Here is a 115,343-nt window from a genome sequence, read left to right as displayed (position 1 = left end):
TGGCGGGCAAAAAGTTGCGTCGGACTTTACTTACTGTTCGGACAATAATGCAAATTGGATGAGCGTCGATGCCTTGCGGGTTTGGATAGAGCAGAACCGCAATAAGGTTGGCAAGATCTGACGGTGATGCGCCCTCCTTACTGTTAGTGATGATTCCCTACGGTCGTCAAGACATCTCTGAAGCTGATATCCAGGCGGTAGTGGAAGTTCTGCGTTCTGACTTTCTCACTCAAGGCCCTACGGTTCCCGCTTTTGAAAGCGCTGTTGCGGGCTACTGCGGGGCTCAACATGCAATTGCGGTTAACAGCGCTACCAGTGCTCTACACATTGCCTGCTTGGTTCTTGGAGTGGGGCCGGGTGACGTGGTTTGGACCAGCCCCATTACTTTCGTGGCCAGCGCAAACTGTGCGCTGTATTGCGGCGCGCAGGTTGATTTTGTGGACATTGATCCGCACACATACAACCTAAGCGTAGAACGTTTAGCAGAAAAGCTGGCACAGGCGAAAAAGGCCGGCTGTCTGCCTAAAGTGGTCATCCCTGTACACCTTTGTGGTCAACCCTGCAATATGGCGGGGATTCATGCCTTGAGTCAACGCTATGGTTTCAAGATAATTGAGGATGCTTCGCACGCCATTGGCGGTAAATACCGGGGTGAGTCCATCGGCAATTGCCGTTATAGCGATATCGCCGTATTCAGTTTTCACCCGGTCAAGATCATAACCACCGGCGAAGGTGGTATGGCACTGACCAACGATGAAAGTCTTGCTAAGCGTATGGAACTCTTGCGTAGCCACGGCATAACCCGCGATGCAGACGAGATGACACATGCGCCAGACGGCCCGTGGTATTACCAACAGATCAGGCTGGGTTTCAACTATCGCATGACTGATCTGCAAGCTGCACTAGGTCTGAGCCAGATGCAGCGACTGGATGAAATTGTCGCCAAACGCCATGCTATTGCCAAGCGATATGACCAACAGTTGACTGCTCTGCCCGTGATCGTGCCTTGGCAGCACGCGGACAGCTATTCAGGTTTGCATTTGTACGTAATTCGTTTAAAGCTAGGCGAGATAAGTCAGACACATCGCCAAGTATTTGAAGCATTGCGCAATGAAGGTATCGGGGTAAACCTGCATTACATTCCGATTTATCGACAACCTTACTATGAAGGTTTGGGGTTCAAAGTTGGACAGTGCCCCGAAGCAGAGGATTATTATTCCGCAGCGGTCAGCCTGCCGATGTATCCAGGATTGTCTGAAATGCAACAAAACAAAGTCATCGAAACATTACGCCAAGTCACCTCAAAATGAAAATCGCTGTTATCCCTGCTCGAGGCGGAAGCAAACGCATCCCGCGCAAGAACATTAAGGACTTCTGCGGCAAGCCCATGATCGCTCATGCCATCAGCGCAGCAAAGCAGTCTGGCCTGTTTGAGCATGTCATTGTTTCCACAGACGACGAAGAAATTGCTCGCATAGCCTGCGAATGGGGTGCAGAGGCCCCTTTCACGCGCCCGGCGGAGTTGGCAGATGACCACGCTCCAACTGTACCTGTGGTCGCTCATGCCACCACTGCCTGCCAAGCGCTTGGTTGGGAAATAAGTTACGTCTGTTGCATCTATCCCGGTGTACCCTTTATTCAGATTGAAGATCTCAGTCGTGCTCTTGATCTGCTCCAAGCTAGCCAAGCTGCTTACAGTTTCCCAGTAACCGAGTTTCCCTCGGCTATTCAGAGAGCGCTACGCCGCTTGCCAAATGGCCAAATGCAACCGTTTTATCCTGAATATGAACTCACACGCACGCAAGACCTGGAACCGGCCTATCATGATGCCGGCCAGTTTTATTGGGGAAAGCCGGATACGTGGTTGACCAATAACAAAATTCATCGCAGTGGTATTGGGCTACCCATTCCAAGTTGGCGGGTTGTTGATATAGACACACCAGACGATTGGGAGCGTGCGGGAATGTTGTATGCAGCATTCAACAAATAGAGGAAACATAATGACGCACTACAAGACCGAGCAGGAAGCTTTCTGGGCCGGAGAGTTTGGAGCAGACTATAATTAGTCGAAACGACGATGCACAGCTATTGGCATCCAACCTTAATTTTTTTTCGAAAGCACTTAAACAAGCTGGTCCGATTTCGTCCTGCCTTGAATTTGGAGCGAACATCGGAATGAATCTAAAGGCACTTCAGCTTCTTTACCCAGACCTTCATTTGAAGGCGGTTGAAATCAATCCCGACGCAGTAAAGTTGCTCGCGAATTTAATTGGCGGAAGCAATATATTTGAAGGCTCAATCTTCGATTATCCGGTATCAGAGAAGGTGAATCTCTCTCTGATAAAAGGTGTTTTGATTCACATCAATCCAGATATGCTTGCTACTGTTTACGAAAAACTATATCAAGCCTCAGACCGATTTATTCTGGTGTGCGAATATTATAATACGTCACCAGTAGCTATCCCTTATCGAGGGCATTCAGACCGTTTGTTCAAAAGAGACTTTGCGGGTGAAATGTTAGAAAAGTATCCTGACCTAAAGCTTGTTGATTATGGCTTCGTCTACATCAGGGACCCAGCGTTCCCCCAAGACGATATCACTTGGTTTTTAATGGAGAAAAGGTGAGATCAATCCTTGTCCTTGCTGCACACCCAGACGATGAAGTCCTCGGTTGTGGCGGCACCCTCGCCAAATTGGCTGACGAAGGTGCAACCATTCATGTGGCTTTCCTAGCCGATGGCGTGTTTTCACGCGAGGGCGATGCGGGTGTGCAACAGGCCGAGCTTACTGCTCGTCGAGCCGCAGCCCAAAAGGCATGTGACATCCTTGGGGTGAAGTCGGTCTTTTTCGGCGAGTTTCCTGACAACCGTATGGATACCATCGCGTTGCTCGACATTATTAAACCCATCGAAGCTCTGATTGCTAGATATCACCCTGACACGGTTTTTACTCATCATGCTGGCGATGTGAATGTCGACCACCGACGCACCCACGAGGCCATTGTCACGGCCTGCCGCCCGCAGTGCGGCCATCCAGTTAAGACCGTGCTTTGTTTTGAAGTCCCGTCCAGCACCGAATGGCAACTGCCTGGTAGTGCCCCGGTTTTTTCGCCCAACTGGTTTGTGGACATTTCGAACACGCTCGACCGCAAGCTTGCCGCACTGAACGCCTACGCTGCTGAATTGCATGCGTGGCCGCATCCGCGTTCGCTTCAAGGTGTCCTGCATCTGGCGCATTGGCGCGGAGCGACTGTGGGTGTGGATGCCGCAGAGGCATTCATATTGGGACGGCAACTGGCATGAAGGCTGTTTTTCGCGTCGACGCCTCCGCTCGCATGGGGATCGGTCACCTCATGCGCTGCCTGACCTTGGCAGAAGCACTACGCGAGCGCGGTGTCCAGATACGCTTTGTTTGTCGCGAACATATGGGAAACCTCATTGCACTGCTACAGCAACAGGCCATGCCGGTTACGGTGCTACCTGCCCCAGCGGTAACCGATGCAACGTCTGGTGAAGACTACGCCGCATGGCTAGGTGCGACACAAGCTGAGGATGCCGAGCAGAGTATCGAGGCACTCAATGGCGAAAAGCCGGATTGGCTGGTGGTTGATCATTACGGGCTTGATGTTGAATGGGAGCTGAGGCTCCGACCGCATGTTGGCAAGCTGATGGTGATTGATGACCTCGCAAACCGCCATCATGATTGCGATGTGCTGTTAGATCAAAACTATTCTGAGGAAGGAGAGCGGCGATATGCGGGCTTGGTACCAGCAGCCTGCAAACTGCTGACGGGGCCGCGCTATGCGTTGCTTCGTCCCGAATATGCCGCGTACCGTAAAATTCTCCGTGCCCGGGATGGGCAAGTTAAAAGGGTGTTGGTGTTTTTCGGTGGCTCTGACCCACAGAACATGACAGGGTTGGCACTTGACGCATTGTCTCATGCTGAATTGCGCCATCTAGACGTGGACGTGGTGATCGGTGCCAACAATCCACACCGCAAGATGCTGGAGAAGCAATTGCGAGAGAGGCTACAAACCAGAATTTATGGCTCACGCCCTCATCTGGCAGACCTGATGGCACAGGCCGACCTCGCCATTGGTGCCGGTGGTGCGACGACCTGGGAGCGGATGTGTTTGGGCTTACCAACCGTAGTTATCTCGATTGCCGAGAATCAGCGGCCTGCCTCCGAGGCGCTTGAAGAAGCAAAACTCATTCATTACGCCGGACATTTTTCTGACATCAAGACGGATCAACTGACACAACTTCTCAAGAAGCTGAGCCGTGATGTCGGAAAACTTGCCGAGCTGAGTAGTCTGAATCAGCTTCAGGTTGATGGACTTGGTGCTTTGCGATTGGTGGAAGTGCTGTGCCCAAGCGCCACCAACGGTATTCGGCATCGGCCTGCATGCGAAGAAGATATCGTTCTTTATTACAATTGGGCAAACGATCCAGAAGTACGCAAAAATGCGGTTAACACCCCCTCCATTCCTTGGGCAACGCATCACGCATGGTTTGCAAACAAGTTGCATGATGTAAACAGTCACTTGTTTGTACTTGAAGTGGATGGCTTGCCGGTCGGGCAGATTCGGTTTGACAAGGCTGAGGACGAAGCGCTTATTGATTATTCGCTTGATGTGATTGTTCGAGGGCGAGGCTGGGGTTCGCGACTGATCGCTTTGGGGGCGGATATGATGCGGCAAATAGAACCGGTACGGCTTCGTGCCGAGGTGAAAGTCTGGAATGAGGCATCTTCTGCTGTGTTTCTGCATATGGGATTTACAGAAACCGCAAGTGTCTCGGGGGGGGGTACAGGTCGTTCTATCGCAATCCTGTCGGACAGGACAAGTTGGATGAATGAGTACATTTGCGAATTGCTGCTGGACTGGCTTATTGCGGGCCATCGAGTGCTGTGGGTTTACGACAAAGAATACCTGCGGCCCGGAGATTTCTGCTTTTACTTGAGCTGCGGACAGATCGTGCCTACTAACATTCTATCTCTATACCGGCACAATTTGGTGGTTCACGAGAGCGACTTACCGAGAGGCAAGGGTTGGTCGCCGTTGACTTGGGAAATACTTGAAGGCAAGAACAGAATTCCCGTTACCTTGTTCGAGGCTACGGAAAAAGTAGATAGTGGTGTCATTTATGCGCAGGAATGGATGGAGTTCGAAGGCCATGAACTGATCGACGAGCTGCGTGAGGAGCAGGCAAGCGCAACCATCAAACTGTGTAAGCGATTCGTTGATGGCTATCCGCAGATACTGGACCAAGCCCGCGAGCAAGTAGGTGAGGAGAGTTTTTATCCCCGTCGTCGTGAAGCAGACAGCGAGTTAGATCTTACACAATCCCTTGAATCACAATTTGATTTGCTTAGAGTGGTGGATAATCAACGGTATCCAGCATTCTTTCAATATGAACATAAGCGGTATTCGCTAAAAATTGAGAAGGTGGAGAAGTCGTGATTAAACGACAAGGGATATCCAGCCGCCAAAGCGAGAACACATGTGTTCTTGCATCTACTCGACCTTGGAACAGGAAGATGGCTGATGCACTTGGCGCTCGGACTGGGTGTAGCTTTGTTCTGATTTCTGATCCGACGGAGTTGACGGCTGAAAAGCTCGCCTCAATTAATCCTAAGTTCATATTTATTCCACATTGGTCACATCGCATTAAGCCGGATATTTATGAAAAATTTGAGTGTGTTATTTTCCACATGACAGATTTGCCATTTGGGCGGGGAGGCAGTCCGCTGCAAAACTTGATAGCTTGTGGAATCTATGAAACCAAGATTTCTGCGCTTCGATGTGTGGAGGAAATGGATGCCGGCCCAATTTATTTGAAAAAGTCACTTTGCCTCCATGGCTCGGCCGAAGAGATCTTTCTGCGGGCATCCGATATCATCGGAGACATGATCGTAGAGATACTTGAAAAGTTGCCCGAACCGATGCCACAAGAGGGCCTGCCGACAGTGTTCAAGCGCCGCAGACCCGAAGAAGGGGATTTGTCTGTTGTACAAACACTTGAGCAGGCGTTCGACTTGATCCGAATGCTGGATGCTGAGGGTTATCCAAGCGCCTTTATACAGGTTGGGCCATTCAAGATTGAGTTTACCCGTGCGTCAAGGAAAACAGATCAAGTGGTAGCTGAAGTGCGCATTAGCATTGCGGGCAATACCAAGGAAAGAGATAAGCAATGATCAAGATAGGAAGTCGTGAGATCGGTCGGCAACAAGCACCTTTTGTCATCGCCGAAATGTCTGGTAACCATAATCAGTCGCTCGAGCGGGCGCTGGAAATTGTCGAGGCAGCTGCCAAGACGGGTGCTCACGCGCTGAAGATTCAGACCTACACTCCTGATACCATGACGTTAGACTTAAATGAGCGTGAGTTTTATATCAGTGATCCTAAGAGCTTGTGGGTGGGCACTTCGCTCTATAAGCTCTACGGTGAGGCCTATACTCCATGGGAGTGGCATAAGTCGATTTTTGATAGAGCGCGTGAACTGGGTATCATCGCCTTCAGCACCCCCTTCGATATCACGGCAGTGGATTTTCTCGAAGGTCTGAATGTGCCATGTTACAAGATTGCATCCTTCGAAAACACCGATCTTCCGCTGATCCGTCGCGTGGCCGCAACCGGCAAACCGTTGATAATCTCCACCGGTATGGCTACAGTGGCCGAACTGGATGAGACCGTGCGCGCTGCACGTGAAGCGGGTTGCAACGATCTGATTCTTCTCAAGTGTACTAGCACTTACCCTGCCACCGCTGAGAACACCAACATATTAACTATTCCTCACTTGCGCGAACTGTTCGGCTGCGAAGTGGGTCTTTCGGATCACACCATGGGTGTCGGTGTTTCGGTGGCGAGCGTAGCGCTTGGCGCCACGGTTATAGAGAAACACTTCACATTGAACCGTGCTGATGGTGGTGTCGATAGCACATTTTCCATGGAACCTTCAGAGATGACGCAATTAGTAGTGGAGACTGAACGCGCTTGGCAGGCGCTTGGGCAGGTAAGCTACGGTGCAACAGAAGCAGAGGTAAAATCCATCCAATTCCGCCGCTCACTATATATTGTGCAAGACCTGAAAGCTGGTGATGTGCTGACACGAGAGAATGTACGCGCGATTCGGCCGGGTTTGGGTTTGCCGACGAAATATTTAGAGCAGATTCTGGGTAAGATCGTGAATCAGGATGTGAAGCGTGGGACGGCGTTAGGGTGGGGCTTGTTTTGATGGGCGTTGTTAACGTTGGCAGAAATCCCCTACTTGTACTCATTGTGGGCTGCGGGAACATCGCTGGTGTCTTTGACCAAGGACGGTCGCACCGTGATCCGCCATACACTCATGCGGGTGCATACACTCGTGATGGACGATTCAATTTGACTGCGTGCATTGAGCCAGATGACAAGCGCCGTAGTGAATTCATGGCCGCTTGGGGCGTGCCTGCTGGTTTTCGCTCGATTGAGCAAGCATTGGGGTCTGGTAGTCAGTTTGATGTCATTAGTATCTGTTCGCCGACGGACTGTCATGCACATGATCTAGAAATGGCATTGCATTTGAAGCCAAAGATGATTTTTTGCGAGAAACCCGTTTCAACATCTGTCGCAGAGACTAAAAGGCTCGTCACGGAGTGCGGCAAGTTGGATATTCCGCTTGGAGTGAACTATACGCGGCGTTGGGATCCTGATATTTCAAAGCTTCAAGCCGATATGCAGGCAGGCCGATGGGGGCAGTTGCGATCAGTGGTTGGGTATTACAACAAGGGTATCTTGAACAATGGCTCCCATATGCTGGATCTTTTGAACTTGCTTGTTGGACCCATGGATATTGTCAAGGTTGGTAAGCCCATACAGGATTATTTCCCCAACGACCCAACAGTTCCTGCCTGGTTGGAGGGGGCCCAAGGTGTGCCAGTGCATCTTGTTTGTGGTCACGCCGAGGATTATGCAATCTTCGAACTTCAGCTAGTCTTCTCACGGGGGATGTTGACCATGGAAGAGGGCGGCATGTTCTGGCATGAGCGCCGTGTTTTAGATAGCGAGATATTCAAAGGTTACCGCGTGCTTGAAGAGGGTGTTCGTCGAGCAGGGGAATATCCACGTGCCATGCTCCAAGCTGTCGACAACATTTACCGTGCAATTAATCAAGGTGATCCACTTGCGAGCACGGGGGAATCGGCTCTTGCGGCACAACATGTCTGTGAGCAAATCAAACAGCAGGCTTGTGAACCGTAGGCAAGATGCACACAAAATGTGTTAGATCAAAGGACGATCAGTATGAGTAATCCAGCAAGCACAGCAAAACTCGCCCTGTTTGGCGGCCCCAAGACTATCCAAGCCACTTTCAAACGTTACAACCCAATCGGTGTAGAGGAAGTTCAAGCAGCCAAACAGGTGATCGAAAGCGGTGTGCTCTCGCAATTCCTTGGCTGCTGGAACCCCGATTTCTACGGTGGCCCAAAAGTTCAGGAATTTGAGCGTCAGTGCGAGACCTACTTTGGCGTCAAGCACGCTGTCACGGTTAATTCATGGACTTCCGGGTTGACTGCAGCTGTCGGTGCAATTGGCATAGAACCCGGTGATGAGGTTATCGTCACTCCATGGACCATGTGCGCCAGTGCAACGGCTATTTTGCACTGGAATGCAATCCCGGTGTTCGCTGATATCGAGCCCGAGACCTTTAATCTTGATCCTGCCTCGGTTGAAGCAAACATTACGCCCTATACTAAGGCGATCATGGTGGTGGATATTTTGGGGCACTCTGCGGACATGGACGCCCTGATGGCTATTGCTGAACGGCACGGACTCAAGGTCATAACCGACACGGCCCAGGCTCCGGGTACTTATTATAAAGGCAAGATTACCGGCACGCTGGCGCACGTGGGAGGCTACAGTCTCAACTATCATAAGCACATCCATACCGGCGAAGGGGGAATTCTCGTTACCAATGACGACGAGATTGCTGACCGTTTACGTCTGATCCGCAACCACGCCGAGGCAGTGGTGGGTAATAAGGGTGTCACAGATTTGAGTAATATGGTGGGTCATAATTTCCGGCTTGGAGAAATCGAGTGCGCCATTGGCATTGAACAATTAAAGAAGCTAAAGGGTTTTGTGTCAAGTCGCCAGCGGGCCGCCGAGCGCCTAACCCAAGGGCTTATCAGCCTACCCGGTCTACGCACACCGATCGTCAAACCTGATTGCACCCATGCTTATTACATGTATCCAATGGTATTGGATATTGAGCAACTTGGTGTTTCACGTGCTCGTCTAATTGAGGCTCTTGAGGCTGAGGGTGTGGTCGGACTGGCGGCAGGCTATGCCAATATCCATCTGTTGCCCATGTATCAGCAAAAAATAGCCTATGGCTCAAAAGGATTCCCCTGGACTTCTGATATCTGCCACCGTGAAGTCAGTTACCAGAAAGGCATTTGTCCCGTGGCCGAAAGACTACACGAGTTTACCTATCTGGGTTTTGCTATGTGTATGCATGAATTGACAGATGAAGACGTGGATTTAATCGGGAGGGCTTTTAGAAAAGTGTGGAATCAAATGGATAGCCTGAAATGATTTACGAGCTTAGTAAGGATTATTTTGTTCGGCCACTGGCAGAAAGTGACCTGGATGGTGCTTACCCGAGGTGGTTCGAAGATCAGGACGTGTGCCGATATAACTCCCATGGGAAGTTCTTTAAGACGAAAGCCAATTTTAAGGAATATCTGAATGAATTAAACCGGGAAGACCGTGTTGTTTGGGCGATTTGCCACATCGAAGATGGCCATATTGGCAATCTAAGTCTTCAAGATATCTCGTTGATCAACCGAACTGCAGAATTTGCGATTCTGATAGGTGACAAGCGGCATTGGGGCAAAGGGGTGGGACTACTGGCGGGGAGAAAATTGCTTGAGCACGGGTTTAAAAAATTGAACCTGGAGCGAATATATTGTGGAACCGCCGCGACTAATGAAGGAATGAAAAAGCTTGCTGATGCTATGAATATGGTTTTTGAAGGTACTCGGCGCCTGCATTTATTTCTCGAAGGTTCGAGGGTCGATATGCTGGAATATGGAATTTTACGGGCTGAATTTGAGCAAAGCTTAGGTTCATGATTGCTGTAATTTCCCATGACGCTGGTGGTGCTGAAATTCTCAGCAGCTATGTACGACAGAATGGCCTGGATTGCCTCTATGTATTGGACGGCCCAGCACGCAAGATATTTGATCGCAAGCTAGGCTCAATTGAAGTCAGCCCACTTGAAGAAGCTATTCGTCAGTCGTCATCGATCCTTTGCGGCACCAGCTGGCAATCAGATATTGAGTTTAATGCCATAAAATTGGCGCGCTCGCTGAGCAAGCGTTCTACCGCTTTCCTTGATCATTGGGTTAACTACCGTGATCGATTTATTCGATCGGGTGAAACTGCCTTGCCTGACGAAATATGGGTAGGAGATGCCATGGCTGAAGCAATGGCTAAGAAAACCTTCCCGAGCCTCCCTGTTACATTAGTTGATAACCCTTATGTAAAGGATGTCCGGCAAGAACTGAGTGCGATTCAAACGCACCGCTTATCCTCGCCGGATTCTGTTTCCGTACTCTATGTCTGTGAACCAGTGAGTGAGCATGCACTGAAGCGACATGGTGACGCGCATTTTTGGGGGTATGTGGAGGAGGAGGCGCTGCGCTATTTTCTCTCGAACTCCTCGGCTTTAGGTAAACAGATTGAACGCATTTTGATTCGCCCACACCCCTCCGAGCGAGCAGATAAATATAGTTGGGCTCAACATGAGTTTGAACTACCGATCGAGGTGGCTGGGGCGCGTACATTGCTAGAGGAAATTGCTGACAGCGATTTTGTGGTCGGTTGTGAATCGATGGCGATGGTCGTCGCCTTGCTTGCCGGGAAAAGGGTGGTTAGTTGCATACCACCTGGGGGGAGAGATTGTGTTTTGCCGCATACTGAGATTATTCGTTTTCAGGACCTTCTGGAGGCGAATGCGGCTGTTTCCACTGAACAAAAGGTTAAGTCATGACAAATGTGAGTGATACATCGTCCGAACCCATTAAAGGGATTAAATACTGCACACGGTGTTGCGTGCCAGAAACCCAGGAGGGGGTGGAGTTTGATGAAATGGGGATTTGCACAGCATGCAGGTCTTCAGAAGAAAAAATGCACATTGATTGGACTGTTCGTGAGAAGCAGTTGAGAACAATTTTAGAAGAAGCCAAGGCTAAATCGGGAAATGGCTACGACTGCGTTTTACCGATATCCGGAGGTAAAGATAGTTTTTTTCAGGCGCATGTTCTTGTTAAGGTTTATGGGTTAAAACCACTGGCCGTGACGTTTAACCAAAACTGGGTATCAGAAACCGGATTTTATAATCTGCAACGATGTCTGGAAGTCTTCGACCTCGATCACCTTCAATTCACGCCGGCGAGAAGTTTAGTCAATCGACTGGCGAAGAAGTCATTAGATGCTATCGGTGATGCTTGCTGGCATTGCCATTCCGGGGTTGGGGCTTTCCCTCTACAGGTTGCAACACGCTTCAAAATTCCTTTATTGGTTTGGGGGGAGTCTATTTCTGAAAATGCCGGGCGTGCTTCCTACAGTTGCCCGGGGGTCAAGTTCGACCGAGATTACTTTACGAAGGTGTCAGCCAAGCTTACAGCGCAAGAAATGACTAGTGCTGAACTCAGCGCTAGGGACCTCCATCCTTTTGAACTTCCCAGCTATGAAGAAATCGAGAAAACGGGCGTGTGGGGAATTCATTTAGGTGATTACATGTTTTGGGATGATGAACGTCAGACTGAGTGGATTCGTGAAGTATACGGCTGGAGGGAAACCGAAATGGAAGGCGCTTACAAAGGGTATAAGAGCGCTGAATGTATCATGGCCGGTGTGCATGATTTCACCTGCTATCTAAAAAGGGGTTTCGGCAGATCAACGGGGCAAGCTTCTGTGGATGTGCGCAATGGACTATTGACCAGAAAAGAGGGGTTTGAGCTGATTCGTCACCACGATCAGGAGCGTCCGGAGGCATTGGATTACTATTTGAAGATCACAGGGCTGAGTGAAGCAGAGTTCTATGACGTCATGCGTGAAAAAAAGTTGGCGGATCTAAAAACTATTGATTTACCAATTCACCCCAAAGGGAAACCGAATGCGGAACGTTTAGTTCCATTTGTAGAACAAATTATTCAAAAACATCTTCACCAGCCTGACCCCAGGGTCACAAGAGATCAGGAGGACAACTGATGGGCAGTGTTTTCTTGGAGCAATCAATTCCGGAATTGATTCGAAATGTTGGGCTCGGCACCCTTTCATTCAGAGACATGGTTGATGCTACGGTTCAGGTAATAAATGACAAGGAAGCCGATACCTTGGCATGGGTGCGTTTCGATCTGGATAAACTTCGACTTGAGTCAGAACAGGCTTTTTTGAAGTACAAGGGCCGTGGGCACTTGCTTGGAATTGATGGGATACCTTTTGGCGTCAAGGATATTTTCAATACAAAGTCCTTCCCCACGCAAATGGGGTCACCGTTATGGAAAAATTTTACGCCTGGTAACAATTCCAGAGTCGTGGATTCGTTGCTTTTTGCAGGGGGACTTGTTGCAGGTAAAACGGTGACTGCGGAGTTTGCGGTGCATGCGCTCAATGAAACTCTTAACCCTCATGATTCTTCAAAAACACCCGGTACATCCTCGAGTGGCTCTGCTGCTGCGGTGGCAACGGGAATGGTGCCATTTGCACTCGCTTCTCAAACTGCAGGGTCAATCATTCGCCCTGCCAGTTTTTGTGGGGTCTGGGGGATGAAGCCCTCATTTGGGATGATTCCACGTACCGGGGTACTTAAAACCACTGATTCACTTGATACCGTGGGTTTTGTCGCTGCCCATGCTAAGAGTTTGAGAACGGTGCTGGACATCACAAGAGTGAAGGGGCCAGACTACCCGTATGTTTATAAAAATGTGGATAGGCAAGGAGTTGTTCCCAAGGCAAGCGATCGGCCATGGCGTGTCGGGTTTGTAAAAACGCACACTTGGGACACGGCAACAATCTATGCACGGAAGGCGATTGAAGATTTGGCCAGTAGAATTGGCCGTGAAGATGGATTTGAGGTTGGTGAAATTGAATGGCCCAGTGATTTACATGCGGCGCATGATATCCATTCAATTATTTACAATAAATCACTTTCCTACTATTTTCAGAACGAAAAAAAAATGGATTCCCAGGTTACGCCGATCATGAAAAAAATGATTGAGGCTGGCGAGTCTATTAGTCCAGCCGAATTTAGATTAGCTCTGGCGCGTCAGGAAAGCCATTGTGAGAGGCTGGATCAGCTTCTTTCTCCGTATGATATCGTTTTGTCGTTAGGCACATCGAGCTCTGCTCCGCTAAGGGGGGTTGAAGAGTTGCCAGATCCATCCTTAATCTGGACGCTGGGGCATATTCCGTCAGTTGCCGCCCCGGTGTTCCGTTGCCCTGAAGGCCTGCCATTTGGGGCACAGTTTGTTTCTCGTAAGTGGAATGATTATTTGCTGGTTCAGGGAATTGAAGAACTAGTCGACCGCGGCATTCTTCCTCCAGGCAGCCAGAAAATTTGCCTTCATTGATGAGGGCTTATACTACAGTTGCTCGATACTATGAAAGCACCAAAAAACAAAAGGAACCCGCTTTCTGTTTAGTTATTGAAAGGGTTGCCGTATCTATTTAAATACATTTTTCCTAACAATTGGGAGGCAGTGGCATTAATGTGCGAAGTGTCACGGTAAATAGCAGTATTTTTAATGCTTGTCACGCAGCCATTATCGCTACAAAGAATGTTGTTTGGGTCGATAATGATTACGCTTTTATTCTCCTTTTGGATTTCATCTATTGCCTCATCAATTAATTCGTGAGCACCTCGAAAATCCTCACGTGGGATATTGCAGTTAGTGTTGTCTTTTGCCCACCCCAGTTTCTTATACAAAATGCATCTAGATAAATCCACTTCAGAGCCGGCTACATCTTTAATGATTACCGGCCTTGCGCCTGTTTTTATTACGTGCAAAACCACGCTTTCCAATGACCTCTTGAAGTCATCCTTTCCTTTCTTAGCTGACCAATTACTGGCTAATACAACATACTTGAAGGACTTGGCCATTCTCAATAGCTCCCCATTTCTTTTGATGCATGACGGGGTTGTTGATGCATCGTGGACATCCCCTTCCATGAAACCATCTGCGACCGAACAGCTACCCTGAACGTGATATACAGATCCAAACCCCGCATCGGAAGTCAAGACCTCTAAAAAAGGTTTGATATGGTTGGCATGAGAGTCGCCAATTAATAACAATTGCGGGTGATTGTTTTTGTTAGGACCAAAGGCGCATTTGTCTGTTAGGTGTTTCAAAGTTACATTGGCATAGTCGTCCTTGTGAATTGAACAATCTCTGCCCAGGTCTATTTCTGAAGAATAGGATGCGGTTATTTCGCGTATTTCTGGGGAGAACCTTTGCGGTATGCCGTTACCTAGATAAACAATAATTCCGCAACTCAATGCAAAAAAAGCTGGCGTAATGAACAATAAAATTAAGGTTTTCTTGAATGGATAGAGGTATTGTTTTCTGAATGGGATCTCGACATATTTCCATGAAAAAATCGAAAGAACGATTGAAAGAAAAATCGCCAATGTGGATGAAATTGAATTTAGTTCAACATGTGTGTAACGAAGAAAAGCAAAAATTGGCCAGTGCCACAAATATAAGGAATAAGAAAGTAAGCCAATCCATACCAATGGTTTGAGTGATAAGAATTTTGAGCCAATAGAGGAAGCGTCGCGGCCAGAAAAGATTAATATAGCTGCTCCAAGGGAGGGCCACAAAGCATTAAGGCCGGGGAATCTGCTATTTTTTGTTAAAATTGTCGCAGATGCAAAAATTACAATTAAACCAATGATTGATAGCACGTTATTATGCCATTGTTTTAAAGTATATTTTTCTGAATGTTGGGTGGTGATCAGGGCGCCCAGTAATAATTCAAATGCTCTATATGGAATGAGGAAATAAGCAGATGTATTGCTTTGAGAAGAAGCCCATTCTGAAAGAATTAGGGATAATGTAAAAATTCCTATTAACAGGAAAGTGGGATTAAGTATTCTTTTGTATTTATAACAAATTATTAAGAATGCTGGCCAAAGGTAATAAAATTGTTCTTCAACTGCGAGTGACCAGGTATGTAATAACGGAAACTCTTCCATTCGAGATGAAAAGTATCCGCCCGACATCATTGAAAAAAATATATTAGAAGCGGAAAAGTATGAAGCGACTAACGAGGTTGTATAGAATTTGTAATCGAGAGGAATAAGTAGATTGGTGGCAAAAACAAAAGTGACAGCAGAAACAACAATATAGGCAGGCATCAGCCGTCTTATTCGGCCATTGTAAAAATTGGAAAGCGAAAAAACTCCTTTGTCTAAATCATTTTTAATTTTTCTTGTAATTAAATATCCTGAAATAACAAAGAAAATATCGACGCCTACATATCCGCCTTTAACAAAATTAAAACCGGCATGAAATAAAATAACCATTAATACGGCCACTGCTCTTAGCCCATCAATGTCTTGCCTATATTTTTTTGGGGGTTGGATTGGATGAGTCATTTAATGCGCAGTGATATCATGTTAATGATTATATTTATGGATCACTGAATTAGGTGATTTAGTCTGGCTTGATTTTAATAAGGCGTAGTTTCAATTAAGTGATTACTCAAAAACATGACCTATTTGGGAGCAGATTGAATGAATTCTATTCATCTCCTCTCCTGAACTTGGGTTTTGGCGCAGTAATAAAAGCTTTTGATGGCATAAAATGGATGCCGTTGGCGATTCGTAGTTACTGTGGTTTGTGCAAGCTATTTTATCCTAAATATTAATCTGGCCGTTATGGCTTTTTAGGTAAATCAAGCCAGTGAAGGGCGGCAAGTGGAGCTTTGGCAAGGGCTCAGTTGTCAATGATGATTTATTCAGGGCGTCCTGGAATTGGAAAAAACTAAATGAGCAGCGGATTGTTTTTTCGCAAAACAATGGCTTCGTGGAGCCTCTGGTTTCTACCTGTAATCTTGATGTTGGTTGGTTGGGCAACCTATTTTCAGATGTTCCCTATTGGCAATGGAGGGAGTGGTTATGATGAAGATCCTGCGTATGTTTACTTAATCAACGGCCTCTATCTTTTAGAGGGGCATATTCCCGGGCATATTGATCACCCTGGGACGCCACTTCAGATTCTTGGCGCAGCTACCATTTTTTTGCGTTGGGGGATCTCGTGGATTATGGGAATAGTCCAAGGAGATGTCGCTACGGAGGTGTTCCGTGACCCTGAGTTGTACATGGCAACCATCGGTGCGGTACTTCTGTTTCTGAATGTTGGGGCACTTTATTACCTGGGTCGACGAATTCTTCAGGTAACGGAGAGCTATCGATTGGCTCTTCTCGTGCAAACCGCACCTTTCATATTTGGCCTCCTTCTCATTCCAAGAGCGATATATCTTTCGCCGGAGGCCCTGCTTATTTTTGCTTCTCTGTGTTTGCTGGGCGTCTTGGCAGGTGATGTGTTTCGCCCTCTCGAAGATGAAACCCAACGAAACAAACTCACACCCGTGCTGGCTGGAGCTATCTGTGGTTTTGGTCTTGCAGTTAAGCTTACGTTTCTACCGATGTTGGGATTGCTTTTATTGCTGCATTCTTATCGCCGATTTTTTCAGGCTGTAGGCTATGCGCTGGTCAGTTTTATTGTTTGCGTTTTGCCGATTTTGCCAAATTTATTGGTGTATTTCAGGTGGGTTCGCAACATCGCGAAGCACACGGGTAGAAATGGGTCCGGTAGCGAAGGGGTTGTCGATTGGGGTGCAGTGCCGAGCAATTTTCTCGCCCTCTTAAAGGCATTCCCATTCCTTTACTTTGTGGTTTGTGCCTTGGCGATGGCAATGGTGTTGATGTGGTGGCGTGATCGCTCGGAGAAAAATGATAAGAGGGGGCATTTAATTGTGCCTGCCGTATTAATCTTGGTGATGCTTGTGCAAACGCTGCTAGTGATCAAGGATTTTGGTTTGCACTACATGGTTCCTGTAATGCCGGTTTCACTGATCGGCGTTGCTTGGCTCATATGGACAAATCCGGCAAAGGGATTGGTGGCACGCATGATGCCTGCTGCTCTACTTGGGGTGTGTTGCACTATCGGAGCGGTGGCGACTTTCAATATGCTGGGAGCGCTATACGGTTCTCGAGTATTAGCCGAACAGGAGCAGGCTCTTATCTCTGGAGAAATGAATAGGCACAAGGATCCTTTTGTTATTGGAACATATCGAAGTTTGTTGCCAAAAAGTGCAATTTGTTTTGGTCTGTTTTATACGAGGGGGGAGCTTACCGAGGCGGCAAGGCCTTTTCTGGAAAATTTTGACGAGTACAATATGTGGAGTAAATCAATGTTCTTATCCTCTCCTGAACGTATCAATCAAATTATTTCCACTGGAAAAGATGTGCTGCTGGTATCACCTAATTATTATCCGCAGCCTGATGCGTTTATCTTGGAGCCACTTGTTAATGTGTCGAACCGGACTCTTTATCGCGTAATTAGTATGCACAATTCAGTCCAATAATGCATTTCATATTCAGTAATGCGGTTGTTAAAAGCGTAGTTAAATTCTTGCTTAAGCTGTTAATTTCAATTGGTCTTGTCGTGTTAATCGGGAGATCTGTCAACATACAAGAAATTGGCATGCGTTTGATGAATGTGGATATAAGTTCTATTCTGATGGCTGCTGTGATTATGGCCAGCCTTGCCATATTTCCGGCTATACGCTGGAAGATATTAATTCAACATGGAGGCGAGGTATTTAATCTCAGTACGGCTTATCGGCTCGTTATGATAGGTAATTTCTTCGGGCAGGCATTGCCATCCACCATTGGCGGTGATGGAGCTCGTGCCTGGTACGCCCATAAGCTCGGCATCCCACTGTCGGTTGCGGTTAATAGTGTATTACTGGATAGGCTGATAGCGTTGGCGGCATTATTATTGCTCGCGCTTTTTTCGATGCCATGGCTTTGGACCATAGTGCCTACAAATTTCGCATGGTGGGCAATGAGCTTGATATTGCTTGCTACCGTAAGTGGCATTCTATTGTTGCTTGTGGCGACGCTCATTCCTGAGACGTGGAACCACTGGCGAATAGTCAGGGCCGGGCTAAGATTAGCCGATTCCTGCCGAAGCTTACTTGAAAGTAAACGGGAATTCTTCCAGGTCATTGGGTTGTCCCTGTCTGTACATTGCTTGGTTGCCGTTTTTGTCTATGCCCTCGCAAGGGTAGTGCATGTTCCGGTTGGAATCGGAGAATGTCTTCTTCTGATTCCTTTGGTTATGCTTGTTTCTATGATCCCAGTCAGTGTGGCTGGCTGGGGTGTGCGGGAAGGGGCGATGGTTATTGCATTTGGGTTTTTTCATATTTCGCCGGGGGACTCAATGCTGGTTTCAATTTTATTCGGAGTTGTAGTTGCTCTTGCGAGTATTCCAGGTTTGTTTTTCTGGATGATGATGGGGCGAAGATTTGGAATGGGAAAAAAATAACATGCAACATGAACCAATATTGTCATCAAGAAAGACGGCTATTCGAGACTTGGCTAATGATGTAGCCACCAATCGAGCTAATTGGATAGAAAAGAATGCGTTCTTCTATAAAGAAGATTACCGCTATATGCGTTTTTTGGTACCGGAAGGATTGCGGGTACTTGAATTAGGGTGCGGAACGGGGCAGTTGTTGGCAGAACTGAAGCCTTCCCATGGAGTTGGGGTGGATTTTAGCCAGAATATGGTTAATGTAGCAAAGGTAAGCTATCCTCATCTGGATTTTAACATTGGGGATATTGAAGATGCTGAATTCATGTCTACGCTTGTTGGCCCATTTGATGTGATTGTCTTGTCGGACACCATCGGTTCATTGGAGGATTGTCAGGCAACCTTATCTAATCTGCATCGTTTGTGCACATCCGATACGAGAATCGTCATCGCCTACTATTCAAAAGTATGGGAGCCGTTGCTTGCACTTGCTCGGGGTGTAGGCCTAAAAATGCCGCAAGAAGAACAAAATGCGCTTTCAACTGACGATATTGCAAACCTGCTTAAACTTGCAGATTTTGAGGTAATAAAGCGAGAGTGGAGGCAATTGATTCCCCGAAGGCTTCTAGGGCTAGGCATACTTGTTAACCGTTATTTGGCACCTTTTCCAGCAATCCGAAGAGCATGTTTACGCAATTATGTGGTCGCTAGACCGTTACGTGGCGCCGAAGTGAGGAAGCCTTCTACTACTGTACTTATTCCGTGCCGCAATGAACGTGGAAACATAGAGGATGCCGTTCGTAGAATCCCTCGATTCTGCGAAGATATGGAAATCATTTTTGCCGAAGGGCACAGCAAGGACGGAACACTTGAAGAAATTCAACGAGTGATCGCGGCCTATCCTCATCTTGATATCAAGGCTGTTGTGCAGGATGGAAAGGGCAAGGGGAACGCCGTACGTCAAGGGTTCGAGCGCGCTCGTGGTGACATACTGATGATCCTGGATGCCGATCTGACCATGCCTCCCGAGGCATTGCCGAAATTTTATGAAGCAATTGTTTCCGGGAAAGGCGAGTTCATTAATGGTTCGCGCTTGATTTACCCCATGGAAAAAGATGCTATGCGTTTTCTCAACTACCTTGCCAATCACACTTTCTCATTGTTGTTTACTTGGCTGCTGAACCAGAGATTTACGGATACGTTGTGTGGCACCAAGGTGTTGAGCAAGAAACATTATCTCAAGATTGCTGAAAATCGAAAATATTTTGGTGAGTTTGACCCGTTTGGCGATTTTGATCTTATTTTTGGGGCAGCAAAGCTCAACTTGAAAGTTGTTGAAATCCCAATCACCTATGCCAATCGAAAATATGGTGAAACTCAGATATCAAGGTTTGAACATGGATGGCTGTTGTTGAAAATGGTGATATTCGCATTCAGGAAATTAAAGGCGTTTTGATGTCGATTGAAATACTTAATGAGCACCGACTGCTTTGGAACAAAAAGCCATCCTTACGTGCAATTTACTCCGATTATTATCGCCGGATCGTCAAACAGTGCATTCCTGGGAGAAGTCTTGAAATAGGTGGTGGGACAGGCAATCTTAAGGATTACCTCGGAGAGGTAATATCGACAGATATTGTTCCAAATCCTTGGTTGGATGCGGCGGCGGATGCTCAGTCTCTTCCTTTCGAAAATGAGAGTTTTGCAAATATTGTTGGTGTTGATGTTTTGCATCATTTAGAACGCCCGCACAGATTTTTGGCTGAAGCCGAGCGTGTTCTGCAGCCGGGCGGTAGAATTATCTTGGTGGAACCGGCCATTACTCCGATGAGTTGGCCTTTCTACAATTTTGCTCATCCTGAGCCCGTAAATATGCGTGCTGATCCCCTTGCGGAGGGTCCGCTGGATCCGAATCGACATCCATTCGATGCCAATCAGGCCATCCCGACCCTGTTATTCAAGAAGCAGCATGCGCATATGGAAAAAACGTTTCCCAAGCTAAGATTAATTAACATGGAACATATCAGCTTCTTTGTTTACCCATTTTCGGGCGGGTTCCGTTCATGGTGTCTCGTACCGTCTTTTCTTATAGCACCCGTACTGCAGTTTGAAAATATCATTGCTCCCCTGGTGGGAAAATGGATGGCATTTCGGTTGTTTGTCGTTGTGGAAAAGAGGGGGCGTAATTAAAACGCCTGATTTGAAGTGATCATTTTGATTTTTTATAAATAATTATTAATTATTGTTTGATTACTAAAACAATGCCAGAAAGAAAACCAGTTATTTCAGTAGTGATCCCTGTGTATAAGGCAGAGGGCTGTCTGGAGGAACTGTATCGCCGACTCGTTGCTTCTCTAGATAAAATTTCTCCTGATTTTGAGATTGTCCTTGTCGAGGATTGTGGGGGGGACCGTTCATGGCCAATGATTGTTGAACTTGCTCACCACGATAGTCGCGTCCGCGGCATTCAGTTCAGTCGCAATTTCGGTCAGCACTATGGCATCACCGCCGGACTAGATCATTGTAGAGGTGAGTGGGTTGTGGTTATGGATTGTGACCTGCAGGATCGCCCTGAGGAAATTCCTCATTTGTTCGCCAAGGCCCAAGAGGGCTACGATATCGTGCTGGCGCGGCGCGGGGCGAGGCAAGATCCGCTACTCAAGCGCATCACCTCATTGCTGTTTTATAAAATATTCAGCTATCTGGCGGATATGGAATACGATGGAACAAGCGGTAATTTTCGCATTATGTCGAGTAAAGTAGTGGCAAGTTTCCGTCGTATGGGCGAGCAATTGCGCTTCTTCGGCGGACTGGTTCAGTGGTTGGGGTTTCCCACGACCAGCATAGATGTGGAACATGCCGAACGGTTTGAGGGAAATTCTACTTATACTTTTGCCAAGTTATGGAAACTGGCTGCTGAAACCATCATTGCCTATTCCGACAAGCCATTGCGTATTGGTGTGCGCTTTGGCTTTGGCATGGCGGCGCTGGCGTTCTGTTATGGCCTATACATATTATTGCGCGCGTGGTTTTATGGTTCAACAATTCCCGGTTGGAATAGTTTGATCGTGTCAATTTATTTCATTGGTGGCATCATCATCGCGATGCTGGGAATTATCGGTGTTTATCTCGGCAAGGCCTTTGACGAAAGCAAGAAGCGACCATTGTATGTCGTCAGGGGGACAACTTTTGATGAACATCAATGTCACTGATTAAGCCGACCCCGTGGGACACGGTGGTGTTTGGCGTACCTACTTGGGAGTTAACCGAATATTCGGAAAAGGCTCTGCAGCAAGCGACGCAAGAAGTTGGTCATTACACTATCAAAGTCGATCCATTGGTGGATAAACGGCTGTTGCATGAGCATGGCTTCTATTACTGTGACACATTGATAGAACCGCATTGCAGCTCAACGCGGTTACGTGCTGTGCAACACCCAGAGGCTAAGATCGCCAAGGATATAGATGTCAAACAGGCTTTGGTGATATGTCATGGCGCTTTCTCGCATGGTCGTTTTCATCGCGATTTTAATCTACCTATGGCAGCAGCTGATCTGCGCTACGAAAACTGGCTGAAGCAATTGCTCGAAGTGCAGCAGGTTTACGGGTTGTACTGGCAGGGGGAACTGGCAGGCTTCATCGGCCACAGCGGCAACAATCTCGTGTTACACGCGCTAGCGGAAAAGTGTCGCGGCAAGGGGCGGTCGAAGTATTGGTGGAGCGCGGTGTGTGGTGAACTCTTGAGAGCAGGGCATTACGAAGTAAAGAGCTCGATTTCCGTCTCCAATCTCGCCGTACTCAATCTTTACGCTTCACTGGGCTTTATCTTCAGAAATCCACAGGACATTTATCACCGGATGACATCGTGAGTAACTTTCAATGAAACGTAAATTGCCAAATCCATGCGACGAATTAATTCGTTATGGTTTAGTGGGTGTAGCGAGCAATTTAACTATTTATTTTGTTTACTTACTTGTTACCTATCGCGGCGTTGAACCAAAAACAGCAATGACTTTAGTGTATGTCATCGGTGCGTTTATCGGCTTTGTCGGTAATAAGAAATGGACATTCGCCCATCGCGGTGACTCCATCAGTACTGTTCTGCGCTATGTGCTGGCTCATTTATTTGGATATTTGTTCAATTTCCTAATTCTTTTTACCTTTGTTGATCGTCTTGGTTATGCCCATCAATGGGTTCAGGCTGTAGCGATAATAATAGTCGCCGGGCTTCTTTTTATGGTATTTAAATATTTCGTTTTTCGCGAAAGCATAAAATATAGCCTAATAGAAAAAATATGAATATTGGATTCAAGGCGCACTATTTCAAAGAATTGGCGGAATTAGAGACGGGGAACTTTTGGTTTCGTGCCAGAAATAAGCTTATTCTTTGGGCGCTACACAAGTATTCGCCAGGACTGACATCCTTCCTCGAAATTGGATGCGGAACGGGGTTTGTTATTTCAGCTATCTCAAAACGGTTTCCTGATGCCAAGCTCTCGGGGAGTGAGTATTTGGAAGAGGGTTTGGCGTATGCCAGGCATCGTGTGCCTAGCGCCAAATTCACTCAAATGGATGCTAGGCACATTCCATGTGAATCAGAACTGGATGCTATTGGTGCCTTCGATGTGTTGGAGCACATCGAAGAGGATGAGGTTGTGCTCCAACAAATTTGCAAAGCGCTTAAGCTTGGCGGTGTTGTGTTTATCACCGTTCCACAACACCGGTGGCTGTGGAGTGCGGTTGATAAATATGCCTGCCATGTCAGGAGATATGGCGCTAATGAATTGCATCTAAAGGTTTGCAGGGCTGGGTTTGAGATTGTTAGAAGCACTTCGTTTGTCAGTTTGTTACTACCAGCGATGTATTTATCGCGATTGTTCAAACGGGATAAAATAGACGTGAGTATGGATGCTATGGCTGAGCTTCGTATCAATCCCATCCTAAATCGAATTTTTGAATGGTTTTTAAATTGTGAGTTGGCACTGATCCGTGTTGGTGTTGCCCTGCCAATGGGGGGCTCCCGGTTGATCGTGGCAAGAAAATTATGAAGGACATTCCATTTAATAAGCCTTATATGACGGGCAACGAGCTATTGTATATAAGTCAGGCTCACGCCAAAGGGCATCTTGCTGGTGACGGTGATTTCACCAAAAAGTGTCATGCTTGGCTGGAGCAGCGTATTGGTTGTCAGAAGGCGCTCCTGACACATTCCTGTACGGCTGCCCTGGAAATGGCGGCAATTCTTGCGAATATTCAGCCCGGCGATGAAGTAATCATGCCGTCTTATACTTTCGTCTCTACCGCCAATGCTTTTGTGCTGCGGGGTGGGGTTCCCGTGTTCATTGATATCCGGACCGACACGCTGAATATTGATGAATCGAAAATAGAGGCTGCAATTACTCCACGGACCAAAGCTATTGTGCCTGTACATTATGCGGGTGTTGGTTGTGAAATGGACGCCATTATGGCGATCGCCGAAAGGTACAACCTGATTGTTATAGAGGATGCCGCTCAGGGCGTTATGTCCAGCTACAAGGGGAAGCCTCTAGGGAGTATTGGTCATATGGGGGCAGTCAGCTTTCACGAAACAAAAAATATTATTTCGGGTGAAGGGGGCGCTCTCCTGATTAACGACACTCGCTTTGCCGAACGTGCCGAAATTATTCGGGAAAAGGGTACAAACAGGTGCCAGTTTTTTAGGGGGCAGGTGGATAAGTATACTTGGGTAGATATTGGATCCTCATACTTGCCAAGTGAGTTGGTGGCGGCATTTTTATGGGCACAGATGCAAGAAGCGGAGGGGATTACTCAGCGACGTTTGGCGATATGGAATACCTACCACGAGGCTTTTTCGGAAATTGAATTAAAGGGACTGGTGCGCCGTCCTGTCATTCCGGATTCTTGCCAGCATAATGCACATATGTATTATATGTTGCTGCCAGATTTGGCTGAGCGAGGTAAATTCATTGCCGATTTAAGACAGGCAGGAATAAGTGCGGTTTTTCATTATGTGCCGTTACATAGTTCCCCAGAAGGCAGTCGTCAAAGTCGGATGGCATCAGATGGCATGGATGTAACCCAGAATGTCAGTGACAGGTTGGTCAGACTTCCTTTATGGCTGGGGATCGAGGGGGAGCAAGAAAAGGTTATCCAGCAAACGATCAATACTGTAACTATAATTTAGCGCTTAATATCTTGAACTATTATTTTATACCGCATTTAAATCATATTTCGTTTTTCGTTAGAAATTTAGTCGGTTTGATATTTAACAGACCGTTATTTTCTGGGAATTATTTATGAATTCGTCGTATTTTTATGATTATTATCGAAAACATCGGCGCATTGATTTGGTGGTTTTACTTGCAGCAATAGCCTTTGTATTGTTTTTGCTGAACTATCATAGATTGATCATTTTGAGTCCTTGGCAGTTGGAATATCGCGAGGGAGCAATGTTAATCCAGGTTGATGGTCTGTTGCGAGGTATGAGTAATTTCTCAATAGAAAATATGCCGCGCTACTTTAATCCATACGGTAGCCTGTTCAATGACATATCCGCTTTAATTGCTTCTGTTTTAGGGAATACTTTTCCAGTTCTGCGGCTTGTCAGTGGTACGGCAATCATTTTGTCGTGCATTGTGGTTTGGTTTGTTGGGTATAGGCTAAGTCGTGATGCTGTTTTTTCTTTTATTTTGACGATTGGGTTTTATCTTCAATCATTGTATTTTGTCATTCCTCAGGCTAGACCGGATGCCATAGGCGCATTGTTTTTCATCCTGGGATTTGCCGTCGTTGAGTTGATTCCTTTTGGCCTATTGTCTGCAACACTTGTGTTTATATGCGCTCTGGCCGGTGGATTTTTTGCCAAAGCCTATTTCATCGTAATTGCACCTGTCGCTTTTTCTTATTGGATCTTTTTTAAAGATTGGAAACGTGGGTCAGTGTTCGCACTGGTTTTTGGATCCTTGGGAATATTGGCTATATTTATCACCAATTATTTTAGCCCGGGATACATTTCAAGCGTCTTGTTTACGACGTTAGCTAATTCCCATGTGACATATACTCCCGAAACTTGGGCGTATATGTTGAAGCAAGGCCATGAGTTCATGCTAATAAATAAAGGGCCTATTGCTGTCATGCTTGTGGTGGTCTTGATAGCGGGATTCAATTGGCTAAAAGGCAATGGGAAAAGAGTTCATTTATCCAGCTCATTTTCACTTTATGCGTTAACACTTTTAGCGATAGATTTTGTTTTCAGTTTAGGCCATGGCATGGGGAATTATTTAACCTACATCTTTGCATTGTGTGTGCCCCCTCTTCTTTTTTCAGCCGCTGCTTGCTGGCCAAATTTTAAGCAGTATGGGGATACGAGGCTTTCAGTAGGGCGATTGTTATTGCTTGCAACGTTTGTCTTCGCTACACATAAAGTGATAGGAAGCTCTGATGGAATTGAAAAATGGGGCGAGCAGTTTGCTGAAGTTTCGGCCGAGATGAAAGGTTATTCTAGTATCTATGGCTCACCTTTGGTTGCAGGCTTGATTCTCCAGTCTGGGCAGGCAGTGTTTGATACTGGGCACAATCAGTACCTGGGAGCCATTACAACGTACCCGAATTTATTCAACTTGGGGATCCCACAAAAAACTGTTGCCGATGCCTATCTTCATTATCAGCAAGAGGTGAGTGAAATGATTTCTCACGGAGCGTTTGATCTTATTGTGTTAAATTCGGAGGATACAAAGAATGATATTCTTAAGGAACAAAATAGCAATTATCAATGGTTAAAGCAAATGAGTATAAATGCCTGGCATTTAAACTTTTGGGTGCTGAAACAATGAAATGAGTCATCTCGGTTCTTGTCCTGTTGCCGCCACTTAACGCTTCCGACAATGGGCGTTATTCCGGATATCCAAATAAATTGGGCAAGTCAATTCCATAGTGCCAAGTCAAATGATCCAGTTTCTGAGAAAAGTTGTAAGCCGACTGTTTTACCCAATCAACCCATATTGGACTGCATCCATTTATGGATTTGGTAAGTGGATTAGGCGATATGGGTATTATCCACCTATGCTCCCGTTGTGTATCTATACGGATCATGGACCAGGAGATACTGGGCCATCTGATCATGAAATCAGGTCAACGGCCCCCGTTCAATTTTACCATTCTCCGGATGGTGTGGTTCGCTGGCGTGCGAACTACACGAAGCCGTGTTTTGTTTTATATTCGCCATTCGTTTTTGCGAGAAAGTGTTTGCAGATAAATCGACACGATGATGCTGAAGGCACATTGTTTTTTGTCGCGCATAGTACGGAGTCTATTTCTGATCTTAAGTCCGTTGAAATGTACCATCAAGAACTGTCACTTCTCCATGAGCGATTTAAGCCGGTTACCATATGCATGCATATGCACGATATCAACAAGGGACTTGGCGCATATTACAAAAAATTGGGGTATACGGTCGTTTCTGCGGGGGATTCATTAGACCAAGCATTTGCCGAGCGCTTTTATCGAATTCTGGCACGGCACAGATATGCATTGTCGAACATTTTTGGATCATACGCCTTATATGCCGTGGAAATGGGGGTACCATTCGGCCTATATGGTTCTCCCCCGAGCTATTTTAATGTCTCAGATGAGAATGTTGAGCGAGGGGAGTATAAAAGCTACCAATCTACTGAATACTATAAAACAGCAGTAAAATTATTTGCTGGATTGCCTGAAGAGCAAATATCAAAGGAAGCTCATGATTTTGTGGTTCGCTATCTTGGGATTACTGACGGAATAAGCCGTTATGAAATGGCTAAAGTGCTTTATGGTAGTTTTTTTCGATGGGGTTGCGATCGGATGCTCTCTGTTTTAAGTTTACGGAAATAAATTTAGAGGCTTATGTGGATATTGCTAAACAATTAATGGATTTGAGCCCACGGAAAATCATCAATCGAACGAGGCGTTTGTTTGGTGCTGAGTCAAATGGTATTGAAGCTTGTGACTCTATTGAGAACCTTTTGGGGCTTGAGCAGTTCAATGGCTTAAGAAAAATGTCGCGTTTTAGCCACGGGATGGTGGAAATAGGGGATACGAAAATATATTTTAATGACCCGACATCTCTTGTAGGGATGCTGAATGAAATTTTTGTGCGTGAAAATTATCAATTCTCATCTAACTCAGATCAGCCATATATTTTAGATTGCGGCGCGAATATTGGTATCGGTGTTATATATCTTAAAAAGAGATTTCCTAAGTCAGTTATTCACGCATTTGAGCCAGAGCCAGTCGCTTTTCAATTCCTAAAAAAGAATATTGAGGCTAATAAACTCGATAACGTTTATGTGCATAATTCGGCTGTATGGATTGAAAATGGAGAAATCGAATTCTTTTCTGATGGCAGTTGGGGAGGGGGGATTTCAGAAAAGCCGGGCTCGAAGTTAATTAAGGTGCCTACGATTGATATTAATAAATTTCTTGATAGGCATGTTGATTTTCTGAAAATGGATATTGAAGGTGCTGAATCCAAGGTGATCCCACATTTGGCAGATTTAATTAAGGAAAATGTTTCAAGATTTTTCTTTGAGTGGCACTCCATGAAGGATTCAAAGCAAGATCTTGGTCAGATACTTTCGATGTTCGGGGAGGCGGGGTTTCGTTATCACATCAAAGAGGCTGCTATTCGCCCCACCCCTTTTGACTATGTACCGGGGGGGCAGATGGATTCTCAACTGGATGTCTTCCTGCAGAGAAGTTAGAAGCGGCTAACAGATTTGAAAGCGAAAGATATTCGGGGAACTCCTGCGCTACTATCAATTTGTGTGCCCGCATATAATGGATTGCCACATCTAATTGGGTTGCTCGATCAAATATTGAGCTGTAAAAGCTTGGCTTTTGAAGTGGTGGTTTCGGATGATGCCTCGTCAGATGGTACTTGGGCGTACCTGGTTTCCCGGGCGATCGGTGAGCCACGTCTTCGGGTACATCTTAACGATCAAAATCTCGGTATGGATAGGAATTTTGCAACCGCGGTTTCGTTTGCTCATGGCCGGTTTGTCTGGCTTTGTGGACAAGATGATCTCATTTCACCAGAAGGTATTGGGTATGTTCTTGATTTGCTGAGAGGTGACAGTGTTGACTTTGTTTACATGAATCACACGGTCAAACTTGAGAATAACGTGGTTCCAGTGATCGCTAGATACCACTCATTTGACGCGGATAAACGCGGAGAAGGACTAGCGGATTTTTTGAAAATAACCGGTGGATCTTTGCCAACTTTTTTGCCAACGTACATTATCCGAAAGACGCTTTGGGACTCAGTTGATGTAACCAGATATTTCAATACTTACTATGTTCAGGCAGGGGTTTTTCTTGAAGTGGCCCAAGAAATTCGGTGGATTGCAGTATCTCAGGTATATGTTGTCGGTTTGGTTCTCAGTAATGGATGGCAGGAAAATACTCGTCGCTATGCCAATATTATTGTGGGTTATTTTTTGATGATAAACAGAGTCTCCAAAAAATCCCCATTTTGTGAATCGTATATAAAAATGGAGCAGTATCGTCAACATTTTTTGATGCTGGTTTTTGCTTTACTAAATTGCCGCCGAGAGAATATTCAACTTGATGCTGAAAGATTGAGCGAGCTCCGTAATTCGCTTGGGGGAAGTCGTTTGCAGAAACTGTCCATCGATTGGCTTCTGAAGTCGCCAAGAATGGTGGTTGTTTCGGTTTGGATGATATTGAATATTGTAAGAGGGGTTCGGCATGCAATTGCTCGCACCGGTAGTATTATTCGTCTATAACCGCGTAGAGCATACGCGTCAAGTTATTGATGCCTTAAAGTGTAATTCCGAAGCCAAAAATACACCTCTAATTGTCTTTTCTGATGGGCCTAAATCCCCGGCAGATTTAGATTCCGTTTCTGCTGTGCGAAATTTGATAAGAATGATTGATGGATTTGATCGAGTTGATATTATTCTCCGAGATCGAAATCTAGGTCTAGCCAATTCAATCATTTCGGGAGTTACTGATGTTATAGAAAGATTTGGCAGAGCGATTGTTCTAGAAGATGACTTGATAGTGTCGCCATATTTTCTTCGATATATGAATGACGCGCTGGATCGATACGAAAATCAATTCGAGGTTGTGTCAGTTCATGGCTATTCTTATCCAGTCAGTGAAAAATTGCCGGAAACTTTTTTTATACGGGGAGCCGACTGCTGGGGTTGGGGGACTTGGAAGCGAGGGTGGGAGATATTTGAGCCCGATGGTAAAAAACTCTTAGCTGAATTAGAGCGAACTGGACTTGCACATAAATTTAATTATGATGGAGTTTACTCGTTCACTGGGATGTTGAAGGATCAAATTGCGGGTAGGAATAACTCGTGGGCCATACGATGGCACGCCTCGGCTTTTCTTTCAAATCGGCTTACCCTTTACCCGGGGAGGTCGTTAGTGAAGAATATTGGCTTTGATTCGAGTGGGACGCATTGTGGGTCGAGCGAGGGTTATGATGTTAGCTTGGATATGGAGGCTATTCCTCCGATGCAAATTCCAATTGAGGAGTCCATCTATGCGAGGGGCTTGATCAAGAATTATTTTAGAGAAACCCACGGTGGATGTGGAAAACGTGTGGCTAGATATATGAAGCGTTTTGTAAAGTGTGTTTTAAAAAGATAGATTGAGTTTGTGTTTAAACTGCATAAATCCAGAGAAAGAATCCTGTGACATTAGCTGAACAAAATTTGAATATGGTTGAGCGTATTTACCATGAAAACACGTTGCTTGCCATCATCGTTCGGGCCTCTTTCCGTCAACCAGGCATCTCCTTTTTCACCGAGAATGATTTGTCTCAGCAATTGGCCTTTATGCATCATCCTGCGGGCAAGAAAATACAGCCACATGTTCATAACCCCGTGCCGCGGGAAGTGCATTATACCCAAGAGGTCTTGTTTATTCGTCGAGGTGTTCTGCGTGTCGATTTTTACGACATCGCACAGCATTATCTAGAAAGCCGTGTACTACAAGCTGGAGACACCATTTTATTGGCTACAGGAGGGCATGGTTTTGAGGTGATTGAGGAGATCGAGATGCTCGAAGTTAAGCAGGGACCTTATGCCGGGGAGGAAGATAAGACACGTTTTGATGGCGTTGATCTGTCAGGGTTAGTGGTAAAGGGGGTTAAGTCGTGAGCAATTTCATCCCAGTCAATGAACCCCTGCTTGATGGAAATGAAAAAAAGTACTTGTGTGAGTGCATTGATACCGGATGGATATCATCCGAGGGACCTTTTGTACAGCGTCTTGAAAAGGAATTCGCGGCTAGAGTGGGACGTCGTTTTGGTATCGCCGTAGCTAATGGTTCTGTAGCCTTGGATGCTGCAGTTGCGGCTTTGGATCTAGGCCCTGGCGACGAGGTGATACTGCCCACCTTCACGATAATTTCTTGTGCGGCAGCAATTGTGCGCGCGGGCGCAACCCCGGTTCTGGTGGATAGCGAGTCGGACACTTGGAACATGGATCTGAGCCAGGTGGAGCAGAAAATCACATCGCGTACCCGTGCCGTGATGGCCGTACATATTTTCGGCCTGCCGGTAGACATGGATGCCTTGTTAGCCATTACACAACCACGCGGCATAAAGGTGATCGAGGATGCGGCACAGATGCACGGCCAAACGTGCCGTGATCAGCCCTGTGGCAGTTTTGGCGACATGAGCACCTTCAGTTTTTATCCCAACAAGCATATCACCACTGGTGAGGGTGGGATTATTGTTACTGATGATGAAGGGCTTGCAGAACGCTGTCGTAGTTTGCGTAATTTATGTTTCAAACCCGAAAAGCGTTTTGTCCACGAAGAGTTGGGCTGGAATTTTCGGATGTCCAACCTGCAAGCCGCAGTTGGCTGTGCCCAACTCGAACGTTTGGATACATTCATCACGCGCAAGCGACAAATGGGCTGCCGCTATGATGAATTGCTCGTCGGTGTGCCCGGCATTCAGAAGCCATTGGTTCGTACTGCGTGGGCAGAGAATATTTACTGGGTCTATGGCTTGGTGCTTGATGATGGGGTGCCCTACGATGCAGAGGAGGCGATACGTCGATTAGCGGCACAAGGTATAGGGTGTCGTCCATTTTTCTGGCCTATGCATGAGCAACCGGTTTTTCGACGCATGGGCCTTTTTACTGGCGAGAGTTATCCGGTAGCCGAGCGACTGGCGCGCCGAGGTTTTTATTTGCCGAGTGGCCTTGCGCTCACTGAGACGCAGATTCGTCGCGTTGCCGATGTTACAAGGGGAGTGCTTGTATCGTGAACATCTTCGCAAACTATGCTCGCTATTACGATCTACTTTATCGTGATAAGCCATACCAGGAAGAAGCCGAATATGTTCAACGATTGATTTTGTCGCATGTTCCCAACGCTTCTGCCATTGTGGAACTGGGTTGCGGTACTGGTGCTCATGCGGAGTATTTGGCGAGTGCAGGTATAGAAGTGAATGGGGTTGATTTGAGCGAATGGATGCTGGAACGTGCTGCGGTACGGCGAGTACAGTTACCAGATGATGTGGCGCAGCGCCTGCATTTTTCTCACGGCGATGTGCGCGATGTCAGGCTGGGCGTGCGGGTCGATGCTGTGATTTCTCTGTTCCACGTAATGAGCTACCAGTCAGAGAATGCAGATTTACAGGCTATGTTTATTACTGCTCGTGAGCATTTGCGGCCCGGAGGTGTGTTTATATTCGATGTTTGGTACGGCCCGGCAGTTCTCGCAGACCGCCCCGTGGTCCGTGTGAAGGAACTTGAGGACGATGAGGTGGCTATAACCCGGATAGCCCAGCCTACTCTGCACCCAAGACGTAATCTTGTTGACGTGCATTATCGCATTATTGCTTGCGAGAAGAAGACGGGGTGCTACTCTGAAACTGAGGAAACACATCGGATGCGTTACTTCTTCTCTCCGGAGATCGAATTGCTGGCAACGCAGGCTGGTTTTAGCGTTATTGATGCGCACGAGTGGATGAGCGGACAAGTTCCCGGTTTCGACACTTGGGGCGTGTGTTTTGTCTGTCGGGCATGAAACGAATCGGTATATTTCTCGGGAGCGATCCGGGCAGTGGCGGCATGTTTCAATACAGCCTTGCTATGCTGGAGGCGTTATCAGCGCTGCCACGCGATCGCTACGTGATTGTCGTCGCATTCTTTAACCCTGCGTGGCGGTCCTATATCGAACCATTGGATTTGCAGATTTTGCCTCTTGGGAGGTCGGGACGAGAGCCGCTTACTATAGGCAGAATTTGGCGCGCTGCCTGTTTGCCAATGGAGCCATGGAGGGCATTTCTTTGGCGTCTCGATCCTGTGGCACGAGTGTTGTGGAACGAGAATTGTGACCTTTGGATTTTCCCCGCCCAAGATCACTGGAGCTATCTGGCACCGGTTCAGGCATTGGTGACAATTCATGATCTAATGCATCGATATGAGTCGCGGTTTCCCGAAGTTTCGCGTTTGGGCCGACATTTTATTCGGGAATATCGTTTTAGCAATATTTGCCGTTTTGCAACGGCGGTGTTGGTTGATTCGGAAGTTGGCCGTCAGCACGTGGTTGATTCCTATGCCCTGAGCATTGGTAAGCTCTTTCCCCTACCTTACTTGCCCCCACGTTATATTTTTTCCTCGGTGACTCCAGGCGGCTTTGATGATAGGTATCAATTGCCACCTCGCTTTTTGTTTTATCCGGCGCAATTCTGGGCACATAAAAACCACGACAGGCTGCTACAAGCAGTAGCGGCTATTCGACATTCATGCCCGGATGTTTTTCTAGTGTTGGCGGGGCCGAAGTGCTACGAGTATGAAAAGCTTGTTCAACGTGTTGCCGACTTGAACCTCCATAATCATGTACTCTTTACAGGTTACGTTCCTGATGCTGATCTGCCGGAATTCTATCGACGCGCGCGGGCGTTGGTAATGCCGACATTTTTTGGGCCAACTAACATTCCGCCATTGGAAGCGTTTGCGTTAGGATGCCCGGTTGCTATCTCCGGTATATATGGCATCCCAGAACAGGTTGGTGATGCTGCGCTGTTGTTTGATCCCCGGTCGGTTGAGGATGTCACTGATGCTGTTGAGAGGCTGTGGAGGAATGATGGTCTTTGCGATGAATTGCGCGATAAAGGTTATGCCTGTTCCAGACGATGGCAGCAAGATGATTTCAATAAGTGTCTTCAAGGTGTTATCGTCAGGTTGCTTCATTCCGAGGGGCATATGGAGCGCACCATAACGTCGGAGGGCGCAGAAGACTGCACAGAGCCAACAAGCAAGGCATCGATGATGCTTCGACTGTAATGCAAGTGGAAGAGGGCTGTTGGTAGGGGTGGTAATGATTTTGATGGGCGAATGCTATCTCTAAGCAGAGGTGTTTTTTTATTGTATGGACGGTATAGATATTGTGTTGTCGCAAGCATGAGGATTTCGATTATTACGGTTGTTTACAACAATGTAGCAACAATCGAGAACACGATTCTTTCCGTGGCAGCCCAAAGTCATTCGGGAACAGAGCATATCGTTGTCGATGGCGGCTCCACTGACGGCACCCTGTTGATTATCGACAAGTACCGAGATAAGTTGGCAATAGTTGTGTCGGAACCTGACTGTGGAATCTACGATGCTATGAACAAGGGTTTGAAGCTGGCATCTGGCGATGTGATCGGTTTCCTGAATGCGGACGATATTTATGCGAACGATGGCGTGTTAGAGCAGGTTGCGCAAGTTTTGGGAGATACCTCTGTCGACGCTTGCTATGCCGATCTGGTTTATGTCGACTGCAAGAATCCAAGCAGGATAATTCGCTACTGGAAATCTTGTGATTACCGTGATGGCCTGTTCGAGAAGGGGTGGATGCCGGCGCACCCAACATTTTTCGTGCGCAACAAAATTTATGAAAAATATGGGGGGTTTGATCTGGCGTTTAGGTTGCAGTCAGATTTCGATCTGACGATGCGATTTCTTTGGATGCATCATATCAAAGCGGTATATGTCCCTAGAGTATTCGTTAAAATGTGTATTGGCGGGGCCAGTAGCAGGCCAGGGAATATTATTAAAGGGAATCTCGAAGCGTGGCGTGCGTGCAGGAAGAATGGACTCAAAGTCGGGCCATTTTTTATTCTTGCCAAAATCATGTCGCGAATACCGCAATTCTTTTCCAGACTGGAATAATTGCGCATGATTCTGGTTACTGGAGCAAATGGTTTTGTCGGAACGGCGTTATGCCATCAACTGATAGCACTCGGAGCAAGTGTACGTGGTGCGATACGCCGGTTAGAGCGGTCTGTCTCGTGTATAGAAGACATAGAGCTTTTCCAGGTTGGTGAGTGTGATCCATTCGCGGATTGGTCTAAAGCGTTGGACGGGGTTAGGGCTGTAGTTCATCTCGCCGCTCGTGTGCATGTGATGCACGAAAAGGCTACCGATCCACTAACTGAGTTCCGTTCAGTCAATGTGGAGGGTACTTTGAACCTCGCCAACCAGGCGGCTAAAGCGGGTGTTCGGCGATTTGTTTACCTCAGCTCTATCAAGGTCAATGGCGAGAAAACGCTGCCAGGGCGACCTTTTGCTGAGCGGGACGTACCCGCACCGCTTGACCCTTATGGCGTTTCAAAGCATGAGGCTGAAGAAGGGTTGCGTAAGCTTGCCCAGCAAACAGGTATGGAAGTAGTGATTATCAGACCCCCGTTGGTATATGGTAAAGAGGTGAAGGCCAATTTCTTGAATATGATGCGATGGTTGTATAAAGGCGTGCCATTGCCATTCGGTGCGATCCATAATCGTCGTAGCCTGGTAGCGCTCGATAATCTGGTCGACTTTATCGTTGTATGCCTTGATCATCCCGCAGCAGCAAACCAGACATTTTTGGTCTCGGATGGGGAGGATACCTCCACCACCGAATTGTTAAGAAGGATGGCGATAGCATTGAATGTTCCAACGAGGTTATTGCCTGTTCCGCAGAAATTGTTGGAAGTGGGCTTTAAGATGGTTGGAAAAAATGATCTGGCCCAAAGATTGTGTGGTTCTTTACAAGTGGATATTGCGAAGTCATGTACAGTGCTGGATTGGAAACCATTGATCTCTGTTGATGAAGGGTTGCGCCGCACAGCGGAGTATTTTCTGCGAAGCCGGGGTTGATCTTGGTGGCGCCTTAATAGAAGTGTTAATTTATTCGCTCCGTTCAGGCTAAGCTGGTCGAAGCCCTTTATAACATTGTGATTTACATAGAATGCCCTTCGACAGGCTCAGGGAGAGCGTATTTAATCAGCGTTTCCCTATTGAATTGATCAAGCATATCTCGGTATTCAAAGATAAAATTGCCCCCATTTGACTCATGCTCGTCCTGCCAATGACTCCCTTGCCCTTTCCGCCTGTCTACCCCGCGCTGTTATTGTCATTTGTATCGACATTTGTGGTGCTGATAGTGATGCTAAAAAGGGGTTGGGCTGGTTTCGCTATTGATCACCCAAACTCACGCTCGCTGCATGAGGCGCCTATACCGCGTACCGGTGGACTGGCTTTGGTGGTGGGGGGGGTAGTGGGGGCGGGCGTATTGCAGTCTCAGTTTTGGCCAGCGCTGTCGATTGCCGGGGGTCTACTGATTGTGTCGCTTTGGGATGACGTGCGTGGCCTGTCGGTAGTTTGGCGATTTCTTATGCATTTTTTGGCCGCATGGGTATTTGTCGCGATTTACGGTTTACATGACTTGGGGTTTGTCGGTGCTATCATGGCTGTGCTGGCGATAGTCTGGATGACTAATCTCTATAATTTCATGGATGGCTCAGACGGCTTGGCCGGGGGGATGGCGCTCTTCGGTTTCGGTTTTTATGGGTTGGCTGCATGGCTGCAAGGAGATGTGGCATTCGCTGGGCAATGTTGGAGTGTGGCTGTGGCCTCATTGGCATTTCTGTTTTTCAACTTTCATCCCGCGCGAATTTTCATGGGTGATGCAGGCTCGATTCCTCTGGGTTTCCTCGCCGCCGCATTTGGCTTGATGGGGTGGCGTGCTGGATCTTGGCCGGTATGGTTTCCCGTGCTGGTCTTTTCCCCTTTTATTCTGGATGCCAGCGTGACGTTGGCAAAACGCTTGCTGAGTGGAGAGAAGGTCTGGCAGGCTCACCGTGAGCACTATTATCAGCGCCTGGTACAGATGGGCTGGGGACATCGTCGTACAGCACAGGTCGAGTATGTGCTGATGGTGCTGGCAGGTGCCAGTGCCGTTTGGGCGAATGGGCAGGATGATTCTACTCAGTGGGCTATTAGTATTTTCTGGGTGCTGGTGTACCTGCTCGCCATGTGGCTGGTGGATACTAAATGGTCGCGCATGCAAGGGCAGTCTAGATGCTGAAAGTAAAAAACAAGCTGTTGTTAGTGGTCGGCCATGATGTGGCGGCAACATTTCTGGCGTGGGTGCTGGCTTATTGGCTTCGGTTCAACTTCGCCATTTCCGAGCCCTACATGCAATCGATGTGGAATACGCTGGTCTGGGTTGTTCCGCTGCAGACATTCATTTTTTGGCGCTTTGGCCTGTATCGCGGGGTGTGGCGCTTTGCCAGCCTACCGGATTTGAAGCGGATTATTATGGCGGTGGGCGTGGCTGGGTTGAGTGTACCAGTGGTGCTGTATATGGTGCATGTTCCGGTTGCAGTACCGCGCTCGGTGCTGGTGCTGGACCCATTACTACTGGTGATGGTCGTGGGAGGTAGCCGTTTTGTCTATCGGTCATGGAAGGAGCATCACCTGTACCGGTTTGCCGATGCAGAGCGACAGCCTGTTTTGGTTTTAGGGGCAGGAGAGATTGCCGCAGGGTTGGTAAAAGAATTGTCTCGCAGCAAAGAATGGCGGGTGGAGGGGTTGCTGGATGATGATCCCGCAATGGTTGGTCGATTGATTCAGGGGGTCAAGGTACTGGGCCGAGTGGACGAGTTGCCGAAATGGGCGGGGCGATATGATGTCCATGTTGCGATCATTGCCATGCCTTCGGCTTCCCACCAGGCGCGCCGCCGTGCCGTAAAGCTTTGCAGTTCGGCAAATGTGAAGTCGATGACGGTGCCGGCCTTCGACGATCTTGCTAGCGGCAGGGTGACGGTGTCGCAGATTCGGCAGGTTGAGCTTGACGACTTGTTGGGCAGGGATCCAGTGACACTCGACGAAGAGGGTTTGCATGGATTGCTGACAGGCCAACCTGTCATGGTGACAGGGGCGGGTGGGTCGATCGGTTCCGAGCTGTGTCGCCAGATCGCGCGTTTCGAGCCGGCATGTCTAGTGTTGTTCGAGTTAAATGAATTCGTTTTGTATCGTATGGAGCAGGAATTTGCGGAAAAACTCCCCCAATTGCGCATAGTATGCGCAATTGGTGACGTGAAGGATGAGGCACGCCTGGATCAAGTCATGTGCCAATACGCCCCCGCCGCAATTTTTCATGCTGCTGCATACAAGCACGTGCCGCTAATGGAGCAGGAAAATGCTTGGCAGGCTGTGCTCAACAATGTACTTGGCACCTGCACTGTGGCGCGTGCCGCGATGCGGCATGGGGTGAAGAAATTTGTTTTGATCTCGACTGACAAGGCGGTGAATCCGACCAATGTAATGGGTGCAACCAAGCGATTAGCCGAGATGGTTTGCCAAGGGTTGCAACAGGAGGGGGGCACTCGCTTTGTCATGGTGCGTTTCGGTAATGTTCTGGGCAGCACGGGTAGTGTGATTCCAAAATTCCAGGAACAGATTGTGCATGGCGGGCCCATTACCGTTACCCATCCGGAAATCACGCGCTATTTCATGTCTATTCCTGAGGCTGCTCAGCTGGTGCTTCAGGCTGGATTGATGGGGGAGGGTGGCGAGATTTTTGTGCTGGATATGGGTGAGCCGGTCAGGATTGTGGAATTGGCTAAGGATATGATCCGGCTATCCGGTTTTTCGGAGGGTGATATTCCCATTGTATTCACCGGCCTGCGGCCAGGGGAAAAGCTTTATGAAGAATTGCTGGCCGATGATGAGCATACGTTGCCGACACCTCACCCCAAGCTGCGTATCGCCCAAGCGCGCACGGCAGACGGTGTTTGGCTCGATGCGCTGTTACAGTGGACGGGAAGCGGGGAAATGCTATCGGAACAGGAAGTTAAACAGGGACTGAAGAAGTGGGTTCCGGAGTACTGCAGTAGCAAAAATTCATGAACTTATTCGCGGCCCGCTAGCCTCGAAGTCGGTCCGCAGTTTTTCAAAACCGCCCAGCGCTTCACTCACGCTAATATCTGCTACATCCAGGCTGGGTGGCTGGATTAGCACATGTGGTACGCCCCACGGGTGCCAGTGCGTCGCGCTGGATTTTCCAAAAAAACACAGGATGGGTTTGCCCAATCCCGCAGCCAAGTGCATGGCGCCACCATCGCTACAAATTACCGCATCGCATAAAGATAAGCCTGCGACTAGCTGGGGCAGCTGTTGAGTCGGAAATGGCAGCACGGGGAGAGTGTCGACCTGGCTGATAATGTGACTTGCGTTGGCGTCGTCGCCGGGATGCAGGGGGTTGGTGTCGTCGCCAGGCGACCAGAACAACAGAAAATTGGCTTGATAATCTGCGTGAAGTTTATGAATAAGCGCCGCAAAGCGATTGGTCGGCCAGCGCTGGCTGGATTTTCTGGCGCTGATGTGGACTCCAATCGTGAGTTTCGATTCCCATGCTTGGTTTTTTAATAAGTCTCTGGCGTGACATATTTCGGCCGCGTCCGGGAAAACCTGAGTTGCCGGTGGCTCCCCGGTAATCCCGAGGGGTTCGAGCAGTCGAAAAACGGCCTCGGCTTCATGAATCGGATGGCGAACGGTATGGGGGATGGCTATGTCGATACGAGAGTTTTGCGTGTTTCCATTTCCAGTATAGCCGATGATGTGCTTGGGCTTAATCCACCCAGCTAGCTGGAGTGAGCGGGGTTGGAATCCTGGGCTAGCAAGAATGGCATAATCAAACTTCATTCGTCTCAACTTGATAATTAAGCGGAGTCGTTGCCAATAGGCCGATAGCTTGCCCTTCCAGCCAGCCTGGTGCTTCGCCTTGGCATACCAAAAAAGCTGTTCAATTTCCGGGTTGTTCTCCAATACCGCCTTGTTATAGCTATTTACCAAAGCGTAAATTCGCGCATCGGGAAAGTGTTCCCTTAGGGCCGTAAATAAGGGAGTTGTGCAAGCCAGGTCGCCAATATTGTCACGGCGAATAACCAGAAAAGAAGAGGCCATTTTACGTTGAACTTTCGACGCGCATTGTGCTTCGCGTCCCATAGCCGAGCAGCATACCCACAAGCGACCAAAAAAGCAGTCCATCGCCGCGCCAGAAAAAGTCATCAGTCATGTTTTTGGTAACGAACGAGGCTATCAGGGCCAGGCCACAAATGCCGACAAGGCGGGTCTCCTCGTGTGGAGACTGGTAGAAACGCCAGAATGTCCGGATCAGGGCGGCGAGAAGTATGAGCAAAGCTACCAGGCCTGGTAGCCCCATTTGTAGAGCGTAATTCAAGAACACGTTGTGGGCATGGGCAAAAAATCCGTCCGGCCAATCTGGCGGTTTTGTATAAACATTATGTGGTAGATCACGCCCGAAACCCACCCCGGCCAGCGGCCGTTCGGCGATATGCTCTGTCCAATACTGCCAGATTTGATAGCGTTCGCTGTGACGGAATGATTCCATAACATGATCGAGCGGGCTGCTCTTCGAGTTAATAGACGCGGATGCGGCTGATGCGGGGTGATCCTTGGACACGTTGACAAATAAAACGCTGGCTATGGCTAGAACAGTCGCGAGGCTGACCAGTGATCTGAGTGAGATGGACTTGCTGCGGTTAAATGTGAGCAGAGCCAGGAAGACAAGCAGTACGACGCCTGCGGCTAGCCAGAACATTCGATTAAGGGTGGCATAACCGGCAAAAAGAAAAATCGGTAGAAGCAGCCACGTGGGTTTGAATGGGATCCGACGTTGTGCCGGTTGGAGCAGCAGGTAAAGGAGAAATGGAAATGCCAGGCTGAGGTAAGTGCTGTAGGTGCCGGGGCCGTGCTGCCAATCCAGGTCATAAGCGGGGTAACTCCCGAGTTGCCAGATTTTGACGGCAGCGAGAGTGGCCGTGCCGGTCACGCCGGCCATTAACGCCCACAGCAAGATATGCCATTCCCGTTTTCCTGATGTCAGGATGAAAAAGGAAACAAGGCAATCATGCCATAGCCGATTTCGGTCTTGAGTTCGTTGAGGGAAAATAACGGATCCAGGGACCATGTCAACGATAGCCCTGCGATGCCAGCCCATAGGGCAAGAGGGAGCTTCAGTGGTAGCGGGGGTGCGCCTGGTTTAAAGAGCATGCGCAGAGCGATGGCGGCAGCCAGAAACAGGCAGAGGAAACGTAGCGCTATGGTGTGATTGAGTGGAAGGATGAGCAGGAACAGGGCGGGGGGTAGCAGCTGCCAGCGAAATTTTCCCATGTCGCTATTAATTGAGTTTTCCAAGAAAAGAGACATTAAATTTAATCACCACCAGATTTTTTACGTAAATAGAAACAAGCTGTATCGCCATCCCTTAGCGTGTTCAGTAATTCGGCAAACTTCTCGAATTGGCATTTTTCCTTACCTGAAAATGGCTTTTTCTCCGGTTTCCGGAATTCATTTTTATGATCCTTGTAGGGAATGCCTCTCAAGTATTGTTCACTATTCTGGAATTGGCGAATCGTGGAGTCATAAACAACTTCCGTCACTTTGAAGCCGGCCTGCGCAGACAAGATATGCAAGCTTTTGACTGTGTGCAAGTAAATGTGACGCGGTGCGTCCAGAGCCGTCCAGTCAATGCCGTATTTTCTCCATGCATAGCAATCCACGACAGGGACTCTGATTAGTACGCAGCCCTCCGGGTGAATCAAGCCATGTAGTTTTTGTAAGGCTCCAAGCTGGTCGGGCATGTGTTCTAGGGAATGGTTGAGCATGATGAAGTCGAATGTTCGATCAAGTTCATTCAGTTCTTGTTTGTAAACCCGAACGCCGTTTTCGTAAGTGATATCTTCTGCGATGAAGGGATCAACGCCGGTCAAGTTAAGAAATCCCTCGCGCTGCAATTTAAGGAGCAGTCCCCCCGCGCCACAACCTACATCCAGTATTTCGGAGTTGAAATTCACTCCCGCGCGCTCCAGCCAGTCGAAGTGTTCCTGTTTGGTGGACAGCGATGCCAGCAATCCACCGACGAAACTGCGTTGGCCCAAAAAATGCCGGCTGCGGATTTTGCGTAGTTGCAGCAACAGTGCGTTGTATTCTTTCCGGGGCGGCTCCTGATAGGAGTAATAGGCATCCTCTGGATAGTATTTCGATAAATCCTCCGGAATTGCCGCGAGCTGCAGGCAGCCGCAATGAGCACATTTGATGTATTCGAATTCATCACGGAAATTGAACCACATTTCCCGCGCCAGGTAGGAAACATTTCCCTTCTCGTTCTGGCAAATCCTGCAAATGTTCATTGGATGAACTCCCCCGATTTTTTAGGTGCGTGATTCTCCTGCCATTCCCGAATGACATGAAGCAGACTCGCCGCTCGCCGCTCATAGGTGTGGTCGCGCATTACCCGCAGATGGGCGGCTTCGGCGATGGCTCGAGCTTCACCGGGGTGGGCGAGATAATGACGGACCCTGGCAACGCAGTCTTCCAGGTTGTGGAAATCCGCCCATTCCGTGCCAGGTTCGAAATCGTCGCGGGCGTGGCGGCGTTCGTCGCTCAGCAGAAATCCGCCGCAGGCCGGTACGCCGTAGCAGCGTTCCGGCAGCCCCCAGCTTCTTTCCCCTCCGTGGTCTGCGGCCGCTCCCGCATTCAGGTTGATGCGGCTGCGTTGGATGATTTCGATCTGTTCTCTTATGGGCAGGTTCTCGGCATGCCTGAACAGGCAGTTAATCCCGATACTGGATAGGCGACGCCCCAGTTCCGTGAAAAATTCAGCGCGCGCACGATGCTCCCGGTAACGTTGCCCATCCAGGTTGCCGACGAAGGAAACGTCGTGGCGGAAGAAATCCGGGCGGCGCATTTCTTCCAGCGTTGTTCCGTGCAGATGGTAGTGCCGGGTCCAAGCCGCATTGGCCTGGTAGACAGTTTCCGGCGCAAAAGTCAGGGTTGGCTGCAGGGTGTGGGAGGCGTAGATGTCGAGCGGGCGCAGCAGGCTGAACAGCCATAGTCGGCGGCGTCGGACTCCCAAGTGCCAGGGAGCATCGCGGTCGATGCCAATCAGGGGGATGCCGTGCCGTTTCAGTTTCGTCTTCAGGCGCCATGTCAGCCAAGGCTGCCGCACGCCTTCGTAAAAATTGATGATGCAGGCATCGGTTTTCTTGAGTTGCGCCTCAGTCGGTTCCCATACATTGTCGAAGAATGTGCAATCACAGGCCTCAAAACCTTCCTTGAGTGGCGTAAAGCCTTTCCTGAAGTTGAAGATCAGCTGCATGGCGTCACCTCCAGAAGGCGGCTGGCAGCGTTCATCGCCCGTTCCACACGCTGCGAGAATTGCGCGAGGGAAAAGCGTTCGAGGTGCGACGTCGCCCGGCGCGGATCGGGAAATATTTCGTCCGCAGAACGGAGTTTGCCAAGCAGGCGCGCTAAGTCGCGGCCGTCATCCTGCCGCGGGTCGGTGAAGAAATAGCCGGTTTCACCTTCGACCACGGTTTCGGTGAAAGGCGGGGCGTTTACTGCCAGCACTGGTGTGCCGCAAGCTTGGGCCTCGATCACGTTGAGACCGAGCGCTTCCTTTTCCGGCAGTCCGGTGAGCAGAAAATCCAGTTGCGGATAAATCGCGTTCATGTTGTTCTGGTGTCCCCACCAGCGCACTTGGTTGGCGATGGGTTTGAGGCCATTGCGCAAGTCGCGCACCGAAGCGTAGCCGCCGCTGCCGAAGATCTCCAACTTGACATCTGGGAACTGCCGGATGACAGGGGCGAGGATGTCGAACATCAGCGGAAATTGCTTGATCGGCGTTAAACGCGAGACGATGCCTAGCGTCAGGCCTTTTCTTTTCTTGAAATACTCCGCTGGCTTGAGTGCGAACCAGGCGGGGTATAGGTGGCTCAGGAGGCGGTCGCGCACCTTGCGGGTGTCCCACTCGTAAACCGATGCGGCTCGGATCGCCGTTGCTTGTTCCATCGCCGGGCGGGTCAGATCGGCCACGCCGTAGAGGGGCTCTGCATAATAACTGTCGATACCCGCCGCGCGCAGGCTGTCGATGACATGGCCGGAAACAGCGAAAATAAGGTGGTAGGGCCTGAATGGTTCCGGATTCCGGTTGTACAGCGGCATGTGGGCGAAACCGGCGAGGACATGCTTGCTGGCGAGCGTGCGGGCCAGTCTGCCGATTGTGGGGGAATGGGTGATGAACAAGGAACGTTCAGTCGGCAGGTGACCATGGATTTCCTCATAGCTACCGACCGGGACGAGAGAAACGCCGGGCATGTCCAGTTTCCGCCAGAAGCCGGCGTTCCTGTGGACAAAGAGTGTAACTTGCCAGCCAAGCTGCTGCAGTGCGTGGCTGAAAAATCGGGTATAGATTTCCCCGCCGCCGAAGCCTTGCTGCAGGTTGATTTGGTAGCAGACCTTGTTCATCTACTCACGTACTCCCAGTTCTTCGATGGCCCGGCGTACATCAGCCACCTGAATGCCGTCCATGCACGCTCCGGGAGTGGTGCATTCACGCTGGTTGCGCCCGCACCGCCTTACCCAGACTATGGTTCGTCTGAAAAACACGTGTTGATCCCGGCAAGGAAAATTAGCTACCGTGACGGCACGGTATGGACTGTTTTTCCAGAACTCGCCTGCGCCGCAGAGGACCGGAGAACCCGGTCCAAACAGGGTCACCGTTGGGGTGCCGACGATGCGACCGAGGTGGGCCGCGCCCGTGTCAGGGCAGACCAGCAGTCTGGCGTGGGCCAACAGGTGCCACAGTTGAGCCAGATCGAGCTGGCCGGCAAGCGAAAGATGTTTTTTGTCCGGATCGATTTCGTCGACAACACATTGTTCGCCCGGGCCGCCGCTCCAGACAATCTGGAGTCCGCATTTTGTCAGGAACTCGGCCAGAGCGCGCCACTTTTCCGGATTCCATAGTTTGAGTACAGTGCTTGCCCCTACGTGCAGGACGCAATATGGCTGTGTTGGCAAGGCGAAAGGGCGGCAGTCCGGTGTTGGCCAATCTTCAGTCATGTAGGGTGCCGGTGGCGGGCCGTCTATCAGCGCGGCCGCCATTTCTCCCCATGTGGCGGGCGTATCTGGATAGGGGGTGAGCTGATCCATCAGCCAGTTTTTGCTTGCGGGGCGGTCGCCCGCGAAGCCTGCTACCCAGCGTGCGCCCAGGGCGCGGGCAAGCCAGCTGTAGCGGTTGTCTCCCGGGACGATGGCAAGATCGAATCCGCGTAGCTGAAACAATGCGCGGAGGCTCCTGTGGTTGCGCGGGTCATAGGCAAGCGCTTTCACACCATAGGGCTGTTTCTGGTAGAGGGGCGCGGTAACGGGTGAAGCCGTCAACAGGATTTCCGCCGTGGGGTAGGATGCACGCAATTTGGCCAGCAACGGGGTCAGCAGCAGGGTGTCGCCTAGCATTTGGGGGTGATGGGTGACCAGGATGCGGCGTACGTCCCTGGGTAGATGCCGTTGCCCCAATGTGAGCAACGATTGCCATAGGGCTGCGACAACAATGTGGAGGCGTACTGGGAAGCGGCTGGACATCGCTGTTAAAGTTTTACTACCTGCAGTTCGAATCGAAGTGTGCTGGCACGGAAAATGAAGCAGTATTTTTTTTCGAAGGCCTCTGGACTTAGCGAAAAGATCATACGCCCGATGAGGCCGAGCAGACCGCCGCCGAAAGATAGGTTGCGCCGCACGACTTTCAGGCCGCTGCCGACATAGTGGCGTACCGACATTTTCTCGAAATGGTCGAACGAGAAGTACGAAAGATGATGCAGATGGGTCGGGTCTTTCCACGAAGACAATGACGTGAAGTGGGGAGTGATAATGGTGATTTTTGCGTTGTTTCGTGCCGTACGCACGATTTCCGCCATCAGGGCGGGAATGTCGGGAATATGCTCGATCAGGTTGTCGAGATAGAACTCGTCAACCGAGTTGTCGCGGAACGGCAGAGGTTGAGTCACATCGCATAAAACCCCCGCAGCCTCGCAAGGGAAGCGATCAACACCAATGTAGCCCTCAAGGCGCTTGTTGCCGCAGCCAAGGTTGATTCTGAGTGGTTTTTCGGTTGTTGCAGTCATTTTTTCAGAGCCCCCTGAAATACGACTTCCATTTTGTCCAGCATGGTGTCCATCCCGAACTTTTCGCGGGCAGTAACCAGAGCCGCCTGCGCGAGTTTCTGGCCGAGCGGCTGGTCAGCCAGCAGGCGCTCCAGGGCAAGTCGCAACGGGTCCGCCTGGCGCGGCTCGACGATCAGGGCGGTGTGTTCGTGCTGTAATGCATCGAGGATACTGCCCACCGGCGTGGTGATAATCGGCAGGGCGCACAGCATGGCTTGCAGCAGGGCTTGGGGCACGCCTTCGTTTGCGTAGGAAGGCAGGACAAAAATGTCCATGGCTTGCAGCCAAGGCAGCACGTCGCGCTGGTTGCCGGGCATGATGACACGCTCTTGCAGGCCTAGCTCGACCACTTTTCTCTGGAGGGCATCCCGCTGCGGGCCGCCACCCACGATCAGCAGGCGGGCCGCAGGATTTCCCAGTGCCGCGAAGGCATCCAGCAAATAGACGTGGCCCTTCCAGCTGCGGAGCGTGGCGACGATGCCGATGATGGCACACTCTTCCGGTAGCCCAAGTTGTTGGCGGGCGAGTGTTTTGTCGCCGGGCTTGAAGCGGCTTGTATCGATCCCAGTGGGAACGGAAGTGATGGTTTCCGGTTTGTAGCCGTTGTCGTCGATAAGCTGTTGCCGTAGTTTTTCGCCGGTCGTGACGATGTGGTAGGTCGCGCTCTGGTAAAGCCAGCGCGTTGCCTGATTGTTCGGGATAGCCGCAGAAATGTGGCGGGTACGCACGATCGGTACCTGCGCTCCTGGCAGCAAGGAGGCCAGCGCTGCCAGCCAGGTATCCGTCGAGCTGTGGGTATTGAGAATATCGGCGGGATTATTTCGCAGCCAGCGATACAGAGCCAGGACGCCACGCAGGTTCTTCCTGCCGATTGGCAGTGCCACTGCGGGAATGCCGTGGAGTCTGGCTTCCTCGTATATTTTGGCCTCCGCCGGGCATAGCAGCGTAACCTGATGGCCACGCAGCATCATGCCGGCCGCTTCGGTGAGAATACGAATTTCCTGACCGCCCCAGCCCAGAGAGGCCTCGGTATGGACGATATTCAACTTGGAAATGACCATGATTAGACGCCGGCCTGCGGCAGATGCTCCTGCGCAAACTGGATATGATAAAGATGGGCATATATCCCTTTTCTTTCCAGCAGTTCACTATGGCTACCGATTTCGGCGATGCGGCCCTTTTGCAGCACCACGATGCGGTCGGCCCTTTCAATAGTCGAAAGCCGGTGTGCGATGACGATGGTGGTACGCCCCTCCATCAAGGTTTCCAATGCTGCCTGGACGTGGCGTTCGGATTCGGTGTCGAGGGCTGAAGTGGCTTCATCCAGGATCAGGATGGGGGCATTTTTTAATATTGCGCGGGCAATGGCCAGGCGCTGGCGTTGGCCACCCGACAAGCGCACGCCGTTTTCGCCAATCAGGGTCTGCAGGCCTTGCGGCATGCGGAGAATGAATTCCATTGCATGGGCAGCTTCGGCTGCGGCCACGATTTCCGCCTCGTTGGCGCCGCGCATGACGCCATAGGCGATGTTGGCGGCGACAGTGTCGTTGAACAGGGTCACATCCTGACTGACTACGGCGATATTGGCGCGCAGGTCGGAGAGCCTGATGTGTTCGACGTTATGGCCATCGATCAGCAGCTGGCCCGAAGTGGGGTGGTAGAAGCGCGGGATGAGATTGACGAGCGAGGTTTTGCCGCTGCCCGATGGTCCCACCAGAGCAATGGTTTCGCCCGGTTCAATGATAAGGGAAATGCCATCCAGCGCCGGCGATTCTTCTGGTCGATAGGTGAGGCCCAAGTCACGGAATTCGACCCGGCCGATGGCGCGGGGGAGCGTTTCAGCGCCACTGTCCGGCTCGGATTCCTGGTCGATCAGTTCGAATACGCTTTCTGCAGCAGCCAACCCCCGCTGCATGCTTTCGTTAACGCCGGTCAGGCGTTTCAGTGGCGTTAGCAGCATCAGCATGGCGGTGATGAAGGACACGAATCCGCCCACCGTCGTCTGATCGGCGGAAGACTGCTCGATGGCGATATAAATGATGACGGCCAATGCCACGGCGGCGAAGAACTGTACCAAGGGTACCGAGGCTGCTGCCGCGATGGTCTGCTTCATGTTGTAGCGGCGCACCTGGTTGTTGGCATCGAAGAAACGCTTCGCTTCATATTCCTGGCCGCCGAAGACCTTGACCACCTTGTTGCAGCCTATCGTTTCCTCCAGTACCTGAGTAATGTTGCCCATGGACCGCTGGGCTTCCCTGCTCATCGCCCGCAGGCGGCCGCTGAATGCCTTGACGATGAAGGCGACGATGGGCGCGATGACCAGACTGACCAGGGTTAGTTTCCAGTTGAGATACAGCATCCATCCCAGAAGTCCGACGATGGTCAGGGAGTCGCGCACCAGCACAGTGATGGCGCTGGTAGCGGCGGCGGTCACTTGTCCGACGTCGTATACCACTTTTGAGATCAGCGCGCCGGTGCTGCTATTGTCGTAGTAGGGGATGGGCAGGGCGATAATTTTTCGGAACATCTGGTCGCGCAGATCCATCACCACTTTATTGCCGACCCAGGCAATGGCATAGGATCCCGCATAGGTGAGCAAGCCGCGCAACAGGAACAAGCCTATCAGGGCGACTGGCACCAGCCAGGTCATTTGAATGTTCCGGTTGACGAAGCCGTTGTCGAGCAGGGGCTTCATCAACGCCGGGAATAGGGGTTCGGTTGCTGCCAGCGCTACCATGCTCACAATGGACAGTGCGAAAGTGCGCCAGTAGGGCAGGACGTTTTGGAGTAAGCGCAGGTAAAGTTCCCTGCTGTTCATTTCTGGATGGGGCATAACCTGCGAATTATACGCACTATTCTGCGCTAATCCGAGCGTCATTGAGCAAATCCCGGTAAAGGGCGAATAGGCGACTGCTCATCGCGGCCGGAGACAGCGCTGCCACAGTGTCTCGTGAGCGCGCGCTGTAGGAGGCAACGCCCTGAGTGGCAATTTGTCGCATCGCTGAGACAAGTCCTGCGACATCCAGCGCATCGTAGACGAAGCCATTTTCTCCCGTGCGGATTAATTCCGCTGCACCACTCTTGGTGCTGGTGATCACCGGCAGCCCACAGGCAAAAGCTTCCAGCGCAGCGTTAGGGAAAGGGTCGTAGAGCGTGGGCAAGACAAAAGCGTCGGCTGCGCCATAAAATGGTTTCACATTTTCCTGTCCGTCCAGAAACCGGACTCTGGCCTCAACACCCAATTTATTCGCCAAGCGGCGAAACTGTTCAAGTTTCTTGTCCTTGCCCACCACCAGCAAATGAGCGGATGCAGGCAGGTCGGCCAAGGCGCGAAGTGCCGTGGCCAAGCCCTTGCGTTCGAAGCCGGAGCCGACGAAAAGAAAGACAGTGGCGTCGGCGGGAATATTGTTTTGCGCGAGCACCGCAGTGCGGTGGAGTTCCCGTAGTCCGGGATGGAACGCATCCAGGTCAACGCCGCTGTATATGACATGCAGCTTTTCTTCGGGCAGTCCGAAATAGCGCTGGATTTCCTCTTTGACCATGCTCGAATTGCAAATTACTGCCTTGAGTTGCGTGCTGGCGAAGAGTTTTTTTTCCGCAGAGAGCACTTGGTGATGGTAGGGGTTGAGCGCGACGCCGAGTCGGCTCAGCGGGCCGAGCACACGCCGGCGCTGGGTCAGCCACTCGCGATGAACGCCATCGCCGGCGCGATAGATGTCGCAGCAGCTGATGCGCTCGTGCGACTGTACCAGGTCGAAATTCTGGTTTTTCAAAGAGCTGCAGACACAGCGGGCGAAGCTCCAGTCGCGCCACAGGCTGCCGAGATAGAAGGGGTTGCAGATCAGGGGGGCGAATTCTTCCCCACCAGGCCAGCGACGGGTGACGATGGTCAACGATGCGCCCTCGGCACGCAGGGCGCGCACGGCATTGGCGACGAAGCGCTCCGCCCCGCCGAAGGGGGTGTAGCGTTGGCGGACGAGAGCGATCTTCAGCAGTTTTCGCGCCCTTGCAACAGTAGGCTGTGCACGGCCTCCAGCACTTCTGCTACGCTGATGGTCTGGAGACATTCGCTGAGTTTCCCGCCACCGCAGCCATCGTTGCCGCAAGGGCGGCAGGTGTGGTTTGAGATAATGATCCGGTGAGGAACTTGCCATGGACCCCATTCCGGGTCTCCGCTAGGGCCGAACAGGACCGCCGTGGGTGTTCCCATGGCGGCGGCGATATGCATAGGGGCGGAATCTACACCGATGAAGGCTTGTGCCTTGGAGGTGAGGGCCGCAAGCTGTTTGAGCGACAGGCGACCAGACAGGTCCGTCACGGGTGTGGATAAAGAGGCCGTGATGCGCTTTATTGCGGCCATTTCATCGGCGCCTGGCCCGGCGGTCAGCACTACGCGATGCCCTTCACGCTGCAGAGCATCGATCAGTGCGCTCATTTTTTCCTCGGGCCAGCATTTGAACTGCCAGCGCGAAGTCGGATGCAGATGGAGAAACGTCTTTCCCCGCAAACCCTGTTGTTCGAGTTCCTTGTCGATGAACGCCTCTGCTTCCTTGCCGGGAACCAGAGTGAGATGCCGCTCCTGCCCGGCGGGATAGACCCCGATGCGGCGCAGCGCGTCCAGATTGAGTTCAACACGGTGGCGCCAGAATCCGATGGGAATGGGGTAGAGGTGGCTGAAGCTGTTGTACCAGAACCTGCCTTTTCCGCGCAGTTTCTCGGCCACTCCATAGCGTGCACCAAGCAGCCTGGTTAACCAGGCTCCCCGGTTGTGTTCGGTCAGGTGGATGACCAAGTCGTAGCGTCTCGCCCGTAGCGCTGACAGCAGTTTCCATTCGGCTTTGGCCTGGGTCAGGATGCCAGCCGATTTCCACGTCCTGTCGATGGCGTGCAACTGGCTGATGGCGGGGTGAAGGCTCAGCATCTCCGCAGTGTCCTGATAAACCAGTGCATCGATTTCCAGATGCGGCGCGTGGTTCTTCAGCACGCTGAAAACCGGAGAAGTGAGCAGCACGTCGCCGTGGTGGCGCAGTTTGATGACTAATACGCGACTAAGCGTGGACAGGTCGATGGCGTCTTTTAGCATGACGCGAACAATAGCAAAAAACCACGCAAAAGAAAAAGGCGGCCTAAATATCAGGCCGCCTGCGTAGATTTTTGTACTTACTTGAATCGATATTCTGCCGACATAAATAAAGTCCGATCTGGCGCTGGATATGCACTGAAAGTCGCACCTGATTTGATGGCGTAGCTGAAGTATTTTTCGTTAAACAGATTCTTCACGGTTGCGGCCAGACGCCAAGGGCCGACGTGATGGGCGAGTTTGGCATTCACTACCGTATAACTGGACATTTTGCGACCGAATGTGTTGGCTTGGTCATTGTCGAAGTACTGTTCCCCAATATACTGAGCATCTGCGCCCAGGTTGGTCCTCGGCGAGATGCGCCATGACACCCCAAGGTTCATTGCATGTCGTGGTACGAGTGGCACGTTTTTCCCGGTTACATCCGTTCCGTTATAAGTGCCCTCACGAAATGTTGCTTCGGCGTAAGTGTAGTTTGCGAACACATCCAGGGTGTCTGTTGCTCGCCAGTTTGCCGCCAGTTCAAGCCCCTGTCTTTGTGTGGGTGGGAGGTTGATGTTTGCCCCGAATGGCGGGGCCAAGGTTGAAGGCAGGTATGAGATCTCGTTGTTGAGGCGGATCTGATAGAATGAGGCGCGCAATGTGCCAGCCGCGAGCCTTTTCTCGAAACCGATTTCCCGGTCGTGCGATGTTTGTGGTTCCAATAAAGAAATCTGGAACTGGTTTTCATCAACGGTTGCGATACGGAAGCTTTGGTCGAGCTTGGCAAACAGAGCCAGTCCTTGGCTCAATTCGTGACGCAAGCCCAATTCGAAGGCGCGCGGAGACTTCGTCTGGCTTATTGTGCCGACGGAGGACTCTACCTGGTGGAGGCGTCCTCCCAATGTGATGCGGGTAGCGGTAGACAGCATGGTCTGGTTCTGGAAATAGAAGGCTTGATTTTTCTGGCTGGCCAGCGAGGTGGAATAAGTGTTTTTGGAGTTGTAATCCCAATCATCCAAATCCAGCCCTAATACCAAATCGTTGCGCTGTCCCAGTAGAGTGTGTTCAAGTTTCAGGCGTGGATTAAAAGCTGCAACATTGACTTTCGTCTCGATACTATAACCGGGAGCATAAGACGCCTTCGCATTGCGTTCACGGTAAGAGAGATCGGCAGTCAGTTCGGCGTCTCCGATCCGAGTGCTGCCATTGAGGTTGAGGTGGCCGCCCGTTCGCGTGCTCCAGTCATTCGGGGTGGCGGTGCCGCGTCGGTCAGTCTGAAGTTGCGATTCGGTCCGGGCGCCGGGCAGACGCAGGTTTTGGTCGTCCGCGCCGAATTTTAGCGCCCATTGTGTATTTTCCGTCGTGAAGCGGAAGTCGCCTTCGATATTTTCCTGTGTAATCTCATTGTTCTTGCGATAGTTGTCGGAATCATAACGATTGGCATGAAGCGCGAGGCTGAGATTGTCGCTGCCGATCAGACCGCCTGCGCGGAGCTCGGAGGTATTGTATGTGCCGTAACCAGCGCTAACAAAGCCTTCGCGTTGGTCAGGTTTAGGCGTCTTGGTGATGATGTTGATGGTACCACCGGTGGCGCCGCCACCATAGAGGACTGCGCCACTGCTGCGCAGGATTTCGATGCGTTCGATTGAATCCATGGGGATGGCTGACCATTTTGGGGAAACCAACTCGATTTCGCTGAGCCGCTGACCATCAAGCAGCACCAGGGTGTTCTGGCCTCCTGTGATGCCGAAGCCGCGCATATCGATTTGGGCGTCTGGGCTACCGCTGTTGCTCCTCGTTTTCACGCCGGCAAAATGTGACAAGAGTTCCGGTATGGTGGTTGCAGTGCTGCGCGCGATATCCTCGTGCGTTATGACCTGTATGCCAAATGGCGAGGTTTGGCTTTGCGACAGGAAACGCGTCGCCGTGACGACGATTTCATCGGCAGTGTAAGTGGGTATTTCTTCGGCGCACAAAGGAACAGCGATTGCCAGCAGTGGCAAGGCGAGGAGGGATTTCATTTCGGACTCCATGTGACGTATGCATCCCCGCATACGTTTAGGGTTTAAAAAATTGCCGGGCCGGTCTCCGGGCTCACGAGTTTTGACGCATCGCCTTCCCATGAACATGTTCACAGTGGCGTGGTTGATGCGTCCACACTCGCTTACCGTTGCGGGGGCAGCACAGGGTTTGCGCAATGGCGCGCACCTGTTTCCCGTTTAACCCATTTGCGGTGGAAGCAAAGGGCACCTGGCAAAGGAGGCGACTATTTTACCTAAATTTCGGAAATAGTCATGTGGAGTGGTGATTAAACGTGCTAATGAACATTCAGAAGTTTTTGTTAGCGGTTGACTTAACAGGATTTTCCAACATATAGTGTGGGCTATGGAAGCGGAACTGAAGGCCCTGGAAGACAAAATTGCACAGTTAGTGCAGTTATGTGCGCGCTTGCGCACAGAAAACATCCACCTGCGGCAGCAGTTGGCTACTGCGCAAAATGAAGGTAAGCATCTGACCGAAAAGATTAATGGCGCGCGTGGCCGGCTTGAGTCGCTACTCGATCAGATCCCCGGGGATGAAGCATGAGTGCTGACGTCAAAGGCCTGGATGTAACCATCATGGGGCGCGAATTCCGTGTCGCCTGCCCGGAAGATGAGCAACAGGCGCTGCTCGATTCTGTGACCTTCCTCGACAAGAAAATGCGCGAGATCCGTGATGCGGGCAAGGTTATTGGTGTCGAGCGCATCGCCATCATGGCGGCGCTGAATATTGCCCACGAATTCCTGGGCACCCGTCTGGCCGGCAGCTTTGACATCGGCGAATACAAGCGTAGAATGAATTCCATGCAGGCGCAGATCGAGCAGGCAATGGCCGATCAGGACGAGTTGTTCTAGCTTCTCGTTTGTCGCACGTTTTTCGAGTTGCTCCCTGCGGTGTTCGTTAAGACTATATATTCTTTGACCGATTCGCATAGTCTGGTTGCGGCTATACCGAGTGCTGTTGTGCGCATCCCTTCCCGGATGTGCCTGATGTGCTCAGGCTGCGACCACCTTGAACCTTAGGTTCAAGATGCTGGTCTTGACGGCACTCGCGGGGGCTTTATTTCTTCCCATCAGGTTTCTCCTGACAGCATGAACAAGAAACAGCTGCGCACGGTGTTGCGTCGAGCGCGTCGAGCGCTCTCCCCTCCGCGGCGCCGACATGCCGCCGAAGGATTGCGGCGGGTAGCCTTGGCCCACAACTTGCTGCTCAGCTGTCGGCGTATCGGCTTCTATTCCCCGACCCACGAAGAAATTAACCTGATGCCTTTACTTAACCATGCCTTGTGGCTGGGCAAGGCGTGTTTCCTGCCGATCGTGCCGCAGCGTTTTCAGCGCCGGCTCGGCTTCAGCCAGCTGACCTCGTTGCCGCGCTGGTATCTTAACCGCTACGGCATACACGAACACTGGACGCCACGTCCGGTGCGCGCTTGGCAGCTTGACCTGCTGTTCGTTCCCCTGGTCGGTTTTGACGAGGCCTGTCATCGTCTCGGCATGGGTGGCGGTTTCTATGATGCCAGCCTGGCCTATCTGCGGCGGCGCAAGGTATGGCGCAAGCCACTATTGGTTGGCGTGGGCTACGAATGCCAGAAGGCTGACGAGATCCCGTCGGATCCCTGGGATATGCACCTGGATGCGGTGATTACCGAGCGAAGAATTTATTGGGCGAAGAAAAAAGGGCAAACATGCGTTACTGGCTGATGAAATCCGAACCTTCCGATTGCAGTATCGACGACCTTGCCAAGTTACCCGGCCAAAGCGTGGCGTGGTACGGCGTGCGCAACTATCAGGCGCGCAATTTCATGCGCGACCAGATGAAGGTCGGCGATAAGGTGTTTTTCTATCACTCCAACTGTGCCGAGCCGGGTATTGCCGGGTTGGCCGAGGTGGGTCGGCTGGCTTACCCGGACCAGACCCAATTCGACCCGAAGAACAAATACTTCGACCCCAAGGCAACGCCGGAGACCCCGCGCTGGTTCAATGTTGATGTCAAGCTGGTAAAGAAGACCCGGCTGGTCAGCCTGAAAGAGCTGCGCGGCCACCTGGAACTGGAACGGATGCGTACTTTGCAGAAGGGCAACCGTCTGTCGATCACGCCGGTTGATCCAAGCGAGTGGGAATTCATCATCGGGCTGCTCTGACCCCATGGAGTTTTGGCTGCTTTATTTCGTTACCGGCATCTTCGCCGGTTTCCTTGCCGGGTTACTGGGCGTGGGGGGTGGGTTGGTCATCGTTCCGGTGTTGGTCTTCATCTTTACCGCACAGCATTTTCCGGTCGAACAGGTCATGCACGTTGCACTCGGCACTTCGCTCGCCAGCATCATGTTTACTTCGGTTTCCAGCCTGCGAGCCCATCATGCCCATGGCGCGGTGAACTGGGCAGTAGTGCGCGGCATCACGCCGGGTATCATCGCCGGCACTCTGGCCGGAACGGTCGTTGCCGCGCAGCTTTCCACGACCTTCCTCAAGGTCTTTTTTGTCGTGTTCCTGTACTACGTAGCCACCCAGATGGTGCTGAACATCAAGCCCAAGTCTTCCCGCGAACTGCCGGGCATGGTGGGTATGTTTGGTGCCGGGGGCGTGATTGGAGGGGTATCAAGCCTGGTCGGCATTGGTGGCGGCACGCTGTCGGTGCCTTTCATGACCTGGTGCAACATCAGACTGCATCAGGCGATCGGCACTTCTGCGGCAATCGGCTTGCCGATCGCTGCGGCGGGCGCGGTGGGGTATATCGCCAATGGCTGGAGGGTAGAAGCGTTGCCCAGCTATAGCCTGGGTTTTGTCTATCTGCCGGCGCTGGCGGGGCTGGTCGTGGCAAGTGTACTGACTGCGCCATTCGGTGCGCGCCTGGCGCATCGCCTGCCGGTGGCCAGGCTGAAAAAAATCTTTGCCCTGCTGCTGTATGTGCTGGGCACGCGGATGCTGCTGACCCTGTTCTAGAGATTTTTCAGTTCTTCAAAACTGAGCTGGCCGGATAAAGGGGGGCTGCGGTCTTTGCCTTTTACTGCATACATGGCCTCGTCAGCGATCTTTATCAGCTTCTCAATATCTTCGCTGTCGTCAGGATAGATGGCCGTACCGACGCTGACGTCTATGTTGAGCGTTTCTCCATTGATGTGGAACGGTTGAGCCAGTCTATCGCTGATTACCTCGGCCGCTGTTGACGCACCCTGATGCGTGGTGATGGTTTCGAGGATGACGACGAATTCATCCCCGCTCAATCGGGCGACGGTGTCGTCCTCGCGCACACTGTCACCTATTCGTTCTGCGACCATTTTTAGCAACTGATCGCCAACCCCATGGCCGTAGGTATCGTTGATTTGCTTGAATTTATCCAGATCTAGGTACAGCAGAGCCAGCCTTGTATCGGATCGGTGCGCGCGGGCCATGGCATGTTTGAGACGATCCATGAACAGGTTGCGGTTGGCCAGTCCGGTCAGGGCGTCGTGAGTCGCCAGGTAGGCAAACCGGCTCTCAGTCTGGCATCTTTCCAGTTCGCTACGGCGGTGTGCGAGCATAAATCTGAGCAGATAGCCAAGTAACAGCAGGGTAATGACAAGGATTGCCGTCAACTGACGAAAATCAAGGGCTGGCCAGCCCAACTGTTGTTCTGCCAGCAGGATGAACGGCTGGGATTGCGCCTCCAGTTTGCGTTCATAATGCAGCCTGGGGAAAAGAAAGGTTTCCAGGTTGCTTCGACCTTGGCGCTCGAAATTGATCAGTTCACCCTCGGGGTTGTTAGCTGGGAAATCGGCGTGGTAGAGCCTGACGAGCAGCCCGGGAGTGTCTGCTTTGAGGGGGGGTAGAATGGATTTGGTTTTGATTACCAGCGAGGCGAACAGGTGTTTTTCGTCGCCGGATTTTGCGTCAGAGGCATGCAGTGGCACCACGGGTCGGAACATGACGTAGGCCCAATCCCCTTCCACCAAACGGAATGGATGAGTGGCAACGGTATGCCCTTGACGGGCCGACGCGCTCATGGCCCGACGCAGGAAGGGTACCGAATCCATGTCCAGGCCCAGGGTGCCTCTGGATTCATGAGGCATGGGTTCCATGAATACGATGGGGTAATACCAGGGCTTGTCATTCGTGCCTTGCCAAGAGCGCCCGGAGTCATAGGAAAAGCTTCGTATCTGAAATTCCGGCAGGCCTGAAGCGCGTTTCTCGGCGATAAAACGCGGCAGATTCTTGTGGGCAACACTTTCTATCACCTCGATCTGGGCGATTTGGGGGTGGCGGGCGCGCACCAATTGCGCATAATGGGAGATTGGCGCGCCGTTATTCAGGGTGCCGGATACGCCCAGAAAGGCGGTAATGCCTTCAAGTGCCGCTTCGTTGGTCTGTACGCGGTTGTCGATCTCGCTATAAAGGCTATTGGCGTATTCGAGGAATTTGAGCTGGGCACTGCGGAGGTCGTTGGCGATCGAAGATGCCGTAATGAAGCTCGCCAGAAAGAACCACGCCCCGAACAGGCTGAAATAGACGCCCATGTTCTTGCGAACCACGCAACCGCTAAGCGAGAGCTTATCTTCCGTGGTTAAAGGATCTTTCTTGTGTGAAGGCAAGTTGTTTTACCGTGGGATTATGGTCTTGCCGAATGCGTAAGCATGACGGGCAGTGGACACATTAAACGGTAAAAGCGGTGTTTCTGGCTATAAGGGAAACCCCTAAACTGTAATCTGTTTAATCTCCCATATTGGTGCCGACATGTCGCGCACTCAGTACCCAGGGGTGATCGGGGGGGACGGTTTTGACTTTTCCTGCAACTTCTTCCAGTTTCACGGCCTTGGCACCATCTCCCTTGGCGGCAACCATGACGCCATAGTGACCCTGATGAATCAGGTCGGCGCAGGCAGTTCCGAGTCGTGTTGCAAGCAGACGGTCGGCTGCTGAGGGGGTGCCGCCGCGTTGCAGGTGCCCGAGGATGGTGATGCGGGATTCGAGCCCGGTCAGCAGTTCGAGCTGTTTGGCGAGTCGCACCGTTTTTTCGGCGTACTGGGTTTCCGGAATGTCCTCTGCCTCGGCTTTCTTGGCAGCCTTCTGTTTTGAGCTGGCTTTCTTCTTCTGCGCGGCCAGCATGTCCGAATGTTCCTGCTTAGAAATCGCGCCTTCGGCGACGGCGACGATACTGAATGGCTTGCCACGGCGACTGCGCTCGCGAATCGCTTCGGCCACACTGGCCACATCGTAAGGAATTTCGGGAATCAGGATGACGTCGGCGCCGCCGGCGATTCCTGCGCCCAAGGCCAGCCAGCCTGCCCGGTGACCCATGATCTCTACCACGATGATGCGATGATGGCTGTGCGCCGTGCTGTGGAGGCGGTCGATCGCGTCGGTTGCAATGCCCAGCGCGGTGTCGAAGCCGAAGGTGATGTCGGTCAGGGCGACATCGTTGTCGATGGTCTTGGGCAGGGTGATGACGTTGATGCCTTTTTCCTTCAGGCGCAGGGCGTTTTTCATGGTGCCACCGCCACCCAGACAGACCAGGGCATCGAGATGGTTGTCCTGGTAGTTGCCGACGATGACGTCGGTCATGTCCAGCAGCTTGCCGCCAACCGGCATGCGATGCGGCTTGTCGCGGCTGGTGCCGAGTATGGTGCCGCCACGGGTCAGGATGTCGGACAGTTCCCCGCCGTCCAGTCTCATCACGCGGTTTTCCATCAGCCCACGGAAGCCGTCACGGAAGCCGATAATCTGCATGCCGTAATGGTTCAGGGCAGCTTTGCCGACTCCGCGGATTGCCGCGTTCAGACCGGGGCTGTCGCCACCGGAAGTGAGAATGCCAATGTATTTGGTCATGATCGGGATGTCCTGTAATTGATAAAGGATATGATCATCCACAATTGGCGGCAGGTCAACGCCCGATTATTATTTGGTCAACGCCATGAACAGTTGTGGCAGACGCTCGGGCAGGCGCTGGATGTTGTCGATCACGGTGTACTGTTTGCCGAAAATATCGGTCACATATTCGTCCGCTTTCGGGTCGAGGTTGATGCAGTAGGTGTAGATGCCCTTCTGATCCAATTCCTTGACGGCCTGCCGGGCGTCTTCGATCAGCACACGCTCGTCCTTGGTGTCCACGTCGGAGGGTTGACCGTCGGTGAGGATCAGCATCAGTTTCTTGTCCGCCTTCTGTGCTTCCAGGTAGTGAGCGGCGTGGCGCATGGCCGCACCCATGCGGGTAGAGTAGCCGGCTTCCATTGCCGCCAGTCGCCCCTTTACTTCATCGTTCCAGTGTTCACTGTAGCCCTTGATGTGCAGGTAGCGCACGTCATGCCGGGTGTTGGAATGGAAGCCGCCGATGGCGAAGGGATCGCCCAGCTTGTCGATCGCCCAGGCGAGCAGCGAGACAGCTTCCTGGCTGAGTTCAAGTATGGTTTGCGCGGTTCCCGCTACTTTTTCGTTAAGGGATGCGGAGAGGTCAAGCAGCAGCATCACGGCGATATCGCGCCCGCTGGTCTTGTGACTCATGTTGATACGCGGGTCGGGGTTGGCGCCGCTCTTGAAGTCGATCAGGGAGCGCAGGGCGATGTCCAGGTCTAGTTCGCTGCCTTCTTCCTGATAGCGGATACGCATTTTTTCCTGCGGCTTGAGCAGGTCTAGCATGCGTTTCAGACGCTTCGCCAGGGCGGCGTTCTTGGCTAGCAGTTTGTCGATATCGGCCGCCTTGCCCTTGGGGTGCAATGCTTCATATACGCTCACCCAGTCCGGGCGGAAAGTCTGGCTGAGGTAGTCCCATTCGGGGTAATGGCGCGGGGGCAATCCCTTGCGTTCTTTTTCCTCCAGCTCGATCTTGCGATGATCATCGAACATCTCTTCATCGTCGCTCTGTTCGTGAAATCGCCACATGTGCCGGTTGTCGTCGCGGTAGTCCACCACGGTATTATCGAAATACATCTTGGCGAGCTGGTCGCTCTGGCGTCGGGTTTTGGCGACGTAACTGATGGCGAGATCGGCAATTTCCTCGGTGCCAGATTTTCCTTTGGCCATGATTTCATGAAAGCGGCCAACAAAAGTATTCAGGTCGGCATCTTGATAGCCGTGTTGCGTGTCGAGCAGGGCGCGCGACAGCATGGCCAGGCGATGGCGCAGGCAGGAGGTGGTTTCCGGGTTGCATGCGTTTTCGACCGGCTTTGGGTGTAGCGAGGTAAATATGCGGCGCAAGCCGGGATATTGCTGCATAACAAGGTGTTCGATGCGGGCATCCTCGAAGAACTCGATGGCCATGCGCTGGAAGGGGCTGAAATTGTCGGCAAAAATCGCGGTGGTCCAGCGCTTGTGCCCGATGATATGGGCCAGTGTGGCGCGATAGCGGTCAATGCCGGCAATACCGTTGAAATCGTCGTAAACATCCGGCATGCGGATGCCGAGCTTGTCATAGTAGGGCACAGGTTTGCGCAGTTCGTCGAAACCAAGCGAGTATGGCACCAGGTAATCATGGTGTTCCCACAGTCCGCGCAGATAGAGATCCAGTTTGCGTTCGACATCTACCATCAGGGTGCCGTGGCGCTCGCGCTGCATGACGGCCTTGCTGTCTGCAGATTGCAGGCTGAAGTAATCGATCTGGCGTTCCGGATGGTCACCATAATTGCGGATGCCGTACTCTACCCAGTTTTTTAGTCCTTGCAAGGAAATCTGGCTGAGCAGGTAAGGCGCCTGGGCGTAGAGTTCGGGCAAGCCGGGACTGGCAAAGGTAGTGTGGATGCCGTGAATCGAGCCGGTAGTCCGGTTCATGACGTCCAGTGCCAGATCCAGGTATCTCTGCATTCGCTCCTGCGAATGCAGGCGGCGAGCGATCGCTGCCAGCGTTTGCAGGAACGGCACGATCGCCTTGCCGTTGGGGGATTTGTACATCTTGAGGATAAACTCCATCACCGTCGGCAGGGCCGTTTCACCCAGCCTTTTGGCGGCCGATGGCCATTCCTCCAGGAAAATCAGCACCGGCTCAACGCCACGTCCCATTCTGCACAAAAAGCCGGCGGCTTCCAGATAGGCGGTAATGCCCTCCTTTGACAAAATGGACAGAGCTTCCTCCATGCAGTCATCGAAGACATCCTTGACCTGGGGAAAGCCGCAATTGAGTTGCTCGCGGTAGCCCTTCATCAAGGGATGTTCGTACTCGGCGTTTACTTTAGGCATTTTCACGGAATCCCAAATAGCATGTCATTGCGAGCAATGACGAGGCATTATCGTCAGGCAAATATTGCGTCGATTGCGTGATCCAGCGTATCGCGAATGTCCGCGTCGTCGGTGATTGGGCGCACCAGTGACATGCGGCAGGCATCACGGGGCTCCACACCGCCCTTGATCAAGGTGGCTGCATAGACCAGCAGGCGGGTGGAAATGCCTTCATCCAGGCCATGCCCTTTGAGGTTACGCGCGGTGGTGCCGATTTTTACCAGTTTGGCTGCCAACGCTTCGTCCGTTCCGGTTTCCTTGGCCACGATGCTGGTTTCCAGTTGGGCATCGGGGTAGTCGAACTCGAAAGCGGTGAAGCGCTGTTTGGTTGATTGCTTCAAATCCTTCATCAGGTTCTGGTAGCCCGGATTATAGGAAATCACCATCTGGAAATCGGGGTGCGCTTCGAGAAGCTCGCCTTTTTTATCCAGGGGCAAGGTGCGGCGGTGATCGGTGAGCGGATGGATCACTACCGTGGTGTCCTGGCGCGCTTCGACGATTTCGTCCAGATAGCAGATCGCGCCGATACGCGCTGCGGTGGTCAATGGGCCATCCAGCCAGCGCGTGCCGTTGGCTTCAAGAACATAGCGTCCGACCAGATCGGAGGCGGTCATGTCTTCGTTACAGGCTACGGTAATCAGCGGTTTGTTGAGTTTCCACGCCATGTATTCGACAAAGCGCGATTTGCCGCAGCCGGTCGGCCCTTTGATCATCACAGGCAGCCGGGCGGCATAGGCCGCTTCGTAGAGTGTCACCTCGTTGGTTTGCTGTTGATAGAACGGTTCTTTGTGAACCTTGTACTGGTCTTTGGCGGTCATCATTTTCTCCTTATCCGTGAGGCAAGAAAGGTTTCTTGACCCGGAAAAAAACGCCCCCAGCAAAGTGGGGGCGCCTTTTAGTGCATTGCTTTGAAACCTGAGCTTACTTGTGCACGCCCAGCTTTTCGCGCCAGCCTGGGAAGATCTTGTCGGCGTCGCCCGGGAAGGATTCGAACGCGCGGGCAAATTCCTTGTGCTCTTTCGCGAATTCAATCGGATCGGCACCGGCTTTCCAGCACTCATAGGACTGACGCAGGGAGATTGCGCCTGCCGCTGGGCTGTCGATGTGACCGTAAGAACCGCCACCGGAGGTGTTGATCACGTTGCCGTGGCCCAGGTTCTCGAAGAAGCCAGGCAAACGCAGGGCGTTCATGCCGCCGGAGATGATCGGGGTGGTGGGCTTCATGCCGTGCCACTCCTGATGGTAGTAAGGGCCGTCCGCTGAATCGCGCTCGATCATGTAGGCGATGTTGCGATCATCCTTGCCACCTTCCATCTTGCCGTAGCCCATGGTGCCGACGTGGATGCCGGAAGCACCTTGCAGGCGGGACATCTTGGACAGCACGAACGCGGTGTAGCCACGCACGGCAGAAGGTGACGTGATCGCGCCGTGACCGGCGCGGTGATAGTGCAGGTATTGACCGGGGTACTGACGACGAGCGGTGGTGATCATGCCGGGGCCGCCGACGTAACCATCGACCAGGAATGCGACTTTGTTTGCATCCGGGCCAAAGGTTTCCAGAATGTAATCGGCACGGGCGAGCATTTCGTAATGGTCGTCAGCGGTGATATTGGCGGAAAACAGTTTGGCCTGACCGGTTTCGTCCATGGCACGCTTCATAGAATCGTAGACCAGCGGGATTACTTTTTTGGTTGGGCAGAATACTTGGTTGCCTTGGGGTTCGTCGTTCTTGATGAAGTCGCCACCCAGCCAGAACTGGTACGCAGCTTTGGCAAACGGTTCGGGACGCAGGCCCAGCTTGGGCTTGATGATGGTGCCGGCGATGTAACCGCCGTTGATGCGGGGGCGACCCAGAATGTCCCACAGGTCGGTGATGTCTTTGGCCGGGCCGTCATACAAACGCAGCATGGACCAAGGCACATAGAAATCCTGCATCTGCAGATGCTTCACATCGCCCATGCCCTGGTTGTTGCCGATAGCCAGCGTCAGGAACGACACCAGCATGGCACGACCGTCGGTCACGTTGCGGTCGAACAGGTCATTCGGGTAGGCGACCTTCATTATGCCCTTGGCTTCGTCGATGAAATAAACCAGTGCGTCCACGCCCTTGGTGAAATCATCGGTGGTAGAAACTTCCACGTTGGTGCCGGTGGATGATTCGGCGGCAATGTGTGCGGCCACTTCCAGGTAACCATAGCCAGTGGCTGGCTGCATGTGGTAGGCGACGAGTATGTGGTTGTCACCCTTGATCAGGTCTTCTTCTTTCAGACTCAGATCGGCATAACGATTCGATTGATCCATTGTTAGCGTTCCTTTGTAAAAAATCTGTTGTATAAGAAATCTAGCTACTGGGTACCACTATACGAATGATTTACCATAAATAATATTAAATAATTATTATAATAATGATCAGTAAATACTTATGATTTATAATCTGTAGACATGGACAGTGTATCCAGGTATTCCTTGCCGGAGACTGGCGACCCAATTGCCCGCTTAGTGGCTTACGCTAAACCAGAAAATTTACTGGAAAACTGCGCTTTCATTCCATTTTTGAATAAACAAGCATAAGATTGGCAAGGCATTAATTAAAACAACATAAGTAAATATTTATTATTCAAGCATGTTACATGTCACTTTACGCCAGCTTCAGGTATTTGAGGCGGTTGCCCGCCATCTCAGTTTTTCCCGTGCGGCCGAAGAACTGCATCTGACTCAGCCAGCGGTTTCCATGCAGATCAAACAGCTCGAGTTGAATGTTGGTTTGCCCCTGTTTGAACAGATCGGCAAGAAAATATTTCTTACCGATGCCGGCAATGAGGTTTACTACTACAGTCGGAGTATCGCCCAGCAGTTGGCCGAGGCGGAGGCCGTGCTGGGCGAGATGAAGGGGGTGAAGCACGGTAAGCTGAATATTTCAGTGGTCAGTACAGCTAATTATTTCGCGCCACAGCTCCTGGCCCTGTTTTGTCAGCGCAACCAGAACGTCACGCTAAGCCTGAACGTGATTAACCGCGAGGTGCTGATCAATCAGCTCGCCAATAACGAGATGGACCTGGGTGTCATGGGGTTGCCGCCGGATGGCCTGGACATCGATGTCGAACCCTTCATGGAAAATCCCCTGGTGGTGATTGCCCCGACTAGCCACCCTTTGGCTCGCGAGCGGCATATCCAGCTAGCCCGGTTGGCACAGGAAACTTTCATCGTGCGCGAAGAGGGCTCAGGTACTCGTAGCGCAATGGAACGGTTTTTCCTGCAGCATAACCTGACCCTATCCACTGGTATGGAGATGAGCACCAACGAAGCCATCAAGCAGGCGGTGCAAGCCGGCATGGGCCTGGGCGTAGTGTCGATTCATACTCTCACACTGGAACTGGAAACCAACCGGTTGGTGGTGCTGGATGTGGAGTCCTTTCCTATCCTGCGTCACTGGTACGTAGTTCACCGTAAGGGCAAGCGGCTGTCGGCCGTGGCGCTCGCATTCAAGGAGTTTTTGCTGCAAGAGGCGGCGCAGGTGATGCAAACGGTAAAGGAATAAAAAAAGGCGGCCGTAGCCGCCTTTTTTCAAGAAGTAAAATGCTTACTTCACTACGGCTTTCAGTTCACCCTTGGTGTACATAGTAGCGACACGGTCGAGCATGATTGGCTTGATCTTGCTGGCTTGGCCGGCGGAGCCGAAGGCAGTGTAGCGCGCCTTGCAGATTTCCTTCATTGCCACTGTGGCGGCGGCAAGAAATTTGCGCGGATCGAAGTTTTTCTTGTTTTCCGCCAAGTACTTGCGTACTGCCCCGGTGGAGGCCATACGCAGGTCGGTGTCGATGTTTACCTTGCGTACGCCGTGCTTGATGCCCTCGACGATTTCCTCGACCGGCACGCCATAGGTTTCACCCATTTCACCACCGAAATCGTTGATGATCTTGAGCCATTCCTGCGGCACCGAGGAGGAGCCGTGCATTACCAGGTGGGTATTGGGAATGCGAGCGTGGATTTCTTTGACGCGGCTGATGGCCAGCACGTCGCCGGTGGGCGGGCGGGTGAACTTGTAGGCGCCGTGGGAAGTGCCGATGGCGATGGCCAGGGCATCCACGCCGGTCGCCTTGACGAATTCGGCCGCTTCATTGGGATCGGTAAGGAGTTGATCCATGGTCAGCACGCCTTCGGCGCCCTGGCCATCCTCTTTTTCACCCATACCGGTTTCCAGGGAACCCAGGCAACCCAGTTCGCCCTCGACGGACACGCCGACGGCATGGGACATTTCCACTACCTTGCGCGTGACTTCGACGTTGTATTCAAAGCTGGATGGCGTTTTGGCGTCTTCCAGCAGGGAGCCGTCCATCATCACGCTGGAGAAACCTGAGCGGATGGCGTTGATGCACACCGCCGGAGAAGCGCCATGATCCTGGTGCATGACGACAGGAATGTGCGGGTAGGCTTCGATTGCGGCGTCGATCAGGTGGCGCAGGAATGCTTCACCGGCATACTTGCGCGCGCCGGCGGAACCCTGCATGATCACCGGGCTGTCGCACTCGTCGGCGGCCTGCATGATTGCCATTACCTGCTCCAGGTTATTGACGTTGAATGCCGGCAGGCCGTAGCCATTTTCTGCGGCGTGATCGAGAAGTTGACGCATGGATACTAATGCCATATTTCCTCCTGCTATAAGTAAATTAGTTGCTGCTGGTTAATCGGATCTTTACGCCTTGCTGGTGCATCGAATTTCGCCCACTTTGACGATTTTCATGGTGTTGGTTCCGCCCGATTTGCCGATCGGTTCGCCGATGGTGATGATGATCAGGTCATCGTCTCTCACCGCACCCCGGCGGCGCAACTCATCCTCGGCCTCATGCAGGACCTGCTCGCGCTCCTGCGTGGCCGGCCTGAAGTTAACCGGGTAGACGCCCCGGAACAGGGTGAGTTTCCTGCGTGTACCCACGTCGGATGAAAGTGCGTAGATCGGCACATCCGTGTAGATGCGCGACATCATCAGCGGTGTCGCGCCGGATTCTGTGAGTGCGGCGATTGCCTTTACTTTCAGGTGGCTGGCAAGGTAAGTAGTTGCCATTGCGATGGATTCATCCACCCGGGAGAACTGCATGCTCAGGCGACGCTTGCTGAATTCGGTTTCATATTCCTTTTCAGCCTCGATGCATACTCGGTCCATGGCCGCCACCGCCTCGACCGGGTACTGGCCAGCGGCAGTTTCGGCCGAAAGCATCACTGCGTCGGTGCCGTCGATTACCGCGTTGGCCACGTCGGAAACCTCCGCCCGGGTAGGGATCGGGCTGTTGATCATGGATTCCATCATTTGGGTGGCGGTAATCGCCAGCTTGTTCTTTTCACGCGCCATGCGAATCATGCGTTTCTGCAGGGCGGGCACTGCCGCATCGCCGACTTCAACACCCAGGTCGCCACGCGCTACCATAATGGCATCCGAGGCATCGAGGATTTCATCCAGATTGGTGATGGCTTCGGCACGTTCGATCTTGGCTACCAGCATGCTTTTGCCGCCGGCTGCCACCATCAGCTTGCGTGCCAGTTGCATGTCGGCACCATCGCGCGGGAAAGACACCGCCAGGTAATCCGCTTTGAGGGCCGCGGCGGTTTTGATGTCCTCCATGTCCTTTTCGGTCAGCGCCGCAGCGGACAGGCCGCCGCCCTGGCGGTTAATGCCCTTGTTGTTGGACAACGCACCACCTTGCTTGACTGTGCAGATGATCTCGTTGCCGCGTACTTCCTCGACCCAGAGGACGATCCTGCCATCGTCCAGAAGCAGTGTGGTGCCTCGACTGGCATCACGTGGCAGTTCCTTGTAGTCAAGGCCTACCCTTTCCTGGGTGCCTAGTGTGCAATCGCTGTCAAGAATGAATGTATCGCCGTTTTTCAGCGTAATTTTTCCGTGCTCGAACTTGCCGATGCGAATTTTAGGGCCTTGCAGATCAACCAGTACGCCTATCGTTTTGCCTCTGGCACGAGCCATGGCGCGGACCATTTCGGCACGATCGATGTGATCTTTTGGATTGCCATGGGAAAAGTTGAGGCGGACAACGTCCACCCCGGCTTGCATCATAAGATTCAGCACTTCCGGGTCATTGGAGGCTGGGCCGAGTGTGGCGACAATTTTAGTTTTACGTTGCATAGAATCAGTTTTGAGCCCTGAGTGAAAGTTCTGAGTCAGAGTGCTGAATGGGATTCCTCGGCACTCAGTACTCAGCACACAGCACTATTGTTTAGCGCGTTGCTCCAGAATTTCGACGGCGGGCAGTTTTTTTCCTTCGAGGAACTCAAGGAAGGCACCGCCTGCGGTGGAAATATAGGACACCTTGTCGTATATATCGTACTTCTGGATGGCGGCGATGGTGTCACCACCGCCAGCCAGGGTGAATGCCTTGGTTTCGGCGATCGCCATGGCGATCGCCTTGGTGCCTGCGCCGAACTGGTCAAATTCAAACACCCCGACCGGGCCATTCCAAACCACGGTGCCGGCCTTCATGATGATGTCGACCAGTTCCTGGGCAGATTTCGGGCCGATGTCGAAGATCATGTCGTCATCCGCTACGACGCCGGCATCCTTGAGGACGGCGGGCTCGTTGGCGTCGAATTTCTTGCCGCAAACTACGTCGACCGCTATCGGGATGGAGGCATTGCGGGCGGTCATTTTCTTCATTAATGCCTGGGCAGTGGGAACGAGGTCGTCTTCACACAGCGACTTGCCGACATTTTTGCCGGTGGCCTTGAGGAAGGCGTTGGCGATGCCTCCACCAACGACCATCTGGTCCACTTTCTCGGACAGTGCCTCAAGTACAGTCAGCTTGGTGGAAACCTTGGAACCGCCAACGATGGCGACCATCGGGCGGGCGGGGCTGAGCAGAGCCTTGGTCAGTGCCTCCAGTTCTTCAGTGAGCAGAATGCCGGCACAGGCGACGGGGGCAAACTTGGCTACTCCGTGGGTGGAGCCCTCTGCACGGTGGGCGGTGCCGAATGCGTCCATGACAAAAATGTCGCACAGCTTGGCGTATTTCTGCGTGGTCTCGTCGATGCTTTTCTTTTCGCCTTTGTTGAAACGTACGTTCTCCAGCAGCACCAGTTCGCCGTCGGCGACGTCGAAACCGCCGTCAATCCAGTCCTTGATCAGGCGTACGGGCTTGCCGAGTTTTGCGGACAGTACGTCGGCAACCGGCTTGAGCGAGTTTTCCTCGGAATACTCACCTTCAGTGGGGCGGCCGAGGTGGGACATGACCATCACCTTGGCGCCGGCCTTGAGGCAATGCTCGAAGGTTTTCATCGACGCGGTGATGCGGGCATCGGAAGTGACTTTGCCATCCTTGACGGGCACATTTAGGTCGGAACGGATCAGGACGCGCTTGCCCTTGAGGTCCAGATCGGTAACGCGGATAACGGACATGGTTGGTTCTCCAAAAAAATTAAGGTGTAAGGGATAAGTTGGCTTATGCCTTACAGCTCACGACTGTAGTGAGGAGTCGGGAGTGAGGGGTGAGGAGTAAAAGCGAGAGTGAGGTTTGCTCCTCACTCCTCACTGACCCATGATTACTTCGCTACGTGCTGAACCAAACGCATCATGTTGCAGGTGTAGCCGTACTCGTTGTCGTACCAAGCTACGACCTTGACGAAGGTGCTGTCGAGGGCAATACCGGCTTCGGCGTCGAAGGTGGAAGGGGCGCTGTTGCCAACGAAGTCAGTGGAAACCACCTTGTCGGTGGTGTAGCCCAGTACGCCTTTCATGGCGCCTTCAGACGCGGCCTTCATGGCCTTGCAGATGTCGTCGTAGGTAGCAGCCTTGTTCAGTTCCACGGTCAGATCAACCACGGATACGTCAGAGGTTGGAACGCGGAAAGCCATGCCGGTCAGCAAGCCTTTCAGCTCGGGCAGTACTATGCCTACAGCCTTGGCCGCACCGGTCGAGGATGGAATGATGTTTTCCAGAATGCCACGACCACCACGCCAGTCTTTCATGGATGGGCCGTCTACGGTTTTCTGGGTAGCGGTTGCAGCGTGCACGGTGGTCATCAGGCCGCGCTTGATGCCCCAGTTGTCGTTCAACACCTTGGCAACAGGAGCCAGGCAGTTGGTGGTGCAGGAAGCAGCGGAAACGATGGCTTCGCCAGCGTATTTGGTGTGGTTCACGCCGTACACGAACATCGGGGTGTCGTCCTTGGCTGGAGCCGACTGAACAACTTTCTTGGCGCCGGCGGTGATGTGCGCCTGGCAGGATTCTTTGGTGAGGAAGAAACCGGTGCAATCGATCACGATGTCAGCGCCGACTTCGTTCCACTTCAGGTTGGCTGGATCACGTTCGGCGGTCAGACGGATTTTCTTGCCATTCACCACCATGTTGCCACCGTCAACAGCGATATCGCCATTGAAACGACCATGTACGGAGTCGTACTTGAGCATGTAAGCCAGGTAGTCAGGCGCAAGCAAGTCGTTGATGGCGACGATTTCGATGTCTTTGAAGTCCTTCGCTACAGCGCGGAACACCATGCGGCCAATACGGCCAAAACCGTTGATACCTACTTTAATTGCCATGTTTATTTACTCCTTTAAAGATATGTTGAAAACAGAAAGCTGTCGCGGGGTCGCTGGAAATTTTGGCGCCCCAGCGCGACTTAAAATAATTACAGAATGCCTTTGGCCGTATTGACGACGTTTTCGACAGTGAACCCGAAGTGCTTGAACAACTCAGGGGCAGGGGCGGATTCGCCAAAAGTGTGCATGCCGACTACGGCGCCACGCAGACCCACGTACTTGTACCAGCCGTCGGTCACACCAGCTTCAATGGCGACCTTGTGAACGGTAGGCAGCAACACGCTGTCTTTGTAGGCCTGATCCTGACGGTCGAAGACGTTGGTGCAAGGGATCGAAACCACGCGGGTCGGAATACCTTGCTCGTCCAGCACCTTCTTGGCGTCCATCGCCAGTTGCACTTCGGACCCGGTAGCGATCAGCACCATCTTGGCGTTAGCGGCATCAGCCAATACATAACCACCCTTGGTGATTTCTGCAATCTGCGCGTCGCTGCGTTTCTGGAAGTTGAGGTTCTGGCGGCTGAAAATCAGGCAGCTAGGGCCGGTTTTCTTGTCTACAGCAGCAACCCAGGACACAGCAGATTCAACGGTATCGCAAGGACGCCATACATCCATGTTAGGGATCATGCGTAAGGTTGCGATCTGCTCGACAGGCTGGTGGGTCGGGCCATCTTCACCCAGACCGATGGAGTCGTGGGTGTACACATAAATTACGCGCTGCTTCATCAGGGCGGACATGCGCAGAGCATTGCGGGCATATTCCGAGAACATCAGGAAGGTGCCGCCGAACGGCAGCAGACCACCGTGCAGAGCCATGCCGTTCATGATGTGGGACATGCCGAATTCGCGCACGCCGTAGCTGATGTAGTTGCCAACACTCTTGCCCTTGACATGGTGGCAGCCTGTCCAGTTGGTCAGGTTGGAGCCGGTCAGGTCGGCAGAACCGCCGAGGAATTCGGGCAGTGCAGGAGCCAAGCCGTTGATGCAGTTCTGCGAGGCTTTGCGAGTGGCAATGGTCTCGGCTTTTTCGTTGGTCTTGGCGATGAAGTCGGCAGCGTGTTTTTTCCAGTCAGCAGACAGATCTCCAACCATGCGGCGCTTGAATTCAGCAGCTTCTTTAGGGAAAGCGGCGGTGTATTCTGCGAACTTGTTGTTCCACAGGGTTTCCAGTCCCTGGCCCTTGGTGCGGCAATCCCAGCCTTCGTAAATGTCTTTGGGAATCTCGAAAGGACCATGGGTCCAGCCCAGGTTGGCACGGGTGGCGGCGATTTCGGCATCGCCCAGGGCGGCTCCGTGCACGTCGTGCGTGCCTTCCTTATTTGGGGAGCCCTTGCCGATGATGGTTTTGCAGCAGATCAGGGAAGGCTTGTCGGTCACTGCCTTGCAAGCTTGCACTGCGGCGTCGATTGCCACCGGGTCATGACCGTCCACATTAGGAACTACATGCCAGCCGTAAGCTTCGAAGCGCTTGGCGGTGTCATCGGTGTACCAGCCTTCGATGTGGCCGTCGATGGAAATGCCGTTGTCGTCCCAGAAGGCCATCAGTTTGCCCAGACCCCAAGTGCCGGCCAGCGCACAGGCTTCATGGGAAATGCCTTCCATCATGCAGCCATCGCCGAGGAAGGTGTAGGTGTGGTGATTGACGATTTCATGGCCGGGCTTGTTGAATTCGGCAGCCAGCAGTTTTTCTGCCATCGCCATGCCGACAGCGTTGGTGATGCCTTGGCCGAGCGGGCCCGTAGTGGTTTCTACGCCGACGGTATAGCCGTACTCAGGGTGACCCGGGGTCTTGGAGTGCATCTGACGGAATTTTTTGATTTCTTCCATCGGCAGATCGTAGCCAGTCAGGTGTAGCAGGGAATAAATCAACATCGAGCCATGGCCGTTGGACTGCACGAAACGGTCGCGATCAAACCACTTGGGGTTGGCCGGATTGTGGCGCAGGTGATGGTTCCACACCACTTCGGCAATTTCCGCCATGCCCATGGGAGCACCCGGGTGGCCGGAATTGGCTTTCTGTACAGCGTCCATGGAAAGGACGCGGATCGCGTTCGCGAGTTCTTTACGAGTTGCCATTCTCTGTTTCCTTTTTCTGCTAGGGGCTATTCAAACCTATGATTATTACTCACGAGCCGGGCTAAGGGCAATAGCAGATTTTTATTGTCCCAAGAATTATTTTTATAGATAAAAGATATAAGACCTTGTAAAAGCCGTCATTTCAGTCGTCAGCGCTCATTGCCTTTCCCTGATCCAGGCTTTCCATGCGTCAAATAAATCAGGGTTCAGCGCAGCGATGACTGAACGCTGCCAAGGATTGCCGGCGCCGAAATCGTCCTCGGTCAGGGTGCACATGGAGCCGCCCGCCTCTGCCAGGATCAGCGAGCCGGCAGCGTAGTCCCAAAGTTTTTGTCCGCCGTGCAGGTAAAGGTTGAAACGCCCTGCCGCCACGTAGCACCAGTCAAGCGTGCTGGCGCCGAAGTTGCGTTGCGAGGCGAATGGAGGCGATGCCACCAGTTTCTGCGCCAGACTTGGCTTGAGGCGCTTAAAGTCGATCGCTGCCATGGCCCGGTGGAATTCGGGCGCGCATTCCTTGAGCGGCATCGGTTCGCCATTGAGGTAGGCGCCCTTGCCCCGCTCCGCCCAGAACATTTCATCTGCCACCGGGTCGTAGACCACGCCCAGTACGCTCTGTCCGTCCCGCATCAGGGCAACGGAAACCGCGAAAAAAGGCAAGCCGTTGAAGAAATTGGAGGTGCCGTCGATCGGGTCGATGCACCAAAGGCCATCTTCTCCGGCACGCCACAATGCTTCCTGCTGCTCCGGCAACATTTCCTCGCCCAGCACCGGGTAATCGAGGATCTGCTTGAGTGCCGCAACCAGAGCGGTTTGTGCGGCGATATCTGCTTCGGTGAAAATGCTGCCATCGATCTTGCACTGGTGCGCGACCTTAAGATAGCGCGGCATGATTTCTTGCTGCGCTACCTTCCTTACGGCATCGATGACGGATTGGAGCATGGTTGTTCCGGTTATGGGTGATGAGGAATGAGTGATGGGTGGTGCTCATTCCTCATCACCGTTTACTCATTTCCATTTAATCGAGCAACCCATGCTCGGGATTTGCTCTGCCGGCCCCTTGCCGGTCAAGGCGACTTCTCTCATCGCTTCGAACAGGTCGCGCCGGGCGTCGGTGGGCGCAGCTTCCTTGCGCGAAGCATCGAGCCGGCCGCGGTACTGTAGTTCCAGATCGGCGTTGAAGCCGAAGAAGTCCGGCGTGCATACGGCGCCATAGGCTTTCGCTACTTCCTGGGTTTCATCCCACACATAGGGAAACGGGAAGTCGAATTCCTGCGCGGCTTTTTTCATGTTGTCGAAGGAGTCTTCCGGGTAGTCGGCCGGGTCGTTCGACATGATGGCGATGGTGTTGACGCCGATCTGTTGCAACTCCCGGCAGTCGCGCACGAGGCGGTCGCGAATTGCCTGGACGTAAGGGCAATGGTTACAGATGAACATGACCAGCAGACCCTTGGGTCCGCGCGCACTGGCCAGGTTATAGCGTTTGCCGTCCACCCCGGGCAAGTCAAAATCCAGGGCTTTCCAGCCGAAATCGCAAACCGGTGTCTGCAAACTAACCATTTTTTCGATACTCCTGCTTGATGGATGCCAATTGATTTAGTTTATCATGAGAGCATCTTATATATAGTGCAGAAACAAGATGACCACTCCCCGCTTTTACTGCCCGGAAATTTTAGCCCAAAGCGCCATGGCCGAACTGCCGGAGCAGGCCGCGCATCATGCTGCGCGGGTTTTGCGTCTTCAAACCGGCGACAGGCTTAGCGTGTTCAACGGGTGCGGTGGAGAAGGCGAGGCGCGCATCACGGAAATCGGCAAGCGTAATGTTACCGTGGAAATCGAGGGCTGGCATACCGTCGAGCGTGAATCGCCGCTGAAAGTTCAGCTTGCCCAGGCGATTTCGGCCGGTGAAAAAATGGATTTCACCCTGCAAAAGGCGGTGGAACTGGGCATAGGCAATATCCAGCCACTGGCGAGCGAGCGCAGCGTGGTGCGGCTGTCGGGTGAGCGGGCGGAAAAGCGCGTGGTTCATTGGCAGGGCGTGGTGATTGCGGCCTGTGAGCAGAGCGGCCGCAACCAGGTGCCCGAGGTCGCTCCGATACGTCCGCTGCTTGATTGGCTGGGACAGCAGGATGGGCCGGGACTGCGCCTGATGCTGTCGCCTGTTGGCGAAGTCGGGTTGCGTGACCTGCCTAAACCCACTGGCAATGTCACTTTGCTGATCGGTCCTGAAGGCGGTCTTTCCCCATCGGAAGCCGAGATGGCGCAGCGTTACGGCTTCACCCCGGTGCGGCTGGGCGCGCGCGTCCTGCGCACCGAGACGGCGGCACTGGCAGCTTTGGCGGCGATGCAGACGCTATGGGGCGATTTTTAAGAGCCAAGTCTATATAAGCCCGGTGTACGGGTTGGCGCTAGGTGAAGGGATTGGGGTACACTTTACCCTTGCGATGGAATGCTTTGATTTGATAACGGATTAGCTTTCGATGCCTGTCGGTACACAGCACTCAGAACTCAGAACTCATTTTGTGGCGTGGTTTCGCTCGGCCGCGCCCTATATCCATGCCTTTCGCGGCAAGACTTTCGTTGTTGCTTTTGGCGGCGAGGTGGTAAGCGAAGGCCAGTTCATTGCGCTGGCTCATGACATCAATTTGCTCAACAGCCTCGGCGTACGGTTGGTGCTGGTGCATGGCGCACGGCCGCAGATCGAGGAGGAACTGACCGAGCGCGGCGCTGCGATTCGCTATGCAGGGGGAATGCGCGTCACTGACGATGACGCCCTGAAATGTGTCAAGGAGGCCGCCGGTACGGTGCGGGTGGAGATCGAGGCGCTGCTTTCCATGGGACTCGCTAATTCGCCGATGGCGGGCGCCGATATCCGGGTGGCCAGCGGCAATTTTGTCACTGCCATGCCGATGGGGGTGCTCGGCGGCGTGGATCTGATGCACACCGGCGAGGTGCGCAAGATCGATGCAATCGGCATCCGGCGCAGGCTCGATGCCAACGAAATCGTGCTGCTTTCACCGCTTGGCTATTCGCCTACTGGCGAGGTGTTCAATCTGTCGCTGGAAGACGTGGCAACTTGCGCCGCGATTACGCTGGATGCAGACAAGCTGATCTTCCTGATGGACACGGCTGGGGTAGCCGGCGAAGGCGGGGATTTGCTGCGGCAACTGACCACGGCGGAGGCGGAGGCGATTCTTGCCGCCACTGCCACACTGTCGGCGGACGTGGGCTATTACCTGCCCTGTGCGGTGCGTGCCTGCCGTAAGGGCGTGGCGCGGGCACACCTGATCAGCCGCCACATTGATGGCGCATTGCTGCAGGAACTGTTTACTCATGAAGGCATCGGCAGCATGGTCAGCGAAGATCCGCTGGAAACTTTGCGCGATGCCACGATAGACGATGTCGGCGGCATCCTTGCGCTGATTGAGCCGCTGGAAACCAACGGGATTCTGGTGCGGCGTTCGCGCGAGTTGCTGGAAATGGAAATCGACCGCTTTTCCGTGCTGGAGTATGACGGCCTGATCATCGGCTGCGCTGCGCTGTATCCGTTTCCGAAAGAAAAGGCGGCAGAACTGGCATGCATGGCGGTGCATCCGGATTACCGCGGTGCCGGACGAGGCGAGGCGTTGCTCGAGTACATGCAGGTCAGGGCGTTGGGCAAGGGTTTCAAACAGTTGTTCGTGCTCACTACTCGCACTGCGCACTGGTTTCTGGAGCGCGGCTTCACCGAGGCAGGCGTGGACAAGCTGCCTAAGGCCAAGCAAGGGCTGTACAACTATCAGCGCCGCTCCAAAGTGTTCATGAAAAAACTGTAGATCATTTTCTTGTAATAATTTAAGCGCATTTTTTAAAGAAGTAACACTATTTTGAACGGAGTAATGAAATGGCAAGAACAGTGAAATGCGTCAAGCTTGGCCGTGAAGCGGATGGGCTGGATTTTCCGCCCTATCCCGGTGAACTCGGCAAGCGGATTTGGGAAAATGTTTCCAAGGAAGCCTGGGCGGCCTGGCTTAAGCACCAGACCATGTTGATCAACGAGAATCGCCTCAACATGGCCGATGCCGCCGCGCGCAAGTATCTGGCGGAGCAGGTGGAGTCCTACTTCTTCGGTGCCGGTGCGGATACGGTGTCAGGTTTCGTGCCGCCGAAGCATTAGAAACCAGTAATGAGCAATGGGTAATGAAAACCCTGGTTCCTCACCCATTACCCATTTGACTCACCTGGCTTAGGATAACCGCTCTCATGACCGCCCCCCACGCTCAGGAATACTACCTCAACCGCGAGCTCGGTCTGCTCGCCTTTAACCGGCGGGTGCTGGCTCAGGCTGAGGATGAGCGCAACCCGCTCCTGGAGCGGCTGAAGTTCCTGTGCATCGTCAGCAGCAACTTGGACGAGTTCTTTGAGGTCCGCACCGCCGGGCTGAAGGAGCAGATCGCCCTCCATGCCACCGCAACGGGGCCGGACGGCATGTCGGCGCGCCAGGCATTCAAGTTGGTCAGCGAGCAGGCGCACGAGTTGGTGGAGCATCAATATCGGCTGTTGAATGAGGGGGTCCTACCCGAGTTAGCGCGCCACGATATCCATTTTTTGCGCCGAACCCACTGGCACGACGGCCAAGCTGAATGGATCAAGGATTTCTTTTTTCGCGAGTTGATGCCGGTACTTTCTCCGATCGGCCTCGATCCCGCCCATCCATTCCCGCGCGTGCTGAACAAGAGTCTTAATTTTGCCGTTGAGCTGGAAGGCAAGGATGCTTTCGGCCGCGCCTCCGGTGCCGCCATTGTGCAGGCGCCGCGCTCATTGCCGCGGGTGATCAAGCTGCCGCCCGAAGTGGCCGGCTGCGAGCATGGCTTTGTCTTTCTTTCCTCGATTATCCACGCTCATGTCGGGGAGCTGTTTTCCGGCATGGAGATCAAGGGCTGCTACCAGTTCCGCGTCACCCGCAACTCCAATCTGTTCGTCGATGAGGAGGAGGTTAAAAACCTGCGCGAAGCGCTACAAGGCGAGTTGCCGCAACGTAATTACGGCAATGCTGTGCGCCTGGAGGTGGCGGACAACTGTTCGGAGGAAATGGCCGGCTTCCTGCTGGGACAATTCGGTCTGACCCAGGAAGATTTTTACAAGGTCAAGGGGCCGGTCAATCTGGTGCGGCTGATGCAGATTCCGGACCGGGTCGATCGGCCCGACCTAAAATATTCGTCCTTCATTCCGAGCATCCCGCCTGCGGTGGCGAAGCAGCCTGACATGTTCCAGGCAATCAGAAGCGGAGATATTCTGCTGCACCAACCTTTCGAATCTTTTTCCCCGGTCGTCGATTTCATCCAGCAGGCAGCTAACGATCCTAATGTGCTGGCGATCAAGCAGACCATCTACCGCACCGGCACCGATTCCGCACTGATGGAAGCGTTGATCAAGGCAGTGCACAGCGGCAAGGAAGTCACCGTAGTGGTGGAGCTGCTGGCCCGCTTCGACGAGGAAGCCAACATCAACTGGGCAGGGAGACTTGAAGAGGCGGGCGCGCACGTGGTGTACGGCGTCGTCGGCTACAAAACCCATGCCAAAATGCTGCTGGTGGTCCGGCGTGAGGAAGACGGGTTGCGCCGCTATATCCATCTCGGCACGGGTAATTACCATCCGCGCACCGCCAAGTTGTACACCGATTTCGGTCTGTTTACCTGCAACGAGGAGATCGGCAGCGACGTCAACGACATCTTCATGCAGCTTACCGGCCTGGGCCAGGCAAGCAAGCTTCATCATTTGTTGCAGTCGCCGTTCAGCCTGCACCGCAAAATGATCGAGTCGATCCAAGCCGAGGCGGAGAATGCGCGTGCCGGAAAAAAGGCATTTATCGTTGCCAAAATGAATTCCCTGCTCGAGCCGCAGATCATCAGCGCGCTGTATGATGCGTCCAAAGCCGGGGTCAAGGTCGACCTGATCGTGCGCGGGGTATGCGCCCTGCGCCCGGGGATCCCCGGCGTTTCGGAAAATATCAGGGTACGTTCCATCATCGGCCGCTTCCTCGAGCACTCACGCATTTTTCATTTCTACAATGCGGGTGCGCACGATATCTATCTGTCCAGCGCAGACTGGATGCAGCGCAATTTCTTCCGGCGGGTCGAAATCTGTTTTCCGGTGCTGAATGCGAAGCTGAAGAGGCGCGTCATCAAGGAAGGGCTGGAGCCCTATCTCAAAGACAACTGTCAGGCCTGGGAAATGGATGCGGAAGGCAATTACCGGCGCAAATGTCCACGCAGCGGCAGCAAGGTAGTCTGCGCTCAGATGGAGCTCATGCAGGCGCTTCTCAGCCACTGAAATAGCCACTCCGCACGGCGTCATACTGCTGTCACAATACAAGCTTAGCATCGCCCCCTCATTATGAAATATGCCGGAGGAAGGGCGATGCCAGTACCGTCAAACACCCATTTAAGATTTCCCTGTGGCTCGCCGGGAAACTCGAAGTTTCAGGCAAAGGCTGCCAGCCACATGGCCATGGCATCCCCTGTGCTGTCTCAGGATACTGCGTGTCGTTTTAAATCGGCGATCTGGGATGAAAATGAAACGCAGGCACGCCTGTGGTTGCAGGAAATCATAGCGCAACGCCGACTAACCGCCTTGTTTCAGCCTGTTCTCTTGATGGGCAATGGCGAGATAGCCGGTTACGAGGGGCTGATTCGCGGTCCTTCCGATAGTCCCTTGCACTCGCCCCACAATCTGTTCAGTGCCGCAAACGAAAATGGGCTGGTTGTGGAAGTGGAGCACCTGAGCCGTCAAGTGGTGCTGGAAAGCTTCGCCCGGCTGAACCTGCCTGGCAAGCTGTTTCTCAACGTCAGTCCGGAATGCCTGTTGCAGCATAATACCCGGCATGGCGAAACGCTGGCCTACATCCACAAATTGGGATTGAGACCGGATCGAATAATTATTGAGTTGACGGAAAACCAGCGCACCTATGATTATAATTTGCTGCGCGAAGCGGCGAAGCACTACCGTGACATGGGGTTCGAAATCGCCATTGATGATCTGGGGGAGGGATTTTCTAGCCTGCGCCTATGGTCGGAGCTGCGTCCCGAATACGTCAAGATAGACATGCACTTCATCCAGGGTATCGATCAGGATCCAGTGAAATTACAGTTTGTCAGCTCGATCCAGCAGATCGCGGAGAGATCCGGTACCAAGGTTGTTGCCGAGGGCATAGAAACCGAGGCAGAGCTTAGGGTGATCAAGGATTTGGGGATTGCTCACGGCCAGGGTTATTACATCGCTCGTCCCAGCGGTCAACCGGTCACGGTACTTCCTGCCGAAGTGGTCAAGGTGTTGGAAAAAAAGATGGCCCCCGCTCTTTTGCCGAGCTGCAAGGCCAGCCCAAAGACGGTTTCCGTGCTCAAACTGTTGCGCGAGTGCCACGCAGTGTCGCCAGACCTTTCCAACGAAATAATTTATCAAATGTTTATTGGCGACCCCGAACTGCAGGCCTTGCCTGTTGTAAAAAACGGCTTGCCGGTTGGCCTGATCAACCGAAATGCATTGATCGATAAACTGGCCCGCCCCTACCAGCGCGAACTCTATGGCAAGAAACCTTGCTCCCGGCTGATGGACACTGCTCCGCTGATTGTGGAGAAAGACATGAGCATCCAGGAATTAAGTCACACTATTGTGGAGGCGGACCGGCACCACCTGTCGAACGGCTTCATCATCACCGATCACGGACAATACCTCGGCATAGGAACCGGCCACGATCTGGTGCGCGAAATTACCCAGATGCAGATCAGCGCCGCGCGCTACGCTAACCCGCTAACCATGCTGCCTGGCAATGAGCCGATCAACGAGCAGATCGCCATGCTGCTGCAGGGCGGGGCTGAATTTTGTGCCTGTTACTGTGACCTGGACCATTTCAAGCCATTCAATGACGTCTTCGGCTACCATAGCGGCGACAACGTTATCCAGCTTACCGGGAAAATACTTTCCGAAGTGTGCGAACCGGATCAGGATTTTATCGGCCACATCGGTGGCGATGATTTCATAATCCTGTTTCAAAGCGCAGACTGGGAAGTCCGTTGTCAGAGGGTATTGGAACGTTTTGAGAAGGCCATTCTGGATTTCTTCAGTGTCGAGGATAAGGCACGGGAGGGTTATATTGCCAAGGACCGCCATGGCGAAGAAGTGTTCTATCCGCTGACTAGTCTTTCCATCGGTGCCGTGCAGGTCGAACCCTGCAAGCAGTCATCGCACCATAAAATTTCAGCTGCGGCAGCCGAAGCAAAAAAACAGGCCAAGGGAATTCCCGGCAATAGCCTGTTTATCGAGCGTCGTGCCAAATGTTCATAAAGAGTCAAAACCACTGTAGGAGCGGCGCCCTCGCCGCGATTTGCGACCGCATTCGCGCCGGGGGCGGCACTCCTACAGGTACGAGCATTCCAATGAACAATTGGGGTTGAATATGACCAAAAAACCGATCCGGACTTTGCGGTCAGTCGATTCGAGTCAGACTTTACCTGATGAGGATGACAAGACGCTCTACGTCATCCACGAGGCGATCATCGGCACTTTCGGTCTGCCGCCGGACAAGATGTTCGTCAGCATCAAGGGGGACCCGACCCTGCGCGAAACAGCGTCGCTGCGCCCTCGCCAGGAAAGCCGGATCGACCTGGAAGCGGGAAAGGTGCTGGAAACCTGCGAATGGTTGCTGCGGAAAACCGGTTGTTTCAGTATCTACGTTGGCTTTAACAGCAGCGAAGTGCGTACCGAGTCAGTGTTCAACCCGTTTAATTACGAGATTCACGATGCCATCGCCCTGATCCAGCCGGGTTATGTGGAGCGCCACTTCGTGAAAGTTCCCTATCAGAAAAAATTGAAAATCATCGGCAATGTGCGCAATCTGGTGCAGACCGGTCCGTTGCGGGAATATCTGCCGCCTCATTGGCGTACGCTGATGGATCGCCAGCGTGAGGAATGGAAGCCGATGGCGAAAAAAGACATCAAGCAAGTCGTTCAATCGCTCAACCGCCTGCGCGGCATAGAAGGATTCTATTTGCGCAACGCCGCCATTTCCCTGAGCCAGGGTATCGTGTGCGCCTCCTTCAACTGCGACGGAACCTACATCGTCGCCGCAGAGTATTTCCCCCAGTTCGTGGAAGAAAACACCCCCTGATTTCCGAAGGAAATCAGGGGGTGTTTCAGTGCAGACTTAATGCGCGCAGCGCGTTATGTCGAAGGTAAAACATCACAGAGATGACCTGATCTACCCCAACCTGATGCAGACAACCTACGCTACGACTGTGAACCAATAGATTCGCTTATGCAAAATTGCGCCATCGTTAACTGGTTGGCATGGATAAAATTCACAAAACCGTCATAAATGTTTAACGAAAATAAAAATATCATAGCGACTTCGTAATAGCTCGGAACCCAATCCGACATGAATATATATAATAATAACGACATGGTTTTAAAAGAAAAAAAGCATCTAACACTGGAAGGTGAGGATCAGGATCATCTGGTTTCAATCATCAACAGTTCGTTGCGCGTGGCGAACATGCACCATTTTTTTTCCTGGAGCCAGGGGGCGATACAATTTCTGCTGCCTCATGAAATACTGGTATGCGGCGTTGCAACGGAGGCGGGTTTGCCGATGCGGTTCATGCGATTTTCCAGTTCTCGCTACTTCGACGAGACGCGCTTTTCGGAGGTGTGCGAGCCAGGTGAAGGGCTGTTGCCGCGGATGATATTGCATTCGAACAAAACCGGTCATGCCTGCATGCTGGGAACGGGCGCGCCTCAAAGGTATTTTGACGAGGCCTTGCTGCCTCTGCTGGAGCGCTCCGAACTGCGCAGTGCCGCAGCGGATGGTCAGCGCGGCCTGAATGGGCAGCTGAAAAGCTATTTCTGTTTTTCCAGAGTGGAGATTCCGCTCGGAGCGCGCGTCGAATATCTCCTGCAATTGCTGGTTCCTTTTCTCCATACCACGCTTTCACGCGTCATATCCAATGAAGAGCCGGATGTCGGTACGGATGGCGTGCAGAACGTGCCTTCTGTGACAGCGCGCGAAGTGCAGGTTCTCCATCACATCAAGCTTGGCAAGACCAATCAGCAGATTGCCGAGGAGCTGGCTCTCAGCCCGCTAACCGTCAAGAATCACGTGCAAAGAATCCTGAGAAAGCTGAATGCCAGTAACCGCGGCCATGCCGTTGCGCTCGCCATCAATTTCGGCGTGCTGAAAGCGCAATGAGCCGGGCTTCTTTCTATCCGGTGCCCGGAAGTCTTACCCCCATTTGGACTCTACTAGCCAGTCACGTTAAAACAGTGCCCCCCCTTTTTTAAAAGGGGGGCAGGGGGGATTTAACGGTGGTGGCAATCCCCGGCTCTGCCAAATCCCCCTCAATCCCCCTTTTACAAAGGGGGAGGCGGCCTGTCCGTGTTCATGCTGATGGGTTCGACCAGAAATCCCCAGGGATGCTCCACGCGTCACCCGAAATCGATTCGGACTTGCCGCTCCTGCGGCGGGTTTACCTATATCGGCGTTCTCATTGCCGTGGTTTTCATCGGAGTTGCCCTGGCAGCAACTGGAACGGTGTGGCAACAGACCCGGCAACGCGAAAAGGAGCGTGAGCTGCTGTTCATCGGCAACCAGTTCCGTCAGGCGCTGGAGGGATATTATGAAAATCCTCCACCGGGCAAAGCCAAGAAATTCCCCCAAAAGATCGAGGACCTGCTGCAGGATGACCGCTATCCTGGCGTTAAACGTTATCTACGCGTGATTTACCGTGACCCCATGACCGGGAGCCCTGAGTGGGGGTTGCTGAAAGGTGCAGACCAGGGCATTGTCGGTTTGTATAGCCTGTCCGACGGCGAGCCGATCAAAACCGCTAACTTCGATCCTGAGGATGTTGGGCTAGTCGGCAAGCATCGTTACTACGAATGGCGCTTCATCGCGAAAGCAGGGGTGATCGCCGAAGCGGGGGTCGCAGCAAGCAATACGATAGGTTCTGATGTCGTAGTGCAGGTGTCGGGCCAGTCTGATGCTGTGCCCCAGGCTGAAGTTCAACAGAATTTGCCTACAACTGAGTCTTTGCCACACACGCAAGCAGAACCTCCAGCGGGGACACCCCCTCGCGCAGTATGCCAGGCCGAATTTGTCAGCGCGCGTGCTCGTTGTCCGGCATCAGCCGGTAATTGTGTATTTATTGCGCTCGCGCAATACACGCGGTGTCTCAAATAGGGGGGATACGCGTCAGGATTTACCCTCCGGGTATGATCCGTTCGGATCAATTGATTGTCTTTCCTAATTCACCTCATTGTCATACTCCATTGCTAATCTAGCTCGCTTGATCCAATTGCCTGGAGGGCGGGGGAAAAGCCCTGACCTCGCTATTCGCCAGCTGGATTAATAAATCAACGGCTTTCCTGGCAACGAACTTTATCTGGAGTTTATAGCATGACCAAAAAAATGTTACTTCCCGCGCTCATCGCCTCCCTGTTTGCCGCTTCAGCGGCCAATGCCGCCACCACCCTGATTGCTATAGGCAGCCTGAGCGGCAACGCTTTCGACCTGTCATCCGAAACCCATGGCTTGCTCGAAAATGGTGTTGCCGGCAATCTTCTCGGCGGCGTTGGCTCCGGTTTTGCCTGGGCGGGGGGCAGCACTTTTATCGCCCTCCCGGACCGCGGCCCTAATGCGCTTGCTTACAATCCGCTGGTGGCTGATACCACCTCCTACATCGACCGTTTTCATACCATCAATTTCAGCCTGACCCAAAATTCCGGTCCCGGGCTGGCTTACAATCTCACCCCTACATTGACCAAGACCACGCTGTTGTCCAGTGCTAGCCCGCTCAACTACGGCACCGGCGCGCTGGGTACCGATTCCACGTATACCCTGGGTAGCGGCGTGCCGGCATTGAACGCAACCAACAACACCAATTACTTCACCGGTCGCTCGGATGGATTCAATTCCGCCTTGCCCTCCAGCAACGCCAACAATGCCCGTCTTGATCCCGAAGGTATACGCGTTTCCAACGATGGCAAGAGCGTTTTCGTTTCTGACGAATATGGTCCCTATGTCAGGCAGTTCGACCGCGCCAGCGGGCAGTTGATCAAGTCTTTTGCCCTGCCGGGCAATCTGGCAGTGGCCGTTCAGGGCCCCACCACGGCTTCGGAGCTTGCGCCAAACAACACCACCGGTCGGGTAGCCAACAAAGGCATGGAAGGCTTGGCGATCACACCGGACGGCAAGACCCTGGTCGGCGTGATGCAGGCGCCATTGCTCCAGGATGGCAGCAAACAGCTCCGGATCGTCACTATTGATATCGCGACCGGGGCCACCAAGGAATTCGGTTACAGGCTGACAACCGGCTCAGGCGTAAGCGAAATCGTGGCCATCAACGATCATGAATTTCTGCTGGATGAGCGCGATGGCAAGGGCTTGGGTGATGGAACAGCTGCCGTCGTCAAACAACTGTTCAAGGTGGATATCACCGGTGCCACCGACATCAGCGGTGTAGCCAACATGACCTCATCGACCCCCGCAGTGAGCAAGACCCTGTTCCTGGATGTGGTCGCAGAGCTGAATGCAAAAGGCATCGCCAGCACCGCTATTCCCTCCAAGCTCGAAGGCTTCGCGTTCGGCGAGGATCTGGCGGATGGCAGGCACACGCTGTGGATGGCCAATGATAATGACTTTGATACCGCCACCTCAGGCGATAACAAGTTTTACGTATTCGCAATCGACGCAAATACGCTGTCCACCTTCCAGGCACAAAACATCACCCCCTCCGCCGTCCCAGTTCCGGCCGCAGCCTGGCTGTTTGGCTCCGGCCTGCTGGGTTTGGCGGGCTTTGCAAGACGGCGGTATCCGTCTTGATTCTGATTTAAAGAAGCCATGCTTGCGACCCCGCCCCCGAGGCGGGGTTTTTTTCGCATACGAGCCTAGCAAAGACAAAACCTGCGCCGCTGAGCAGTCGAGGCATGGCCGCATTGATCCGAACGGACTACAAAATTGTACAACCTGTTCATAAGGCTCGTAACAATCGACAAGTATTCTACATCCATCAGATCGGAAACAAGTTCAGGCCTGAGCCGAACGGACTACAAAATTGCATGATCAGTCCGTAAGGCCCGTAACAATCGACAAGTAATGTGCCTGTGTCTGAATCAGCAACCAGGTTCAGGACACTTTCAGGATTAAGCCACACCCGTCGCGAGGCGGGGTCGGAAAGCCACGGGTCTTAGAACAAGACAGCCGGGCCGCCATCGAAAAGGTTCGCAGTCATGTCCCCTAATTCTGCAGGGAACTGGCAGTCGGGCCAGGTACTTGGGGGGCTGCAATAGCCCTGGCTTGATGCTCGAAGCCTGCCGCCCAGAGTTGGATTTTGCTGGTTTAACTATTGATCTTAACTTTAATTTGGAGAAAAACATGAAATTGAAATTAATCGCAGCAGCAGCAATGTTCGCAGTCGCAGGTCAGGCAGCAGCTTCTATCGCCGATGGCACCACCGGTAACGGCGAGCTGTTCCTGTCCGTGTATGACTCGGTTGCACAAGTATCCTATACCCGCGATCTGGGTGTCACCTTGAGTGATTTTAGTTCCAACCTTTCTTCCACCAGCTATTCCCTGAACTTTGCTTCAGATGCGCTGTTGCAAAGCGCTTTTGCTTCGTTGAGCGGACTGAGCTGGAACGTGGCTGCGCTTGATAGCACTGGCGGTACTGCAGTGGGTGGTCAGCACTATCTTTCCACTACCAACGCTGATCAGGCAACGGTACAAAACACGAAAAACAGTTCGCTGACTGTTGGCATGTCTGGAGTTAATGGTTATGTGCAGGCAAACAATGCGTTTGGAACGCATGTTTCTAGTGCAAATGGTTCCAGCACCGCTGTGTTTGCTGATGGCGCTGCCTACTTCGGAAATGGTTTTGCGGCTAACTGGCTTGGCAAAGCTTCATTTGACAGTACCGCTCTCGTTGGCAACAGCCTGGGATTTTTCCTCATGGAAACCAGCGTAAACGCTATCGGAGCTAATGCGCTTAAATCAATCCAGGCAACCCAGGCTGCCGGTACCTGGACACTGGCTTCCAATGGCGATCTGAGCTACAGCGTCCCCGCACCTGTTGCTGCCGTGCCGGTACCTGCTGCTCTGTGGTTGCTGGGTTCAGGCCTGATCGGCATGGTGGGTGTTGCCCGCCGCAAGTCTGCCTAATTATCACTTCGCATAATTTATAGAAACTTCAATAAAGGAAACAAAATGAAACTGACCAAAATCTCCCTGGCCTGCGCAATGGCGCTGGCTGCTGGCCAAGCCCTGGCCCATGCTCCTTCCGTTACCCCTGACCTGGAAGTGTTTATTTCCGGCGCTTCCGCACAGCAACTGACTCTCGGCGCTATCGTCGAGGGCATGATGACTGCCGGCACCATCGATGTGTTTTATGACACCGCTTCCAGCGGCAAGGATTATCGCGCTTACTTCGGTACGGGCAAAGTTGGTACGGTCATTGCGGGCAAAAAAGTGCTGGTCCACAACCGCGCCAAAGGCGGTTCGGTGTGGGGCGTGAACCCTGTAGCGCGTGCTGAAGCAATCAGCCGCATGGCAATCGACGGTGGCTGTGCCGCTGTCGTTAGTGCGGTTTACCCTGCTGCTACCTACAAGTGCGCCAACACGGTGAATGCCGTGCCGGATGCAGGTGTTTCCGATGTGGAGCCAAAAATGTTTGTAGGTAACAACGTAGCTACTGGCGATAGCCAGTTGACCGACGCAGAGCGTGCCAAGTTGACCGTAGCTAGCCAGAACGCCGTGATCATGGGTATCGCAGTTACCAACAACATGCCTTTGACCAGCCTGAGCCGTGCCCAGTTGACCAGTATTTTGACCGGTACGTATCAAGACTGGAGCCAGGTTGATGCTTCCCTGTCCGGCCCTATCACCGTTGAACGCCGCGTGAATGGCTCTGGCACCCAGGCAGGCGCCAATGCCTTCTTCGGTGGTTTCCCATGCGTTGCAAACGGTTTTCTGCCCTTGGCTGACGCGTCCTTCACCACCCCTGGTGGCTTCACTGTGGTGGAAAACTCAGCCTCAGGTGGCGTGAAATCTGGCCTGAATGCTGACTTTGCTGCCGGCAAAATGGCCGTCGGCATTCTTTCCACCGAAAGCGTACCGGCTGGTACAGACAACTGGCATCATGTTTCCATTGACGGCATTGCGCCAACTGTGGGTAATGCTACTGCCGGTTTGTATGACTACTTCGTTGAGCAAACCATTCAGTACCGCAATACCACGGTGAACGGTGTGGCTGCACCGTCTGGCCTTAAAGCCTCTTTCCTGTCGGACTTCATCGTACGCTCGGGCAACCCTGCCGTTCTGTCTGCTCTGAAAGGCGTAGCTGCATTGCCAACCAACTATGATCAAACTGCTTACCCAGTTGGTCAAGTCATGAAGGGTACCAAGCTGAACAACACCTGCCAGCCGACCATATTGTTCTATTAATAAGTAGTTCATCCCTGTTGCAGAGAGCGGTGCTGTTCCGCCCCCTGCAACGGTTACGGGTCGGCCAGTTTCTAGGCCGGCCCGGTTTTTTATCCGTCTTGGCAGCAGGATGGATAAATAACCGCAGAGGAAAATTCAAGAATAATGATGACGCGTGTACTGTGTGTTTTGCTGGTCAGCCTGGTGTGGGCGATGCCATTGAAGGCTGAAGAAACGCCTGCCGCCAAGGACGACGGGCGGCGTTTCGACGTGATGGAATTTCAGGTCCGGGGGAATACTGTTCTGCCATCCCTGGCGATCGAGGATGCGGTCTATCCCTACCTGGGAGAATCCAGGTCGGTCGACGATATCGAGCACGCGCGCGAGAACCTGGAGAAGGTGTATCGCGATGCCGGTTATCTGACTGTTCTGGTGGATATTCCGGAACAAAAGGTCGAAAGCGGACTGGTCACGCTGCAAGTCACCGAGGGCAAAGTGGCGCGCACGCGCGTGGTCGGCTCACATTATTTTTCGCAGGGTCGCATTCGCGATAAAACGCCGGAATTGGCCGAAGGCAGCGTGCCGTATTTCCCGGATGTGCAGAAGCAGATCGCCGCCGTCAACACCACGCCGGACCGGCGCGTGACGCCGGTGCTCAAGCCGGGCAGAACGCCGGGCACGGTCGAGGTGGATCTCAAGGTGGACGACCAGCTTCCCCTCCATGGCAACCTCGAGCTCAACAACAGGAAGAGTGGCAATACCACGCCGTTGCGACTGAGCGGTATGGTGCGCTACGACAACTTGTGGCAACGCGAGCACAGTCTTGCCCTGCAGTTCCAGACCGCGCCGGAGAATGTGGATGAAGCCAAAGTGCTGTCCGCGACCTATGTGATGCCCTGGGCAACCAATGGCGACATGCTGGCACTATATGCCGTTCGCTCGCGGAGCAACGTCGCGGTAGTGGGCGGCCTGTCGGTGCTGGGCTCAGGTGATATTTACGGCATACGCCGCATTGTGCCGTTGCCGGCACGCGAGAATTTATTTCACTCGATCAGCCTGGGCGCCGATTACAAGAGCTTCAAGGAAAACCTTGTGCTGCAAGGAGCGGACAGTTCTAAAACGCCTATCAGCTATGTGCCATTCACGCTGGCCTATAACGCTACGCTGCAGGACCGGGAATCTCAAACCCAGGCCAATGCCAGCGCCAACTTTGCCATGCGCGGCATCGGCGATACGTATGGCGAATTCGAAAACAAACGCTACAAGGCGCAGCCAAATTATTTTTACCTCAAGGCGGATCTGACCCATACCCGCAAGCTATATGACGAATTCAGCCTGGTCGCCAAGCTGGGCTGGCAGTTGGCGAACATGCCGCTGATCAGCAACGAGCAGTTCAGCGCAGGCGGCGCCGAGAGCGTGCGCGGCTACCTCGAATCGGAAGCACTGGGGGATGACGCTCTGCAGGGTGGACTGGAGTTGCGTACACCTTCCTTGGCCAAAGGCCTGCCGGACAGCATCGATGAACTGCGCTTTCTGGCGTTTACCGAAGGCGCGGTGCTCCGCGTGAAAGACACTCTGCCGCAGCAGACTGCGCGTTTTATTTTGTCTAGCGTAGGTATCGGCATGCGTCTCAAGGCGATGCAGCATCTCACCGCGTCGCTCGATGTGGGTTGGCCGTTCAAAGACACCACGAATACTCGCAGCGGCGATCCGCGGACGCATTTCAAGATGCAATACGAATTCTGATCGGAGTGGATCATGGCGGGCTATAAATATCTGGTAATGGAGCGTCGTTCAGCAAGCAGCCTGATCGTGTTGCTGGCTTGTGGCGCACTCAGCTGCTCGACTGCCTATGCCGCGCAACTGCTTGCACCAGGCACCTTGCCCGTGGCCAGCGCCAACTGGCTGGGCAGCGGTAGCGCTACTCTCAGTCAGGGGTTGAACCAGTTGACGATCAACCAGGCCAGTCAGAGAGCGATACTCAACTGGCAAAGCTTCAACATCGCCAACGGCAGTTCGGTGAATTTCGTCCAGCCGGGCGCATCGGCTGTCGCGTTGAATCGTATCTACGACCAGAATCCGAGCGTGATCCAGGGCGCGTTGAACGCCAACGGCCAAGTTTACCTGATCAACAATAATGGCATCTTGTTCGACAAGGGGGCGCAGACCAACGTGCATACCCTGGTGGCGTCCACCCTGGATATCAGCGATGAGATTTTCAACAAGGGCATAGGCGCCATCACGGATGGCAATCCGGTGTTCGCCGGTGGGTCTATTCCGGATGGTCTGGTCAGAGTCGAGGCGGGCGCCCAACTGAACTCGCTGTCCGGCGGCAAGATCATGCTGTTCGCGCCGAAGGTGGAAAACAACGGCGTGATTACCACGCCGGATGGTCAAACCATTCTTGCCGCAGGCAGCAAGGTGTACCTGGCGCCTTCGCCGGACACCGACCCCGGGCTGCGCGGGTTGCTGGTCGAGGTGGATAACGGCGGCAGCGCCAGCAACCAGAACCTGGGCCAGATCATCGCGGCGCGCGGTAATGTGACGCTGGCCGGCTTGGCGGTGAACCAGCAGGGCAGGATTACAGCCACGACTTCGGTCAACTCGAATGGCTCGATCCGCTTGCTGGCCAGGGATACGGTGCAGGCAGTCGCCACTTCCAACGACGGTAGCGGCAACAAAACCGTGACGGCTACGCGTACCGGGACAGTGACCCTGCAAGGACCGAACAGCGTGACCGAAGTGACGCCAGACCTTGGCGATGCAACAACCAGTCCGGACGAGCAGGCATTTTATGCCTCGCGCGTTGAAGTGATGGGCGGGAAGGTTCAGATGCTGGAGGGCAGCCGTATTGTGGCGGCTGGCGGAGAGGTCAGACTGACCGCGCTGGAAAATCCGTCCAATCCGAAGATTTCCGTTGCCGGGTCGGCAGCCAATGCCAGCCGCGTGTATCTGGATGGCAGCAGTGCTATCGATGTGTCAGGCACGCAGAATGTAGAGGTGGCGATTGAACGCAACCTGGTTAAAGTCGATCTTTACGGCAGCGTGCTGAAAGATTCCCCATTGCAGAACAGCGGCCCCCTGCGCGGCAAGACCATTAGCGTGGATATCACCAAGGGAACGCCGTTGGGGGATTATTCCGGTTACGAAGCAGGAATAGGTCGTACCGTGGCCGAACGCACCGCGGCGGGCGGTACGGTAAAAATGACTTCCGAAGGTGACATCGTGGTTCGCCAGGGCGCGACGGTAAACCTGTCCGGCGGGTCGCTGCGTTACCTGGACGGTTATCTCAATACCACCAAACTAGTTTCGCAAGACAAGATTTACGACATCAGCGAGGCAACGCCGGATCGGTTCTACGAGGGGATCGCCGGCACTATTACGCGCGACTATGCCAAGTGGGGCGTAACGGAAAGCTGGGTGTCAACCCTGGCTGCACGCGGCCAATTCACGCAAGGTTACGTAGAAGGCAAGAACGCCGGAACGCTGCAGTTCATCGCTCCCTCAATGACGATGGAAGGTACGGTCATCGGCAAGACCACAGCCGGTATCTATCAGCGCCAGCCTTACTCCATTGACCTTGCCAATGCGCCTTACAAAACACTGCATAAGATGTTGCCAAACGGCGGCACCCTTATCGTCGGCGATGATGCGCAGGCAACGCAAGCCAATCCGGATTTCAAAACATCGTCAGTGAGTTTCGTGGCGCAAGCCGTGCCGTTGCCGGATGGATTCGTTGCCGACACCGCGCTGTCGGCGGAGCGTACCGGCCAGGTGCAACTTGCCGCCGGACTGATCGGCAAGGACGCCGTCGCCAATCTAGCGGTATATAGCAATGGCAAGATCGATCTGGCGTCGGGTCTCACGCTGAATGCGCCCGGCGGCAGTGTCAGCCTGGTTGGCCGGGAAGTGGCAGTGGCGGGCAATATCGATGTTCAATCCGGCAGCATTATGCTGCAATCGCGCGACGTTTTTGGTCAGACAGCAGGCAGTGGCAATACGGTTTCCGTCAGTGGGACGCTGAATGCAAGCGGCGGCTGGGTCAACGATTATGACGCTATCCGCACGGGTGGCGTAGCTGGTGACCCCGTGCTGACAAAAGGCGGTTCGATTGTCATCAGGTCGTTGAAAGATGTCTTGCTGCAGCCTGGTAGCACACTCGATGTTTCCGGTGGCGGCTGGGTCGATGCCAAGGGCGTGTTGGCGGGCAAGGGCGACGCGGGTTCCATCGATATCACCAGTGGTGCCGGACTCCCTGCGACAGAGCGCAATGCCACTACGCTGACCACAGGAAACCTGTATGGGTACGCCTTGGGCAAAGGCGGATCTTTGAGCTTGAGCACCGGCAAGGTGCAAATCGGCGCTGCCGGACAGCCGGGTGACTTGGCCCTTTCCACGTCTTTCTTCAACCAGGGCGGTTTTTCCAAGATTAAGGTCAACGGCACGGACGGGCTGAATATCGCCGCCGGATCGGCAATCCAGGGCATGGCAGAGAGCCTGGTGATCAATCCGCAATTCCGTGCGACTACAACTGGGCGCAGCATGGCCACCATCAGCCATCGCGAATTGCTGCCTGACCCATTACGCAAGCCAGGCAGCCTGACTTTCTTAGCCAGCAGCCAGCTCTACGGCAATCTGGACATGCAGAAGGGCGCCAGGATTGCGGTGGATGCCGGCGGTAGCATCAACTTGAACGCCGGTCGGCAAATGACGGTGGATGGGACACTCACCGCGGCTGCCGGATCGATCGGACTGACCCTGCTGGGAACGCCAGGCTCAGGAAGCGACGATGCCTATGGGTTCCTGCCGAACCAATCCATCTGGCTGGGACAAGACGCGCAATTGCTGAGCCGCGGTTTTGACAACACGCTGGTCAAGGACAACGGCCAGCGCCAGGGCGAAATCCTCGACGGCGGGCAGGTTACGATTACTGCGAATAAAGGTTATGTGGTCACCGAGGAAGGTTCGCTGATCGACGTGTCCGGCACCAGCGGGGCTGTGGACGTGCTGCGCGGAGCTGGTGGCAGGTCTGCTTACCAGCGTATGGAAGTGGCCAGCAATGCGGGTGCGATCAATATTGTCGCGAGCGAGGGAACGTTGCTGGATGGTGGCATGCTCGGCAAAGCGGGCGGCACCGGTGCGCTGGGGGGGGCTTTCAGCCTGAAGGTGGATCGTGGAGATAATTATGATCCGTCTTTTGTGTTTAGCTCGGGAGTGACCTCTTATCCTGGTGCGGACCGTCAGGTGGTCGTGTCGCAACAGGGTGGTTTTGTGCCCGCAGGACTCAAAGCGGGGGATGTTATCGATGCGGCAAACCTCAACGGCAAAGGCAAGGTGGCGGCCGATAGCCTGATGAACGGTGGGTTTGCGCAGATTGCGCTGCAAGCGAAAGATGCGGTGAGCTTCGACGGCGACGTCACGCTGCAAACGGCGCGCAGCATCCAGCTGGATGCACCCACTATCGTTGCGGCCAATGGCAAGACGGTCAACCTGAGCAGCGGCTATGTCGGCATCGCCAACAGCAATCCAAAATACCAGGCCTTGCCCAAGGTGCAGGGTGGCTCCGCCCGCTTGAACGTCGCGGCGCAATGGATCGACCTTGAAGGCAAGGTGGCGCTCAATGGTTTCGGCCAGACTGTATTGGCCAGCAGTGGCGATATCCGCTTGAAAGGTGTGTGGAACCAGGATAATGCCAACCGCGCTCTGCTCGGCTCGTTCAGCACCGCTGGCGATCTGGAAATGCGCGCGCGGCAGGTTTATCCCACCACCCTGAGCGAGTTCGAAATAGCCATTGCAGGCAACCCCGCAGGCACGCTGCATATTGCAGCCAATGGCAGCGATACGCCGGTGCTTGCCGCCGGCGGCAAGCTGACCTTGAGCGCGCCGAACATCGTCCAGGACGGCGTGCTCAAGGCGCCGCTCGGGGAGATCGTCCTGTCGGCGGATAACAGTCTGACTCTGGGCAGCGCTAGCATTACTTCGGTGTCGGCGGAAGGTCAGGTGATTCCTTTCGGCATGACCTCCAATGGCAAGGATTGGCAGTATGCATTGGACGGTTCGACCAATTTGTCCATTACCACACCACCGGAAAAGCGCGTCACGCTCGATGGTAACGATATCAACATCAAGAATGGCGCCAGGGTGGATCTGTCCGGCGGCGGTGATCTGTACGCCTACGAGTTCATCCCCGGTCCGCCCGGTCGCTCGGTGGATATACTGGATGCTAGTTATAGCAGCAATAGCTATGCCGTAATGCCGGGTCTGAAGGGGGCTTATGCGCCTTACGACACCCAGTATTCAGCGGGATCTTCCCTCAAACCGGGCGACAGCGTCTATCTCTCCGCGGCCAATGGCTTGCCGGCCGGGATATACACTTTGTTGCCGGCGCGCTATGCCCTGCTGCCGGGCGCTTTCCTGGTGCAGTCGGTGAGTGGCTACCGCGACATGCGGCCGCAGCAAAAGGTTAACCTGGCCGACGGCACGCAAATCGTGGCGGGTTATCGCACTGTCACGGATCAGCTTAATGATGCGGCACGGTTATCCGGTTTTGCGCTGCGCTCCGGTGCGGACATCAAGAAGGAAGCGGAATACCAGCAAAGCACCGCAAGCCAGTTCTTTGCCCAGCAAGCCCAGTTAAATGGAACCGCTGTGCCGCGCCTGCCGGTGGATGCCGGCCAACTGGTGCTGGCGCCGCACAACACCTTGGCCCTGCAAGGCGATCCGCTCAAGGCCAACCATGATGGCGGACGCGGCGCGATCGTGGACGTCGACGTGAATAATCTGTTTATCGGAGATGGTACCAATACGGGCCCTGTCGGCTATGTCAGTATCGATGCCACTACGCTGACCCGGCTGAACGCGGAAAGCGTGTTGCTGGGCGGTACTCGCAAGACCGCGACCGACGGCGTGGAAATCAATGTAGACAGCGATCATGTGGTGGTTGCTAACAGTGTGGAGCATGCGCTCAAGGCGCCGGAAATCATTCTGGTCGCCAGGGACAAAATCACTGTCAACGCAGGCAGCGATATTGAAGGCGCCGGCAGTGCCGGGTCATCGCAAGATCTGATCGTGGGGCGCGGCGGTAACGGTGACGGCGCATTGCTGCGCGTGGCCGCCGGAGATCATGTCGAGGTAAAACGCGAGAACGTGCAACGTGCAGCCGGTACCCTGGATGTAGGCAGCAATGTGTTGCTTGCCGGCACGTCGATTACGCTGGATGCCACGCTCGACACGGTATCCAAAGCCGACCTGCAACTGGCTGGCGGCAGCCTGAGCCTGGGAGCGGGACGGATCAGTCTGGGCGACACTCCGGTGGGCACGAGTGGTCTTGCCCTGTCGGGCGCGAAACTTGCCGAGCTGGGTAGCCTGACCGGGCTTTACCTGAAGAGCTACAGCAGCATCGATTTCTACGGCAACCTGGAGTTGGGCACCGGTCAGTCCAGCATTCAGCACCTTGCGTTGGATGCAGGCAGCCTGCGCGGATTTGGCAATGCCGGCAATTCGGCCACCCTGGCGGCTGGCGATATAGCCCTGCATAACAGCAGCACGCCAAATGCGGAAGTCGCGGCTGCGGCCGGAAGCGCGCTGAACTTGCAGAGTCTGCATGGTATTACCCTGGCCGAAGGCAACCAGCATGTCAGTGGTTTTGGCAGCATGAACCTGGCCACCGGCGGGGATGTTAACGGGCATGGTACAGGCGCATTGCTGGTGGACGGAGATCTCAACCTGCAAGCAGCCCGCATCACCGCCGACAGTAAATCGGACCAGAAATGGACGGCGACCGGCAAGGTGCAGATCAGCCAACCCGCAACCGCCGGCGCATCCGCCCAGGCGGCGCCCATCGGCGGGAAACTGGCAATCAGCGGTCAGCGTGTGGTGAGCCAGGGCAATATCGAACTGGCGGCGGGATTGCTCAGCTTGTCTGCGACCGGCAGCGGCGCCGACGATAACGTGACCCTGGCAGCCGGCTCTAAAACCAGCGCCGCAGGTGTCGCCAAAAACTTCGCCGGCTTGAATGTGTTTGCGCCTGGCGGCCAGATCAAGCTGGCTTCATCCAACGGCAATGTGGATGTACAGAACGGCGCTACTGTGGATGTTTCCGGCGCGGCAGATGGCGGCGATGCGGGCACCCTTCAGGCTTCGGCGGTCAATGGCCAGGTATTGCTGTCCGGCGAACTGAAAGGCGGCGCGGCGAGCGGCGCACGGCTGGGCAGCTATACACAGGATACAAAAACCTTGGCGAATTTCTCGGCGTTGAATACTGTCCTGGAAGCCGGAAAATTTAACGAGCAGCGCGATATCCGCATCCGTCAGGGCGATGTGGAAGTCGCTGCCGGAGATAGCGTACACGCCCGCCAGTTCAGCCTGGCGGCGGATGCTGGCAAGGTGGATATTAGCGGCCAGGTCGATGCTTCCGGCGACAAGGGCGGTCAGTTGCGGATAGCCGCGCGCGACAATGTGACGCTGCATAACGGCGGTAGCCTGAAGGCAAATGGGACAACGGGCAAGGGCGGCACGGTTGAGCTGTCTACGGCTTCCGGCACGCTGAAGGTGGAGAATGACGCGCACATCGGCGTTAGCGGCGCTTCCGGCAATGCTGCGTCGGATGGCGGCCAGGTCGTGCTGCGCGCGCCGCGAACTGAGGGCAACAATGTCGGTATTACGCTGGGTAGTGGAGTGGTCAGTGGTGCCAGGGAGGTGATTGCTGAGGCGTTCAAGGTGTATGACGGCATCAGTTCCGTCGGCACAACCACCGGTAGCGGCAAGCTGAACATCAATACGGTAAAAACCGAGATCTCTAACTTTATGGCCAATGCGGCTGCGGTCGAGGCTCAGCTGGGTAACAACGCGCAACTGCGAGCCGGCATCGAAGTGCGTGCTAGCGGCGACCTGGCTTTGGTCAACGACTGGGACCTGTCGAGCTGGCATGCCGACGGCAGGCCGGTCATGCTGACCATGCGGGCAGCCGGCGATCTGAATATCAACAGCAACCTGAGCGATGGTTTCAGTAGTGCGGCGACTACTGCCACACTGGGTAGCGGCGCTTCAGCCTTTTACCGTCTGGTTTCCGGCGCGGACATGAGCGCGGCGAATCTGCTGGCTAACCAGTCGAAGCTTGTGCTTGATAGCAGCGGCAAGGGTAATCTGAACGTGGCCTCCGGCAAGCTGGTGCGGACCGGCACCGGCAGCATAGCCATGGCAGCCGGACGCAACCTGGTACTTGGCAGCGACAGTTCGGTGGTTTATACCGCCGGTGAAAAAGCCGACACGGTGAGCAACTTTGCGGTGCCTGCTTCTTCCAACTATGCCAGGAACGGCGGCAATCTGACTATGGCCGCGCAAGGCGACATCAATGGCGCGGTGAACAAGCAGCTGATTACCGAATGGCTGCATCGTCAGGGGCAACTCAACAGCAACGGCAGCTTCAAGAAAAATACGTCATGGTGGTTGCGCTACGATCAGTTCAAGCAGGGTGTGGGTGCATTGGGCGGCGGTGACGTGAAGATTGCGGCGGGTGGTAATGTCAGTAATCTCGATGCGGTTGCGCCGACAACCGGCCGCGTCAGCGGCACTTCTGCCAGCGATGCCAGCATGGATATTCAGGGCGGTGGCGACCTGTCGGTGCGTGCCGGCGGCGATATTCTCAGCGGTACGTATTACGTTGCGCGCGGCGTGGGGACCATTGCTGCCGAAGGCGGCATCATTTCGGGACGGACAGCAAGCGACGGCACGCCCATTCACACGGTTCTGGCCCTGGCGGATGGCCGTTTCGATGTGACAGCGTTGCACGATCTGCAACTGGAAACTATCGTCAACCCGACCATGGTGGCGCAGGGAAAATCCCAGGGAATACAGCCTCCCATCAAGCCCAAGTCGTTCTTCCTGACTTACTCGCCGGATAGCAAGGCCAGCCTTCTTTCGGTCGCCGGCAACGCATCGCTGTTCAATGACGTTGACGCGCTGCAAAAAACCTTGCCCGATCTGAAATTCGGCATTTCCACAGATAACGAAGCCAATGCAATGGCTATTTATCCCGGTAATTTGAGCGTCAGTGCCCTGCAGGGAAATATTGACGTCAACAAGCAATTTACCTTGTCTCCGTCATCCACCGGAAATCTGAATCTGCTGGCGGCAGGGAATATTGCAATTAACGGAAACATCAACTTGTCGGATGCTGACCCCAACTTGTCGGGTGCTGACCCCACGTTATTGCCGAATGCGCTGAATCCGACGGACACCTATAATGGGCTGGATAAAAAACTGTTTCCCACTCCCGAATTGTATAGCATCAAATATGGTGTTCATGCGCATACTCCGGTACATGCAGGGGACCATGTGCCGGCAAGGATCGTTGCGTTAAATGGCGCTCTGGTTAGCGCGAACGAAGCCGCTTTGTTCCTCTCCAAACCTGCGCAGATCGAGGCGGGACGCGACATCGTTGATCTGAACTTGTATGGACAGAATCTGGCAGCCGGTGACGTGACAAGTATCCGTGCGGGCCGTGATATCGCGTATGTCGATCCGTACAATGCCAATGGTAAATTGTTGGGCAATTCTCGAACTATCCGTCTGGATGGCCCAGGGCGTCTGGAGTTGTCGGCAGGACGCAATATCGATCTGGGCAACTCGGTCGGGGTAGTCACCCAGGGTAACCTGAACAACCCCGCTCTCTCTGATCAGGGAGCCGATATCGCGGTGATGGCAGGTGTGAACGGGTCGCCGGATTATTCAGGCTTTGCTGCCAAATACGGTTTGAACAGTGTGAGCGGGTATACGCCCGAACTGGCCCAGACATTCTTCACGCAGCTCACGCAGGCAGGCACCGAACACAATGCAGGCAAGGACGGCAGTGTGGACAGCTCTGGCCAGGCTATGGGTTACCAGCGTGGCTACGATGCGATTGCCAAGTTGTTTCCGGGCAACGACTACAAGGGCGACCTCAATCTGTTCTTCAGCCAGATCAAGACCTTCCGTGGTGGCAATATCGATCTTTTCGTGCCGGGAGGCAAGATCAATGCAGGTCTGGCCAATATTCCCACAGAACTTTATGGTGCAAAGAACGCGACCCACGAGGAAAATCATATACCAGTCCCCGATAACTCGCTGCTGGCTGGCATAACGGGCATCGTCACCCAGAAAGGCGGCAGTGTCCGCTCGATGTCCAAAGGCGATTTCCTGGTCAATTCGTCCCGTGTGATGACCTTGTATGGCGACGACATCCTGTTGTGGTCGTCGGAAGGGAATATCGATGCGGGCAAAGGCGCCAAGACCGCGTTGTCCGTGCCGCCGCCGATTATTACAACCAAATCTGATGGCACCACCACAGTGGAATACCGGGGTGCAACCACCGGTAGCGGCATCCGCGCGATGATTACCGGCGGCGATAAAAATCCTGATGACGTCAGCGTTAACCTGATTGCCCCAAAGGGTAGCGTGAATGCAGGTGATGCTGGAATCGGGTCAGTGGGCAACATCAATATTGCGGCGCAGTTTGTGCGCGGTGCGGACAACATTCAGGCGAACGGCGCTACTACAGGCGTGCCGGTAGCCAGCACCGGCAGCTTGGCAGCCGGCCTGACCGGGGTCAGCGGCCAAGCGGCGGATGCCGGCAAGTCCGGCGCGGATGCGGCGCAAGCCATGGCCCAGCAAAAACCGCAAGATAGCTTCAGGCAAGCATTTCTCAATGTCGAGGTGATTGGATTCGGCGATTAGCTGTCATTCAGCTGTAACCCAACAGAAATCAATCCTTCACAAATATGAAACACCCTTACTTCAAAATAGCGGAATCATGAAAAGAAAATCATTAATCTCTCCCTTCCTTGTTTTATGCGCTTTTGCCGCCAGCTTGCTATCCACCCCGGCGCTTGCCTGGTGGAGTGGCGACTGGGCATACCGTACGCCGATCACGCTGAGTCCCTCTGCGGATATCAAGCTGGCGGTCGAGCAGGTTCCGGTGCTGGTACGTTTGCATACAGGCAACTTCTCTTTTGCCGATGCCAAGCTGGACGGTTCCGATATCCGGTTTGTGGCGGAGGACGACAAGACCGAGCTGAAATATCACATAGAAAAATGGGATGGCGCGAACCAGATGGCGCTGGTCTGGGTGAAGGTGCCCAAGCTTGCGGCCCAGCCGAAATTTTTTCTTTATTTCGGTAACGAGAAAGCGGCTCCGGCATCGAACGCCAAGGGCACGTATGATGCCGGCAGCGCGGTTTACCATTTCGCGGAGCAGGACGGGAATCCGCGGGATAGCGGACTGAACGGCCTGCATGCGACGCAGTCTTCCGCGCAATCGGTGGCAGCTTCATTTTCGGGTGCTGGCGCCGGATTCAACGGGTCTCAAAGTGTGGCGCTACCTGCGGTGAATGCGGCAGGTGGCTACAGCTTCTCGGTATGGGTCAAGCCTGCCGCGCTGGATGGCGTTCTGTTCCAGTCTGGTGATCTGAAGATTTCGCTCGATGGCGGCGTGGTCAAGGCGCAGTCGGGTAAGGCGAGCGTGGCTTCCGGTACGGCGCTGAGTGCGGGTCAATGGCATCATCTGGGCTTAACGGTTTCAGATGCTTTGCGGGTGTATGTGGATGGCAAACTGGCGGGTGAAGCGCCGGGTGCTGCGCTGCCATCAGGCGGGGTGACGCTGGGGGCCGGGTTCCAGGGCGAGATGGATGAAGTGCAGGTTTCCGGCATGGCGCGAAATGCGGCATGGATGGCCGTGCAGGCCGCCCAGGGTCCGGATGGGAAACTGGTTGCTTTGGGTGAGGAAGAGTCGAATGAAGAAGGCGGGAACGCCTCTTACTTCGGCGTCATTCTGCAATCGGTGACGCTGGACGGTTGGGTGGTGATCGGCATCCTGGCGGTGATGTTCGTGATTGCGGTATGGGTGATGTTCGAAAAAACCATCTATGTCAACCGCATGGACAAATCCAACAATAAGTTTATGGATAAATTCCGCGAACTATCGACCGACCTGGCGATGATCGATAAAGCCAAGGGTCTGGCAGACGATTTCATGCATTCATCGCTGTACCGCATTTACCACATTGGTGCGGTAGAAATTGCGCATCGTTTCAAAGATACGGATTCCTCGCATGTCGACAAGACGCTATCGCCGCAGGCGCTCAATTCGATTCGAGCCAGCCTGGATGCCGGGATGGTGAAAGAAACTCATCGCCTTAACCGGCTCATGGTGCTGCTCACCATTGCGATTTCCGGCGGGCCATTCCTGGGGTTGCTGGGTACGGTGGTGGGGGTAATGATCACCTTTGCCGCGATTGCCGCTTCCGGCGATGTCAACGTCAATGCCATTGCACCGGGCATCGCTGCCGCTCTGGTAGCGACCGTAGCGGGGCTGGCGGTGGCGATTCCAGCGCTGTTTGGTTACAACTACCTGGGTTCTCGCGTCAAGACGATCTCGTCCGACATGCATATTTTCGTCGACGAGTTCATTACCAAACTCGCCGAAAATTACAGCCGCTGATCGGAGGCCACCATGAAGGTCCAGGAAGATAACGCACCCTTCGACGATATCAACGTAACGCCGATGCTCGATCTGGCCTACGTGTTGCTGGTGATTTTTATCATCATGACCACCGCGTCGGTGCAGGGGGTCAAGGTCAACCTGCCCAAGGCGAGCAATGCGCCCAGCCTGGCGAAGCCGCAGACGAAGGCGATCACGATTGCCGAGGGCGGACAGATTTATCTCGATGCTTATCCGGTGTCGATAGAGGAATTGCGTACCCGCCTCGGCCAGCTGAAGGCAGCCAATCCCGAGCTGCCGGTGGTGGTCAAGGGCGATACGGTGGTGCAGTACGGCAAGGTGATGGAGGTGCTTGAATTGCTGGGGCAGCTGGATATTACCCAGTTGGGCCTGGTGACCCAGCGGCTGGTGAAGTAATGGAAGGCCAAAAACCTTCCTGGATGCGCTGGGGAGGCGTTGCGCTAGGCCTGATTGTTGCCGTCATGCTGGGCTTGGGGTTGAAGGATTTGCTGGTCAGCGACAAACCGGCCAAGAAACCCAGGCTTCAGCAGATCACGCTGGTCAAGCCACCGCCCCCGCCGCCTCCGGAGAAAAAACCACCGGAGCCGGAGATCAAGAAGGAAGAGGTCAAGATCGAGCAGCCCAAGCCGGAAGAGGCGCCCAAGCCAGCTGACAATGAACCGCCGGCAGGCAAGGATTTGGGTGTTGATGCGGATGCTAATGGGAGCGGTGATGGCTTCGGTCTGGTCGGTCGCAAGGGTGGCCGAGATTTGCTGGCAGGCGTGGGGGGGAAGTATGCGGGTTACTCCATCCCGGTTGCCCAGCAGATTAATGAGCAGATATCCGAATACATGAGGAAACATCGGCTTGCCTTTAATTACAGAATTCAGGTGCGCATCTGGATCGCAAAAGATGGTCATGTGGAAAAGTTCGAACTGAACGGGTCGACCGGAAGTCCGGATACGGATAGCTCGATCAAGCTGGCGCTGGCCGGCCTGTCCTCGGTCAAAGAGCGGCCGCCGGAAGATATGCCACAGCCGATCAAGTTACGGCTTACATCAAGACTTTAAATATCTTAAATTTAAGTGGAATTCATGAAGCTCAAAAAAACCAAATTCGCCGCCATGATGGCTTTGGCATTCCTGTGCCAGGGAGCGCAGGCGGGAGAAAAACAGGAACTGGAGGCATTGCGCCAGACCACGTTTAACCTGATCCAGGCGCTGATGCAGCAAGGCCTGCTTACGGCCGACAAGGCTGAAATGCTGCTCAAAAGCGCGGCAGTGGTGCCGCAGCCGGCAGAGCAGCAGAGCCAACCGGAACAACAAGCGGAAGCGAATGTGGTGCGCGTGCCTTACGTGCCTGAAAGGGTGAAACGCGAAATCCGCGAGCAGATCAAGAACGAGGTGCTGGCACAGGCCAAAAGCGAGCGCTGGGGTGACCCCGGGTCATTGCCGGACTGGGTGGGACGCTTCAAGTGGAGCGGTGATGTACGCTTGCGCTATCAGAATGACTTGTTTCAGAAGGACAACACATCACCAGCCAATCTGGCTCTGTTCGGCATCAACGTGAACAATACCACCGAAGATCGCGAGCGGATGCGCGTGCGCGTGCGCCTCAACGCCGACATCAAGATTGCCGATGACTGGAAAGCCGGGCTGCGCTTGTCAACCGGCAACACGACCGACCCGGTTTCCACCAACCAGACTATGGGCAACAGCTTCAACAAGTACACGGTGGTATTCGACCGCGCTTTCCTCAAGTACGACCCCTACCGCTGGCTGTCGGTCAGTGGCGGGCGCATGCCGAACCCGTGGTTCTCACCCACCGACCTGGTTTGGGATAAAGACCTGAATTTCGATGGGCTGGCAGCAACCCTGAAGCCGCAGTTGTCCGATAGTTTGACGGGCTTCTTCACCGCCGGCGCTTTCCCGGTACAGGAAGTTGAATCATCCGACACTGTTCTGGCCAAGAGCAAGTGGCTGTACGGCGCCCAGGCCGGTGTCGAATGGGTGTCGACTGACATGTCCAAACTCAAGCTGGGGGTGGGTTTCTACAAGTACAGTCATATTGCTGGCCAGCCTAACCTGATAAACGGCTCGCATGTGTACGATCTGACCGCGCCGCAGACTCGCCAGAAGGGCAACTCGATGTTCCTGATCGATAACCCGACAGACAAACTGGCAGCTTTGGCGGCAAATTACCACGAACTGAATCTGACCGGCATGTATGACTGGGCCGCATTCGATCCGGTGCATGTGGTCGTGACGGGTGACTACGTCAAGAACCTCGGCTTCGACCGTCAGGAAATCCTGCAGCGCACCGGTTTGGATATCCAGCCCAGGACCGAGGGCTACATGACAAAAGTGATGCTGGGTATGCCCGAGATCAAGAATGAAGGCGAATGGCAGACTTATCTCGGTTACAAGCATCTGGAACGCGATGCGGTGCTGGATGCCTTCGCAGATTCCGATTTCCACTTGGGTGGTACCGATACCAAAGGCTTTTTCATCGGTGGCAGTTACGGCATAGCCAAGAACACTTCAATCGGGCTGCGTTACATGAGTGCAGACCAGATCGACGGTCCGCCGCTGGCGATTGACGTATTGCAGGTGGACTTGAATGCGAAATTCTAAATACTCAGCCGTCCTGGCCGTATTGATTGTTGCATGCATGGCGCTTGCCACGCCAACCGCTTTCGCACGCGATAAGAAGGACAACAAGGAACGCGAAGCGGCACGCAGGGTGCAGATCATGCAGCAGCAGTTCAGCGTGGAAAAATCCGCGCTGGAGAAGGATAAAGCCGATCTCACCGAGAAAGCGGATGAATTGTCCAGGCAAGCTGAAAGCGCCAAACAGAGCGTTGCTCAGTTGGAACGCAAGCGTTCATCGCTGACTAAAGAACTGGCTTCGGCACAGGACGAGGTGGCAGCCTTGCAGGAAAAGCTGCATAAATCCGAAACCGCGCATGCTGAGCTGCTTGCGCTGCACAAGCAGGAAACTGAAAAAAACCAGAAGCAGATTGGGCTTTTGCAGGCTGCAATCGCGCAACGTGGGCAAGCGCTGGGCGGATGCGAGCAGAAGAACGCGCAGTTGTACCAACTGAACCGAGAAATCCTTGCGCAATACCGTGACAAAGGATTTCTGGATGCGCTGGCCCAGATTGATCCACTAACCGGCATCAAGTCCGTTCAGGTGAAAAATACCCTGGAAGAATATCGCGACAAACTGGATACGCAGCGTGTTGAGGGGGCGAAGTGAAAGTTGCCTCGCTGAGCAGGGCTCTGTTGCCCCTGTGCCTGTTTGTGTATTTCCTGCCTGCCATGGCGGCAGGACAGGAAGACGCCAATCTGGTGGATGCGGCGCGGCAAGGAGACTTGCGCCTGATCAAGATGTTGATGGACATGGGCGCGAATCCGCGCGGCACCGATAAAGCCGGTAACACTGCAGTGCTGATGGCTGCCTCGCAAGGGAATCTGTCGCTGGCACGCAAGTTTGCCGATCTGGGTTCCGACGTGGATAGCAAAGGCGGGATCGGCTTTACCCCGCTTGGCATTGCCGCCTTGCGCGGCGATGCGCGCATGGTCGAGTTCCTGCTCAAGTCCGGCGCACGGCTGGACACTGTCAACGACAACGGCGGCACGGCGCTTACCAATGCGCTGGAAACCGGGAATGTGCTCATTGCCGAAATGCTGCTGCGTGCCGGCGCGGATGTGGATATTCCCAACCGGGACGGGCTGTCGCCGTTGATGCTGGTTCTGCAGTCCGGCGATGCTGCACTGTTCGAGGCGGTGCTGGCACGAAAACCCAACATGCGCACGTTGGATGCGGAAGGCCGTACAGCACTGTTTTTCGCCATCCTGAAACAAGACAATCCGGCCGTGACCAGTCTGCTGGCCAAGGGGGCAGATCCCAACCAGTTGGCGCAAGGATATCGCCCGTTGCACTGGGCCAGAATTGCAGGCGGTCAGGGAGCAGCAACATTGCTGGAAGACGCCGGTGCCAGGGCTGATGAATAAATTCTGGAGCAAGACTGTTTTTACAGCCGCTGTGGTTGGCGTTGTGACCTTAAAATAAATGGAATTGAGTAATATGGATTTTAGACATTTGAAAAAACTGCTGCTGGCTGCCTTATTCACCAGTGCGATTTTATCCAGCTCGGCTATGGCCAGTTATCTCTCCGATGGGTCGTCCGGAGTATTTCATCCTTTGGTTGATGCCACCCTTGATTTGAGCGACCCGGCAGTTTTTCCTCAGTTCAGCAATGTCTATATCGATGCAGGGATCCGTGTCACAGTTCTGACGCCGGGCACAGGTTATGGATATTTGTTATCTGCTGACGGGATCTATCTGAACGGCATATTTGATACTGGTGCCGGATCGGTATCATTGAATGCTATCAACAGCATCGTGATGGGTTCCGGCTCGCAACTTATTGGTGGGAGTCTTGCGCTTTCCGCAATCAATTTGATATTGCGGGGCGAAATTAAAGCGACTGATAGCGCAACCGTCAATTCGGGCGGAAATTTAATTGATTTAAATGGTGGTCGCATTTCTATGAGTTCCCCCGTCCCACTCCCAGCGGCAAGCATCCTCTTCGGCAGCGGACTTCTCGGTCTGCTATCCTTGGTCGCTGGCAGACGTCGGCGCTGATCTGCCGATACTTCCCGGCAGTTAGAAAACCACCATGGCACCACGTCTTGCATGGCTGCTTATTCCGATTATCCTACTATGGCTGGCCTGGGCAGGTGCGGCCAGGGCGGATATTTACGCTTTCACCGACGATGCAGGGGTACCGCACTTCAGTAATATGCCGGTCGACCAGCGCTATACCCTGCTGATGCGCACGGAGACGGACGCCCCATCTGTCGCGGCCAAGGCCAGAAGTGCGCGCGGAGGCATTAATGGCAGCCTGTACGCGCCAGAGATCAGTCGTGCAGCATCATTCAGCCAGCTTGAATTGGCGCTTCTGCATGCCGTGATCGCGGCGGAATCCGGCTACAATCCCCGCGCTCTGTCCGGCAAGGGGGCAATCGGGCTGATGCAGCTCATGCCGGGTACGGCCAGGCGCTATGGGGCGGTTGATCCTTATGATCCGGCGCAGAACATCCGTGCCGGCGCGCTCTACTTGCGCGACTTGCTCGCGATGTTCAACAACGATATGCGACTTGCGCTTGCGGCCTACAATGCGGGCGAGAACAATGTAATCAAATACGGCAATCGCATACCTCCTTTCCGCGAGACGGCCGCTTATGTTCCCAGGGTGATGGCGTTTTACCAGGAGTACAGGCGCGCCTACCCCGGGAGTTCCTGATCGTTATTGGGCACGTATTGAATCCCAAACCCACCGACCATAAGTATCCCCAGTCGTGCCCGCTCATTTCAGTGCGCCCAATGCGGATAATTCCGTCTAAACTAGGTGGGTTCCAGATGCTCTCAATTATCGAATGAAAGAAATAGTTATGGATTTTTCCAACCTGTTTAGGCATGAAACCGAAACCGTCAATTTTTCCTCAGGCGAAACCATTCTTAAATGTGGAGAAATGAGTGATGTCATGTATGTGATGCTCGAGGGGGAAGCAGAAGTCAGGCTGGGTGGACAAGTGATTTGTACTGCGCAAACAGGAACCCTGCTGGGGGAGTTGGGGCTCATTGACCATAACCCTGGTTGCGCAGACGTGATTGCGAGGACTGACTGTCGTTTGGTGGCGATCGACAAGCGCCGCTTTCTCTTCCTGATCCAGCAGACACCAAATTTTGCACTGGATGTGATGAAGGTGATTGCCGAACGTCTACGGGCAATGAATCACCACGCGATGGAATCGCTCGGGAATCGATAGGCTTAATCATAACTTTGCTTTGGGTGGCGCATCAGAGGCGGGCCAGTTTGAGATTACAAAGCAGACACGTGAACCTGACTCTAACGGGTCGTGAACTGAAGTTCTATTTTCCTGATAGCCGACGTTTAGGCGCCCGTCAGATCGCCGACTAGCGCCGCCGCCTGGAATTCACCGCACCAGTTGTTGGCCGACACCAGGGGGAATTTCCAGTGGTGGAAGTCAATCGGGGAGCTGTCACCGGCAAAACTTGGGGGAAAGCGATGGCAGGCGCCGATGTTTCTCTCCTGTGCCTGATAGTAGGTACATCCCTCACAGGGTGGGGGGCGGTGAGCATTTATTTTCATAATGGGCGACATCATATGACCTGATTGTGACAGCTTGATGTCTTGTTGTTAGCCGAGAAGCAAAAACGCAGCAGGTTAATTCTGGCTTCGTAATATGCGTGTAATAAGCAAGCAGTATAAAACGGTTTTTACTCATGGATGTGGAACATGAATAAACTCACCGGAAGTCATATTCATAGTCGCTTGTTCTCAGACCCGAAGAAATACTGCGTCCGGCACGATGGCCGTGCAGAAGACGGGGAGTGGATAACTTCAAAAGATGGTCTTCGCCGCCAGTTCGTTTGCGTGAACTGTATACAGAATGAGAAAGATCGCGCGATCATGCACGCGGCTAAACACTAGTCCTTGTATCTTGTCACAGGCCAGAGCGTCAAAATTATCGCTTTCCCGGTCTGGGGCTTTGCCCCCTCGCCGCGGTGCTGTGCGCAAATTGCGCGAGCTCTAGGCGACGGTCTCGGCAACTATGCGGTAACAGGGGTTGTATTTTTTACTCGATATCTTCATACGCTTCTGGGCAACGAAAGATGACATCAGAGCATCCATCGGCCCCATGATTGTCGAGTCACCGTGGATCTCAAAGCTGCCGTGTTTTTCAATCTCACGGATGCCCTCGTCCTTGACATTGCCGGCAACAACACCCGAAAAGGCACGCCGCAGGTTGGCAGCAAGGGTGTGCTTCGGTTGATTCTTCTGCAACTTTAGCTTGCGCATGTTCTCGTGGCTGGGATGGAAGGGGCGCTGCAAATCGTGTTCGATCCTGAGCAGGGAATTGAAGTAGTAGGCATCCCGCTGTTGTTTGCGGAAGTTGCGAACCAGCTTGATGCCGGCCTGGACTTCCCGCGCCACCTGCACCGGATCGTCAATGATGATCTGATAGCGCCGTTGGGCTTCGGCGCCGAGGGTAGCACCGATGAACTGGTCGATCTGCCGAAAGTAGTCCTCTGCACTCTTCGGTCCAGTAAAGATGAGAGGAAAGGGCTGTTCGGCATTGCTCGGATGAAGCAGGACGCCGAGGACATAAAGGATTTCCTCGGCCGTGCCGACGCCGCCAGGAAAGACGATGAAGCCATGTCCGGCACGAACGAACGCTTCCAGGCGCTTCTCGACGTCGGGGAAAATCACCAGTTCATTGACGATCGGATTCGGCGACTCGGCGGCGATGATTCCCGGCTCGGTGAAGCCGATGTAGCGCCCGTTCCTGATGCGCTGCTTGGCATGGGCGATGGCGGCACCCTTCATCGGTCCCTTCATGGCTCCCGGGCCGCAGCCGGTGCAGATATCGAGGCCGCGCAGGCCCAACTGGTAGCCGATCAGCTTGCTGTAATCATATTCCTCACGGCTGATAGAATGGCCACCCCAGCAAACCACTATATTAGGATCGGTCATCGGCTGCAGGACACAGGCATTGCGCAGAATGTGGAACACCGTATCGGTAACGCCATCTGAAGTGTTGAGGGCAAATCGCGGGTTGCCGCGAATCTCTTCGCTGACATAGATGACATCGCGCAGGACGGCGAATAAGTGCTCCCGGATACCCGTGATCATCTTGCCTTCCACGAAGGCGCTGGCCGGTGCCCCCTTGATGTCGAGTTTGATGCCGCGCTGGCGCTGGATGATGCGGATATCGAAGGCACGATAGCGCTCCAGCAGTTCTTTGGCATCATCGAGTTCATTGCCGCAATTAAGCACTGCCAGCGAGCAATTGCGATAAAGCTCGTGCAAACTTCCATGGCCCTCGTCGAGCAACTTGGCCGCTTCCGTTCTGGACAGCACCTCTAGCCGGCCGGTGGGTGAAACTTGCGTGTCGACTACTTCGTATTCCATGGTTGAGATTGTACCTGTATTGAGAATAAGTTGCCCTCTGGCGCTGTGACTTGAATGCAGTTTTTTATTCTGTTCACCATTCACTGTAAGGCGTGCCATTTCGAGCGTTGCCAAGTGCGCCGCTTTTAACGTCGTAGACACCGCCTTTGGCGGGGTTGTCGGGCGCAATGGTTAGCCAGCTGACGGTGCTGCCGGATACGGGATCTTCCGGAATGGAGCGGATGTATTTTTTAGTAACCAGGTCGTCCAGCGTGGCTGGATATTTTCCCGTGTCGCCATAATATTTGTCGAGCGCATCGCGTAGTGTATTCAGATCCTGTTTGAGCACGGCTTCCTTGGATTTTTCGATGCTATGGAAGTAGCGGGGCGTGGCGATAGACAGCAGGGTGGCGATAATTGCCATGACTACCAGCAATTCGATGAGCGTAAATCCGCCGCAGCCATGGAAGAAATGGCCTTTACCAATCTTTGTAGGAAATGCCATTGAGTCCTCTTTCCGTGTTCAAGGAATAGATGTCGAACACGTCGTTGCCTTCCTGGGGATTTTCTGCACTGCTTGCATAGCTCCGTTTTCCCCAGGTTTCTGCTGCGGGGATGCTGGGGTCGGTAGACATCGGATCACGGGGAATACGACGCAGGAAGAAAATTTTTGCCTTGGTCGGGCTTTTTATATCCTCCACGCCGCTCGCTAATAACTCTAACGTTTTGGGATAACCGGAAGCACCGACGGTGCGGTCATCGATGGCGGCTTTCTTGTAGGCGTCTATCGCATTACGAATTTGCATCAGCGCCACTCTGAGCTCCTGCTCCTTGTTGCGCTGCACGGTCACTTCGATCATGGGCATGATGCCGGAAGCGAGCACGGCGACGATAGCGACGGTGACTACCAGTTCGATCAGCGTAAAACCGGATGCCGATGTTCTGGACTGAACTCCGCGGTTGTGGCGAGCCATCTTAATCTTCCCTGAACTTTCCCTCCGCTGCGGGCACGGGCATTAGTTCTGTTGCCGGGCTGGTGGTTTCGCTCGGTGGAATGGCTGTGCTGGAAGGCTGGGGTTCAAGCGCCGGTGGTGCGGATATACTCTGCGGCACTGGGGCGGTCTCGCTACGCTGAATCAACTGCGGCTGAGCAGCAGGCCGCTGCCCCGGCAACACGGAAAATGCATCCACTGGCCTAATGGCCAGAGGCGGCGCACCGACAAAGGTTTCAGTCCCGGAGGTGAACTCGATGGCCGCTGCATCGGGCTGGATCAGGTTTTTGACGATGCGAGGCGTGATCAGCAGGACGATTTCCGTTTTGCTGCCACTATTCAGACGGCTCGAGAACAGGTGGCCAAGAACGGGGATGTCGCCAAGCCCGGGCACCTTGTTGGCACTGGCCCGGTCTTCGTCATTGATGAGTCCGGCCAGTGCCTGGGTTTCACCGTCCTTCAGGCGTAGCGTGGTGGAGGCATTGCGGGTGCCGAGCTGGTAGGTCAGCGTTCCGGTGCTGCTCTTGATTTGCTGCACGATGTTGCTGACCTCGAGGTTGACCTTCATCGCCACATCGTTGTCGAGATAAATCCTGGGCTCGACTTCGAGTTTGAGTCCGACATCCAGATAGGTGACGGATTCCGCCACGCCGACGTTGGCGGTGGCGGTGGTGGTGATGACCGGAACCCGGTCACCGATGTGGATTTTTGCTTTCTCGCGATTGCGCACGCGGATTCTCGGGTTAGCGAGCAGGTTGGTGTCGCTATCCTCGCCGCGCAGGTTCAGGACGGGGTTCGGGATGCCGATCTGGGCGCCGTTCAGGTGACGCAGGTTGTCGACAGTAAGCTGCCCACCGTTAAGCGTGGAATTCGTGATGTTGCCGAAGGCCGTTGCCGTGGTGGTAGATAGTGGCGGTGCCACGACGGTGAATTTGTTGGGCCATTGCATCCCCAGTTCGGTCAGCTTGGAGCGCTTCACTTCCAGTATTTCCACTTCGAGGACGACCTCGGGTTCGGCTCGGTCATGCAGGGCGACCAGCTTCTCGGCCAGGCGAATGACATTGGGCGTGTCCCTCATCACCAGCATGTTGAGACTTTCGTCGATGGAGATGTCGCGCGTTTTCAGCACCGTCTTGATTTCGCTCATCATCTGTTTCGGGTCCGCGTTCGTCAGGTAGAAACCCTTGACGACCAGCTCCTGGTAGTCTTTGACCTTGGCGGGCGTGTGCGGGTAAATCAGTATGGTGTTGTTGTTGAGCACGCTTTTCTGCAGCTGGTTGGTGACGAGCAGCATATTGATGACATCTTCGACGGAGGAGTTGCGGACCATAATGGTCGCCTTCAGATCAGGCTTCACGTCCTTGTCGAAAACAAAGTTGATGCCCGCAGTGCGCGAAATCACTTCGAAAATGGTTTTCAGATTGACGTCCCGGAACTCGATGGTGATCGGTTTTTTGAAACCGGAGCTCAGCCCCGAGGAGGGATTGCTGTCCTGCCAGGTTTTCTCGTCAATTTTCCGCTTTATTTCCCGTGCGCCAAGGTTGGCAGGGTCTTCTCCGAGTATGCCGCTCGCCAGTTTTTCGGCAGCGGCCAGGTCGCCTGACTTGAACAGGTTTTCCGCTTTGGTCAGCATGGCGGCGCGACGGCGGCCGCCTTCGATGGCCTGCAAGCCGTTGGTGGCGCGGGTATTGCCATCCTCGAATTTAAGCGCCTGAAGATACCAGGATTCCGCCTCGACAAAATGACCGGAGTTCCGCGCATTGTCTCCCTGGGTCAGCAGTTTCTGGATGTGAAGCTGGCGCTGCCGGTAGAGTTGGGTGCGAAATTCGATGCTGTTCGGGTCTTCTTTGACTGCGATTTCCAACTGAGTCAGCCCTTCCTCGGTCCGGCCTTCCGCCAGCAGTGATTTGCCTTCACGAAAGGCGCGTTCTCCGGCGCATCCAGCAAGGAAGGAAATCAAAAGCAGCAGCGCCAGGCGCCAGATCCAGTGTTTCAATTAAATGCTCCAATCGGGAAGGTTTGTTTCATGTTCATCGGCAGATAAGTCAGTGTCATCAGGGGGGGGAGGATGCTCTCCACGCGGTAGGTTCCTTCGATCACGTCACCCTCCCTGACAACCAGGTTGCGCTCCTGCTTGCTCATGAAGACCAGCAATTTGCCGTCCTCAAGCATTTTTCCCAGATAGACAAAGGGAATCGGCGGCGGGGCCGGAGGCGGCGGGGGCACGGGTTTTGACGGTGGCGGGGGAACATACCAAGACTTGCCCGGGAAAATGTCGGTTGCCGTTTCCGGCAAGCTGTTTCGTTTCAGCGTGTCCAGTTGCAATTCGGAGGCATCGATATTCTTTGGTTTTTTGCGACCTCTTTCCTGATTCGGTTTTTTAACCGACACAGTTGGTTCGGCTTCCCCGTTTTCATTGGGTGCCCAGAAAGCAGATGCCGAGCTGATGGCAAGCAGGCCAAGCAGCAGCGCCCAGCGCTTTTTTTGCGCCTTGTTCATGCCGGTTCGCCCAGGAAAAGCGTCATCTTGATGACTGCGTTGACTACCGTCAGATCGATGGTCTCGCGTTTGAAGCTGATATCGTCCAGCGACAGGGCGGGAACCTCGGTCAAAAGATCGGACAGGAAATGGCGGATCTGTACGTGGCTTCCTTTGATCGGCAGGGTGATCTGGTAGCGTTGAAGGTTGCCGGTTTCTGCGCCTGCCAGCTTGTACGCGCCGGTTTCTAGCACGATGTGCCGACGTTCCGCCGCCGCATAGATTTTCGCCAGCCATTCTTCGCTACGATTCAACGAGGGGAACTGCCTGTAAAATGCCTTGAGCTGCATTTCCACCGTTGGCGCGGGTTTGGTTTCTCGGTGCAGGTTTTTCGCGATATCCCGGCGCAGTTGCACCTGTTCCACTTTGAGTGTCGCGAGTTGTTCCTGCATCGGCAACACCATCGTGGCGTAAAAAATCGGGCTGCCCAGCAATATGGCGAGACCCAGCATGCCGGCCCATCCGCTACGGCGCAGGAAATTCTTTGCAGCAATAATGGAGGCGCTCATCGTGTGGGTGTCCACTTGGCGGACAGACTGAAGCGGACTGGCTTGTCGGGGTCTTGCTGCTTAATTTCATGGCTGGTCAGGGTGATTTGCGCGAGTGTTTCCTGGCTGCGCAGTTGGGCAATGTAATCCAGTATGGTGTCCAGGTTCTTCGCCTCTCCGCTAATGTGGATCAGCTGTTTGCGGGCATCAGGCTGAATGGAAAGCAGCGCCACCTGGTTGTTTGCGGTAGATTCCAGAGCCATAAAAAGCTTGTCCCATGGGAGGTTGAGCTGGTGGATGATGTCATTGGCGTGCTTGATATCTGCCGCTAGCTGGGTCACGTCCATGGTGCTTTTCGGTCCTGCCAGGGGCGCGTATTCCTGTTGCAGTTCCGCCGTTTGTTGACTGATCTGGAGCAGAGCCTGGTCCGCCTCGGCGAATGACAGGGCTGCGGCAACTCCGGCGCAAGCTCCGCCCAGCAACAGCCAGGCGCCCATGCTGCGGCGCAGGAACGGATTGCGTTTGAAGTCCAGTGTGAGTATCGGGGCAGCCATGCTCAAGCGCTCGCGGCCATGGCGAACTGGGGATCGCTGCGCCAGTCGGGGTTGGATTCAGAAGAAGGAGCAACCAGTTTGAATTTCGTTTTGCTGATGGCGGCCAGGCTGGCAGCGCTTATGCCGGGTGCGTACAGGACGGTTGTGTCCGTTTGCGGATCCAGTCCGGCCAGCTGCTGTTCGCGTTCGAGCACGGTCACCAGCGCGGCGAGCGGATTGTCAGTCGCCAGCGAGCGGCAGTGGATGCTCCGCCATGCGCCGTTATCCAGGCGCATGACGCATACGCGCTCTGGTTCGGTCACGGCGAACCAGATATTCCCTTGCGCCAGTTCTGAACGGACACGGTTGTAGGCGGCCATCAGATAGGGTTGCAACGAGCGTAGCCGGACGCCATGCTTGTTGCAGCAGGCCGTGATCGAGTCGAGCAGCTTGAGTCGCATGCCGCATGCCAGGTTTTCCGTGCCGGCGTTACCTTCGGCAATGCGTATTTCCCATTCGCTGCTGTCACCATAGACTGTGGCCAGCTTGTGGCGCGCAAACGAGCGTTGCTCTTCTTCGCCGGCGATGTCCTCGTTCCAGGGCAACAGCTGAAAGCGGGCAAAGCCGTTGGAAACCACCACGCTGGCATCGGCATGCTGCCACTCCGGCTTGCTGAGCAGGCCGTCCAGCGCCGTCAGCGCGCTGCTCCAGGGCGTAGCGTCGGCACCGGTCGGACATGCCACCGCGACTTTTGCCGTGAGCCGCGGTTTCAGGCCTTTGCCGAAGCGCAACAATGCGACATGCGAGGGGCTCAGGCCGATACGGATCTGATCACGCCACAAAGGTGACACGGTTTATCTCCTGCAGGGTGGTTTCTCCTGTCGCCACTAAGTCCAGCGCTGCATCCCGCAGGAATCGCGTGCCGTTGCGACGTGCGGCCTCCTTGAGATGGCGGATGGGCTCTCTGGCAACGATCATTTCGCGGATTTCGTCATTGAGATTGAGCAATTCTCCGATCGCCCTGCGCCCCTTGTATCCCGAGCCGCGGCATTGGCCGCAACCCTTGCCCGCTTTGAAGCGGTAAGAGGTCACATCCATATCGGCGAGGCCAGAAAGCGCCAGTAGTTCCTGATCTGGCTGTACCGGTTCGGCGCAGTGGGGACAGCTCATCCTGACCAGACGCTGCGCCAGAATGCCGTTCATGGCGGCGACAAAGTTGTAAGGGTCCACTTGCATGTGGAGGAAGCGGCCGATGACGTCGAACACGTTGTTGGCGTGTACGGTGGTAAAGACCAGGTGGCCAGTCAGGGCGGCCTGCACGGCGATCTGGGCGGTTTCCGAGTCGCGGATTTCTCCGACCATGATTTTGTCCGGGTCATGCCGCAGTATGGAACGCAGGCCGCGCGCAAACGTGAGGCCTTTCTTTTCATTAACCGGAATCTGGAGCACCCCGGGCAGCTGGTATTCGACCGGATCCTCAATGGTGATGATCTTGTCGAGACCATGGTTGATTTCGGAAATGGCGGCATAGATCGTGGTGGTTTTTCCGCTGCCGGTCGGGCCGGTCACCAGGACCATGCCGTAAGGTTCGTTGCACAGGCGCCGCAAGCGCGTCAGCGAATCGGCATCGAAGCCGATATAGTCGAGACGCAAGCCCCGCATATGGTCGGACAGCGCTTCCTTGTCGAGGATCCGCAGCACCGCATCCTCGCCGAAAATGCTGGGCATGATGGAAACCCGGCAGTCCACGTCCCGTCCCTGGGCCGAAACCTTGAAACGCCCATCCTGCGGCGTCCGCCGTTCCGAGATATCGAGTTCCGACATGACCTTGATGCGGGAAATAACCTGTTCGGCGAGATCGCTTCCGGAGATCTCGCCCACCGTCGTCAGCACCCCGTCGATGCGGTAGCGGATGGCCAGTCCGGTTGGGGTTTTTTCCAGATGGATATCGCTGGTGCCCATTTTCAGTGCATCGTAGAGCGTCGAGCGCACCAGTTTGACGACCGGGCTGGTATCTTCGCTGATCGCCTTGAGGGATAGATCTTCGATGCCGGAACGGCTGCCGGTTTCCTTGTTTTCTTCGCCCAGCACGCCATCCATCGC

General features: G+C 53.4%; 100 protein-coding genes, 1 other RNA gene and 2 riboswitches (2 of these 103 cut by a window edge). Of the genes, 65 read left to right on the top strand and 36 right to left on the bottom strand.

Annotated features, from left to right (window positions below):
* The 14 genes from pseB to SCD_RS14320 form a co-directional block, all read left to right on the top strand.
* A protein-coding gene (gene pseB / locus SCD_RS14385) for a UDP-N-acetylglucosamine 4,6-dehydratase (inverting) (RefSeq protein WP_232504412.1) crosses the window boundary here: on the top strand, positions 1-121 show its final stretch. 818 nt of this gene lie to the left of the window's left edge; only the last 121 of its 939 coding nucleotides appear in the window; its start codon lies beyond the left edge, outside the window; its stop codon occupies positions 119-121.
* The gene (pseC, locus tag SCD_RS14380; RefSeq protein ID WP_232504411.1) at positions 108-1,310 is read left to right on the top strand and encodes a UDP-4-amino-4,6-dideoxy-N-acetyl-beta-L-altrosamine transaminase; all 1,203 of its coding nucleotides are present in this window, start codon (positions 108-110) and stop codon (positions 1,308-1,310) included. Before pseB ends, pseC begins: the two co-directional genes overlap by 14 nt.
* Positions 1,307-1,990: a pseudaminic acid cytidylyltransferase gene (pseF, locus tag SCD_RS14375; protein WP_009207334.1), complete on the top strand. Its 684-nt coding sequence runs from the start codon at positions 1,307-1,309 to the stop codon at positions 1,988-1,990. Before pseC ends, pseF begins: the two co-directional genes overlap by 4 nt.
* A gap of 56 nt (positions 1,991-2,046) precedes the next feature.
* Positions 2,047-2,625, top strand: a complete 579-nt coding sequence (locus SCD_RS14370; protein WP_023507045.1) for a pseudaminic acid biosynthesis-associated methylase — start codon at positions 2,047-2,049, stop codon at positions 2,623-2,625.
* Positions 2,622-3,302, top strand: coding sequence for a PIG-L deacetylase family protein (locus SCD_RS14365; protein ID WP_009207336.1), 681 nt, complete (start codon positions 2,622-2,624; stop codon positions 3,300-3,302). Before SCD_RS14370 ends, SCD_RS14365 begins: the two co-directional genes overlap by 4 nt.
* Complete coding sequence (gene pseG / locus SCD_RS14360) at positions 3,299-5,461, top strand: UDP-2,4-diacetamido-2,4,6-trideoxy-beta-L-altropyranose hydrolase (protein ID WP_009207337.1); 2,163 nt, start codon at positions 3,299-3,301, stop codon at positions 5,459-5,461. Before SCD_RS14365 ends, pseG begins: the two co-directional genes overlap by 4 nt.
* Positions 5,462-5,538: 77 nt before the next feature.
* On the top strand, positions 5,539-6,195 hold the full coding sequence (locus SCD_RS14355) for a methionyl-tRNA formyltransferase (protein WP_009207338.1): 657 nt from the start codon (positions 5,539-5,541) through the stop codon (positions 6,193-6,195).
* Positions 6,192-7,235 (top strand): pseudaminic acid synthase, encoded by a 1,044-nt coding sequence (gene pseI / locus SCD_RS14350; protein WP_009207339.1) that lies wholly within the window; start codon positions 6,192-6,194, stop codon positions 7,233-7,235. The genes SCD_RS14355 and pseI overlap by 4 nt, the downstream gene beginning before the upstream one ends.
* Positions 7,235-8,236 (top strand): Gfo/Idh/MocA family protein, encoded by a 1,002-nt coding sequence (locus tag SCD_RS14345; protein WP_009207340.1) that lies wholly within the window; start codon positions 7,235-7,237, stop codon positions 8,234-8,236. Before pseI ends, SCD_RS14345 begins: the two co-directional genes overlap by 1 nt.
* Before the next feature lie 42 nt (positions 8,237-8,278).
* Entirely contained in the window at positions 8,279-9,571 is a 1,293-nt protein-coding gene (locus SCD_RS14340) for a DegT/DnrJ/EryC1/StrS family aminotransferase (protein WP_009207341.1), read from the top strand.
* On the top strand, positions 9,568-10,110 hold the full coding sequence (locus SCD_RS14335; protein WP_009207342.1) for a GNAT family N-acetyltransferase: 543 nt from the start codon (positions 9,568-9,570) through the stop codon (positions 10,108-10,110). The genes SCD_RS14340 and SCD_RS14335 overlap by 4 nt, the downstream gene beginning before the upstream one ends.
* Complete coding sequence (locus SCD_RS14330) at positions 10,107-11,030, top strand: glycosyltransferase family protein (protein WP_009207343.1); 924 nt, start codon at positions 10,107-10,109, stop codon at positions 11,028-11,030. The genes SCD_RS14335 and SCD_RS14330 overlap by 4 nt, the downstream gene beginning before the upstream one ends.
* Positions 11,031-11,092: 62 nt before the next feature.
* Entirely contained in the window at positions 11,093-12,253 is a 1,161-nt protein-coding gene (locus SCD_RS14325; protein ID WP_041674223.1) for an N-acetyl sugar amidotransferase, read from the top strand.
* Positions 12,253-13,614: an amidase gene (locus tag SCD_RS14320; RefSeq protein WP_009207345.1), complete on the top strand. Its 1,362-nt coding sequence runs from the start codon at positions 12,253-12,255 to the stop codon at positions 13,612-13,614. The genes SCD_RS14325 and SCD_RS14320 overlap by 1 nt, the downstream gene beginning before the upstream one ends.
* Before the next feature lie 68 nt (positions 13,615-13,682).
* On the opposite strand, the gene SCD_RS16245 is transcribed toward SCD_RS14320, so the two are convergent.
* Positions 13,683-15,641: an acyltransferase family protein gene (locus tag SCD_RS16245; protein WP_084607553.1), complete on the bottom strand. Its 1,959-nt coding sequence runs from the start codon at positions 15,639-15,641 to the stop codon at positions 13,683-13,685.
* A 392-nt stretch (positions 15,642-16,033) separates the two neighbouring features.
* On the opposite strand from SCD_RS16245, the gene SCD_RS14310 reads away from it, so the two are divergent.
* From SCD_RS14310 to SCD_RS14210, 22 genes are all read left to right on the top strand, one after another.
* A complete protein-coding gene (locus SCD_RS14310) occupies positions 16,034-17,635 on the top strand; it encodes a glycosyltransferase 87 family protein (protein ID WP_041673537.1) in 1,602 nt (533 codons plus the stop codon).
* Entirely contained in the window at positions 17,635-18,600 is a 966-nt protein-coding gene (locus SCD_RS14305; protein ID WP_041673536.1) for a lysylphosphatidylglycerol synthase transmembrane domain-containing protein, read from the top strand. Before SCD_RS14310 ends, SCD_RS14305 begins: the two co-directional genes overlap by 1 nt.
* Position 18,601: 1 nt before the next feature.
* Positions 18,602-20,044: a glycosyltransferase gene (locus SCD_RS14300; protein WP_009207349.1), complete on the top strand. Its 1,443-nt coding sequence runs from the start codon at positions 18,602-18,604 to the stop codon at positions 20,042-20,044.
* Positions 19,990-20,778 carry a class I SAM-dependent methyltransferase gene (locus SCD_RS14295; RefSeq protein WP_148290796.1) on the top strand — a complete coding sequence of 263 codons (789 nt, stop codon included), beginning with the start codon at positions 19,990-19,992 and terminating at the stop codon, positions 20,776-20,778. The genes SCD_RS14300 and SCD_RS14295 overlap by 55 nt, the downstream gene beginning before the upstream one ends.
* A gap of 71 nt (positions 20,779-20,849) precedes the next feature.
* A complete protein-coding gene (locus tag SCD_RS14290; protein ID WP_023507044.1) occupies positions 20,850-21,800 on the top strand; it encodes a glycosyltransferase family 2 protein in 951 nt (316 codons plus the stop codon).
* Positions 21,791-22,456, top strand: a complete 666-nt coding sequence (locus tag SCD_RS14285; RefSeq protein WP_009207352.1) for a GNAT family protein — start codon at positions 21,791-21,793, stop codon at positions 22,454-22,456. The genes SCD_RS14290 and SCD_RS14285 overlap by 10 nt, the downstream gene beginning before the upstream one ends.
* Positions 22,457-22,466: 10 nt before the next feature.
* Positions 22,467-22,886, top strand: a complete 420-nt coding sequence (locus SCD_RS14280; RefSeq protein ID WP_009207353.1) for a GtrA family protein — start codon at positions 22,467-22,469, stop codon at positions 22,884-22,886.
* Positions 22,883-23,635 (top strand): class I SAM-dependent methyltransferase, encoded by a 753-nt coding sequence (locus SCD_RS14275; RefSeq protein ID WP_009207354.1) that lies wholly within the window; start codon positions 22,883-22,885, stop codon positions 23,633-23,635. Before SCD_RS14280 ends, SCD_RS14275 begins: the two co-directional genes overlap by 4 nt.
* Positions 23,632-24,771 carry a dTDP-4-amino-4,6-dideoxygalactose transaminase gene (rffA, locus tag SCD_RS14270; protein WP_009207355.1) on the top strand — a complete coding sequence of 380 codons (1,140 nt, stop codon included), beginning with the start codon at positions 23,632-23,634 and terminating at the stop codon, positions 24,769-24,771. The genes SCD_RS14275 and rffA overlap by 4 nt, the downstream gene beginning before the upstream one ends.
* A gap of 112 nt (positions 24,772-24,883) precedes the next feature.
* Positions 24,884-26,419, top strand: coding sequence for a hypothetical protein (locus tag SCD_RS14265; RefSeq protein ID WP_041673534.1), 1,536 nt, complete (start codon positions 24,884-24,886; stop codon positions 26,417-26,419).
* 565 nt (positions 26,420-26,984) lie between these two features.
* Positions 26,985-27,455, top strand: a complete 471-nt coding sequence (locus SCD_RS16595; RefSeq protein ID WP_009207357.1) for a hypothetical protein — start codon at positions 26,985-26,987, stop codon at positions 27,453-27,455.
* Between the two features lie 14 nt (positions 27,456-27,469).
* Positions 27,470-28,324 carry an FkbM family methyltransferase gene (locus tag SCD_RS14260; RefSeq protein WP_161626945.1) on the top strand — a complete coding sequence of 285 codons (855 nt, stop codon included), beginning with the start codon at positions 27,470-27,472 and terminating at the stop codon, positions 28,322-28,324.
* A 15-nt stretch (positions 28,325-28,339) separates the two neighbouring features.
* Complete coding sequence (locus tag SCD_RS16240) at positions 28,340-29,368, top strand: glycosyltransferase family 2 protein (protein ID WP_084607551.1); 1,029 nt, start codon at positions 28,340-28,342, stop codon at positions 29,366-29,368.
* The gene (locus SCD_RS14250; protein WP_009207359.1) at positions 29,331-30,245 is read left to right on the top strand and encodes a glycosyltransferase; all 915 of its coding nucleotides are present in this window, start codon (positions 29,331-29,333) and stop codon (positions 30,243-30,245) included. The genes SCD_RS16240 and SCD_RS14250 overlap by 38 nt, the downstream gene beginning before the upstream one ends.
* A 44-nt stretch (positions 30,246-30,289) precedes the next feature.
* Positions 30,290-30,757 (top strand): cupin domain-containing protein, encoded by a 468-nt coding sequence (locus SCD_RS14245; protein ID WP_009207360.1) that lies wholly within the window; start codon positions 30,290-30,292, stop codon positions 30,755-30,757.
* Positions 30,754-31,875 (top strand): DegT/DnrJ/EryC1/StrS family aminotransferase, encoded by a 1,122-nt coding sequence (locus SCD_RS14240; protein WP_009207361.1) that lies wholly within the window; start codon positions 30,754-30,756, stop codon positions 31,873-31,875. Before SCD_RS14245 ends, SCD_RS14240 begins: the two co-directional genes overlap by 4 nt.
* Entirely contained in the window at positions 31,872-32,639 is a 768-nt protein-coding gene (locus tag SCD_RS14235; protein ID WP_009207362.1) for a class I SAM-dependent DNA methyltransferase, read from the top strand. The genes SCD_RS14240 and SCD_RS14235 overlap by 4 nt, the downstream gene beginning before the upstream one ends.
* Entirely contained in the window at positions 32,636-33,901 is a 1,266-nt protein-coding gene (locus SCD_RS14230) for a glycosyltransferase family 4 protein (protein ID WP_051338817.1), read from the top strand. The genes SCD_RS14235 and SCD_RS14230 overlap by 4 nt, the downstream gene beginning before the upstream one ends.
* A 117-nt stretch (positions 33,902-34,018) precedes the next feature.
* On the top strand, positions 34,019-34,771 hold the full coding sequence (locus SCD_RS16500) for a glycosyltransferase family 2 protein (RefSeq protein ID WP_009207364.1): 753 nt from the start codon (positions 34,019-34,021) through the stop codon (positions 34,769-34,771).
* 6 nt (positions 34,772-34,777) lie between these two features.
* Positions 34,778-35,737: a UDP-glucose 4-epimerase family protein gene (locus SCD_RS16495; protein ID WP_009207365.1), complete on the top strand. Its 960-nt coding sequence runs from the start codon at positions 34,778-34,780 to the stop codon at positions 35,735-35,737.
* Between the two features lie 289 nt (positions 35,738-36,026).
* Positions 36,027-36,947: an MraY family glycosyltransferase gene (locus tag SCD_RS14215; RefSeq protein ID WP_232504410.1), complete on the top strand. Its 921-nt coding sequence runs from the start codon at positions 36,027-36,029 to the stop codon at positions 36,945-36,947.
* On the top strand, positions 36,941-38,773 hold the full coding sequence (locus SCD_RS14210) for a polysaccharide biosynthesis protein (protein WP_009207367.1): 1,833 nt from the start codon (positions 36,941-36,943) through the stop codon (positions 38,771-38,773). Before SCD_RS14215 ends, SCD_RS14210 begins: the two co-directional genes overlap by 7 nt.
* Here the strand turns inward: SCD_RS14210 and SCD_RS14205 are convergent.
* The 13 genes from SCD_RS14205 to SCD_RS14145 form a co-directional block, all read right to left on the bottom strand.
* Complete coding sequence (locus tag SCD_RS14205; protein WP_161626944.1) at positions 38,768-39,871, bottom strand: glycosyltransferase family 9 protein; 1,104 nt, start codon at positions 39,869-39,871, stop codon at positions 38,768-38,770. The genes SCD_RS14210 and SCD_RS14205 overlap by 6 nt on opposite strands.
* Positions 39,831-40,742: an O-antigen ligase family protein gene (locus SCD_RS14200; RefSeq protein WP_009207369.1), complete on the bottom strand. Its 912-nt coding sequence runs from the start codon at positions 40,740-40,742 to the stop codon at positions 39,831-39,833. Before SCD_RS14200 ends, SCD_RS14205 begins: the two co-directional genes overlap by 41 nt.
* Before the next feature lie 26 nt (positions 40,743-40,768).
* The gene (locus SCD_RS16590; RefSeq protein WP_009207370.1) at positions 40,769-41,095 is read right to left on the bottom strand and encodes a hypothetical protein; all 327 of its coding nucleotides are present in this window, start codon (positions 41,093-41,095) and stop codon (positions 40,769-40,771) included.
* Positions 41,096-41,100: 5 nt separating this feature from the next.
* On the bottom strand, positions 41,101-42,018 hold the full coding sequence (locus SCD_RS14190; RefSeq protein ID WP_161626943.1) for a class I SAM-dependent methyltransferase: 918 nt from the start codon (positions 42,016-42,018) through the stop codon (positions 41,101-41,103).
* 56 nt (positions 42,019-42,074) lie between these two features.
* Positions 42,075-43,046 (bottom strand): glycosyltransferase family protein, encoded by a 972-nt coding sequence (locus tag SCD_RS14185; RefSeq protein WP_009207372.1) that lies wholly within the window; start codon positions 43,044-43,046, stop codon positions 42,075-42,077.
* Entirely contained in the window at positions 43,037-44,194 is a 1,158-nt protein-coding gene (locus SCD_RS14180; protein ID WP_009207373.1) for a glycosyltransferase family 4 protein, read from the bottom strand. Before SCD_RS14180 ends, SCD_RS14185 begins: the two co-directional genes overlap by 10 nt.
* A complete protein-coding gene (locus SCD_RS14175) occupies positions 44,195-45,310 on the bottom strand; it encodes a glycosyltransferase family 9 protein (protein ID WP_009207374.1) in 1,116 nt (371 codons plus the stop codon).
* Positions 45,311-45,315: 5 nt separating this feature from the next.
* Complete coding sequence (locus SCD_RS15930) at positions 45,316-45,849, bottom strand: class I SAM-dependent methyltransferase (RefSeq protein ID WP_009207375.1); 534 nt, start codon at positions 45,847-45,849, stop codon at positions 45,316-45,318.
* Entirely contained in the window at positions 45,846-46,949 is a 1,104-nt protein-coding gene (locus tag SCD_RS14165; RefSeq protein ID WP_009207376.1) for a glycosyltransferase family 4 protein, read from the bottom strand. Before SCD_RS14165 ends, SCD_RS15930 begins: the two co-directional genes overlap by 4 nt.
* A 2-nt stretch (positions 46,950-46,951) precedes the next feature.
* Complete coding sequence (gene msbA, locus SCD_RS14160) at positions 46,952-48,706, bottom strand: lipid A export permease/ATP-binding protein MsbA (protein ID WP_009207377.1); 1,755 nt, start codon at positions 48,704-48,706, stop codon at positions 46,952-46,954.
* Positions 48,707-48,740: 34 nt separating this feature from the next.
* On the bottom strand, positions 48,741-49,955 hold the full coding sequence (locus SCD_RS14155) for a glycosyltransferase family 4 protein (protein ID WP_009207378.1): 1,215 nt from the start codon (positions 49,953-49,955) through the stop codon (positions 48,741-48,743).
* Complete coding sequence (rfaQ, locus tag SCD_RS14150) at positions 49,877-50,971, bottom strand: putative lipopolysaccharide heptosyltransferase III (protein WP_009207379.1); 1,095 nt, start codon at positions 50,969-50,971, stop codon at positions 49,877-49,879. Before rfaQ ends, SCD_RS14155 begins: the two co-directional genes overlap by 79 nt.
* A 77-nt stretch (positions 50,972-51,048) precedes the next feature.
* The gene (locus SCD_RS14145) at positions 51,049-52,971 is read right to left on the bottom strand and encodes a TonB-dependent receptor (protein ID WP_009207380.1); all 1,923 of its coding nucleotides are present in this window, start codon (positions 52,969-52,971) and stop codon (positions 51,049-51,051) included.
* Between the two features lie 41 nt (positions 52,972-53,012).
* Positions 53,013-53,219: riboswitch (cobalamin riboswitch) on the bottom strand.
* Between the two features lie 116 nt (positions 53,220-53,335).
* Here SCD_RS14145 and SCD_RS14140 point away from each other — a divergent pair.
* The 6 genes from SCD_RS14140 to SCD_RS14120 all read left to right on the top strand — a co-directional run bounded on the left by SCD_RS14140 (position 53,336) and on the right by SCD_RS14120 (position 55,929).
* Positions 53,336-53,536 carry a hypothetical protein gene (locus SCD_RS14140; RefSeq protein ID WP_009207381.1) on the top strand — a complete coding sequence of 67 codons (201 nt, stop codon included), beginning with the start codon at positions 53,336-53,338 and terminating at the stop codon, positions 53,534-53,536.
* Positions 53,533-53,844: a cell division protein ZapA gene (locus SCD_RS14135; protein WP_009207382.1), complete on the top strand. Its 312-nt coding sequence runs from the start codon at positions 53,533-53,535 to the stop codon at positions 53,842-53,844. Before SCD_RS14140 ends, SCD_RS14135 begins: the two co-directional genes overlap by 4 nt.
* A 28-nt stretch (positions 53,845-53,872) precedes the next feature.
* Positions 53,873-54,051, top strand: a non-coding RNA gene (gene ssrS / locus SCD_RS15990) — 6S RNA.
* A gap of 30 nt (positions 54,052-54,081) precedes the next feature.
* The gene (locus SCD_RS14130; protein ID WP_009207383.1) at positions 54,082-54,690 is read left to right on the top strand and encodes a 5-formyltetrahydrofolate cyclo-ligase; all 609 of its coding nucleotides are present in this window, start codon (positions 54,082-54,084) and stop codon (positions 54,688-54,690) included.
* Positions 54,675-55,130: an EVE domain-containing protein gene (locus SCD_RS14125; RefSeq protein WP_009207384.1), complete on the top strand. Its 456-nt coding sequence runs from the start codon at positions 54,675-54,677 to the stop codon at positions 55,128-55,130. The genes SCD_RS14130 and SCD_RS14125 overlap by 16 nt, the downstream gene beginning before the upstream one ends.
* A 4-nt stretch (positions 55,131-55,134) precedes the next feature.
* Entirely contained in the window at positions 55,135-55,929 is a 795-nt protein-coding gene (locus SCD_RS14120; protein ID WP_009207385.1) for a sulfite exporter TauE/SafE family protein, read from the top strand.
* On the opposite strand, the gene SCD_RS14115 is transcribed toward SCD_RS14120, so the two are convergent.
* The 5 genes from SCD_RS14115 to SCD_RS14095 form a co-directional block, all read right to left on the bottom strand.
* Positions 55,926-57,554, bottom strand: coding sequence for a sensor domain-containing diguanylate cyclase (locus SCD_RS14115; RefSeq protein WP_009207386.1), 1,629 nt, complete (start codon positions 57,552-57,554; stop codon positions 55,926-55,928). The two genes, SCD_RS14120 and SCD_RS14115, sit on opposite strands and share 4 nt — an antisense overlap.
* A 118-nt stretch (positions 57,555-57,672) precedes the next feature.
* A complete protein-coding gene (locus tag SCD_RS14110; RefSeq protein WP_009207387.1) occupies positions 57,673-58,788 on the bottom strand; it encodes an ATP-dependent 6-phosphofructokinase in 1,116 nt (371 codons plus the stop codon).
* Positions 58,789-58,857: 69 nt separating this feature from the next.
* Complete coding sequence (locus tag SCD_RS14105; RefSeq protein ID WP_009207388.1) at positions 58,858-61,128, bottom strand: nitric oxide reductase activation protein NorD; 2,271 nt, start codon at positions 61,126-61,128, stop codon at positions 58,858-58,860.
* A 53-nt stretch (positions 61,129-61,181) separates the two neighbouring features.
* Entirely contained in the window at positions 61,182-61,985 is an 804-nt protein-coding gene (locus tag SCD_RS14100; RefSeq protein ID WP_009207389.1) for a CbbQ/NirQ/NorQ/GpvN family protein, read from the bottom strand.
* A 103-nt stretch (positions 61,986-62,088) separates the two neighbouring features.
* Positions 62,089-63,468 (bottom strand): ribulose-bisphosphate carboxylase, encoded by a 1,380-nt coding sequence (locus SCD_RS14095; protein ID WP_009207390.1) that lies wholly within the window; start codon positions 63,466-63,468, stop codon positions 62,089-62,091.
* Between the two features lie 322 nt (positions 63,469-63,790).
* On the opposite strand from SCD_RS14095, the gene SCD_RS14090 reads away from it, so the two are divergent.
* Positions 63,791-64,705 (top strand): LysR family transcriptional regulator, encoded by a 915-nt coding sequence (locus SCD_RS14090; RefSeq protein WP_009207391.1) that lies wholly within the window; start codon positions 63,791-63,793, stop codon positions 64,703-64,705.
* 42 nt (positions 64,706-64,747) lie between these two features.
* On the opposite strand, the gene fba is transcribed toward SCD_RS14090, so the two are convergent.
* The 7 genes from fba to SCD_RS14055 all read right to left on the bottom strand — a co-directional run bounded on the left by fba (position 64,748) and on the right by SCD_RS14055 (position 73,343).
* Positions 64,748-65,812: a class II fructose-bisphosphate aldolase gene (fba, locus tag SCD_RS14085; protein ID WP_009207392.1), complete on the bottom strand. Its 1,065-nt coding sequence runs from the start codon at positions 65,810-65,812 to the stop codon at positions 64,748-64,750.
* 48 nt (positions 65,813-65,860) lie between these two features.
* Positions 65,861-67,303: a pyruvate kinase gene (pyk, locus tag SCD_RS14080; protein WP_009207393.1), complete on the bottom strand. Its 1,443-nt coding sequence runs from the start codon at positions 67,301-67,303 to the stop codon at positions 65,861-65,863.
* An 84-nt stretch (positions 67,304-67,387) separates the two neighbouring features.
* Positions 67,388-68,569, bottom strand: coding sequence for a phosphoglycerate kinase (locus tag SCD_RS14075; RefSeq protein WP_009207394.1), 1,182 nt, complete (start codon positions 68,567-68,569; stop codon positions 67,388-67,390).
* 143 nt (positions 68,570-68,712) lie between these two features.
* Positions 68,713-69,711 (bottom strand): type I glyceraldehyde-3-phosphate dehydrogenase, encoded by a 999-nt coding sequence (gene gap, locus SCD_RS14070; protein WP_009207395.1) that lies wholly within the window; start codon positions 69,709-69,711, stop codon positions 68,713-68,715.
* 89 nt (positions 69,712-69,800) lie between these two features.
* Entirely contained in the window at positions 69,801-71,786 is a 1,986-nt protein-coding gene (gene tkt, locus SCD_RS14065; RefSeq protein WP_009207396.1) for a transketolase, read from the bottom strand.
* A gap of 156 nt (positions 71,787-71,942) precedes the next feature.
* Entirely contained in the window at positions 71,943-72,725 is a 783-nt protein-coding gene (locus tag SCD_RS14060; RefSeq protein ID WP_009207397.1) for an inositol monophosphatase family protein, read from the bottom strand.
* A gap of 66 nt (positions 72,726-72,791) precedes the next feature.
* A complete protein-coding gene (locus SCD_RS14055) occupies positions 72,792-73,343 on the bottom strand; it encodes a thioredoxin family protein (RefSeq protein ID WP_009207398.1) in 552 nt (183 codons plus the stop codon).
* A gap of 79 nt (positions 73,344-73,422) precedes the next feature.
* On the opposite strand from SCD_RS14055, the gene SCD_RS14050 reads away from it, so the two are divergent.
* The 22 genes from SCD_RS14050 (at position 73,423) to SCD_RS13945 (ending at position 106,542) form a co-directional block, all read left to right on the top strand.
* A complete protein-coding gene (locus tag SCD_RS14050) occupies positions 73,423-74,154 on the top strand; it encodes a 16S rRNA (uracil(1498)-N(3))-methyltransferase (RefSeq protein ID WP_009207399.1) in 732 nt (243 codons plus the stop codon).
* 109 nt (positions 74,155-74,263) lie between these two features.
* The gene (argA, locus tag SCD_RS14045) at positions 74,264-75,598 is read left to right on the top strand and encodes an amino-acid N-acetyltransferase (protein ID WP_009207400.1); all 1,335 of its coding nucleotides are present in this window, start codon (positions 74,264-74,266) and stop codon (positions 75,596-75,598) included.
* 68 nt (positions 75,599-75,666) lie between these two features.
* Positions 75,667-75,939, top strand: a complete 273-nt coding sequence (locus tag SCD_RS14040) for an oxidative damage protection protein (protein ID WP_009207401.1) — start codon at positions 75,667-75,669, stop codon at positions 75,937-75,939.
* 86 nt (positions 75,940-76,025) lie between these two features.
* Entirely contained in the window at positions 76,026-78,095 is a 2,070-nt protein-coding gene (ppk1, locus tag SCD_RS14035; protein ID WP_009207402.1) for a polyphosphate kinase 1, read from the top strand.
* A gap of 171 nt (positions 78,096-78,266) precedes the next feature.
* Positions 78,267-80,105, top strand: a complete 1,839-nt coding sequence (locus SCD_RS14030; RefSeq protein ID WP_009207403.1) for a GGDEF domain-containing protein — start codon at positions 78,267-78,269, stop codon at positions 80,103-80,105.
* 112 nt (positions 80,106-80,217) lie between these two features.
* Entirely contained in the window at positions 80,218-80,928 is a 711-nt protein-coding gene (locus SCD_RS14025; protein ID WP_009207404.1) for a hypothetical protein, read from the top strand.
* Positions 80,929-81,219: 291 nt separating this feature from the next.
* Complete coding sequence (gene epsA / locus SCD_RS14020) at positions 81,220-82,005, top strand: XrtB/PEP-CTERM-associated transcriptional regulator EpsA (RefSeq protein ID WP_023507034.1); 786 nt, start codon at positions 81,220-81,222, stop codon at positions 82,003-82,005.
* Positions 82,006-82,191: 186 nt separating this feature from the next.
* Entirely contained in the window at positions 82,192-82,995 is an 804-nt protein-coding gene (locus SCD_RS16665; RefSeq protein ID WP_009207406.1) for a type II secretion system protein, read from the top strand.
* 216 nt (positions 82,996-83,211) lie between these two features.
* Complete coding sequence (locus tag SCD_RS14010) at positions 83,212-84,636, top strand: esterase-like activity of phytase family protein (protein ID WP_009207407.1); 1,425 nt, start codon at positions 83,212-83,214, stop codon at positions 84,634-84,636.
* 314 nt (positions 84,637-84,950) lie between these two features.
* A riboswitch (cyclic di-GMP riboswitch) is annotated at positions 84,951-85,027 on the top strand.
* An 86-nt stretch (positions 85,028-85,113) separates the two neighbouring features.
* The gene (locus SCD_RS14005; RefSeq protein ID WP_009207408.1) at positions 85,114-85,971 is read left to right on the top strand and encodes a VPLPA-CTERM sorting domain-containing protein; all 858 of its coding nucleotides are present in this window, start codon (positions 85,114-85,116) and stop codon (positions 85,969-85,971) included.
* A 45-nt stretch (positions 85,972-86,016) separates the two neighbouring features.
* Positions 86,017-87,252 (top strand): substrate-binding domain-containing protein, encoded by a 1,236-nt coding sequence (locus SCD_RS14000; RefSeq protein WP_009207409.1) that lies wholly within the window; start codon positions 86,017-86,019, stop codon positions 87,250-87,252.
* A 144-nt stretch (positions 87,253-87,396) separates the two neighbouring features.
* Positions 87,397-88,977 (top strand): ShlB/FhaC/HecB family hemolysin secretion/activation protein, encoded by a 1,581-nt coding sequence (locus SCD_RS13995; RefSeq protein WP_009207410.1) that lies wholly within the window; start codon positions 87,397-87,399, stop codon positions 88,975-88,977.
* A 12-nt stretch (positions 88,978-88,989) separates the two neighbouring features.
* Positions 88,990-98,943, top strand: coding sequence for a filamentous haemagglutinin family protein (locus SCD_RS13990; protein WP_009207411.1), 9,954 nt, complete (start codon positions 88,990-88,992; stop codon positions 98,941-98,943).
* Between the two features lie 76 nt (positions 98,944-99,019).
* Entirely contained in the window at positions 99,020-100,705 is a 1,686-nt protein-coding gene (locus SCD_RS13985; protein WP_009207412.1) for a DUF2341 domain-containing protein, read from the top strand.
* A 12-nt stretch (positions 100,706-100,717) separates the two neighbouring features.
* On the top strand, positions 100,718-101,122 hold the full coding sequence (locus SCD_RS13980; RefSeq protein ID WP_009207413.1) for an ExbD/TolR family protein: 405 nt from the start codon (positions 100,718-100,720) through the stop codon (positions 101,120-101,122).
* Entirely contained in the window at positions 101,122-101,775 is a 654-nt protein-coding gene (locus SCD_RS13975; protein WP_009207414.1) for a TonB C-terminal domain-containing protein, read from the top strand. The genes SCD_RS13980 and SCD_RS13975 overlap by 1 nt, the downstream gene beginning before the upstream one ends.
* Positions 101,776-101,799: 24 nt before the next feature.
* Positions 101,800-103,338, top strand: coding sequence for a putative porin (locus SCD_RS13970; RefSeq protein WP_009207415.1), 1,539 nt, complete (start codon positions 101,800-101,802; stop codon positions 103,336-103,338).
* Positions 103,325-103,963 carry a hypothetical protein gene (locus tag SCD_RS13965; protein ID WP_009207416.1) on the top strand — a complete coding sequence of 213 codons (639 nt, stop codon included), beginning with the start codon at positions 103,325-103,327 and terminating at the stop codon, positions 103,961-103,963. The genes SCD_RS13970 and SCD_RS13965 overlap by 14 nt, the downstream gene beginning before the upstream one ends.
* Positions 103,960-104,721 carry an ankyrin repeat domain-containing protein gene (locus tag SCD_RS15925; protein ID WP_009207417.1) on the top strand — a complete coding sequence of 254 codons (762 nt, stop codon included), beginning with the start codon at positions 103,960-103,962 and terminating at the stop codon, positions 104,719-104,721. Before SCD_RS13965 ends, SCD_RS15925 begins: the two co-directional genes overlap by 4 nt.
* 88 nt (positions 104,722-104,809) lie before the next feature.
* Positions 104,810-105,355 carry a hypothetical protein gene (locus tag SCD_RS13955; RefSeq protein WP_148290793.1) on the top strand — a complete coding sequence of 182 codons (546 nt, stop codon included), beginning with the start codon at positions 104,810-104,812 and terminating at the stop codon, positions 105,353-105,355.
* A 34-nt stretch (positions 105,356-105,389) separates the two neighbouring features.
* Positions 105,390-106,016, top strand: a complete 627-nt coding sequence (locus SCD_RS13950) for a lytic transglycosylase domain-containing protein (protein ID WP_009207419.1) — start codon at positions 105,390-105,392, stop codon at positions 106,014-106,016.
* 148 nt (positions 106,017-106,164) lie between these two features.
* On the top strand, positions 106,165-106,542 hold the full coding sequence (locus tag SCD_RS13945; protein ID WP_009207420.1) for a cyclic nucleotide-binding domain-containing protein: 378 nt from the start codon (positions 106,165-106,167) through the stop codon (positions 106,540-106,542).
* A gap of 125 nt (positions 106,543-106,667) precedes the next feature.
* On the opposite strand, the gene SCD_RS13940 is transcribed toward SCD_RS13945, so the two are convergent.
* The 10 genes from SCD_RS13940 to SCD_RS13895 form a co-directional block, all read right to left on the bottom strand.
* Complete coding sequence (locus tag SCD_RS13940; RefSeq protein ID WP_009207421.1) at positions 106,668-106,886, bottom strand: hypothetical protein; 219 nt, start codon at positions 106,884-106,886, stop codon at positions 106,668-106,670.
* A gap of 441 nt (positions 106,887-107,327) precedes the next feature.
* The gene (ppnN, locus tag SCD_RS13935) at positions 107,328-108,710 is read right to left on the bottom strand and encodes a nucleotide 5'-monophosphate nucleosidase PpnN (protein ID WP_009207423.1); all 1,383 of its coding nucleotides are present in this window, start codon (positions 108,708-108,710) and stop codon (positions 107,328-107,330) included.
* Positions 108,711-108,783: 73 nt separating this feature from the next.
* Positions 108,784-109,194, bottom strand: coding sequence for a type II secretion system protein (locus tag SCD_RS13930; RefSeq protein ID WP_009207424.1), 411 nt, complete (start codon positions 109,192-109,194; stop codon positions 108,784-108,786).
* On the bottom strand, positions 109,169-109,663 hold the full coding sequence (locus SCD_RS13925) for a type II secretion system protein (RefSeq protein WP_009207425.1): 495 nt from the start codon (positions 109,661-109,663) through the stop codon (positions 109,169-109,171). Before SCD_RS13925 ends, SCD_RS13930 begins: the two co-directional genes overlap by 26 nt.
* Position 109,664: 1 nt before the next feature.
* A complete protein-coding gene (locus tag SCD_RS13920) occupies positions 109,665-111,677 on the bottom strand; it encodes a secretin N-terminal domain-containing protein (RefSeq protein WP_009207426.1) in 2,013 nt (670 codons plus the stop codon).
* Entirely contained in the window at positions 111,674-112,180 is a 507-nt protein-coding gene (locus tag SCD_RS13915; RefSeq protein WP_009207427.1) for a hypothetical protein, read from the bottom strand. The genes SCD_RS13920 and SCD_RS13915 overlap by 4 nt, the downstream gene beginning before the upstream one ends.
* Entirely contained in the window at positions 112,177-112,728 is a 552-nt protein-coding gene (locus tag SCD_RS13910; RefSeq protein ID WP_009207428.1) for a hypothetical protein, read from the bottom strand. Before SCD_RS13910 ends, SCD_RS13915 begins: the two co-directional genes overlap by 4 nt.
* Complete coding sequence (locus tag SCD_RS15920) at positions 112,725-113,261, bottom strand: PilN domain-containing protein (protein WP_009207429.1); 537 nt, start codon at positions 113,259-113,261, stop codon at positions 112,725-112,727. The genes SCD_RS13910 and SCD_RS15920 overlap by 4 nt, the downstream gene beginning before the upstream one ends.
* A gap of 2 nt (positions 113,262-113,263) precedes the next feature.
* Complete coding sequence (locus tag SCD_RS13900) at positions 113,264-114,091, bottom strand: hypothetical protein (RefSeq protein WP_009207430.1); 828 nt, start codon at positions 114,089-114,091, stop codon at positions 113,264-113,266.
* A protein-coding gene (locus tag SCD_RS13895) for a GspE/PulE family protein (RefSeq protein ID WP_009207431.1) crosses the window boundary here: on the bottom strand, positions 114,072-115,343 show its 3' portion. It continues 426 nt past the right edge of the window; 1,272 of the gene's 1,698 nt are visible here — the last part of the coding sequence; its start codon lies beyond the right edge, outside the window; it ends in the stop codon at positions 114,072-114,074. Before SCD_RS13895 ends, SCD_RS13900 begins: the two co-directional genes overlap by 20 nt.

Origin of the sequence: Sulfuricella denitrificans skB26 (assembly GCF_000297055.2) — a bacterium.
Lineage (GTDB): Bacteria > Pseudomonadota > Gammaproteobacteria > Burkholderiales > Sulfuricellaceae > Sulfuricella > Sulfuricella denitrificans.
The sequence above is the reverse complement of the archived record's forward strand: the minus strand, read 5'-3'. Positions and strand labels throughout refer to the sequence as shown.

Bases quoted from the DNA above. Each gene is read 5' to 3' on its own strand.
- pseF (WP_009207334.1), top strand. From the start codon at position 1,307: ATGAAAATCGCTGTTATCCCTGCTCGAGGCGGAAGCAAACGCATCCCG.
- pseG (WP_009207337.1), top strand. From the start codon at position 3,299: ATGAAGGCTGTTTTTCGCGTCGACGCCTCCGCTCGCATGGGGATCGGT.
- SCD_RS14355 (WP_009207338.1), top strand. From the start codon at position 5,539: ATGGCTGATGCACTTGGCGCTCGGACTGGGTGTAGCTTTGTTCTGATT.
- pseI (WP_009207339.1), top strand. From the start codon at position 6,192: ATGATCAAGATAGGAAGTCGTGAGATCGGTCGGCAACAAGCACCTTTT.
- SCD_RS14345 (WP_009207340.1), top strand. From the start codon at position 7,235: ATGGGCGTTGTTAACGTTGGCAGAAATCCCCTACTTGTACTCATTGTG.
- SCD_RS14340 (WP_009207341.1), top strand. From the start codon at position 8,279: ATGAGTAATCCAGCAAGCACAGCAAAACTCGCCCTGTTTGGCGGCCCC.
- SCD_RS14335 (WP_009207342.1), top strand. From the start codon at position 9,568: ATGATTTACGAGCTTAGTAAGGATTATTTTGTTCGGCCACTGGCAGAA.
- SCD_RS14330 (WP_009207343.1), top strand. From the start codon at position 10,107: ATGATTGCTGTAATTTCCCATGACGCTGGTGGTGCTGAAATTCTCAGC.
- SCD_RS14320 (WP_009207345.1), top strand. From the start codon at position 12,253: ATGGGCAGTGTTTTCTTGGAGCAATCAATTCCGGAATTGATTCGAAAT.
- SCD_RS16245 (WP_084607553.1), bottom strand. From the start codon at position 15,641: ATGACTCATCCAATCCAACCCCCAAAAAAATATAGGCAAGACATTGAT.
- SCD_RS14310 (WP_041673537.1), top strand. From the start codon at position 16,034: ATGAGCAGCGGATTGTTTTTTCGCAAAACAATGGCTTCGTGGAGCCTC.
- SCD_RS14305 (WP_041673536.1), top strand. From the start codon at position 17,635: ATGCATTTCATATTCAGTAATGCGGTTGTTAAAAGCGTAGTTAAATTC.
- SCD_RS14300 (WP_009207349.1), top strand. From the start codon at position 18,602: ATGCAACATGAACCAATATTGTCATCAAGAAAGACGGCTATTCGAGAC.
- SCD_RS14295 (WP_148290796.1), top strand. From the start codon at position 19,990: ATGGCTGTTGTTGAAAATGGTGATATTCGCATTCAGGAAATTAAAGGC.
- SCD_RS14290 (WP_023507044.1), top strand. From the start codon at position 20,850: ATGCCAGAAAGAAAACCAGTTATTTCAGTAGTGATCCCTGTGTATAAG.
- SCD_RS14285 (WP_009207352.1), top strand. From the start codon at position 21,791: ATGTCACTGATTAAGCCGACCCCGTGGGACACGGTGGTGTTTGGCGTA.
- SCD_RS14280 (WP_009207353.1), top strand. From the start codon at position 22,467: ATGAAACGTAAATTGCCAAATCCATGCGACGAATTAATTCGTTATGGT.
- SCD_RS14275 (WP_009207354.1), top strand. From the start codon at position 22,883: ATGAATATTGGATTCAAGGCGCACTATTTCAAAGAATTGGCGGAATTA.
- rffA (WP_009207355.1), top strand. From the start codon at position 23,632: ATGAAGGACATTCCATTTAATAAGCCTTATATGACGGGCAACGAGCTA.
- SCD_RS14265 (WP_041673534.1), top strand. From the start codon at position 24,884: ATGAATTCGTCGTATTTTTATGATTATTATCGAAAACATCGGCGCATT.
- SCD_RS16595 (WP_009207357.1), top strand. From the start codon at position 26,985: ATGCACGATATCAACAAGGGACTTGGCGCATATTACAAAAAATTGGGG.
- SCD_RS14250 (WP_009207359.1), top strand. From the start codon at position 29,331: ATGCAATTGCTCGCACCGGTAGTATTATTCGTCTATAACCGCGTAGAG.
- SCD_RS14230 (WP_051338817.1), top strand. From the start codon at position 32,636: ATGAAACGAATCGGTATATTTCTCGGGAGCGATCCGGGCAGTGGCGGC.
- SCD_RS16500 (WP_009207364.1), top strand. From the start codon at position 34,019: ATGAGGATTTCGATTATTACGGTTGTTTACAACAATGTAGCAACAATC.
- SCD_RS16495 (WP_009207365.1), top strand. From the start codon at position 34,778: ATGATTCTGGTTACTGGAGCAAATGGTTTTGTCGGAACGGCGTTATGC.
- SCD_RS14215 (WP_232504410.1), top strand. From the start codon at position 36,027: ATGCTAAAAAGGGGTTGGGCTGGTTTCGCTATTGATCACCCAAACTCA.
- SCD_RS14210 (WP_009207367.1), top strand. From the start codon at position 36,941: ATGCTGAAAGTAAAAAACAAGCTGTTGTTAGTGGTCGGCCATGATGTG.
- SCD_RS14205 (WP_161626944.1), bottom strand. From the start codon at position 39,871: ATGGGACGCGAAGCACAATGCGCGTCGAAAGTTCAACGTAAAATGGCC.
- SCD_RS16590 (WP_009207370.1), bottom strand. From the start codon at position 41,095: ATGTCTCTTTTCTTGGAAAACTCAATTAATAGCGACATGGGAAAATTT.
- SCD_RS14190 (WP_161626943.1), bottom strand. From the start codon at position 42,018: ATGTGGTTCAATTTCCGTGATGAATTCGAATACATCAAATGTGCTCAT.
- SCD_RS14185 (WP_009207372.1), bottom strand. From the start codon at position 43,046: ATGCAGCTGATCTTCAACTTCAGGAAAGGCTTTACGCCACTCAAGGAA.
- SCD_RS14180 (WP_009207373.1), bottom strand. From the start codon at position 44,194: ATGAACAAGGTCTGCTACCAAATCAACCTGCAGCAAGGCTTCGGCGGC.
- SCD_RS14175 (WP_009207374.1), bottom strand. From the start codon at position 45,310: ATGTCCAGCCGCTTCCCAGTACGCCTCCACATTGTTGTCGCAGCCCTA.
- SCD_RS15930 (WP_009207375.1), bottom strand. From the start codon at position 45,849: ATGACTGCAACAACCGAAAAACCACTCAGAATCAACCTTGGCTGCGGC.
- SCD_RS14165 (WP_009207376.1), bottom strand. From the start codon at position 46,949: ATGGTCATTTCCAAGTTGAATATCGTCCATACCGAGGCCTCTCTGGGC.
- msbA (WP_009207377.1), bottom strand. From the start codon at position 48,706: ATGAACAGCAGGGAACTTTACCTGCGCTTACTCCAAAACGTCCTGCCC.
- SCD_RS14155 (WP_009207378.1), bottom strand. From the start codon at position 49,955: ATGTCTCCAGACCATCAGCGTAGCAGAAGTGCTGGAGGCCGTGCACAG.
- rfaQ (WP_009207379.1), bottom strand. From the start codon at position 50,971: ATGCTAAAAGACGCCATCGACCTGTCCACGCTTAGTCGCGTATTAGTC.
- SCD_RS14145 (WP_009207380.1), bottom strand. From the start codon at position 52,971: ATGAAATCCCTCCTCGCCTTGCCACTGCTGGCAATCGCTGTTCCTTTG.
- SCD_RS14140 (WP_009207381.1), top strand. From the start codon at position 53,336: ATGGAAGCGGAACTGAAGGCCCTGGAAGACAAAATTGCACAGTTAGTG.
- SCD_RS14135 (WP_009207382.1), top strand. From the start codon at position 53,533: ATGAGTGCTGACGTCAAAGGCCTGGATGTAACCATCATGGGGCGCGAA.
- SCD_RS14130 (WP_009207383.1), top strand. From the start codon at position 54,082: ATGAACAAGAAACAGCTGCGCACGGTGTTGCGTCGAGCGCGTCGAGCG.
- SCD_RS14125 (WP_009207384.1), top strand. From the start codon at position 54,675: ATGCGTTACTGGCTGATGAAATCCGAACCTTCCGATTGCAGTATCGAC.
- SCD_RS14120 (WP_009207385.1), top strand. From the start codon at position 55,135: ATGGAGTTTTGGCTGCTTTATTTCGTTACCGGCATCTTCGCCGGTTTC.
- SCD_RS14110 (WP_009207387.1), bottom strand. From the start codon at position 58,788: ATGACCAAATACATTGGCATTCTCACTTCCGGTGGCGACAGCCCCGGT.
- SCD_RS14105 (WP_009207388.1), bottom strand. From the start codon at position 61,128: ATGCCTAAAGTAAACGCCGAGTACGAACATCCCTTGATGAAGGGCTAC.
- SCD_RS14100 (WP_009207389.1), bottom strand. From the start codon at position 61,985: ATGACCGCCAAAGACCAGTACAAGGTTCACAAAGAACCGTTCTATCAA.
- SCD_RS14095 (WP_009207390.1), bottom strand. From the start codon at position 63,468: ATGGATCAATCGAATCGTTATGCCGATCTGAGTCTGAAAGAAGAAGAC.
- SCD_RS14090 (WP_009207391.1), top strand. From the start codon at position 63,791: ATGTTACATGTCACTTTACGCCAGCTTCAGGTATTTGAGGCGGTTGCC.
- fba (WP_009207392.1), bottom strand. From the start codon at position 65,812: ATGGCATTAGTATCCATGCGTCAACTTCTCGATCACGCCGCAGAAAAT.
- pyk (WP_009207393.1), bottom strand. From the start codon at position 67,303: ATGCAACGTAAAACTAAAATTGTCGCCACACTCGGCCCAGCCTCCAAT.
- SCD_RS14075 (WP_009207394.1), bottom strand. From the start codon at position 68,569: ATGTCCGTTATCCGCGTTACCGATCTGGACCTCAAGGGCAAGCGCGTC.
- gap (WP_009207395.1), bottom strand. From the start codon at position 69,711: ATGGCAATTAAAGTAGGTATCAACGGTTTTGGCCGTATTGGCCGCATG.
- tkt (WP_009207396.1), bottom strand. From the start codon at position 71,786: ATGGCAACTCGTAAAGAACTCGCGAACGCGATCCGCGTCCTTTCCATG.
- SCD_RS14060 (WP_009207397.1), bottom strand. From the start codon at position 72,725: ATGCTCCAATCCGTCATCGATGCCGTAAGGAAGGTAGCGCAGCAAGAA.
- SCD_RS14055 (WP_009207398.1), bottom strand. From the start codon at position 73,343: ATGGTTAGTTTGCAGACACCGGTTTGCGATTTCGGCTGGAAAGCCCTG.
- SCD_RS14050 (WP_009207399.1), top strand. From the start codon at position 73,423: ATGACCACTCCCCGCTTTTACTGCCCGGAAATTTTAGCCCAAAGCGCC.
- argA (WP_009207400.1), top strand. From the start codon at position 74,264: ATGCCTGTCGGTACACAGCACTCAGAACTCAGAACTCATTTTGTGGCG.
- SCD_RS14040 (WP_009207401.1), top strand. From the start codon at position 75,667: ATGGCAAGAACAGTGAAATGCGTCAAGCTTGGCCGTGAAGCGGATGGG.
- ppk1 (WP_009207402.1), top strand. From the start codon at position 76,026: ATGACCGCCCCCCACGCTCAGGAATACTACCTCAACCGCGAGCTCGGT.
- SCD_RS14030 (WP_009207403.1), top strand. From the start codon at position 78,267: ATGGCCATGGCATCCCCTGTGCTGTCTCAGGATACTGCGTGTCGTTTT.
- SCD_RS14025 (WP_009207404.1), top strand. From the start codon at position 80,218: ATGACCAAAAAACCGATCCGGACTTTGCGGTCAGTCGATTCGAGTCAG.
- epsA (WP_023507034.1), top strand. From the start codon at position 81,220: ATGGTTTTAAAAGAAAAAAAGCATCTAACACTGGAAGGTGAGGATCAG.
- SCD_RS14010 (WP_009207407.1), top strand. From the start codon at position 83,212: ATGACCAAAAAAATGTTACTTCCCGCGCTCATCGCCTCCCTGTTTGCC.
- SCD_RS14005 (WP_009207408.1), top strand. From the start codon at position 85,114: ATGCTCGAAGCCTGCCGCCCAGAGTTGGATTTTGCTGGTTTAACTATT.
- SCD_RS14000 (WP_009207409.1), top strand. From the start codon at position 86,017: ATGAAACTGACCAAAATCTCCCTGGCCTGCGCAATGGCGCTGGCTGCT.
- SCD_RS13995 (WP_009207410.1), top strand. From the start codon at position 87,397: ATGATGACGCGTGTACTGTGTGTTTTGCTGGTCAGCCTGGTGTGGGCG.
- SCD_RS13990 (WP_009207411.1), top strand. From the start codon at position 88,990: ATGGCGGGCTATAAATATCTGGTAATGGAGCGTCGTTCAGCAAGCAGC.
- SCD_RS13985 (WP_009207412.1), top strand. From the start codon at position 99,020: ATGAAAAGAAAATCATTAATCTCTCCCTTCCTTGTTTTATGCGCTTTT.
- SCD_RS13980 (WP_009207413.1), top strand. From the start codon at position 100,718: ATGAAGGTCCAGGAAGATAACGCACCCTTCGACGATATCAACGTAACG.
- SCD_RS13975 (WP_009207414.1), top strand. From the start codon at position 101,122: ATGGAAGGCCAAAAACCTTCCTGGATGCGCTGGGGAGGCGTTGCGCTA.
- SCD_RS13970 (WP_009207415.1), top strand. From the start codon at position 101,800: ATGAAGCTCAAAAAAACCAAATTCGCCGCCATGATGGCTTTGGCATTC.
- SCD_RS13965 (WP_009207416.1), top strand. From the start codon at position 103,325: ATGCGAAATTCTAAATACTCAGCCGTCCTGGCCGTATTGATTGTTGCA.
- SCD_RS13950 (WP_009207419.1), top strand. From the start codon at position 105,390: ATGGCACCACGTCTTGCATGGCTGCTTATTCCGATTATCCTACTATGG.
- SCD_RS13945 (WP_009207420.1), top strand. From the start codon at position 106,165: ATGGATTTTTCCAACCTGTTTAGGCATGAAACCGAAACCGTCAATTTT.
- SCD_RS13940 (WP_009207421.1), bottom strand. From the start codon at position 106,886: ATGAAAATAAATGCTCACCGCCCCCCACCCTGTGAGGGATGTACCTAC.
- ppnN (WP_009207423.1), bottom strand. From the start codon at position 108,710: ATGGAATACGAAGTAGTCGACACGCAAGTTTCACCCACCGGCCGGCTA.
- SCD_RS13930 (WP_009207424.1), bottom strand. From the start codon at position 109,194: ATGGCATTTCCTACAAAGATTGGTAAAGGCCATTTCTTCCATGGCTGC.
- SCD_RS13925 (WP_009207425.1), bottom strand. From the start codon at position 109,663: ATGGCTCGCCACAACCGCGGAGTTCAGTCCAGAACATCGGCATCCGGT.
- SCD_RS13915 (WP_009207427.1), bottom strand. From the start codon at position 112,180: ATGAACAAGGCGCAAAAAAAGCGCTGGGCGCTGCTGCTTGGCCTGCTT.
- SCD_RS13910 (WP_009207428.1), bottom strand. From the start codon at position 112,728: ATGAGCGCCTCCATTATTGCTGCAAAGAATTTCCTGCGCCGTAGCGGA.
- SCD_RS15920 (WP_009207429.1), bottom strand. From the start codon at position 113,261: ATGGCTGCCCCGATACTCACACTGGACTTCAAACGCAATCCGTTCCTG.